The 115343-nt window shown below is 69.3% G+C and carries 89 protein-coding genes, 1 tRNA gene, 1 pseudogene and 1 riboswitch (2 of these 92 running past the window's edge); of the genes and pseudogenes, 45 read left to right on the top strand and 46 right to left on the bottom strand.

Annotation, left to right across the window (positions count from 1 at the left end; translation table 11 throughout):
* The 3 genes from ASF53_RS18635 to ASF53_RS18625 form a co-directional block, all read left to right on the top strand.
* Positions 1-1433 carry the 3' portion of a leucyl aminopeptidase gene (locus ASF53_RS18635; protein WP_056201868.1) on the top strand. 61 nt of this gene lie to the left of the window's left edge, so only the last 1433 of its 1494 coding nucleotides appear in the window; the start codon falls outside the window, past its left edge; the stop codon is at positions 1431-1433.
* Positions 1430-2230, top strand: coding sequence for a hypothetical protein (locus tag ASF53_RS18630; protein WP_056201864.1), 801 nt, complete (start codon positions 1430-1432; stop codon positions 2228-2230). The genes ASF53_RS18635 and ASF53_RS18630 overlap by 4 nt, the downstream gene beginning before the upstream one ends.
* Before the next feature lie 97 nt (positions 2231-2327).
* Positions 2328-4070 (top strand): AMP-binding protein, encoded by a 1743-nt coding sequence (locus ASF53_RS18625; protein ID WP_056201861.1) that lies wholly within the window; start codon positions 2328-2330, stop codon positions 4068-4070.
* Between the two features lie 193 nt (positions 4071-4263).
* Here the strand turns inward: ASF53_RS18625 and ASF53_RS18620 are convergent, their stop codons facing one another.
* The 3 genes from ASF53_RS18620 to ASF53_RS18610 are packed head-to-tail and all read right to left on the bottom strand — an operon-like array spanning position 4264 to position 7814.
* Positions 4264-5142, bottom strand: coding sequence for an SGNH/GDSL hydrolase family protein (locus ASF53_RS18620; protein ID WP_162242237.1), 879 nt, complete (start codon positions 5140-5142; stop codon positions 4264-4266).
* 28 nt (positions 5143-5170) lie between these two features.
* Positions 5171-6073 carry a glycosyltransferase family protein gene (locus ASF53_RS25910; RefSeq protein ID WP_056201856.1) on the bottom strand — a complete coding sequence of 301 codons (903 nt, stop codon included), beginning with the start codon at positions 6071-6073 and terminating at the stop codon, positions 5171-5173.
* A gap of 4 nt (positions 6074-6077) precedes the next feature.
* Positions 6078-7814, bottom strand: coding sequence for a glycosyltransferase family protein (locus ASF53_RS18610; protein ID WP_082482824.1), 1737 nt, complete (start codon positions 7812-7814; stop codon positions 6078-6080).
* A 582-nt stretch (positions 7815-8396) separates the two neighbouring features.
* Between ASF53_RS18610 and ASF53_RS18605 the strand changes: the two genes are divergently transcribed.
* On the top strand, positions 8397-9578 hold the full coding sequence (locus tag ASF53_RS18605) for a mechanosensitive ion channel family protein (RefSeq protein WP_056201849.1): 1182 nt from the start codon (positions 8397-8399) through the stop codon (positions 9576-9578).
* 69 nt (positions 9579-9647) lie between these two features.
* Here the strand turns inward: ASF53_RS18605 and ASF53_RS18600 are convergent, their stop codons facing one another.
* Positions 9648-10427, bottom strand: a complete 780-nt coding sequence (locus tag ASF53_RS18600; RefSeq protein WP_056201845.1) for a DsbA family protein — start codon at positions 10425-10427, stop codon at positions 9648-9650.
* A gap of 300 nt (positions 10428-10727) precedes the next feature.
* On the opposite strand from ASF53_RS18600, the gene ASF53_RS18595 reads away from it, so the two are divergent.
* The 3 genes from ASF53_RS18595 (at position 10728) to ASF53_RS18585 (ending at position 14416) form a co-directional block, all read left to right on the top strand.
* Entirely contained in the window at positions 10728-11771 is a 1044-nt protein-coding gene (locus ASF53_RS18595) for an HD-GYP domain-containing protein (protein ID WP_056201841.1), read from the top strand.
* A 153-nt stretch (positions 11772-11924) separates the two neighbouring features.
* On the top strand, positions 11925-13175 hold the full coding sequence (locus ASF53_RS18590) for an OprO/OprP family phosphate-selective porin (RefSeq protein ID WP_286134526.1): 1251 nt from the start codon (positions 11925-11927) through the stop codon (positions 13173-13175).
* 77 nt (positions 13176-13252) lie between these two features.
* Positions 13253-14416: a pyridoxal phosphate-dependent aminotransferase gene (locus ASF53_RS18585; RefSeq protein ID WP_056201833.1), complete on the top strand. Its 1164-nt coding sequence runs from the start codon at positions 13253-13255 to the stop codon at positions 14414-14416.
* Between the two features lie 31 nt (positions 14417-14447).
* Here the strand turns inward: ASF53_RS18585 and ASF53_RS18580 are convergent.
* The 3 genes and pseudogenes from ASF53_RS18580 to ASF53_RS18570 all read right to left on the bottom strand — a co-directional run bounded on the left by ASF53_RS18580 (position 14448) and on the right by ASF53_RS18570 (position 20298).
* Positions 14448-15332 (bottom strand): annotated as a pseudogene (locus ASF53_RS18580) (carotenoid biosynthesis protein).
* Between the two features lie 112 nt (positions 15333-15444).
* Positions 15445-16887 carry a sulfatase family protein gene (locus ASF53_RS18575; protein ID WP_056201829.1) on the bottom strand — a complete coding sequence of 481 codons (1443 nt, stop codon included), beginning with the start codon at positions 16885-16887 and terminating at the stop codon, positions 15445-15447.
* A 246-nt stretch (positions 16888-17133) separates the two neighbouring features.
* Positions 17134-20298, bottom strand: coding sequence for an Rne/Rng family ribonuclease (locus ASF53_RS18570; protein ID WP_056201825.1), 3165 nt, complete (start codon positions 20296-20298; stop codon positions 17134-17136).
* A 665-nt stretch (positions 20299-20963) separates the two neighbouring features.
* Here ASF53_RS18570 and ASF53_RS18565 point away from each other — a divergent pair.
* The 13 genes from ASF53_RS18565 to ASF53_RS18505 all read left to right on the top strand — a co-directional run bounded on the left by ASF53_RS18565 (position 20964) and on the right by ASF53_RS18505 (position 38054).
* A complete protein-coding gene (locus ASF53_RS18565) occupies positions 20964-21149 on the top strand; it encodes a hypothetical protein (protein ID WP_056202067.1) in 186 nt (61 codons plus the stop codon).
* A 140-nt stretch (positions 21150-21289) separates the two neighbouring features.
* Positions 21290-22615, top strand: a complete 1326-nt coding sequence (locus tag ASF53_RS18560; protein ID WP_056201822.1) for an N-acetylmuramoyl-L-alanine amidase — start codon at positions 21290-21292, stop codon at positions 22613-22615.
* A gap of 144 nt (positions 22616-22759) precedes the next feature.
* On the top strand, positions 22760-25177 hold the full coding sequence (locus tag ASF53_RS18555) for a penicillin-binding protein 1A (RefSeq protein WP_056201819.1): 2418 nt from the start codon (positions 22760-22762) through the stop codon (positions 25175-25177).
* Positions 25178-25490: 313 nt separating this feature from the next.
* Entirely contained in the window at positions 25491-26603 is a 1113-nt protein-coding gene (gene sfnG, locus ASF53_RS18550) for a dimethylsulfone monooxygenase SfnG (protein ID WP_056201816.1), read from the top strand.
* 184 nt (positions 26604-26787) lie between these two features.
* The gene (locus ASF53_RS18545; protein WP_056201813.1) at positions 26788-28047 is read left to right on the top strand and encodes an SfnB family sulfur acquisition oxidoreductase; all 1260 of its coding nucleotides are present in this window, start codon (positions 26788-26790) and stop codon (positions 28045-28047) included.
* Between the two features lie 154 nt (positions 28048-28201).
* On the top strand, positions 28202-28852 hold the full coding sequence (paoA, locus tag ASF53_RS18540; RefSeq protein ID WP_056202064.1) for an aldehyde dehydrogenase iron-sulfur subunit PaoA: 651 nt from the start codon (positions 28202-28204) through the stop codon (positions 28850-28852).
* Between the two features lie 12 nt (positions 28853-28864).
* Positions 28865-29839 (top strand): FAD binding domain-containing protein, encoded by a 975-nt coding sequence (locus ASF53_RS18535; RefSeq protein WP_056201811.1) that lies wholly within the window; start codon positions 28865-28867, stop codon positions 29837-29839.
* Positions 29840-29865: 26 nt separating this feature from the next.
* Positions 29866-32103: a xanthine dehydrogenase family protein molybdopterin-binding subunit gene (locus tag ASF53_RS18530; protein WP_056201808.1), complete on the top strand. Its 2238-nt coding sequence runs from the start codon at positions 29866-29868 to the stop codon at positions 32101-32103.
* A 127-nt stretch (positions 32104-32230) separates the two neighbouring features.
* Entirely contained in the window at positions 32231-32485 is a 255-nt protein-coding gene (locus tag ASF53_RS18525) for a hypothetical protein (protein WP_056201805.1), read from the top strand.
* 272 nt (positions 32486-32757) lie between these two features.
* The gene (locus ASF53_RS18520) at positions 32758-33585 is read left to right on the top strand and encodes an FAD binding domain-containing protein (protein ID WP_056201801.1); all 828 of its coding nucleotides are present in this window, start codon (positions 32758-32760) and stop codon (positions 33583-33585) included.
* Positions 33582-36311, top strand: a complete 2730-nt coding sequence (locus tag ASF53_RS18515) for a molybdopterin-dependent oxidoreductase (protein WP_056201798.1) — start codon at positions 33582-33584, stop codon at positions 36309-36311. The genes ASF53_RS18520 and ASF53_RS18515 overlap by 4 nt, the downstream gene beginning before the upstream one ends.
* A 74-nt stretch (positions 36312-36385) precedes the next feature.
* The gene (locus ASF53_RS18510) at positions 36386-37726 is read left to right on the top strand and encodes an NCS2 family permease (RefSeq protein ID WP_056201795.1); all 1341 of its coding nucleotides are present in this window, start codon (positions 36386-36388) and stop codon (positions 37724-37726) included.
* A 133-nt stretch (positions 37727-37859) separates the two neighbouring features.
* Positions 37860-38054 carry a hypothetical protein gene (locus ASF53_RS18505; RefSeq protein ID WP_056201791.1) on the top strand — a complete coding sequence of 65 codons (195 nt, stop codon included), beginning with the start codon at positions 37860-37862 and terminating at the stop codon, positions 38052-38054.
* On the opposite strand, the gene ASF53_RS18500 is transcribed toward ASF53_RS18505, so the two are convergent.
* Entirely contained in the window at positions 38043-39086 is a 1044-nt protein-coding gene (locus ASF53_RS18500) for an LLM class flavin-dependent oxidoreductase (protein ID WP_056201788.1), read from the bottom strand. The genes ASF53_RS18505 and ASF53_RS18500 overlap by 12 nt on opposite strands.
* A 629-nt stretch (positions 39087-39715) precedes the next feature.
* Between ASF53_RS18500 and ASF53_RS18495 the strand changes: the two genes are divergently transcribed.
* Positions 39716-39940 carry a hypothetical protein gene (locus ASF53_RS18495; protein ID WP_056201785.1) on the top strand — a complete coding sequence of 75 codons (225 nt, stop codon included), beginning with the start codon at positions 39716-39718 and terminating at the stop codon, positions 39938-39940.
* Positions 39941-40023: 83 nt separating this feature from the next.
* Here ASF53_RS18495 and ASF53_RS18490 read toward each other — a convergent pair whose 3' ends face one another.
* A complete protein-coding gene (locus tag ASF53_RS18490; RefSeq protein ID WP_056202061.1) occupies positions 40024-41193 on the bottom strand; it encodes a hypothetical protein in 1170 nt (389 codons plus the stop codon).
* Positions 41194-41643: 450 nt separating this feature from the next.
* Here ASF53_RS18490 and ASF53_RS18485 point away from each other — a divergent pair, with 450 nt between their 5' ends.
* The 5 genes from ASF53_RS18485 (at position 41644) to ASF53_RS18465 (ending at position 46564) form a co-directional block, all read left to right on the top strand.
* Positions 41644-43293 carry a glucan biosynthesis protein D gene (locus ASF53_RS18485; protein ID WP_056202056.1) on the top strand — a complete coding sequence of 550 codons (1650 nt, stop codon included), beginning with the start codon at positions 41644-41646 and terminating at the stop codon, positions 43291-43293.
* A 62-nt stretch (positions 43294-43355) separates the two neighbouring features.
* The gene (gene mdoH / locus ASF53_RS18480) at positions 43356-45518 is read left to right on the top strand and encodes a glucans biosynthesis glucosyltransferase MdoH (protein WP_056201780.1); all 2163 of its coding nucleotides are present in this window, start codon (positions 43356-43358) and stop codon (positions 45516-45518) included.
* Positions 45519-45632: 114 nt separating this feature from the next.
* A tRNA-Ser gene (locus tag ASF53_RS18475) sits at positions 45633-45722 on the top strand.
* A gap of 295 nt (positions 45723-46017) precedes the next feature.
* Positions 46018-46200 (top strand): DUF3606 domain-containing protein, encoded by a 183-nt coding sequence (locus tag ASF53_RS18470; RefSeq protein ID WP_055957170.1) that lies wholly within the window; start codon positions 46018-46020, stop codon positions 46198-46200.
* Positions 46201-46348: 148 nt separating this feature from the next.
* Complete coding sequence (locus ASF53_RS18465; protein ID WP_056202053.1) at positions 46349-46564, top strand: hypothetical protein; 216 nt, start codon at positions 46349-46351, stop codon at positions 46562-46564.
* A gap of 896 nt (positions 46565-47460) precedes the next feature.
* On the opposite strand, the gene ASF53_RS18455 is transcribed toward ASF53_RS18465, so the two are convergent.
* The 12 genes from ASF53_RS18455 to ASF53_RS18400 all read right to left on the bottom strand — a co-directional run bounded on the left by ASF53_RS18455 (position 47461) and on the right by ASF53_RS18400 (position 61255).
* Positions 47461-47682, bottom strand: a complete 222-nt coding sequence (locus tag ASF53_RS18455; protein WP_056202050.1) for a DUF6894 family protein — start codon at positions 47680-47682, stop codon at positions 47461-47463.
* Positions 47683-47905: 223 nt separating this feature from the next.
* Complete coding sequence (locus tag ASF53_RS18450; RefSeq protein ID WP_056201774.1) at positions 47906-48121, bottom strand: hypothetical protein; 216 nt, start codon at positions 48119-48121, stop codon at positions 47906-47908.
* 98 nt (positions 48122-48219) lie between these two features.
* Positions 48220-50037, bottom strand: a complete 1818-nt coding sequence (gene atzF / locus ASF53_RS18445; protein ID WP_056201771.1) for an allophanate hydrolase — start codon at positions 50035-50037, stop codon at positions 48220-48222.
* Positions 50038-50333: 296 nt separating this feature from the next.
* Positions 50334-53864, bottom strand: a complete 3531-nt coding sequence (uca, locus tag ASF53_RS18440; protein ID WP_056201768.1) for an urea carboxylase — start codon at positions 53862-53864, stop codon at positions 50334-50336.
* A gap of 4 nt (positions 53865-53868) precedes the next feature.
* Positions 53869-54504: an urea amidolyase associated protein UAAP2 gene (locus ASF53_RS18435; protein ID WP_056201764.1), complete on the bottom strand. Its 636-nt coding sequence runs from the start codon at positions 54502-54504 to the stop codon at positions 53869-53871.
* Positions 54505-54518: 14 nt separating this feature from the next.
* The gene (locus tag ASF53_RS18430; RefSeq protein WP_056201761.1) at positions 54519-55331 is read right to left on the bottom strand and encodes an urea amidolyase associated protein UAAP1; all 813 of its coding nucleotides are present in this window, start codon (positions 55329-55331) and stop codon (positions 54519-54521) included.
* A gap of 253 nt (positions 55332-55584) precedes the next feature.
* On the bottom strand, positions 55585-55932 hold the full coding sequence (locus ASF53_RS18425; RefSeq protein WP_056201756.1) for a cupin domain-containing protein: 348 nt from the start codon (positions 55930-55932) through the stop codon (positions 55585-55587).
* A gap of 118 nt (positions 55933-56050) precedes the next feature.
* Complete coding sequence (gene glnT / locus ASF53_RS18420) at positions 56051-57424, bottom strand: type III glutamate--ammonia ligase (RefSeq protein WP_056201753.1); 1374 nt, start codon at positions 57422-57424, stop codon at positions 56051-56053.
* A 4-nt stretch (positions 57425-57428) separates the two neighbouring features.
* Positions 57429-58229: a creatininase family protein gene (locus ASF53_RS18415; RefSeq protein ID WP_056201750.1), complete on the bottom strand. Its 801-nt coding sequence runs from the start codon at positions 58227-58229 to the stop codon at positions 57429-57431.
* Positions 58226-59176, bottom strand: a complete 951-nt coding sequence (locus tag ASF53_RS18410; RefSeq protein ID WP_056201747.1) for an ABC transporter ATP-binding protein — start codon at positions 59174-59176, stop codon at positions 58226-58228. Before ASF53_RS18410 ends, ASF53_RS18415 begins: the two co-directional genes overlap by 4 nt.
* On the bottom strand, positions 59173-60234 hold the full coding sequence (locus ASF53_RS18405) for an ABC transporter permease (protein WP_056201744.1): 1062 nt from the start codon (positions 60232-60234) through the stop codon (positions 59173-59175). The genes ASF53_RS18410 and ASF53_RS18405 overlap by 4 nt, the downstream gene beginning before the upstream one ends.
* Before the next feature lie 10 nt (positions 60235-60244).
* Positions 60245-61255, bottom strand: a complete 1011-nt coding sequence (locus ASF53_RS18400) for an ABC transporter substrate-binding protein (RefSeq protein WP_056201740.1) — start codon at positions 61253-61255, stop codon at positions 60245-60247.
* Positions 61256-61644: 389 nt separating this feature from the next.
* A riboswitch (guanidine-I (ykkC/yxkD leader) is annotated at positions 61645-61755 on the bottom strand.
* Between the two features lie 505 nt (positions 61756-62260).
* Between ASF53_RS18400 and ASF53_RS18395 the strand changes: the two genes are divergently transcribed.
* The 4 genes from ASF53_RS18395 to ASF53_RS18380 all read left to right on the top strand — a co-directional run bounded on the left by ASF53_RS18395 (position 62261) and on the right by ASF53_RS18380 (position 66800).
* Positions 62261-63577, top strand: coding sequence for a quaternary amine ABC transporter ATP-binding protein (locus tag ASF53_RS18395; RefSeq protein ID WP_056201737.1), 1317 nt, complete (start codon positions 62261-62263; stop codon positions 63575-63577).
* Positions 63493-64344 (top strand): ABC transporter permease, encoded by an 852-nt coding sequence (locus ASF53_RS18390; RefSeq protein ID WP_056201735.1) that lies wholly within the window; start codon positions 63493-63495, stop codon positions 64342-64344. Before ASF53_RS18395 ends, ASF53_RS18390 begins: the two co-directional genes overlap by 85 nt.
* Before the next feature lie 187 nt (positions 64345-64531).
* Entirely contained in the window at positions 64532-65368 is an 837-nt protein-coding gene (locus ASF53_RS18385; protein ID WP_056201731.1) for a glycine betaine ABC transporter substrate-binding protein, read from the top strand.
* 82 nt (positions 65369-65450) lie between these two features.
* The gene (locus ASF53_RS18380; RefSeq protein WP_056201727.1) at positions 65451-66800 is read left to right on the top strand and encodes a putative porin; all 1350 of its coding nucleotides are present in this window, start codon (positions 65451-65453) and stop codon (positions 66798-66800) included.
* 215 nt (positions 66801-67015) lie between these two features.
* On the opposite strand, the gene ASF53_RS18375 is transcribed toward ASF53_RS18380, so the two are convergent.
* The gene (locus tag ASF53_RS18375; RefSeq protein WP_056202047.1) at positions 67016-68047 is read right to left on the bottom strand and encodes a GlxA family transcriptional regulator; all 1032 of its coding nucleotides are present in this window, start codon (positions 68045-68047) and stop codon (positions 67016-67018) included.
* A gap of 436 nt (positions 68048-68483) precedes the next feature.
* Here ASF53_RS18375 and ASF53_RS18365 point away from each other — a divergent pair, with 436 nt between their 5' ends.
* From ASF53_RS18365 to ASF53_RS18340, 6 genes are all read left to right on the top strand, one after another.
* Positions 68484-69737, top strand: a complete 1254-nt coding sequence (locus ASF53_RS18365; protein WP_056201721.1) for a sarcosine oxidase subunit beta family protein — start codon at positions 68484-68486, stop codon at positions 69735-69737.
* 25 nt (positions 69738-69762) lie between these two features.
* Positions 69763-70095 (top strand): sarcosine oxidase subunit delta, encoded by a 333-nt coding sequence (locus ASF53_RS18360; protein WP_056201719.1) that lies wholly within the window; start codon positions 69763-69765, stop codon positions 70093-70095.
* A gap of 1 nt (position 70096) precedes the next feature.
* Positions 70097-73084 (top strand): sarcosine oxidase subunit alpha family protein, encoded by a 2988-nt coding sequence (locus tag ASF53_RS18355; RefSeq protein ID WP_056201714.1) that lies wholly within the window; start codon positions 70097-70099, stop codon positions 73082-73084.
* Entirely contained in the window at positions 73077-73667 is a 591-nt protein-coding gene (locus ASF53_RS18350; RefSeq protein ID WP_056201710.1) for a sarcosine oxidase subunit gamma, read from the top strand. Before ASF53_RS18355 ends, ASF53_RS18350 begins: the two co-directional genes overlap by 8 nt.
* A 74-nt stretch (positions 73668-73741) precedes the next feature.
* Positions 73742-75100, top strand: a complete 1359-nt coding sequence (locus tag ASF53_RS18345; RefSeq protein ID WP_056201706.1) for an L-serine ammonia-lyase — start codon at positions 73742-73744, stop codon at positions 75098-75100.
* A gap of 295 nt (positions 75101-75395) precedes the next feature.
* Positions 75396-75662 (top strand): DUF1127 domain-containing protein, encoded by a 267-nt coding sequence (locus ASF53_RS18340; protein WP_286134520.1) that lies wholly within the window; start codon positions 75396-75398, stop codon positions 75660-75662.
* 381 nt (positions 75663-76043) lie between these two features.
* Here ASF53_RS18340 and ASF53_RS18335 read toward each other — a convergent pair whose 3' ends face one another.
* From ASF53_RS18335 to ASF53_RS18245, 19 genes are all read right to left on the bottom strand, one after another.
* Entirely contained in the window at positions 76044-76370 is a 327-nt protein-coding gene (locus ASF53_RS18335) for a hypothetical protein (protein ID WP_056201702.1), read from the bottom strand.
* Positions 76371-76495: 125 nt separating this feature from the next.
* On the bottom strand, positions 76496-77005 hold the full coding sequence (locus ASF53_RS18330) for a prolyl-tRNA synthetase associated domain-containing protein (protein WP_056201699.1): 510 nt from the start codon (positions 77003-77005) through the stop codon (positions 76496-76498).
* Between the two features lie 220 nt (positions 77006-77225).
* Complete coding sequence (locus ASF53_RS18325; protein ID WP_056201694.1) at positions 77226-78020, bottom strand: adenine nucleotide alpha hydrolase family protein; 795 nt, start codon at positions 78018-78020, stop codon at positions 77226-77228.
* Positions 78017-79237: an electron transfer flavoprotein subunit alpha/FixB family protein gene (locus ASF53_RS18320; RefSeq protein WP_056201691.1), complete on the bottom strand. Its 1221-nt coding sequence runs from the start codon at positions 79235-79237 to the stop codon at positions 78017-78019. Before ASF53_RS18320 ends, ASF53_RS18325 begins: the two co-directional genes overlap by 4 nt.
* Entirely contained in the window at positions 79234-81135 is a 1902-nt protein-coding gene (locus ASF53_RS18315) for a DUF3483 domain-containing protein (RefSeq protein WP_056201688.1), read from the bottom strand. Before ASF53_RS18315 ends, ASF53_RS18320 begins: the two co-directional genes overlap by 4 nt.
* A 392-nt stretch (positions 81136-81527) precedes the next feature.
* Positions 81528-83570, bottom strand: coding sequence for an NADH:flavin oxidoreductase (locus ASF53_RS18310; RefSeq protein ID WP_056201686.1), 2043 nt, complete (start codon positions 83568-83570; stop codon positions 81528-81530).
* A 75-nt stretch (positions 83571-83645) separates the two neighbouring features.
* Positions 83646-84773 (bottom strand): FAD-binding oxidoreductase, encoded by a 1128-nt coding sequence (locus ASF53_RS18305; protein ID WP_056202039.1) that lies wholly within the window; start codon positions 84771-84773, stop codon positions 83646-83648.
* Between the two features lie 8 nt (positions 84774-84781).
* Positions 84782-86041: an aromatic ring-hydroxylating oxygenase subunit alpha gene (locus ASF53_RS18300; RefSeq protein WP_056201683.1), complete on the bottom strand. Its 1260-nt coding sequence runs from the start codon at positions 86039-86041 to the stop codon at positions 84782-84784.
* Between the two features lie 205 nt (positions 86042-86246).
* Complete coding sequence (locus ASF53_RS18295; protein WP_056201679.1) at positions 86247-87041, bottom strand: inositol monophosphatase family protein; 795 nt, start codon at positions 87039-87041, stop codon at positions 86247-86249.
* A 3-nt stretch (positions 87042-87044) separates the two neighbouring features.
* Positions 87045-87980, bottom strand: coding sequence for a phosphotransferase (locus ASF53_RS18290; protein WP_056201677.1), 936 nt, complete (start codon positions 87978-87980; stop codon positions 87045-87047).
* Positions 87981-88207: 227 nt separating this feature from the next.
* Complete coding sequence (locus ASF53_RS18285; protein WP_056201675.1) at positions 88208-89188, bottom strand: phosphotransferase; 981 nt, start codon at positions 89186-89188, stop codon at positions 88208-88210.
* Positions 89185-90477, bottom strand: a complete 1293-nt coding sequence (locus ASF53_RS18280; RefSeq protein ID WP_056201670.1) for a Zn-dependent hydrolase — start codon at positions 90475-90477, stop codon at positions 89185-89187. The genes ASF53_RS18285 and ASF53_RS18280 overlap by 4 nt, the downstream gene beginning before the upstream one ends.
* Positions 90478-90509: 32 nt before the next feature.
* Positions 90510-92348 (bottom strand): dipeptide ABC transporter ATP-binding protein, encoded by a 1839-nt coding sequence (locus ASF53_RS18275; RefSeq protein ID WP_056201667.1) that lies wholly within the window; start codon positions 92346-92348, stop codon positions 90510-90512.
* Positions 92348-93271 carry an ABC transporter permease gene (locus ASF53_RS18270; protein ID WP_056201664.1) on the bottom strand — a complete coding sequence of 308 codons (924 nt, stop codon included), beginning with the start codon at positions 93269-93271 and terminating at the stop codon, positions 92348-92350. The genes ASF53_RS18275 and ASF53_RS18270 overlap by 1 nt, the downstream gene beginning before the upstream one ends.
* Entirely contained in the window at positions 93271-94251 is a 981-nt protein-coding gene (locus ASF53_RS18265) for an ABC transporter permease (RefSeq protein ID WP_056201662.1), read from the bottom strand. Before ASF53_RS18265 ends, ASF53_RS18270 begins: the two co-directional genes overlap by 1 nt.
* A 90-nt stretch (positions 94252-94341) precedes the next feature.
* The gene (locus ASF53_RS18260; RefSeq protein ID WP_056201659.1) at positions 94342-95913 is read right to left on the bottom strand and encodes an ABC transporter substrate-binding protein; all 1572 of its coding nucleotides are present in this window, start codon (positions 95911-95913) and stop codon (positions 94342-94344) included.
* Between the two features lie 305 nt (positions 95914-96218).
* Positions 96219-98738: a TonB-dependent receptor gene (locus tag ASF53_RS18255; RefSeq protein WP_056201655.1), complete on the bottom strand. Its 2520-nt coding sequence runs from the start codon at positions 98736-98738 to the stop codon at positions 96219-96221.
* Between the two features lie 170 nt (positions 98739-98908).
* On the bottom strand, positions 98909-99871 hold the full coding sequence (locus ASF53_RS18250; protein ID WP_056201652.1) for a FecR family protein: 963 nt from the start codon (positions 99869-99871) through the stop codon (positions 98909-98911).
* A 117-nt stretch (positions 99872-99988) separates the two neighbouring features.
* Complete coding sequence (locus ASF53_RS18245) at positions 99989-100510, bottom strand: RNA polymerase sigma factor (protein ID WP_056202036.1); 522 nt, start codon at positions 100508-100510, stop codon at positions 99989-99991.
* Positions 100511-101304: 794 nt separating this feature from the next.
* On the opposite strand from ASF53_RS18245, the gene ASF53_RS18240 reads away from it, so the two are divergent.
* From ASF53_RS18240 to ASF53_RS18210, 7 genes are all read left to right on the top strand, one after another.
* Positions 101305-103086: an IucA/IucC family protein gene (locus tag ASF53_RS18240; protein WP_056201649.1), complete on the top strand. Its 1782-nt coding sequence runs from the start codon at positions 101305-101307 to the stop codon at positions 103084-103086.
* The gene (locus ASF53_RS18235) at positions 103070-106063 is read left to right on the top strand and encodes an IucA/IucC family protein (RefSeq protein ID WP_056201646.1); all 2994 of its coding nucleotides are present in this window, start codon (positions 103070-103072) and stop codon (positions 106061-106063) included. The genes ASF53_RS18240 and ASF53_RS18235 overlap by 17 nt, the downstream gene beginning before the upstream one ends.
* Positions 106060-107370 (top strand): DUF6005 family protein, encoded by a 1311-nt coding sequence (locus tag ASF53_RS18230; RefSeq protein ID WP_056201643.1) that lies wholly within the window; start codon positions 106060-106062, stop codon positions 107368-107370. The genes ASF53_RS18235 and ASF53_RS18230 overlap by 4 nt, the downstream gene beginning before the upstream one ends.
* On the top strand, positions 107367-108203 hold the full coding sequence (locus ASF53_RS18225; protein WP_056201641.1) for a sugar phosphate isomerase/epimerase family protein: 837 nt from the start codon (positions 107367-107369) through the stop codon (positions 108201-108203). The genes ASF53_RS18230 and ASF53_RS18225 overlap by 4 nt, the downstream gene beginning before the upstream one ends.
* A gap of 16 nt (positions 108204-108219) precedes the next feature.
* A complete protein-coding gene (locus ASF53_RS18220) occupies positions 108220-108498 on the top strand; it encodes a DUF2218 domain-containing protein (RefSeq protein WP_056201637.1) in 279 nt (92 codons plus the stop codon).
* A 50-nt stretch (positions 108499-108548) separates the two neighbouring features.
* The gene (locus tag ASF53_RS18215; protein WP_200943273.1) at positions 108549-109070 is read left to right on the top strand and encodes a GNAT family N-acetyltransferase; all 522 of its coding nucleotides are present in this window, start codon (positions 108549-108551) and stop codon (positions 109068-109070) included.
* 155 nt (positions 109071-109225) lie between these two features.
* Positions 109226-109915: a DUF4142 domain-containing protein gene (locus ASF53_RS18210; RefSeq protein ID WP_056201634.1), complete on the top strand. Its 690-nt coding sequence runs from the start codon at positions 109226-109228 to the stop codon at positions 109913-109915.
* Positions 109916-110367: 452 nt separating this feature from the next.
* On the opposite strand, the gene ASF53_RS25905 is transcribed toward ASF53_RS18210, so the two are convergent.
* The 5 genes from ASF53_RS25905 to ASF53_RS18190 form a co-directional block, all read right to left on the bottom strand.
* Entirely contained in the window at positions 110368-110682 is a 315-nt protein-coding gene (locus tag ASF53_RS25905) for a hypothetical protein (RefSeq protein ID WP_156635634.1), read from the bottom strand.
* 183 nt (positions 110683-110865) lie between these two features.
* Positions 110866-111639 (bottom strand): hypothetical protein, encoded by a 774-nt coding sequence (locus ASF53_RS18205; protein ID WP_056201631.1) that lies wholly within the window; start codon positions 111637-111639, stop codon positions 110866-110868.
* A 70-nt stretch (positions 111640-111709) separates the two neighbouring features.
* A complete protein-coding gene (gene proC, locus ASF53_RS18200) occupies positions 111710-112540 on the bottom strand; it encodes a pyrroline-5-carboxylate reductase (RefSeq protein WP_056201629.1) in 831 nt (276 codons plus the stop codon).
* 118 nt (positions 112541-112658) lie between these two features.
* A complete protein-coding gene (locus ASF53_RS18195; protein WP_056201625.1) occupies positions 112659-113165 on the bottom strand; it encodes a type III secretion system chaperone family protein in 507 nt (168 codons plus the stop codon).
* A gap of 316 nt (positions 113166-113481) precedes the next feature.
* Positions 113482-113763 (bottom strand): accessory factor UbiK family protein, encoded by a 282-nt coding sequence (locus ASF53_RS18190; RefSeq protein WP_056201621.1) that lies wholly within the window; start codon positions 113761-113763, stop codon positions 113482-113484.
* 241 nt (positions 113764-114004) lie between these two features.
* Between ASF53_RS18190 and ASF53_RS18185 the strand changes: the two genes are divergently transcribed.
* The gene (locus ASF53_RS18185) at positions 114005-114727 is read left to right on the top strand and encodes a response regulator (RefSeq protein WP_056201618.1); all 723 of its coding nucleotides are present in this window, start codon (positions 114005-114007) and stop codon (positions 114725-114727) included.
* A protein-coding gene (locus ASF53_RS18180) for an ATP-binding protein (protein ID WP_056201615.1) crosses the window boundary here: on the top strand, positions 114727-115343 show its 5' end (the start). 895 nt of this gene lie beyond the right edge of the window; 617 of the gene's 1512 nt are visible here — the first part of the coding sequence; its start codon is at positions 114727-114729; the stop codon falls past the right edge of the window. The genes ASF53_RS18185 and ASF53_RS18180 overlap by 1 nt, the downstream gene beginning before the upstream one ends.

Genomic DNA, 115343 nt, shown 5'->3' with positions numbered 1-115343 from the left:
TCGTGGTGTTCGTGGGCGACGACCTCGCCCTGTCCGGTGCCGCCGCCGAGGCGCTCGGCCGGCCCGGAACCGAGCTGGTCGCCCGCGCCGCCGCGAGCGAGCGCTTCAAGGGCAAGGCGCAGAGCGCGCTGGTCCTCCCGGCCCCGGCGGGGGTGGAGGCCGACCGGCTCGTGGTGATCGGGCTGGGGTCCGAGAAGGACCGGGCCAAGATCGATTGGACCGTGCTCGGCGGCTTCACCGCCGGCAAGGTCGGCGCCCGCAGCGCCCGCGTCGTGATCGACGGGCAGGGTTTCGCCGCCACCGCCCGGGATGTCGCCGACTTCACCCTCGGCGCCCGCCTGCGCAGCTACCGCTTCGACCAGTACAAGACCAAGAAGAAGGACGAGGACGAGGCGGGTGCCGCGCTGACCCTGCGTGTCGCCGACCCGTCCGCCGTCGAGGCCGCCGCGCGGAGCGCCGAGGCAGTGGCCGAGGGCGTGATCCTCGCCCGCAACCTCGTCAACGAGCCGCCGAACGTCCTCTATCCCGAGGAATATGCCCGCCGCGTCTCCGAGCTGACGCGCCTCGGCGTCGAGGTCGAGATTCTCGACGTGGCGCGGATGAAGGAAATCGGCATGGGCGCCCTGCTCGCGGTGGCGCAGGGCTCAGCCCGCGAGCCGCGGGTGGCGATCATGCGCTGGAACGGGGCGGACGACGCCTCCGAGCCGCCGCTGGCGCTGATCGGCAAGGGCGTGGTGTTCGATTCCGGCGGCGTCTCGATCAAGTCGGCCGGCGGCATGGAAGACATGAAGGGCGATATGGGCGGCTCGGCCGCGGTCGTCGGCACCCTGCACGCTCTGGCCTCGCGCAAGGCCAAGGCCAACGTGATCGGCGCCATCGGCATCGTCGAGAACATGCCCGACGGCAATGCCTACCGCCCCTCCGACATCGTCACCTCCCTCTCAGGCCAGACCATCGAGGTCATCAACACCGACGCGGAAGGCCGCCTCGTGCTCGCCGACGTGCTCTGGCACGTCCAGGCGACCTACAAGCCCAAGGCGATGATCGATCTGGCCACGCTGACCGGCGCGATCATCGTCGCCCTCGGCCAGGACATCGCCGGCCTGTTCTCCAACGACGACGCGCTCTCGGCGCAGATCACCGCGGCCGGCGAGGCGGCGGGCGAGAAGGTGTGGCGGATGCCGCTGATCCCGGCCTTCGACAAGGCGATCGACTCGAAGTTCGCCGACATGAAGAACACCGGCGGGCGCCACGGCGGCGCGGCCACGGCGGCGGCCTTCCTCAAGCGCTACGTCAACGACGTGCCGTGGGCCCATCTCGACATCGCCGGCGTCGGCATGTCCTCCACCCCCTCCGAGATCAACCGGAGCTGGGGCGCGGGCTGGGGCGTGCGCCTGCTCGACCGGCTCGTGCGCGAACACTACGAGCGGTGAGCCGCACCGGAGCGCTCTCCGCCGGCCCGGAGGCCGGTTCGGCGGAGGCGCCTGCATCGCGCTCGCAACGGGGCCGCCTGGCCATCGCCGCAGCGCCGCTGCTGGCGGCGCTCGCCGCCCTGTTCGTCGTCTTCCTCACCGGCTTCGATCAGCGCAGCGCGATGCCGCCGGACGTGGCGACGCGGTTCTACGGCTTCTTCCTCGACCGCTACCCGCTCTTCGTCTTCGGACTGGTCTACGGGCTCACCCGCATCCTGACCGTCATGCTGGCGCCGGGCCCCGCCTCGCTGGTCCGGCGGATCGTCGGCGGGGGGATCGGCCTCGCGCTGGTCCTGGCCGTGAGCCTGCACCCGACCTTCGGCGGCTTCGTGCTGCGGGCAGGCTTCGCCACCGGCAGCGGCGCCTTCCTCAACGGCACGCCGATGGCGCTCGCCTACGCGATGGGGGCGGGCGCCGCCGCGGGCCTGTTCGGGCTGGCCATGGGGCTTGGCGCACGTCTGGCCGGCCGGCCGGGTCCGGCGCGCAGCGGAAGCCGCGGGCGCAGGGCAGGGCGGGCGCTGCTGGGATGGGTCGCGGGGTTCCTCGCCCTGTGGTTCGCCGCCGCCATGGTCGGGCTCGCCCGCGATGCCGGGTTCGGCCCGTGGCCGCGCCGCCTGCTCGACGCCCGCGACCTCGTCGTCGCCGCCCTGGTGCTGACGGTCGCCGCCCTGCCGCACGGGCTGCTCGTGGCCGCCCGCTTGCGGCCGCGGCGAACAGCCCAGGCCCCCCCTCAAGCCGCGCGGATGGGCGTGGCTTGATCGAACGCGCCGGAAACGCTTAAGCCACAACGGGAAGCGGCGGAGCCGGCGTGAGGCCGGCCCTCATAAGCCGCGTCACAGGGCAGGAGGGACGAGGATGGCGCAGGACCGGAGCGCGGAGCGTCCCTGGCTGGCTGCCTATCCCCCCGGCATTCCCGCCGACATCGATGCCGATTCCGTCGGCACGGTGGTCGATCTGTTCGACCGCAGCGTGCTGCGCTTCGCCGAGAGCCCGGCCATCACCTGTTTCGGCGCGAGCCTGCGCTACCGCGAGGTCGGCGCCGCGGCGCAGGCGGTGGCGGCGTGGCTCGCCGCCAACGGCTACGGCAAGGCCGGCAAGGGCAGCGAGAAGGGCGTGGACGGCATCGGCGACCGCGTCGCGGTGATGATGCCCAACGTCCCGGCCTGCCCCGTCACGCTGCTCGGCGCGCTGGTGGCGGGCTGCACCGTGGTCAACGTCAACCCGCTCTACACCCCGCGCGAACTCGCCGCGCAGATCAACGATTCCGGCGCGCGCGTCCTCTTCGTGCTGGAGAATTTCTGCCACACGGTCGAGCAGGCGCTGCCGCAGATGCCGAGCGTGGAGCGGATCGTCGTGGCGGGGCCCGGCGACCTGCTGGGGCTGAAGGGGCGGATCGTCGATCTCGTCTCGCGGCGGGTGAAGCGGGCGGTGCCGCCCTACACCCTGCCGGCCGGGCGGACCCAGCGGTTCGAGGCGGTGGTGCGGACGGGCCGCGGCCTCAAACGCCCCTCGGTCCTGATCGAGCCCGGCGACGTCGCCTTCCTGCAATATACCGGCGGCACCACCGGCATCGCCAAGGCGGCGATGCTGACCCACCGCAACATCATGGCCAATGTCGAGCAGAGCCGGGCCTGGTTCCGCGGCCCGTCGGGGGGCGGGGATGGGGAGAGACAGGTGGCGGTGACGGCGCTGCCGCTCTACCACATCTTCGCGCTGACGGCCTGCTTCCTGTTCTTCTTCCGGCTCGGCGGCTGCTGCCTCCTGATCCCGAACCCGCGCGACCTCGACGGCTTCGTGAAGACGCTCAGCCGCACCCGCTTCACCAACTTCGCCGGGGTGAACACGCTGTTCAACGCCCTCAACAACCACCCGAAGATCGGCACGGTCGATTTCTCGCAGGTCGATTACGTGGTCGGCGGCGGCATGGCGGTGCAGTCGGCGGTGGCCGCCCGCTGGAAGGCGATCACCGGCCATACCATCCTCGAAGGCTATGGCCTGTCGGAGACCTCGCCGGTGGTGAGCGTCAACCCGCTCGGCCTCGCCGAGTGGACCGGGACGATCGGCTATCCCTTGCCCTCGACCGAGGTGACGATCCGCGCCGAGGACGGCACGGTGCTGCCCTTCGGCGTGCCGGGCGAACTCTGCGTGCGCGGCCCCCAGGTCATGGCCGGCTACTGGAACCGCCCGGAGGAGACGCGGGCGGCGATGACCGCCGACGGCTTCTTCCGCACCGGCGACGTGGCGGTGATGACGCCGGACGGGCAGATCCGCATCGTCGACCGGATGAAGGACATGATCCTCGTCTCCGGCTTCAACGTCTATCCGAACGAGGTCGAGGACGTGCTCGCCACCCACCCGGCGGTGGTCGAATGCGCCGTGGTCGGCGCGCCCTGCGGCGACAGCGGCGAGATGGTCGTCGCCCACGTGGTCCTGCGCGATCCGTCGGTGGATCCCGACGCGCTCAGGGCGCATGCCCGCGCGAGCCTCACCGGCTACAAGGTGCCCCGCCGGATCGTGATTCAGGACAGCCTGCCGAAGACCAATGTCGGCAAGGTGCTGCGCCGCGCCTTGCGGGAGGACGGGCCGGCGGCGGGGTGAAGGCTCCGGCGACGGGGACCGTCGCGTCGAAACGCGCTCCGAAGCATCGCCCCCAACCATCGGATTTGGAACGATGGTCCCGGATCTCGATCCGACTCTCTTCACCGCAGATGAGCATCTTTCAAAAAGCGCCCGCTGCGCCTTCGTGCACGGAGGAAAAGTGCCCAGCGACCGGGCGTCTTGTGAGAGATACTCAGATCACGCCCTGGTCTCGGAGCGCCTGGGCGAATCCGCGCTCGACCAATGCCTCTGCTGCCCGCCCCGCCCCGAGCCCGGTCAAATGGATGTCATCATAGAACATGCCATCCAAGCCGTCGGCAAACGACTGGATGTCGATGTAATGAGTACCGAGCTGGCAGCATAGGTCTTCGATCTGCCGGTTCGCCGAGCGGCGATTGCGCACCCTGACGGAATACGCGTCCTTGCTTGGATAATGTCCTTGTACATACGCTCCCTGAAAGACAGTCTGGTGCGGGGTCGAAACGAACACGAGCGGGATCGCGAACGCTCGCGCGGCGTCGATGAGCAGTCGATTGAGGGTCGATCGACTGTTCTCGTCCATTTCCTCGCGAAAATTCTGATCCCAGAAACCCGGCGCGTCGCCGTTGTCCATGATGCTGCGCAGATAGGCGTCTTTGCTCCAGAAGCTGTCGACCTTGAACATCGCTTCCAGATCCATGATGCCGGTCATGAGGAAGACCGCATCCGGTTTCAGCGGGACGACCTTGTTGATGAAGGCATTTAGGACATGGAGCGTCGTACTCCCGCTGTAGCCGCCATTCAGCACATTGATGCTCTGACTCGTCTTCTGACGTATCCGTTTCTGGAGCTGCGCACAGAAGCGGTCATCTTCTTTGACGAACAGGCATTCCAGCACGCTGTCCCCCAATCCGATGATCGTCTTACCTGTTAAGGAATGGCCGGACAGAATGAACCCGTTCTCATCGGTACGAACGCGGCACGGGCGGTCATCGATGGCATGACCACGGGCCTCAACGTAATCTGCGGAGGGGATCGCCTCGAAATCAAGGTTTGCACCATATTCCTTCAGTCGGATTGATCTTCCGGCCACACGCCCCTCCGCGATAACTATCAAAATTTCATTTTGCGCGCGACAAGCACCTATCGATGAACTGGTTTGCGGAGCACAATGTTTCCAGCTCGCGCCGGAATGCTTCGGCGCGCCGCAGCTGCTCGTCATAGCTCTCCAAGGCCAAGTCGAGGCGAGACATGAGATTGCTGCCTAGGTCGTTGGTGAAGATGAAGGGGCAGGCCGTCATCCAGGGCGGGATCGGGATAGGCTCCGACACGACCACTGCCCCGACCGCGGCACCGATCAAGGTCCGAGGCTCGAACGACACATGATCCTCCGCATGGATGTTCAAAACGACCTTGGACCTACGAAGCAAATTGACAAGTTCTTCACCAAACAACCCGTGATCGATGCTGACCAATCTAAATTTTCGCCGCTTTAACGGTTCGAGCATTTCATACCTACGCGGCGAGACACGCCCTATGAAAAGTACATCGATATCTTTATGGCAATTTTTTTGCTCGAAAAGCATTGGATTAAGAGGATAAGGAGGAAAGTCTGCAAATCTCATTCCGACACTATCGAAAAATTCTTTTGAAGAGATGTCATAATGATAGAGCTGATCGAACCGCCGGATCGCGCTATTGTCAAAAAAATCGAATTTCCTTCTATGAACCTCTGCTCCGACGATGCGATCCCCGATTTTTTGCGGGAAGATTTCGCTTGAGAAGCCGATTTTCTCGCCGGAAAACGAGAGCAGCACGGATAGCGGCACAAGCTCGGGCCGAAACGCAAGCAGCGCGTCCGGCTTGAAGGCCTCGATTACGTTGAATGCGCGATTCTCAACCCCATGATAAAATTCGAGCTTATGGATCAGCGTCTTTCCATGCGTCTCCGGCATGTGAAGTTCAAAGTAGGGTCGGTGCCCCACAACGAGCACCCTGCGCTCGTAGTTCTGGTTGATCGCCATCCCACTAGCTCCAGGCAACGAAATCATCGTTGAACATTTTTGGAAACCAGACGCTGACGTGACCGACCGATGTATACAATTGGAGACGCTCCCGATCCCAGACGAATTTACTATCGTCGAAATCAGCTTCGTAGTGTACGTGCCACCCTTTCTCCATTCGCTCTTTCTCGAATCGGGGGAGCCTTTCCAGCGTAATTTTACGTCGAGCGTGGCTCACGGAGCGAAGTGCATAATGCTTGCGCGGGAGGCGCAGGGGATAAGCTTTGATGCCGCCGAACTGCACATAATGCCCGGCTGAACTGGCGAGATCCACAACCGTATCGGGCTGAACCCAAGCCTTTAGCTGGCTCGCATATCCAGGCTTGTCGCTGAACTCGAAATAGTCGAAATGCGCTTCGATATCAGGACCGGGCTCCGATCGATCGATCGGCCTGAAGTCGAACATGCGCATGTTGACAGCATTATACCCGAGCGAGGCTATCGCCTGCAGCGTCGATGCGCAGGTGGAATTGCCGACAAGCGAGGTGGTTATCTCGTCGCTGTCCTGATGAAGGATCCATCGGCCAGGAAATTGGCTGGCGATTACCTGCTTCCGGCTGAGGATGCCGTGCCAGTCGTACTGATCGCTCGGCCCGGCGGATGGGAATCTCTCGATTCCGTCAATATAGGGCGTCAGATCGGATGCTGAAGCCAACTCACTGATGATCTCGTAGGTCGCGTCACTCGACCAGTTATCGATCAGCCATAGCGAGAGACCTTCTCTCACAGCGGCACGAAGCACGGCCTCGATACAATCAGCATCGTTGTACATTGCAATGATGGCAAGTGGGCGACGCGCATCCTTTCCTCTGTCTTCGCCGATGCGGTAGATCAGTTTATCAAGGTAGATGTAGCGGTTAAAAATCTCCTTTGTTCCAAAATAGTCTGCATAATTTACGAACTTGAACTGCAATCGATCGATCTCGTTCGCGTGGCCGGCGGGCGAATCGTTCAAAGGCATCGTCACGCGGCGCTCGCCGAGACCGTAGGCGGTGAAATGCGCCAGCGGGCTGACGTTGTTTTGAGCGACGTCGGGATATCGGGCGTTGTAGAATTTGGTGTCGAAGAGGGGGTGGGTATCGATGGCACTCCATTTTTCGTTCGAAGACATGTAATTTTTGAGAATAGGCAGGGTTTGCCCGGAATTTACGCCAAGCGCGCTGCCGATCCGGTGCATCGAGAAAAAGGGCGACGTACTATACCCGTTCTCGGAGCCAATCTGTAAAAAGTGCTCGAGAGGAGATCCTTCTCGATCGGTGGGCTTCATGTATGTGCCGACATACCAATCGTTATCAAAATACATCGATGGAGAGACATTATCCCTCCAATCATCTTTGCAATAATGCTCAAACGGCTCGACATCGATGCAAAAACCCTTCTTTTCCGCCTCATGAATATAGTATCCGATATCGAACATGATATGAGGACACAGTCCGATCCTCCACCCTCTCTTGATGTAATGCAGGAGATAGTTGGCTGGGCGTCGGGCGTGCGCTGGGAATCGTGCTTTGTAAAATTCGAGGTCGAATACGCCATCAGTGCCGATTTTTGATTGCCGTTCAGACCGCAGATATGAACGCGCAGCTTTTAGCCTGCCCTCGTGAGGAAAATTCTTTATCAAGCTGAATGAGTTGAAGATGGCACTGCTTGCCAGCAGTCGGATATCTTCATTTTTTCCAATGATGGACAACAGTCTTCTCATCGACGGTCGAGTCTCCACAAGGATGCCTTCGGCGCGAACGGTCTCCGAAAGTTGCGCCTGCGCCGCGGCGTCGCTTCGCCACCCGCTGACCGGGTGGGGCTACGTCAAGACTGATCTCGTTGCGGCCGAGGCGACACTCCAACGAAGCATCGATATGCATCGCTCATCTCGCCATGAAGAGGATACACCCGAGAGCCCAAAGCAACAGAACATGAGCACAAGTGATATCCTGAAATATTTGATGCCATCGGCCACTTTTATCGATGAGCGCCAGCGCTTTTCACATGACGTGAACCCGCCACCATAAATCTCGTCAAGGTTGGCTTTCTAGGCATAAGCCGCGCTTTTAGCAACTTAAAAGAACGATCAGGGTGTCGAACGTCTCATGCTGCCACGCAGAAGGACCGCGTGCCGTTGTGTTGGCTCTTCAGCGCTCGAGGCTCGGGCCGGCCGGTTGCCGGCGCCGCGCCTCGGTGCCGCGGGACATGCAATAAGGGCGGTGGCGGCAGAGCAGCTGCACCATTGTGCAGTGCGGAACCGGGCCCGGCAGCGATCATTGCCCCCCTGACGAGGAGGTGATCGATGGCGGAAATTCACGCATTCTTCGATCAGTCGATCGGCTGGATCGTCCAATGGCCCTGGTGGGTGGCGAGCCCGATCCTGGTCGCCGGCTGCTGCGCGCTGGTGCTGCCCCTGCACGGGGTGGCCTACCGCTTCGCGCAGCGGGCGGTGAGCGGCAAAAGCCTGTTCTGGCGCTCGTTGGTGTCACGCACCCGGGGCCTGAGCCGGCTCGCCCTGCTGGTCCTGAGCCTCGCGCTCGCGGTCTCCACCGCGCCGCTGACGTGGCAGATCCGGCTCGTCCTCAATCAGGTGCTGCTCGTCGCCTTCGTGACGCTGGCGGGCTGGACCTGCGCCACGGCGATCCACATCGCCACCGTGATCTATCTGCGCCGGTTCAAGCTCGATGCGGAAGACAACCTGCTCGCCCGCAAGCACTTTACGCAGATGCGCATCCTCGAGCGGGCGGCGCTGACGCTGGTGGCCATCGTCACCGTCGCCATCGCGCTGATGACCTTCGAGCCGGTGCGGCAATACGGGGTAAGCCTGCTCGCCTCGGCGGGGGCGGCCGGGCTGATCCTTGGGTTGGCGATGCAGCCGGTGCTCTCCAACCTCGTGGCGGGCATCCAGATCGCCATCACCCAGCCGATCCGGATCGAGGATGCGGTCATCGTCGAAAACGAGTGGGGCTGGGTCGAGGAGATCAACGCGACCTACGTCGTCGTGCGGCTGTGGGATTGGCGCCGCCTCGTGCTGCCGCTGACCTACTTCATCCAGAAGCCGTTCCAGAACTGGACCCGCGAGGGCGCCTCGCTGATCGGCTCGGTGTTCCTCTACGTCGATCACCGGGCGCCGATCGAGGCGATGCGCCAGGAACTCCGGCGGATCGCCGGGGCCTCCCGGCTGTGGGACGGCAACGTGGTCAACCTGCAGGTCTCGGACGCGCGGGAGGGCGTGATCGAACTGCGGATGCTGGTGAGCGCCCGCAACGCCCCCCAGACCTGGGACCTGCGCTGCGAGGTGCGCGAGAAGATGATCGGCTTCCTGCAGAAGGAGCACCCCTGCGCCCTGCCGCGCCAGCGGGCGGAATGGGTGAACCCCGAACCGCCCTATCCCGGCGGCCACGCCGCGCCCGAGGCCGGCAACGAGCCCGGCATCCGCGGCGAGCGCCCGCTCCGCAGCGATCCCCGCGCCGCCGCCGCCTGAACGAAAAAAAGCCCGGTGCGCTCGATCCGCACCGGGCTTTTCCCTATCCGTCCGTCGCGAGTGGAGACCTTAGCAGCTCGCGTGGCCGCACTGGCGGATGTCGTTGATGGTCTTGCGCATCGGCTCGACGCCGACCGCGCCGGGCAGGATCTCGTCGCCGATGACGAAGGCGGGGGTGCCCGAGAGGCTGAGCTTGTCGCCGAGGCCGACATTCTCGGTGAGCGCAGCCTTCACCTCCGGCCCCTGCGCGTCCTTCTTCAGGCGCTCCACGTCGGCGCCGAATTCACGCGCCACCGCGATCGCCCGCTCGCCGTTGATGCGGCCCTTGGTCTCGAACAGCTTGGCGTGGAAGTCGAACATCTTCTCCGGCTTGAGCTGGAGCTTGGCCGCGAGCGCGATCCGGCTCGCCTCCAGCGACTCGGCGCCGAGGACGGGGAAGTCCTTGAGCACCACGCGCAGCTTCGGATCGGACTTGATCAGGGTCTGCACGTCGGTGAAGGCCTTGCGGCAATAGCCACAATTGTAGTCGAAGAACTCGACCACGGTGACGTCGCCGTTCGGGTTGCCGGCGATGATGCCGTGGGGCGAGTTCGTCAGCGCCTCGCGCGACTCCTTCAGCGCGGCGGACTGGGCAAGCTTCTGCGTCTCCTGGGCGCGGCGCTCGCCCTCGGCGATCGCCTCCTGCAGCACGTCGGGGTTCTTGACGAGGTAGTCCTTGACGATCCCCTCGATCGCCTTGCGCTGGGCGTCGGTGAAGGGGGCGGCATCCTCCGCGCGGGCGCCCGCGGCCGCACCGAGCGCAAGGCCGCCGGCGAGGGCGAAGACGGAAACGGAGCGGAAGAGCTTCATCGATACCTCGAAATGCGTGTCGGGGACGACATCCCGGCCGGGACCATCGACAAGGCGTCCCCACCGGCCCCGCCGACGAAACAATGACACAGCGCACCTGCTGCGCCGATCGGAATCGGATCCGGACGGGAACCCCCCTGAAGGGCCTCGCGCCGTTCCTGCGCCCGGGCTGCGGCGATTTCGCGGCGACCGCTCTCTGCGGCGTGGTGCGATCGAAAGTCGTGCAATCTTAGCGATTTGCTAAATAGTGGACCTCAAGTTCCGGGCAAGCCACGATGCAGCCGGAACGGGGAGGGCAGCGTGATCGTCGTGCTGAGCGACCGCCCGGACCGCAGCCAGTCTCTGGTCGATGCCCTGCGCGCGGTCACCGAGTGCCGGGTCGTGGGCACCGACGAGACCTGGGACCGGATCGGCCTCTTCCGCGGTGTGATCGCCGACATCACCCTGAGCCGCCCCGAAGCCAAGCGCTGCCTGCGCCTGCTGGCGAACCGTCCCGCACGCACGCGCACGCCCCTGATCTGCCTGACGCGCGGCGACGGGCAATCCGCCTTCACCGAGGCGCGCAACCTCGGCGCCACCCTGTGCCTTTCGGCGCTGGTCGAGCCGCGGATGGTGGTGGGCTCGCTGGTGCGCGAGGTCTGGCCCGAGAAATCGGTGGCCGACCTCGTGGTGACCCGCGAGGCCGAGCGGGCGGGCACGCTGATGACGCGCCTGTTCGAATCGGCGCAGACCGGCCCGATCGACATGCCGAGCGTCGAGCGGGGCATCGCCCCGGTGCTCGACGCGATCCACGAGGGCGGCCTGTCGCGCTGGCTCGACGAAGTGTGGGCGCATGACGACGTGACCTTCCAGCACTGCCTGCTGGTCTCCGGCGTCGTCGCCGCCTTCGCCCAGAATCTCGGCCTCTCCGCCGGGGACAAGCAGCTCATGACCCGCGCCGCGCTGGTGCACGATGTGGGCAAGTCGCGCATCCCGCTCGCCGTCCTCAACAAGCCCGGCCGGCTCGACGACGACGAGCGGGCCGTGATGCAGACCCATGCGCCGATCGGCCACGAGATCCTGACGGCCTCCGGCGGCTGCGACCCGATCACGCTCGCGGTGACGCGCCACCATCACGAGATGCTCGACGGCTCGGGCTATCCGGACCAGCTCTGCGCCGACGCGATCGGCGACCCCGTGCGGCTTCTGACGATCTGCGACATCTATGCCGCCCTGATCGAACGGCGCCCCTACAAGGCGCCGATGTCGACCCGCGACGCGCTCTCCATCCTGTCGGGCATGCAGGGCAAGCTGGAGGGTGGGCTGGTGCAGGCCTTCGGCCGGGCGGTGCAGACGGTGCCCTGAGCCGGGTCTCCCGCGCGGCGGGTGCGGCCCGTTTCACAGGGCGGCCGAGACGCAGACCGTCTTACGGCGGTCACGAAAACCATCATAGGCTAACGGATCATCACTTCGAGAGATCTGTTCATGCTTGCGCGTCGACGACAGCCGGGTGCCGCGATGCCGGCCCTGATCCCGGCGGTGACGCTGGCCCTGGCCTGCCTGTTTGGCCCGCCGGCGGCCGCCAAGGAGCCCGCCGGCGCCAAGCCGCCGGCCACCCTTGATGAAAAGGGCATCACGCTCCGCTTCGATGACGGCAGCACCTTCCGCATCGGCGGGCGGCTTCAGGGGGATTTCGGCACCGGGCGAGTGCAGCAGCGCGGCTTCGGCACGGTGTTCGAGGAGCCGGCGGCGATCCGCCGGGCCTGGATCGAGACCTCCTACAGCCTCAAGGATTTCGCGTTCGCGTTCCAGTACGACTTCAACGAGCGGCGCGTGCCGATCAGCGACGCGATCATCGCCTACAAGGGCTTCCAGGACGTCATCATCACCCACGGCAACTTCAAGGAGCCGTTCAGTCTCGACCAGCTCATCAGCGACAACGTCACCCAGTTCACCGAGCGCTCGCAGGCCGACGCCTTCGCCCCGGCGCGCAACTTCGGCACCGCCATCGGCACCCACGGCACGAACTGGACCGCGGTGACAGGCGTGTTCGGCGGCAACATCAGCACCGGGATCGCGAATAACGGCATCGCCTCGACCACCCGCGTGACCTACACGCCGTGGCTCGCGGAGAACAAGAACGACGTGCTGCATTTCGGGCTGGCCGGCAGCTACCGGACGCTCGGCGACGACGCCAGCAGCCTCAGCCTATCGAGCCGCTCGGAGGCGTTCCTGTTCGCCCGGCCGCTCGTCAACACCCGGACGATCCGCGACGCCACGGCGATCGGCCGGGTCGGGGTCGAGGCGGCGTGGCAGCAGGGGCCGTTCCGGCTCCTGGGCGAGTACATCCTCACGGATATCGAGCGCCGCGACGGGCGCTCGCCTTTGCTGTTCCAGGGCGGCTACATCCAGGCCTCGGTGGTGCTCGACGAGAAGGGCCGGCCCTACCAGGTCGTGCCGGGCCACGGCAGCGAGTACGGCGTGTTCAAGGGCGTCGCGTTGGAGGAGCGCCAGCGGGTGAGCCGCGGCGGCACCGGCGTGTTCGAACTCGGCCTGCGCTACAGCGCCATCGACCTCGAATCGAAGGAGGTGCGCGGCGGCGTCGAGCACGATTTCACCGCGGGCGTGAACTACTATCCCGAACCCAACCTGCGCTTCGTCTTCGACTATGTCCGCTCGCACGCCTCGCCCTCGGCGGAATCGCTGAATTTCCGCCGCCGCACCGTCGATGCCGACCTCTTCATCGGCCGGGCGCAGCTCTACTGGTAGGCGGACCCCGCGGTTGAGCGGGGCGCCGGCAGGGTCTACCTGACCGGGACCCCGCCTCTCCTGTGAGGAGCCCCGCCTTGAGCCCCGATCCCGCCCTCTCGCGCCGCGCACAGGCCGTCGCGCCCTTCCTGGCGATGGACGTGATGGCCGCCGCCGGCGCCCGCGAGCGGCGCGGGGAGGGCGTCATCCACATGGAGGTCGGCCAGCCCTCGGCCCCGGCGCCCCGCGCGGTGATCGCGGCGGCGCAGGCCGCGCTCGCCGACGGGCGCATCCCCTACACGGAAGCGCTCGGGCTGCCCGCCTTGCGCGAGCGCATTGCCCGGCACTACGCCGAGACCTACGGCGTCCGCCTCTCACCGGAGCGGGTGGTGGTGACGACGGGCTCCTCGGCGGGCTTCGTGCTGGCCTTCCTCGCCCTGTTCGATGCGGGCGCCCGGATCGGCGTGCCGCGCCCCGGCTACCCCGCCTATGACGGCATCCTGCGCGCCCTCGACCTGATCCCGCAGCCGCTGACCCTGCGCGCGGAAGACCGCTACGCCCCGACCCCCGCGCTGGTGCGCGCGGTCCATGCGGCGCACACCCTCTCCGGCCTGCTGGTGATGAGCCCGGCCAACCCTTCCGGCACGGTGATCGAGCCCGCCCGCCTCGCCGAACTCTGCGCCACGGCGCGGGCGCTCTCGCTGCCCTTCATCTCCGACGAAATCTATCACGGCCTCAGCTACGGCGTGCCGACGGCGACCGCGCTGCAATTCGATGCGAACGCGCTGGTCATCAACTCCTTCTCGAAATTCTACTGCATGACCGGTTGGCGGGTCGGCTGGATGGTGGTGCCCGAGACGCTCGTCCGCGGCATCGAGCGGCTGGCGCAGAACCTCTACATCTCGGCGCCCTATCTCTCGCAGATCGCGGCGCTGGCGGCCTTCGACACGCTCGACGAGATCGTCGCGATCCGCGAGGGCTACGCGGGCAACCGCGCCGTGCTCCTCGACGCGCTGCCGTCGCTCGGCTTCACCGACATCCACCCGGTGGACGGGGCCTTCTATCTCTACGCCGACATCGCCCGGCACACCGACGACGCGCGTGCCTTCTGCCGGCGGATGCTGGACGAGACCGGCGTCGCCGCGACGCCGGGCCTCGATTTCGACCCGGAGGAGGGCGGCCACCACATCCGCTTCTCCTTCGCCGGCTCGCAGGCGGATTGCGCCGAGGCGGTGACGCGGCTGAAGCGGTGGCTGGGCTGACCCGCCGACGGAGCGGTTCGCGGATCGCCCTTCAGGAGGTCGAACGGTGCGTGGGCCGGTCCGCACGAACCGGCTCGGCGCCCGGCGGGGCCGGCATCGCTGCCAGCCTCATCAGGGCGACAAGGGCGACCGGGAGCATGGTGAACAGGGCCATGATCGCCGCCGTCTCGCGAATATCGGCAGACGACCACAAGCGTCCACCGGCATCCACGACGGCCGTGTCAGGGTCGAGGAGCGGCGGCAGGTGGCAGAGCGCGGAGGCGGCGTAGAGCAGCACCGGCACCGCCAGGAAGGCCGGGCTCCGCCGGATGCTCCGGCGCCGGCCTCGCTCTCGGTAGGCGAACAGGGCGAAGCCCTGGAAGAATAGCCACGTCGTCAGGAACCAGCCGAAAAAGTTCGAGAGCGGGACGCCGAAATAGCCGCCGCTCTCGAACCAGGCCCAGGCCCGTCCGATCGTGGCGTTGGCCGGGTCCATGACCACGTCTCACTGCGTCAGGGTGAAGGCCGCGACGACGGGCGTGAATGCGAGTTCCCGCCGGTTCGCCGGACCGCCGACATCGGTGCCCAGGAGCAGGCAGGCGATGATCCAGGCGGGATAGCCGATCCCGAAATAGAGCGGCCCGACGATGACCGGGATCGCGCCGACATGCGGGAGATCGGGCGCGACGAGGAATTTGTACGCCCCGAAGGGAAATCCGGTGGCGACGCCGACATTCTCGACCGTGAACGTCACCGTCAGGCAGATTGCGAGGAACGCCGACGCTTTGCGGGCGCCGAGGGTCAGCACCGCATGCACGGTCAGCACGACGATGGAAACGAAGGCGACGCCCTGCGCGAACGGCGTGGTCCGCCCGCCCTGGTAAAGCACCGTCAGCAGGAGAACCGAAAATACCAGCCAGAGGCCTGCGCGACGCATTGCCCGCTCCGATCGGAAGAAGTGCCGGGAGTCACAGCGGATAGGTTGCGAACCCGATCGACGCGCGACGGAGCGAGCCCTCCGGCAAGGTGCTGCCCCTCGAACCGCCGCCTCAGCGCGCCGCCTCTCCGCCGACGGCCGGCGGGGCAGGTGTGCGCGTCGGGGGCTGCACGCCGAAATGGTCTGCGAGTTGGGCCCCGTTGTAGGTCTCGGAGAAGATGTCCGGCTTTTCCGGCAGCATGGTCTCGTTCCAGGCCTGCCATGCGGCCTGGAGACGGGCGAAATCCTCCGGCCGGCGGTTCTTCAGGTTCGCGCGCTCCAGGGGGTCGGCGGCGACGTCGAACAGGAAGGTGTTGTCGCGGATCTTGAGGTACTTGAGGTCGCCATCGCGCAGGACGGCCTGCGCGTTGGCGCGGTAGCGCCAGTGGAAGCGGCGCGGGGTCTCCGGCGCCTGTCCGGTCAGGATCGGCAGGAGGTCGATCCCATCGGAGGGGTAGGCCGGATCGGGCGCGGCGCCAGCCGCGGCGAGGAGCGTCGGCAGCCAGTCCATGGTGATCATCGTCTGCGCCGAGACCGCGCCCTGGGGCAGGCGGCGCGGCCAGGAGAGCACGGCCGGGACGCGTAGGCCGCCCTCCAGCAGCTCGGTCTTGCGCCCGCTGAACGGCCACGTGTCGGAGAAGCGCTCGCCGCCATTGTCGCTCGTGAACACCACGATCGTGTCCTGCGCCACGCCCGCGGCCTCGAGCGCGTCGAGCACGCAGCCGATTTCGCGATCCATCTCGGTGACGATGCGCCGGTAGGTCTCCTGGGTGCCGCCGTCGAAATGGCGCAGGTTGCTCCCGGCGATGCGGCGCGATTCCGCCTCGTCGTCCGGCGTCTCCCAGGGCCAGTGCGGCGCGTTGAAGTGCAGGCTGAGGAAGAACGGTTGCCCGCCGCGGGCGAGCGCCGTGACGGTCTCGACGGCGCGCTGGCCGAGGAGGTGGGTGACGTAGCCGGATTGCTCGACCGGCACGTCGCCGTCCCACAGGTCCGGCTTGTCGTCGGTGCCGCGGTGGCTGAAATAGTCGATGGTGCCGCCGCGGAAGCCCCAGAAGCTGTCGTAGCCCCGCTGGAGCGGGCCGAATTCCTGCACGCTGCCGAGATGCCACTTGCCCACCAGGGCCGTGCGGTAGCCGGCCCGGCGCAGAAGGCCGGGCAGGGTCGGGTGATCCGCCGGGATGCCGCCGGTGAAGCGGGTCGTCACCGGCTCTTGGAGACCGACCGGCAGGCGGTACTGGTAGCGCCCGGTGATCAGCGCCGTGCGCGTGGCCGAGCAGACCGACGAATTGGCGTAGCCTTGGGTGAAGCGAATGCCCCGTGCCGCGATCCGATCGACATGCGGGGTCACGAGATCCGGCCGGCCGTAGCACCCGACATCGGCGTAGCCGAGGTCGTCCGCCATGATGAAGACGATGTTCGGCCGCGTTGCCGCCCGCGCCTGTCGCCCTGCGGTCATCACCGCTGCCGTCCCGGCCGCCGCACTCCGCAGCACCCGCCTGCGCGTCATATTCGCCATGTGGCCCTCCGTCGTTCGGCGGACCAGTAAACCAACACATGTTGGATCGCAGCCGCGCGGCCTGTCAGGCCCCGCGCATCTGTCACTGCCGCATCCGGCCCTTCCCGACGGTGGGCACGGGCTCGTCTTTCGCGTTCCAACGCCCCCCTGATGCGCACAACGGGGCCCGGCTGAGCCGGACCCCGTTTTGCAAGCGTCAAGACGCGTCCGGAGCCGTGCGCGGGATCACGAACCCCGCGCCGCGTCTCACTCGCCCGACAAGGCGGCCTTGGTGCGCGACCACCAACCGGCCCGCTTGGGACGGTTCGGGTCCGGCGGCGTCAGCACCACCGCGACGGGCTCCGGCGCGGGCTCGGCATTGGCCGGACTGGGTGCTGCCGCCTCGGTCGCGGCCTCGGCGAAGGCCGCGACCTGGATCGGCTCGACTTCCGGGGCGGGAACGACCGGCGGCGGCTCGGCCGCGGCGCCGTTCTCGGCGGCGAGCGAAACGGTGCTCACATCGGCCTCGCTGAACGGCTCCTCGGGGCCGACCGGCAGGGTATCGGTGGCCGTCTCCTCGGGATGCGCTTCAGAATACGCCTCGGACTCCTCCGTGGCCCGCACCTCGCCGGCCTCGTCCGCGTCGGAATCCTGATCGGAATCCGAACGGCCATTGCGCTCGGTCCGGCCACGGCCGCGACCGCCCCGGCGCCCGCGGCGACGGCGGCGTCCGTTGGCGTCCTCGCCATTGGCGTCGGTCGCGTCCGAAGCGGTCTCGTCCGGCTCGGACGCGGCGCCGAGCGCCGCCTCGGCGGTCTCCGGCTCGGAATCGGACGACTCGTCGCCATCCTCCGCACCGTCCTCGGACCCGTCCTCGCCGTCGGTCCCGTCCTCGTCCCGCGCGCGGGCCTCGCCCTCACCGGAGGTGCGACCCCCGCGGCGGCGGCGGCGGCGACGGCGGCGGCCACCGCCCTCCTCGGACGCGTCGGCGGCGGGGCGTTCCTCGGAGCCGCCCTCGGCCTCCGCTTCGATTTCGGTCTCGACCTCTTCGGTCTCCTGGCTCTCGACCGCCTCGTCCTCGAACTCCTCGGCCTCGTAGACCGGCGAGATCGCCACGGCGCGCACGCCCGTCACCGGGCCCTCGTGCTTCACCGCCGGCTCACCGCGTTCGAGCTGGAAGGCGGAGGTCGCCACGAGCCGGTCGTCGGCGGAGATGGTGATCGTGACCGAGAAGCGCTGCTCGAGATCGAAGAGATGGGCCCGCTTCTGGTTGAGGATGTAGAGCGCCGTCTCGGTGCGGGTGCGCAGCACGACGTTGTGGCTCGCCGACTTGAGCAGCACTTCCTCGATCGAGCGCAGGATGTGCAGCGCCACCGAGGAGGTCGCCCGCACGAAGCCCGAGCCGCCGCAATGGGCGCAGGGGATCGAGGAGGATTCGAGCACGCCGGTGCGGATGCGCTGGCGGCTCATCTCGAGCAGGCCGAAGGGCGAGATCCGCCCGACCTGGATGCGCGCCCGGTCGTTCTTGAGCGCCTCGTTCAGGCGCTTCTCCACTGCCCGGTTGTTGCGCTTCTCCTCCATGTCGATGAAGTCGATCACGACGAGGCCGGCCAGATCGCGCAGACGCACCTGGCGGGCGACCTCTTCGGCCGCCTCGAGGTTCGTCTTGAGCGCGGTGTCCTCGATGTCGTGCTCGCGGGTGGCGCGGCCGGAGTTCACGTCGACCGAGACCAGCGCCTCGGTCGGGTTGATGACGAGGTAGCCGCCCGAGCGCAGGGCCACGTGGGTCGAGAACATCGCGTCGAGCTGCTGCTCGACGCCGTAGCGGGCGAAGATCGGCGTCGTGTCGCGGTAGGGCTTCACGACCTTGGACTGGTCGGGCATCAGCATCCGCATGAAGTCCTTGGCCTCGCGGTAGGCGTCCTCGCCCGAGACCAGAACCTCGTCGAGATCCTTGTTGTAGAGGTCGCGGATCGCCCGCTTGATCAGCGAGCCCTCCTCGTAGACCAGGGCCGGAGCCGTCGAGGTCAGCGTCAGCTCGCGCACGCTCTCCCACAGGCGCATCAGGTACTCGAAGTCGCGCTTGATCTCGGGCTTGGTGCGCGAGGCGCCGGCCGTGCGCAGGATGATCCCCATCCCATCCGGCACGTCGAGATCGGCGACCACGTCCTTGAGGCGCTTGCGGTCGGCCGCCGAGGTGATCTTGCGCGAGATGCCGCCGCCCCGTCCGGTGTTGGGCATCAGCACCGAGTAGCGGCCGGCGAGCGACAGGTAGGTGGTCAGCGCCGCGCCCTTGGTGCCGCGCTCTTCCTTGACGACCTGGACGAGGATGATCTGGCGGCGCTTGATCACCTCCTGGATCTTGTAGTGGCGGCGATAGGCGCGCGGACGCTCGGGGATCTCGGCGAGCGCATCGCCCGAACCGCCGACCTGCGCGACGCGCGGCTCGCCGTCCTCGGATTCCTCGTCGTCGTCCTCGTCGTCCGAATCCTCGTCGGAATCTTCGTCCTCGGACTCGTCGTCCTCATCCTCGTCGTCGGACTCGTCTTCGTCCGAGTCCTCGTCGTCGGTCTCGGCGTCCTCGTCGGAATCCGTCTCGGATTCCTCGACCTCGGCCTGGGAGACCGGCGCGCTGGCGGCGACAGGCTGCGGCTCGACCGTCTCCGCCTCAGCGGAATTGGCCTCGGCGGGAGCAGCCTCGACGGGCGCGGACTCGGACGATTCCGCGGCCTCGACGGGCGGGTTCAGCGCCTCGGAGATCGCGGCGATGTCGGAGGGCTCGACCGCGGCGGCTTCGTCAGCCGAAGACTCACCGGCGGCGATGCCGGGCTCCGGCGCCGCCTCGGGCAGGCTCGCGGAGGCATCGCCGCCGGCCTCGACCGGTGCGGATGCCGCCTCGCTGTGCTCCTCGTTCCGCTCTTCGACGAGAGCGGACCGCACCGCCTCGATCGCCTCCGGTGCCGGCGCGTCGGCGGCTTGGCCCTCACCGGGGATCGCGTCGTTCTCGGAGACGGCGTCGGACGCGGCCTCTTGTGACTTCACCGTGTCGTCGGGGCGCGAACCGCGGGCCTCGGCCCGGCGCCCACGCGAGCGGCGGCCCCGCGGCGGACGGCGCTCCTCGCGCTCGCGGTGCTCCTCTTCCTCGCGCGCCTCGGCCTCGATCAGCGCGAGGCGGTCGGCCATCGGGATCTGGTAGTAGTCGGGGTGGATTTCGTTGAAGGCGAGGAAGCCGTGGCGGTTGCCGCCGTACTCGACGAAGGCCGCCTGGAGCGACGGCTCCACGCGGGTGACCTTGGCGAGATAGATGTTGCCCCTCAGAGGCCGGCGGTTGGCCGCCTCGAAATCAAATTCCTCGACCCGCGAGCCTTGGACTGTGACGACCCGGGTCTCCTCCGGATGCATCGCATCGATGAGCATCTTGTTGTTGGCCATGACGTGCTTTCGACATGGCGGCAGACGTCGTTCTCCTCACGCTCGCGCCGCTTGGTCCCGGCGGCGCCGCCCCCGGCCTGCGGGCCGGAAGGAGATGGGCGCGTGCCGGCCTCGTCGCCGAGGTCGCGGTGGATGCGGGGAGGGGATTGCCGTCAACCGCCTTGACGCGCCGGGCATCGGCGCGGTGGGGGTTGAACAGGGCCGGGGCGACGGAAGGGGCGAGGCGACGCGAAAACCGCGCGCCTTCGGCACGAGCAGCGGCAACCGATGCTGTGCGTCCTCCCATCCTGATCCGGCCTCGCGAAGATGGTGGGCCGGCAAGCGGCCCGTACAGATTTCATGGGCACGACCGCCCCGGAATGATCGGGAGGCCGCGAATGCCGTGACACCCGCCCGGATGCCGGGAGGCGCCGACTGACGCTGCTGATTCGAGCGAGGTGGGCGCCGACATGCCCCGGGCGCGCCCGGGGGCCGCCGAAGCGCCAACCCGGGAATGGGGTCGATATCATTACAGAGTGTCGCGGGAGAATTGCAAGGGTTCCGTATGACGGCCTTCGGCACTTCGTCAGGCCAGCGCGCCCTCGCGCGCACGTTCCCGTGAACCGGAGGCCGCCCTGCAGGCTTGAACCCGGCGAAACCCGTCGGATGGCAGGGAGGACTTGGCGGTGTCGCTTCCGGATCAATCGCTCGCCGCGGTCGCGGCGGAGGGGCGCCAAGCCCGCTACCGGGGCGACCCGGCCACGGCCAACCCGCATCCGGAGGGCTCGGACGCCCATGCCGTCTGGCAGCGGGCCTGGGAAATGCCCGACGGCGAGAGGGCGGAACGGGAAGCCCCCGACAGCCGCGCCTGACGCGTCGGCCAAGGGCACTCCGGCGGCGGTGTCGCCCTCGCACAACAGCGTCACCGGGATCGGCGGGGGCGAAGTGAGGAACGGTTAACCATCTCGGCCGTATCTCGTATCGGAGGCTTCCCCGGACCCTTGGCCGCCCGATGCCGCACAGCACCCGCCTGCCCCGCACCGGACTCGTCCGCCCCATCGCCGCCCTCGGGCTGGCGGGCGGCCTGGTCCTGGCTGCCAGCGTCCTGGCCGCCGGCCCTGCGCCGGCTCAGGACGGCCCCGGCAGCGCGCAGCCCGGCGGCGCGGCGGTGGCGATCGCCGCCGAGACCGCGACGCGGGACGGAACGACCCGGCTCACCCTCACCCTGTCGAAGGCGATCGAGGCCCGCGCCTTCGTCATGGAGCGGCCGGACCGGGCGGTGATCGACCTGCCCGAGGTCAACTTCCAGCTCGATCAGGAGCCGGGCAAGATGAGCAGCCGCAAGCGGGACGGCGCCATCGCCTCGTTCCGCTACGGCCTGTTCGCCCCGGGCCGCTCGCGCATCGTGGTCGATCTCGCCGGGCCCGCCGTGGTCGAGGCGATCGAGACCACGAAGACCCGCGAGGGCGCGGTGCTGGTCTCGATTCCCTTCCGCAAGGTCGATCGCGACACCTTCCGCAAGGCGGCGGTGGCGGGCGATCCGAGCCCGGCCGCCGCGGGCAAGGCCGCGCCCGTGCGCGAGATCGCCGACACGCGCCCGCTCATCGTCATCGATGCCGGCCATGGCGGCACCGATCCGGGGGCGATCGCCGCCACGGGGGTGTTCGAGAAGGACATCGTGTTCGGCTTCGCCCAATCCTTTGCCGAGCGCCTGGAAGCCTCCGGCCGCTACCGCCTGCTGATGACCCGCGACCGCGACGTGTTCGTGCCGCTGGCCGAGCGGGTGCGCATCGCCCGCGACGCCAAGGCCGACCTGTTCGTCTCGATCCATGCCGATTCGATCTCGGCCGCGCCCCAGGTGAAGGGCGCCACGATCTATACCGGCTCGGAGCGGGCGACCGACGGCGAATCCGCCCGGCTCGCCGAGCGCGAGAACCGGGCCGACGCCGCCGCCGGCACTGAATCCGGCGAGGCCCCGGCGGAGGTCGCGGACATCCTCCAGGAACTGACCCTGCGCGAGACCCGCGGCTTCTCCTCGGGCTTTGCCGGCCGGCTGATGGGCCAGCTCTCCCCGGTGATGGAGATGAGCACGAAGCCCCACCGCGAGGCCGGCTTCAAGGTGTTGCGCTCACCCGACGTGCCCTCCGTGCTGATCGAACTCGGCTACCTGTCGAGCAAGAGCGACCTGGAGAAGCTGCAATCGGAGGAATGGCGCATGCGGGTGACGGGTTCGATGGCCAAGGCCGTGGACCTGTTCTTCTCCGGCCGGGCGACGCTTTCGCGCCCCGGCCCGTTCGCGCCGAAGCGCTCGGCGGCCATCGCCCCAGTTTCACCATAGAGCCGGTGTCGATACGGGGCTCGACGAGCCCCCCGTCCGCCTGACAAGAGGCGCGGCCGCGCGGGGCCTCACCAGAGCCCGCGGCAGGCCCTCGCGCCCGGCCTTCATCGGCGCGCAGCGGACGAGCGACGGAACGGACCCCGGATGCGTTTCATCCTGCGATTCTTCGCCTTCCTGTTCTCGGCCGGTGCGGTGGTGTTCTGCCTCGCCGCCGCGGTCGGCGCGTTCTTCTACTGGAAGTACAGCCAGGACCTGCCCGACCACGCCGCGCTCGCCAATTACGAGCCGCCGGTGATGACCCGTGTCCACGCGGCGGACGGCTCGCTTCTGGCCGAATACGCCCATGAGCGGCGCCTCTACCTGCCGATCCAGGCGATGCCGAAGATCGTCGTGGCGGCCTTCCTCTCGGCCGAGGACAAGAACTTCTACAAGCACGGCGGCATCGACCCCGAGGGCATCGTGCGTGCGGTGCTCACCAACGCCCAGTCCGGCAAGAAGCAGGGCGCCTCGACCATCACCCAGCAGGTGGCCAAGAACTTCCTGCTCTCGGCCGAGCAGACCTATGACCGCAAGATCAAGGAAGCGCTGATCGCGCTGCGGATCGAGTCGGCCTACTCCAAGGACAAGATCCTCGAACTCTACCTCAACGAGATCTTTTTGGGGACGATCGTCCCGGGCCGCAACCTGCATGGCGTTGCGGCCGCGGCCTTGGATTACTTCGGAAAATCCGTCCACGAGCTGACGATCAACGAGGCGGCCTATCTCGCCGCCCTGCCCAAGGGGCCGAACAACTACCACCCCTATCGGCGCACGCAGCAGGCGCTGGCGCGGCGCAACGAGATCATCGGCCTGATGGCCCAGAACGGCTACATCACCGCCGAGGAGGGCACCGAGGCCAAGAAGCAGCCCCTCGGCGTCAACCCGCGCGTCGCCTTCCCGAACGCGGCCAACGCCAACTACTTCACCGAAGAAGTCCGCCGCGAGATTTCCGAGCGCTACGGCCAGAGCAAGCTCTACGAGGGCGGCCTCTCGGTGCGCGCCACCCTCGACCCGAAGATGCAGGCCTGGGCGCGCAAGGCGTTCATCGACGGCCTCGTGCGCTACGATCAGGGCCGCGGCTGGCGCGGCGCCGAACACAAGGTCGATCTCACCGGCCGCGACTGGGGCTTGGCGGTGGCCGAGATGCCCGCGCTCGGCGACATCGCGCCCTGGCGGCTCGCCGTGGTGCTCAACACCAATGGCGGCGTGGCGCAGATCGGGCTCCAGCCCAAGCGCGAGGCCGGCGGCGCCCTCTCGAAGGAGCGCGAGACCGGCGCGATCACCGCCGAGGGCGTGAAGTGGACCGGCCGCGCCGTCGCCGCCGCGGTCAAGCCCGGCGACGTGGTCTATGTCGAGGCGATCGATCCGGCCAAGGGCACCTACCGCCTGCGCCAGAAGCCCGAGGTGTCCGGCGCCATCGTCGCGATGGACCCCTATACCGGCCGCGTTCACGCCATGGTCGGCGGGTTCTCGTATGAGGAATCCGAGTTCAACCGCGCGACCCAGGCGATGCGCCAGCCCGGCTCCTCGTTCAAGCCGATCGTCTACTCGGCGGCGCTCGACAACGGCTACACCCCGTCCTCGGTGGTGCAGGATGCGCCGATCACCATCGAGGCCGGCCCCGGCCAGGAGGCGTGGTCGCCCTCGAACTACGACGGCAAGTCCGGTGGTCCGCACACCCTGCGCTACGGCATCGAGCACTCGAAGAACCTGATGACGGTGCGGCTGGCCAAGGATATCGGCATGCCGCTGATCGCCGAGTATTCCCGCCGCTTCGGCGTCTATGACGACCTGCTGCCCGTGCTGCCGATGTCGCTCGGGGCCGGCGAGACCACGGTGATGCGCATGGTCACCGCCTATTCGATGCTCGCCAATGGCGGGCGCCGCATCCGCCCGACGCTGATCGACCGCATTCAGGACCGCACCGGCGAGACGATCTACCGCCACGACAACCGCAAATGCGTCGGCTGCGACGCGGAGAAGTGGTCGGGCCAGGACGAGCCCAAGCTCGTGGACGAGTCCGAGCAGGTGCTCGACCCGCTCACCGCCTACCAGATGGTCTCGATCATGGAGGGCGTGGTCCAGCGCGGCACCGCGACCCTGCTCAAGCAGATCGGCAAGCCGCTCGCGGGCAAGACCGGCACGACGAACGACGCCAAGGATGCGTGGTTCGTGGGCTTCTCGCCCGATCTCGCGGTCGGCGTCTATCTCGGCTTCGACAAGCCGCGCTCGCTCGGCGACCGGGCGACCGGCGGCGGGCTCGCCGCCCCGATCGTCCTCGACTTCCTGAAGGTCGCGCTCAAGGACAAGCCGCCGACCCCGTTCCGCGTGCCGGCGGGGATCAAGCTGATCCGCGTCAACGCGTCGTCGGGCACCCGCGCCGGCTCGGGCGAGGGCGGCGGCACCATCCTGGAGGCGTTCAAGCCCGGCACCGCCCCGCCGGATTCCTACGTCGCCCCGTCCGCCCCCGCCGCGGTGCCGCCCGATGCGGGCGCCGCCGCCCAGGCCGGCGGGGTCTACTGAAGACCCGCCACCCCGATCCGCGATCGACCGAGAGCCGCCCCCCACCGGGGCGGCTCTTTTCGTTTCGGCAGGCCCGCGCGGCGTTTTCGCGGGCCGCGCGGGCGGATCGTATTCAACGAAAACGTTCTTCGCTCGGATGGCGCAGAGCGAAGAACAAGCTTTCACGATGAGCTGAAAAAACGCCCGATCATTCCTTTGACGGCAGGCTATTCTGCGGCGATCATCTGACACAACGAGATGATGAATCAATAAAACCAAACATCATCTCAAACCACGTCAGATCAACGCTTCTCAGAGCGAGCGCCGCGCCACCATGTCCGTCCGGAACGCATCCTCTTCGCCCGAGCCGATCCGCTTCGCCTATTGGGTGCCCAACGTCTCGGGCGGCCTCGTCATCAGCAAGATCGAGCAGCGCACGAGTTGGGACGCGGAGTATAATCGCAAGCTCGCGCAGATCGCGGAGGCGGCGGGCTTCGACTACGCGCTGACCCAGATCCGCTTCACGGCCGGCTACGGCGCCGAGTACCAGCACGAATCGGTCGCCTTCAGCCACGCGCTGGCTGCCGCCACGACCCGGCTGACGGTGATCGCCGCGATCCTCCCCGGCCCCTGGAACCCGACCCTGGCGGCCAAGCAGATCGCCACGATCTCCCAGCTCACGGAGGGGCGGATCGCGGTCAACGTCGTCTCGGGCTGGTTCTCCGGCGAGTTCCGGGCGATCGGCGAGCCCTGGCTCGACCATGACGAGCGCTACCGCCGTTCGGAGGAGTTCATCCGGAGCCTGCGCGGGATCTGGACGCAGGACGCCTTCAACTTCCGTGGCGATTTCTACCGCTACACGAACTACACCCTGAAGCCGAAGCCGGGGCCGAACCTGCCGGAGATCTTCCAGGGCGGCTCCTCGCGCGCCGCCCGCGACATGGCCGCCCGCGTCTCCGATTGGTACTTCACCAACGGCAACACCCCGGAAGGCGTGCGGGCCCAGGTCGCGGATCTGCGCGCCAAGGCGCAGGCGAACGGCCATTCCGTGAAGGTCGGCGTCAACGCCTTCGTCATCGCCCGCGAGACGGAGGAGGAGGCCCGCGCCGTCCTTCAGGAGATCATCGAGAACGCCGATCCGGAGGCGGTGAAGGCCTTCGGCCACGAGGTGAAGAACGCCGGCAAGGCCTCCCCCGAGGGCGAGGGCAACTGGGCGAAATCGAGCTTCGAGGATCTCGTCCAGTACAATGACGGCTTCAAGACCAACCTGATCGGCACGCCCGACCAGATCGCCGAGCGCATCCTCGCGCTCAAGGATGCCGGCGCCGATCTCGCCTTGCTCGCCTTCCTGCATTTCCAGGAGGAGGTGCAGTATTTCGGCGAGCAGGTGATCCCGCGGGTCCGCGCGCTGGAAGCCGCCCGCGAGCGCCGCGCCGAGGCGGCCTGACCCTCACGCTCGTCCCACCCCCATCCTCATCCTGAGGTGCTGCGCAGCAGCCTCGAAGGATCCTCCAGATCCCACGCGATACTTGGAGGATCCTTCGAGGGCGACGCTTCGCGCCGCCACCTCAGGATGAGGGGGAGGGCGGGATCGATCCCTTCCGATCCCCTCTCGCTTCGGAGACCGCTCCATGACCATCGCCGTCAATCCCACCACGGCCGAGGCCGGCAGCCGGCCGCAGGGGGTGCCGGGGCCCGCGCGCCCCGCGACCCCGGCCCACGTCATCCGCGACGACGCCGAGGCGATCCGCATCGCCCACGACCTCGCCAAGCAGTTCCGCAAGGGCGCCTCGGAGCGCGACCGCACCAATGCCCGCCCGCTCGCCGAACTCGACGCCTTCTCCCAGAGCGGCCTGTGGTCGATCAACGTGCCGCGGGCCCATGGCGGGCCGGAGGTCTCCTACAAGACGCTGGCGCAGGTGATCGCGATCATCGCCGCGGCCGACCCCTCCATCGCGCAGATCGCGCAGAACCATCTCGGCATCGTCGCGGCGATCCGCACGGTGTCCGACCCCGAGCAGCAGGCGCTTCTGTTCGCGGAGGTTCTGAAGGGCACCCGCTTCGGCAACGCCTTCTCGGAGCGCGGCACCAAGCGCGCCGCCGAGTTCGAGACCCGCTTCACCGATCACGGCGACCACGTCATCGTGCGCGGCCGGAAGTTTTACTCCTCCGGTGCGCTGCTCGCCCATCTCGTGCCGATCGTCGCCCTCGATGCGGAGGGCCGCGCTTGGTACGCCATCGCCGAGCGCGATGCGCCGGGCCTCACCGTGATCGACGACTGGTCGGCCTTCGGCCAGCGGGGAACGGCGAGCGGCACCGTCATCATCGAGGATGTGCGGGTGGAGAAGAGCCACCTCGTGCCGGGCTACTACGCCTACGAATCGCCGCGGGCGGACGGCGCCATCTTCCAGGTCATCCAGGCGGCGGTCGATGCCGGGATCGGCCGCGAGGCGCTCGATGACACGATCGACTTCGTGCGCGAGAAGGCGCGCCCCTGGATCGACAGCGGGGCCGAGCGGGCCTCCGACGACCCCTACACCATCCGCACCATCGGCGACCTGACGATCCGCCAGCACGCGGCGGAAGCCCTGCTCGACCGGGCGGGGCTGGCCATCGACGCCGCGCTGGTCAACCCGACGGCCGAGAGCGTGGCCGCGGCCCAGATCGCGGTCGCCGAGGCCAAGGTGCTGACGACCGAGACCGCGCTCGCGGCCGCCAACACCCTGTTCGAACTCTCCGGCACCCGCTCGACGCTCGCCGAGCACAATCTCGACCGCCACTGGCGCAACGCCCGCACCCACACGCTCCACGACCCCGTTCGCTGGAAATACGCGATCATCGGCAACCACGCGCTGAACGGCGTGAACCCGCCGCTCCACGCCTGGAGCTGAGGCCGCCGCTCCGCCGGGCGAACCGCGCCGCTGCGCCATAGCGGCGCGGCTCGGATCAACCGCGACGCCCGTTGGGTTCAGCCTGTCAGTTTTCGATCCATTCCAGACTGGCCGCCACCCGCGGCCGGTCCGGATGCGCGGGACGACAGGCCTGATGACGGACCATTCGACGAGAGACCGGCGTTTCGATCCATCGCGCCGGACGGTGATGGGGAGCTGCGCCGCCCTGGCGACGCTCGGCGCCTCCCTGCGCGGCCGGGCGGAGGCCGCCCCGGCGGCGGTCGATCCGCAGCCGCAGACCATGCCGGTCTCGCTCGAGATCAACGGCACTCGCCACGACCTCACCCTCGACACCCGCACCACCCTGCTCGACGCGTTGCGCGAGCATCTCGACCTCAACGGTTCGAAGAAGGGCTGCGATCACGGCCAGTGCGGCGCCTGCACGGTGCTGGTGAACGGCCGGCGCATCAATTCCTGCCTCTCGCTCGCGGTCATGCACGAGGGGGACAGCGTCACCACCATCGAGGGGCTGGCGGACGGCGACAGCCTGCACCCGCTCCAGGCCGCTTTCCTGCACCATGACGGCTACCAGTGCGGCTACTGCACGCCGGGCCAGATCTGCTCCGCCGCCGGCATGCTCTCGGAGGTCGAGGCCGGCTGGCCGAGCCATGTCACCGACGATCTCACCCGGAAGGCCTCGCTCACGGACGAAGAGATCCGCGAGCGGATGAGCGGCAACATCTGCCGCTGCTCGGCCTATCCCAACATCGTCGCGGCGATCCGCGACGCCAGCACCAAGATCTGAGGGGGCGGGATCATGAAGGCTTTCGCCTACGAGCGCCCCGCCACGGTTCAGGACGCGGCGCGGCTCGCCGCCGAGCGGCCCAGCGCCCGCTTCATCGCCGGCGGCACCAACCTGCTCGACCTGATGAAGCTTCAGATCGAGACGCCCGCGACCCTGATCGACGTCAACCGCCTGCCGCTGGCCGAGGTGACCGAGACGGAGGAGGGCGGCCTGCGCATCGGCGCGCTGGTGCGCAATTCCGATCTCGCCGCGCATCCGCGGGTGCGGACGGATTACGCGGTTTTGGGCAAGGCCCTGCTCGCGGGCGCCTCGGGCCAGTTGCGCAACAAGGCCACCACCGCCGGCAACCTGCTCCAGCGGACGCGCTGCTACTATTTCTATGACACGACCAAACCCTGCAACAAGCGCGAGCCGGGCTCGGGCTGCGCGGCCATCGGCGGGTTCAACCGGATCATGGCGGTGCTCGGGGCGAGCGATTCCTGCATCGCCACCAATCCCTCCGACATGAACGTGGCGATGCGCGTCCTCGACGCCACCGTCGAGACGGTCGATCCGCAGGGCGCGCGGCGCAGCATTCCCATCGCCGCGTTCCACCGCCTGCCCGGCGACACGCCGCAAATCGAGACCGATCTCAAGCCCGGTGAACTCATCACCGCCGTGACGCTGCCGAAGCCGGTCGAGGGTGTGCATCTCTACCGCAAGGTCCGCGACCGGGCGTCCTATGCCTTCGCCACGGTGTCGGTGGCCGCGATCATCGCGAAAGGCGAGGGCGGCAAGCCGAGGCTGGCCAAGCTCGCCTTCGGTGGGCTGGCCCACAAGCCCTGGCGGGTCCAGGCGGCGGAGGCCGCTTTGGTCGAGACCGGCTCGGCCGATGCTGCCGCCGACCGGGTGCTGGACGGCGCCCGCGGCCAGGGCTCCAACGACTTCAAGATCCCGCTCACCCGCCGGACGCTCCGCGCGACCGTCGCCGAAGCCCTTCGCGCCTGACCCTTTCGCGTCCGAGGACATCCGCAATGGACATGAACCAGCCGATCGGCGCGACGCCCCTCGACGGCAAGCCGGACGGGCTCGTCGGCCGCCCCATCGACCGCATCGACGGGCGCCTCAAGGTCACGGGCCGCGCGCCCTACGCCTACGAGACCCGCGACCTGAAGAACCCGGCCTACGGCTTCCTCGTCGAGGCCGGCATCGCCAAGGGCCGCATCCGCAGCCTCGACGTCTCGGCGGCCAAGCGCGCGCCGGGCGTGCTCCTCGTGATGACCCACGAGAACGTGCCGGAGCAGGGCGAGAAGAAGGAGCAGGTCTACCCGCAATTGCAGGGCACCGAGATCCGCTTCCACGGCCAGCCCATCGCCTTCGTCGTCGCGCAGAGCTTCGAGCAGGCCCGCGCGGCGGCCGCCCTCGTGCGGGCCGAGTACGATGTGCAGACGCCCGAGGCCTCGCTGAAGGCGGCCCGGCCGAATGCCGTCGAGCCGAAGCCGGCGCAGACGCCGCCCGATTCGGAGCTCGGCGATTTCGATGGCGCCTTCGCCAGCGCCCCGGTGACGCTCGACGTGGAATACACCACGCCGGTGCAGATCCACGCGCAGATGGAGCCGCACGCCACCATCGCCTCCTGGGAGGCGGGGCCGGATGGCGACCGGGTGACCCTGTTCACCGCCAACCAGATGCTCAACCGTGGCCAGACCTCGCTGGCCTCGGTGCTGAAGCTGAAGCCGGAGAACGTGCGGCTCGTCTCGCACTATATCGGCGGCGGGTTCGGCTCGAAGCTTCAGCCGCAGCCCGAGGCGATCCTGTCCGCTTTGGCCTCACGGAGTCTCAAGCGCCCGGTGAAGGTCGCGCTGACCCGCCAGCAAGAATTCCACGTCGCGACCCACCGCACCGACACGATCCAGCGCATCCGGCTCGGCGCCGACGAGACCGGCCGGCTCACCGCGATCGCCCACGAATCCTGGTCCGCCACCGCACCGGGGGACGTGTTCTACGAGACCTCCGCCGTCGTCACCCGCTCGCTCTACGCGGCGCAGAACCGCCTGACCCGGCACCGGCTCGCCAACCTCAACGTCCCCATCGCCTCCGCCATGCGAGCGCCGGGCGAGGCGGTCGGCCAGCTCGCCTTCGAGTGCGCCATGGACGAATTGGCCGAGCACCTGAAGATCGATCCGATCGAGCTGCGCATCCGCAACGAGCCGGAGCAGGATCCGGAGAAGAAGGTGCCCTTCTCCACCCGCCAACTCGTCGCCTGCATGCGCGAGGGGGCGCAGCGCTTCGGCTGGGACAAGCGCGGCGCCACGGGCGCGACCCGTGACGGGCAGTGGCTCGTCGGCATGGGCATGGCGGCGGCCTCGCGGCTCAATCCGCTGATGCCCTCGCAGGCGGGCGTGCGGCTCAACCCCGACGGCACGCTCACGGTGCGGATGGCGATGACCGATATCGGCACCGGCACCTACACCATCCTGGCCCAGATCGCGGGCGAGATGATGGGCCTGCCGATCGAGCGCATCCATGTCGAGATCGGCGACACCGCCTATCCGAAGGCGGCCGGCTCCGGCGGCTCGTTCGGCGCGGGCTCGGCCGGCTCGGCGCTCTACGTGGCCTGCGACAACCTCCGCCAAGCCCTGCTGCAATCGGCCGGCATGAACGCGGAGGGCGCGACCTTCTCGGAAGGCCGCGTCACCTCCGGCAACCGCTCGGAGGCGCTGGCGGATCTGGCCGGGGCGCAGGGCGTCGAGGCCAAGGGCGAGATCAAGCCCGGCGCGATGAAGGAGAAATACTCGCAGCACTCCTTCGGCGCGCATTTCGCCGAAGTCGGGGTCGATGCGGATACCGGCGAGATCCGCCTGCGGCGGATGCTCGGCGTGTTCACCGGCGGGCGCATCCTCAACCAGAAGACCGCCCGCTCCCAGGCGCTCGGCGGCATGATCTTCGGCATCGGCGCCGCCTTGATGGAGGCCGCCGAGACCGACACCCGCTACGGCTACTTCGTGAACCACGATCTGGCCGAGTACCACGTGCCCGCCCATGCCGACGTGCCGGCCATCGACGCCGTGTTCCTGCCCGAACTCGACGACAAGGCGAACCCGCTGAAGAGCAAGGGGCTCGGCGAGGTCAGCATCTGCGGCGCCGGGGCGGCCCTGGCCAACGCCGTCTACAACGCCACCGGCCTGCGCATCCGCGACTACCCGCTGACGCTCGACAAGGTGATCGACGGCTGGAACGAGCGGGAGGGCGCGGCCCAGCGCCGGACCTGACTTTTCAGCTCACTCAGACATAGGTGGCACCCGGATTGCGGATGGTGATCCGGGTGCCCACCTCGACCGGAAACCGCCCTTCGACCCATCTCCGAGGCCGATCCTGGCCGGAACGAGGTCCTCACCCATGGCCCGTTTTCCGATCCTCGCCGCGCTCGTCCTCGGTAGCGTCACTCTTGCTGGCGCCGCGACGGCGCAGGCCCTCCCGAACGACGAGGCCTCGGTGCGTTACCGGCAGCTCATCCAGCAGCTTCCGCCCTCCGAGCGCCCGCGTCCGCACGACCCGCGCTGGACCACGAACGGGCTCAGCCCCAGCACCGGCCGCTTCGGCCTGCCGCTGTCCGGCCCGGCCGCCCGCGGCGGGATGACGGCCATTCGCTGAGCGGCCGGGCCGGCTCGGCGTCGGACATCCCGCGCGCGCCCTCATCCTGAGGTGGCGGCGCGCAGCGGCGCCCTCGAAGGATCCTCCAGATCCCTGAAAGCTCCTTCGAGGCCGCGACGCGGTACCTCAGGATGAGGGGTAGGGTTAGGAAAACACGTCCCGCACAGGATGCAGGGACGGGGTTTCCCCTGCAACCGCCCCTTGCCCGTGCCCATCCCCGCTGGCAGGCTCCTTGCTGAGCGTCCGGGACAAGGGGCGTCGGCGGGTGGGCGATGGATCTCAACACGGTCGAGGCGGTCATCCGGCCGGGCATGCGCTCGGAACTCCCGGCTTGGCGGCCGGGGGATGCGTGGCTCGGCGGCGGGACGTGGCTGTTCTCCGAACCGCAACCGGCCCTGCACCGGCTGGTCGATCTCGCCGGCCTCGGCTGGGCGCCGCTCACGGTGACGGAGGCGGGCCTCACGATCGCCGCCACCTGCACCATCGCGGAGCTGAACCGCTTCACGCCCCCCGCCGCCTGGACCGCCGCCGGGCTGATCGGCCCGTGCTGCCGGGCGCTGCTCGGCTCGTTCAAGATCTGGAACCTCGCCACCGTCGGCGGCAATCTCTGCCTCGCGCTCCCCGCCGGGCCGATGATCGCGCTCACGGCCGCCCTCGACGGCACGTGCACGCTGTGGACGCCCGAGGGCGACGAGCGGCCGCTCAGCGTGCTCGATTTCGTGCGCGGCCCGCAGGAGACGGCGTTGCGGCCGGGTGAAATCCTTCGCAGCATCACCCTCCCCACCGCCGCCCTGACCCGCCGCGCCGCCTCCCGGCGGATCTCGCTCACCCCCGGCGGACGCTCGGGCGCCTTCGTCATCGGCACCCGCGACGCGGACGGCACCTTCGCGCTCACCATTACCGCCGCCGTGCGCCGCCCGGTGCGGATCGCGTTTCCGAGGATGCCGGACGAGGGCGACCTGCGCGCCGCGCTCGATGAGGCCATCACCGACGCGACGCTCTTCGACGACATCCACGGCGCGCCGGCCTGGCGCCGCCACATGACGGGGGCGTTCGCCCTCGCCATCCGCGACGAACTCGCCAGGGAGGGCGTTTCGTGAGGCTCACCGTCAACGGCCTGACCCAGGAGGCGGCCCCGCGGCCGGGCCAGTGCCTGCGCACCGCCTTGCGCGATCTCGGCTGGTTCGGCGTCAAGAAAGGCTGCGACGCGGGCGATTGCGGCGCCTGCACCGTCCATCTCGACGGCGCGCCGGTCCATTCCTGCCTCATGCCCGCCTTCCGGGCGGAGGGGCGCAGCGTCACCACCATCGAGGGCCTCTCCGGCCCCTGCACGCCCGGCGAGGGCGTGCCGGCGGAATGTCACCCGATGCAGGCGGCATTCCTGGCCGCCCAAGGCTTCCAGTGCGGCTTCTGCACGCCCGGCATGATCATGACGGCCGCCGCCCTCGACGGGGGCCAGCGGCAGGATCTCGATACGGCGCTGAAGGGCAATCTCTGCCGCTGCACCGGCTATCGGGCGATCCGCGACGCGGTGGCCGGAATCGCGCATGTCGATACGGGGGCCGAGGGCGATCCGATCGGCCGCAACCTGCCGGCGCCCGCCGCGGCCGAAGTGGTGAGCGGGCGCGCCCGCTTCACCTTCGACACGGCGGTGGAGGGCCTGCTGCACCTCAAGGTGCTGCGCTCGCCCCATCCCCATGCCCGCATCGTGAGCATCGACCGGACAGCCGCACTCGCTTTGCCCGGCGTGGTGGCGGTGTTTACGCATGCCGACGTGCCGCACCGCCGCTTCTCCACCGGCCGCCACGAGGACCCGCACGACGACGCGGCCGACACGCTGATCCTCGATTCCATCGTGCGCTTTGCCGGCCAGCGGGTGGCGGCGGTGGTGGCCGAGAGCGAGGCCGCGGCGGAAGCCGGCTGCGCCGCGCTCGTCGTGACCTACGAAATCCGCCCCGCCCTCATCGACCCGGCCCTCGCGCTCAGCCCGGACGCCCCCCTCGTCCATGATGGCGCCGACCGGCCCGGCGAGGACGCGCCCCCGCTCCATACCCATCCGAACCTCGCGGCGGAGGTCCACGGCGAGGTCGGCGACGTGGCGGCGGGCTTGGCGCAGGCCCACCACGTCTACGAGGGGGAGTTCCATTCGCAGCGGGTCCAGCACGTCCATCTGGAGACCCATGGCTGCCTCGGCCTCATCGATGCCGACGGGCGCCTGTCCTTGCGCAGCTCGACGCAGGTGCCGTTCCTGACCCGCGACGCGCTCTGCGCCCTGTTCGACCTTCCGCGGGAACGGGTGCGCGTCGCCTGCGCCCGCGTCGGCGGCGGTTTCGGCGGCAAGCAGGAGATGCTGACCGAGGATCTCGTGGCATTCGCCGTGCTGCGGCTCGGCCGCCCGGTGAAATGGGAGATGACCCGCCAGGAGCAGTTCATCGCCTCGACCACGCGCCACCCGATGCGGGTGCGGGTGCGGCTCGGCGCCACCCGCGACGGGCAGCTCACGGCCATGGCGCTGGACGTGCTCTCGAACACCGGCGCCTACGGCAACCACGCGGGCGGGGTGATCCACCACGGCTGCAACGAGGTGCTCTCCGCCTATACCTGCCCCAACAAGCGGGTCGATGGATACGCGGTCTACACCCACACCCTGCCAGCCGGGGCGTTCCGCGGCTACGGTCTCAGCCAGACCATCTTCGCCATGGAATCCGCCCTCGACGAGCTGGCGCGGATGGCGGGCCTCGACCCTTACGCCCTGCGCCGCCGCAACGCGGTCCGGCCCGGCGAGCCGATGATCTCCAACAGCCTGGAGCCGCACGACGTCACGTTCGGCTCCTACGGCCTCGACCAGTGCCTGAGCCTCGTCGAGGCGGCGATGAGGGATCCGGGCGCGGCGCCGCCGGGATCGGACTGGCGGGTCGGCACCGGCATGGCCATGGCGATGATCGACACGATCCCGCCGCGGGGCCACTTCGCCGAGGCGCGCCTGCGGCTGGAGGCCGACGGCCGCTACACCGCGCAGGTCGGCACCGCCGAGTTCGGCAACGGCACCACGACGGTCCACCGCCAGCTTGCGGCGAGCGCACTCGGCACCGATCCCGCGCGGGTGCGGGTCGTCGGCGCCGACACCGACGGCGTCGGGCACGATACCGGCGCCTATGGCAGCACCGGCACCGTGGTCGGCGGGCAGGCCGTCCTGAACGCGGCGCAGGCGCTCGCGCGGGCGGTCCTCGTCGCGGTTGCCGAACGGATGGGCGCCGATCCGTCCGCCTGCCGGCTCGCGGCGGATCGGGTCGAGACCCCGGCCGGGCCGGTGCCGCTCGCCGAACTCGGCCCCATCGAGGCGGAGGGCCGGGCCGATGGCAGCCCGCGCTCGGTCGCCTTCAACGTCCAGGCCTTTCGCGTGGCGGTGCATCCGCGAAGCGGCGAAGTGCGCATCCTCAAAAGCGTCCACGCGGCGGATGCCGGCCGCGTCATCAACCCGATGCAGTGCCGCGGGCAGATCGAGGGCGGCATCGCCCAGGCGCTCGGCGCCGCGCTCTCCGAGGAGGTGATCGTGGACGGCGCCGGCCAGGTGGTCACACAGAGCTTGCGCGGCTATCCCATCCCGGCCTGCGCCGCCGTGCCGGAGACGGAGGTGCTGTTCGCCGACACCCACGACCGGATCGGGCCGCTCGGCGCCAAGTCGATGAGCGAGGCGCCGTTCAACCCGGTCGCCGCCGCGCTGGCCAACGCCATCCGCGACGCCACCGGCGCGCGGCTCACCGCGACGCCCTTCCGGCCCGACCGGATTTTTGCGCCGATCATGGCGGCGATAGGAGCGGCGTGAAGGCGAGGGTGGGAGCAGCGCCCCTTCCGCTTGCCAGCCCCGGTTCCCCTCGATCGAACAGGCGCTGAACGACGATGGACATGAAGCGCGACCCGGCCGCCGCGCCGCCGAACCTGCTGGAACGCCTGTTCAAGCTGGAGGCGCACGGCACCACCGTGCGCACGGAGCTGCTGGCGGGGCTCACCACCTTCCTCACCATGGCCTACATCGTCTTCGTCAATCCGAGCATTCTCGCCGATGCCGGCATGCCGAAGGGCTCGGTCTTCGTGGCGACCTGCCTCATCGCCGCGCTCGGCTCGCTGGTGATGGCGTTCGTCGCCAACTGGCCGGTGGCGCTGGCGCCGGGGATGGGGCTCAACGCCTACTTCGCCTACGTCGTCGTGCAGGGCATGGGCTATACGTGGCAGGCGGCGCTCGGCGCGGTGTTCATCTCCGGCCTGTGCTTCCTCGCCGTGACGCTGACGGGCCTGCGCGGGATCATCGTCGCGGGCATCCCGCGTTCCATGCGCATCGCGCTCACCGTCGGCATCGGCCTGTTCCTCGCGATCATCGCGCTCAAGAATGCGGGCGTGGTGGCGGCCAACCCCGCCACCTTCGTCACGCTGGGTGATCTGCGCCAGCCCGGCACGGTGCTCGCCGCCCTCGGCTTCCTGATGGTGGCGGTGCTCTCGGCCCGGCGGATCAAGGCGGCGCTGCTCCTCACCATCCTGACGGTGACGGGCCTGAGCTTCGTCTTTGCCGGCAACGCCTTCCAGGGCATCGTCTCGGCGCCGCCCTCGCTGGCGCCGACGCTGTTTGCCCTCGACATCCCCGGCGCGCTGACCGGGGGGCTCGTCAACGTCATCCTCGTGCTGTTCCTCGTCGAACTGTTCGACGCCACCGGCACGCTGATGGCGGTGGCCAACCGCGCCGGGCTCCTGCCGGAATCGGGGCGCTCGGCCGCGCTCGACCGGGCGCTGATGGCCGATTCCGCGGCGATCTTTGCCGGCTCGCTGCTCGGCACGTCGAGCACCACCGCCTATCTCGAGAGCGCCGCAGGCGTGGAGGAGGGCGGGCGCACCGGACTCACCGCCGCGACCGTGGCCGTGCTGTTCCTGGCCTGCCTGTTCTTCGCGCCGCTCGCCGGCTCGGTGCCGGCCTACGCCACGGCGCCGGCCCTGTTCTACGTCGCCTGCCTGATGCTGCGCGAGCTGACCGCGCTCGATTGGGACGACCTCACCGAGGTGATCCCGGCCTGCGTCACCGCGCTCCTGATGCCGTTCACCTATTCCATCGCCAACGGCGTCGCCTTCGGCTTCATCACCTACGCCGTCCTGAAGGCGCTGACCGGGCGCGCCCGCGAGGTGAAGCCGGTGGTGTGGGTGATCGCGGCCGTGTTCCTGTTCAAGTTCGTCGAGAGCGGCGGCGCGCACTGATCGTTCCGCGGGCCGGACGGGGTTTTGTGAACACCCGATCGGTCGCCGCGCGGCCCGTGGCACGATCCGTCAAGGAATCCCTGCCACGATCGATTGCATCCCCATCCGCCGAGTCTGGCCCCGGATACCGGCCATGATCAAGCTCACCGGCCTCGCGATCCTTCTGGGCCTCAGCGGCTTCGCCCTGGGCAGCGGGATCGCGCGGGTGACGGAGAAGGCCGGCGCCCCTGGGGCCGGGACGACGGCGCCGCCGCCGGCCCTGCGCCACATCTCGCAGCTTCCGCCGCCACCCGCCGCCGGGACGCCCGCCGCCCGTTCAGGCCGCTGAGCGCTCGGGCAGGGCCTGCGCCGCCAGCGCGCCATGCGCCTCGGCGAGGATCGCGTAGGAGGCGAGCCGCGCGTCGTGGTCGTAGATGGCCGAGGCCACCATCACCTCGTCGGCGCCGGTCTCGGCCACCAGCGCCTCCAGCCCGGCGCGGACGGTCTCGCGCGAGCCCACCAGCGCGCGGGCCAGCATCCGCGAGGCCTGCGCCTTCTCCGCCGGGCGCCAATACGCCTCGATGTCGTCGATCGGCGGAGGCAGCAGGCCGCGGGTGCCGCGTACCAGCCGGGTGAATTGCTGCTGCGCCGTGGTGAACAGGCGCCGCGCCTCCGCATCGGTCTCCGCCGCGACGACGTTGACGCCGACCATGGCGTAGGGCCTCTGCAACTGCTCGGAGGGCTGGAAGCGGGCGCGGTAGGCCGCGAGCGCCGGCAGCAGCGCATCGGGCGCGAAATGCGAGGCGAAGGCGTAGGGCAGGCCGAGCGTGCCGGCGAGCTCCGCCCCGAACAGGCTCGAGCCGAGGATCCACAGCGGCACCTTGAGGCCGGTGCCGGGCACCGCCTGCACCGATTGCCCCTCCCGCGCCGGGCCGAACAGGGCCTGCAATTCGAGCACGTCCTGGGGAAAGCGCTCCGCCGCCTCGTACGTGCGGCGCAGCGCGCGCAGCGTCATCCCGTCGGTGCCCGGCGCCCGGCCGAGCCCGAGATCGATCCGGCCCGGAAACAGCGATTCCAGCGTGCCGAACTGCTCGGCGATCACCAGCGGCGCGTGGTTGGGCAGCATGATGCCGCCCGCGCCGACCCGGATGCGATCCGTGCCCGCCGCGACGTGGCCGATCACCACCGCCGTGGCGGCGCTGGCGATACCGACCATGTTGTGATGCTCGGCGAGCCAGAAGCGGCGGTAGCCGAGCCCCTCCGCGTGCCGGGCGAGGCTGACGCTGTTGGCGAGCGCCTGCCGCGGCGTGGCGCCTTCCGGGATGAAGGCGAGATCGAGGACGGAAAGGGGCGGGAGGGAGAAGGGACGGGGAGAGGACATCGGCGGGTCGCGCACCTTCGCTTCGCGCCCCTGCGGGCGGCAAAAATCTGTTTCCCCTCGAAGCGGACAGATCGTGTGCAGGATGCCCCGGCGCAAGGAACAGGGCGCACGCAGCGGGCCCCGGTTGCGTCGCGCGGCGCCCGAGCCGAGGCCGCGCAAGGCAGCCGCGGCCCACGTCCGACGAGAGGGCGGACAAGTGAAAAAAAGGGGCTTGCGCGCCGTGCGCGAACCGTCCTAGCCTCTGGTCATCGGCGCTGCGGCGCCGGCCTGAGACAAGGAGGTTGGCCATGAAACATCACGGCATCACCGTCTCCCCCGCGCGCACCGCCGACGCGGATCAGGACACGCCACCCAACCAAGATCGGCAGGGATAGTGGCTCCCTAAACGCTGCGACAGGTCGAGTTCCCCCGCCGGTCCGAGGGCGAGGCGGCAGCTCCCATCGCGCGAGAGAGTGTGGCCCCTGCAAAAGCCCGTCGGCGAAAGCCGGCGGGTTTTTTCATATCGGAATGCAACGCCTGCCCAATTGCCCGGCAGGGGAGCGAAATTTCCACCACATCGCGTTGCAGTCACCGTCACGGCTCAAGGCTTGCACGAGTCGCTCCGAATCTTGCTCGGAGGCCGGTACCGGATGCCTCTCTTTCATTTCGAGCTGTGCCAGAACGGCCGAACGGTCGGCCGGACGGAGACGCGCGACTGCCCGGATTGCGGCATGGCCTTCCGCGCCGCCCGCGACATGATCCGCACGCTCCGAGAGGCCGACACCCTGCCCGACGGCGCCCGCGAGCACACCCTGCGGGTCAGCTACGTCGATCACTCGACGCTGTTCGACCTGCCGTTCAACCTGGGCATCTGAGCGGGTTTTTGCGCGATCCGCTCACCCTCTCGCGCGCGTGAGCGAAGCCATCCCGCCGCGCGACAACCGGCGAAGGGCTCGCGTCAGCCCTTCCAGTTCTTCAGCGCGGCGAACGGGCTGCCGGACAGGTCCGGGGGCGGGGGGTTGAGCACTGGCTCGACCTGGGCGACCGCATCCTCGCGGGAATGCGCGCTGCCCTGGGGCAGCTTGCCCCCGGCCGCGTCGCGGTGGCCGCCGCCGCGGAAGGCGCGGGCGCCGTCGAGCGCCGTGCCGTCGATGGAGCGGAACGAGAGCGTGCCCGCCCGCTGCACATTGACGACCCGCTTGGCCCGGCCCGCCTCCATCACCTGATCGGAAACCCGCTGGAAGGTGCCGGAATCGAGGCCGAAGGAGAGCAGCGTGCCGTCCGACAGGCGGTGGAACAGCGCGTCCGAGCGGGCAAGGGCGCGGGCGAGGCGCTGGCGCGCGGTCAGCGTCGGGTCGTCGCCGGTCTCCCCGGCGAGGAGGCCATCGACGAGGCGGGCGCGCAATTCGCCCGAGCGGCGCTCCAGCTCCGCCGGGGTGGCGCCGGCCCGCAGCAGGCCGGCCGCCGCCATCAGCAGATCGGAAACGAAGCGGTCGTGCCAGGGGTGGCTGGCCGGCACCAGGGTCGAGACGCTGTCCCAGAACATCTCGTCAAGGGCGAGGCCGCCGGCAAAGGTGGGTTCGCCCTTCTTCCACAGGTCGAGCGCTTCGACCGACTCGATCAGCGCCGCAAGATCAGCCGCGGCGGTCTCTTCGGGCACCTTCGCCTCGGGCGCGTAGAGGGCGCGCTGGTCATGGGCCATCCGCGTGGCGCAATGCGCCTCGTCGATGAGCACGAACACCTCTGGATCACCGAGATCCGCCCGCAGCAGCCCGGCGCGCTCGGGATCGGGCGCGACCTCCAGGTTCTGGCGCTTGAGCTGATCGATCGAGGAGGCGTGGTGGTCGAGCACCACGAGGCGGTGATGCGCGCCCTCCGCCCGGCTGCGGTTCATCGCGGCGAAGCGGCGCAGGAAGGCGATGGTCGGCTCCTCCAGCCCGAGATCGGTCATCAGCAGGGTCTCGGAGGCCGTCGCGCCGCGCAGGCGCTTCAGCTCGTCCTCCACCACCGGGCCGACATCGGAATAGCGGGCGACATGCACCACCCGCGACACCTCCGCGAAGGCGGCGGCCACGGTCGAGGCGCCGTAGCCGTCGAGGTCGTGGTGGGTGATCTGCGTGACAATCATCGGCAGAATCATCGTCTCAAGGCTGGACAGGAGGCTCGCGGGACGCGAGACGGCGGGCACCGCGGATGCGGCGTGCGAGATCCGAGCCTCATACGCCGGCCGGCCCCGGAAGGTCCACGGGCCTTCGCGTGCCTCACAAAAATCCCGATCACCCGTCTTCACCCCTCCGGGCACGGCGGCGCAGCGGGCGTTTCGTGAGAGACGCGTCGTCGGGTTCGGGCTCGGCGGCAAAGCTTTCGCGAAGTCCCGGGCCAAGCCGGCAACCTTAACGCCCGGTTCAGGCGTTGAGATCCTATCTGCGACCGTTCTTCACCCCGAGAACGCTCTGAGACGAACAGTGCCTCACCAAATGCCCGCTCACCGATCGTCGCCCCTCCGGGCCCGGCGGCGCGGGAATTGTGCGAGAGACACGAATACGCTGAGACGATGACCTTGAGAGCCGACGAGGGCATGACGCATCCGACCGACCTTTCGACCCGCGTTTCGACCCGCGATGCGCGTCCGGCGCCGATCGACCGCCGCCGCCTGCTCGGCGGGGTCGCAGCCGGCGCCGCCCTGGCCCTGCTGCCGGGCCGGGTGGAGGCGCAGGCCGCGCCGCCGGCCCTGCCCGCAGCGGGCTCGCCCTTCTCGGATGCCACCGTGCCCGACCTCGCCCGGGCGCTCGGAAACCGGCCCTTCGTGGCCCAGACCACGAACGACGTCCCCGACGCGCTCAAGAACCTGTCGCGGGAAGCCTACGAGGCGATCCGCATCCGGCCCGAGGCGCTGATCTGGGGCGGCGAGCCGCACGGTTTCGCGGTTGAGCCACTGCCGCGCGGCTTCTACTTCACCGATCGGATCGCCCTGTTCCTCGTCGAGGACGGCGTGGTCCGTCCCGTCGTCTACGACCGCGCGCATTACGACGCGGGCTCGGAGGCGGCCGCGGCGGCCCTGCCGGAAGCCGGGCGCGAGCCGGGCTTTTCCGGCCTGCGCATCCGCGCGCGCTTCGGCGAGCGGCACCAGGATTTCGCGGTGTTCCAGGGCGCCTGCTTCTACCGGCTGGTGGGGCAGGGCCAGGAATTCGGTGTCGATGGGCGCGCGCTGATGCTGCGCCCGGCCGACCCGCGCGGCGAGGAATTCCCCCGCTGGCGCGCCCTGTTCGTGGAGCGCCCGAAGACGCCCGACGGCCCGCTGGTGATCCACGCTCTGATCGATTCCGACTCCCTCGCCGCCGCCCTGCGCCTGGAACTGCGCCCCGGCGAGACCTCGACCGCGGCGATCACCGCCACCCTGGTCACCCGCAAGGCCGTCGATCACCTCGGGCTCGGCGGCATGCAGGCGCCCTTCCTGTTCGGCCCGCACGACCGGCGCGGCGCGGACGATGCCCGGGCCGCGGTCTACGCCGCGGGCGGGCTGCAGATCCGCAACGGCGGCGGGGAGGCGATCTGGCGCCCGGTGCGCAATCCGGAGACGCTCCAGATCTCGGGCTTCCTCGACAACCGCCCCCAGGGCTTCGGCCTGACGCAACGGGACCGGTCCTTCACGACCTTCGAGGATGACGGCCACCATTGGGAGCGCTGCCCCTCGCTCTGGGTCGAGCCGGGCGAGCCCGCCGAGGGAGGCGCCGAGGGCCTTTGGGGGGAGGGCGCCGTGACGCTCCTCGAGATCCCGAGCGATGCGGAGGTCAACGAGAACGTCATCGCCTATTGGCGGCCGAAGGCGGCCTTGCCCGCGGGCCAGGAGGTCCGTCTCACCTACCGGCAGAACTGGGGCCGCGAGCAAACCCCGGCCGGGCCGCAGGGCGGCCCGCTCGCGCGGGTCACGAGCACGCGCAGCGGCCGCGGCGCCGCCAATCCCCGGCGCCTGTTCCTCGTCGACTTCACCGGCGATCCCCTGTTCACCGCCGAGGGCGCCGTCGTGCCCCTCGAGACGGTGCTGATCGCCGGCCCCGGCCGGATCGTCGAGGGCGCGACCCGCTGGATCGCCCATCCGGAGACCCGCACCGTCCGCGTCGCCTTCGAGCTCGATCCGGGCAGCGACCGGGCCTGCGAGTTGCGTCTTGCCCTCAAGACGGAAGGGCGACAGATCACGGAAACGTGGCTGTACCGCTGGACGCCGTAATCCTTGCGGGCGCCGTGCCGACCCCTTTGCCGGCCCCTTGCCGACCCCTTGCCGGAGCAACGATGCCCGACCCCGCCGATAGCGCCTCGACCGTGATGGACCGCCCCGTGGCGCAGCGGGCCGAGGCGCGGACCGAGCCGGCCGCCATGCCGCCGCGCGCCCCGCTGGCGATGCCGGTGCAGGATCTGCGTACCCGGCCCGCGACGCGCCGCGACGGCGGCGGCGGGCCGCTGGCCGCGCGCTTGTTCGTGTTCGGCGGGGCTGCGGCGCTGACGGCCTACGGCGCATGGCAGATGTACGAGGTGATCTCGGTCTCCGGCGGCGCGACCTGGCTTCAGTACGTGCTGCTGGTGCTGTTCGTCCTGAACTTCTCGTGGATCGCGCTGGCATTCACCGGCGCGCTCCTTGGCTTCGCGACGCTGCTGCTGCGGGACAAGCCGGCGCCGCGTCCGGCGAGCCTTTCCAGCCGCACCGCCATCGTCATGCCGGTCTACAACGAGGGCAGCGCCCGGGTCTTCGGCGGCCTCCAGGCGATGCACGAGGAGGTCGAGGCCACCGGCCTCGGGCGCCATTTCGACTGGTTCGTGCTCTCCGATTCGACCCAGGCCGACGCCTGGGTCGCCGAGGAGCGCGCCTTCCTGGATCTGCGCGCCGAACTCGGCCCCGAGGCCCGGCTCTACTACCGCCACCGGGCCAAGAACCATCACCGCAAGGCCGGCAATATCGGCGATTTCGTCACCGGCTGGGGCGCTGCCTACGACCACATGCTGGTGCTCGACGCCGACAGCCTGCTCACCGGCGACTGCATCGTGCGGCTCGCCGCCGCGATGGAGGCCGACCCTCGCGCCGGCATCATCCAGAGCCTGCCGCTCATCATCAACCGCAACACCCTGTTCGCCCGGCTTCAGCAATTCGCCGCGCGCATCTACGGCCCCGTCATCGCCACCGGCCTCTCGGTCTGGTCGGGCCGCGACGGCAATTACTGGGGCCACAACGCCATCATCCGGATGGAGGCCTTCGCCGAGGCCGCGGGCCTGCCGGACCTCAAGGGCCGCCCGCCCTTCGGCGGCCACATCCTCAGCCACGACTTCGTCGAGGCGGCGCTGATCCGGCGCGCCGGCTGGGGCGTCACCATGCTGCCACGGCTGGAAGGCTCCTATGAGGAGAGCCCGCCCTCGCTGATCGATCTCTCCGTGCGCGACCGGCGCTGGGCGCAGGGCAACCTCCAGCACGCCCGCGTCATCGGCGCGGCGGGCCTCGCGCCCGCCTCGCGCCAGCATTTCGCCACGGGCATCGCCGGCTACGTCGCCTCGCCGCTCTGGCTCGCCCAGCTCGTGATCGGCATCATCATCGTGGTGCAGACGGCCTGGGTGCGCCCGGAATACTTCTCCGCCGAGTTCGGCCTCTATCCGGTCTGGCCGCGCTTCGACCCGGTGCGCGCGCTCCAGCTCTTCGCCCTAACCATGGGCATCCTGCTCGCCCCGAAATTCTTAGGCCTGATCCTGGCGCTTCTGGACGGCGAGACCCGGCGGGCCAGCGGGGGCGCGGGGCGGCTGACCCTGTCCTTCTTGATCGAGATCCTGCTCTCGGCGCTGATCGCGCCGATCGCGATGCTGGTCCAGTCGGGCTCGGTGTTCCAGATCCTGGCCGGGCGCGACACCGGCTGGAACCCGCAGCGACGCGACGACGGCTCGATTCCCCTTGCGGACATCGTGCGCCGCCACCGCTGGCATACCGGCCTCGGCCTCGTCACCGGCGTCGCGGCCTTCGCCATCGCCACCTCCCTGTTCCTGTGGATGTCGCCGACGATCCTCGGCCTCGTCCTGGCGATCCCGCTCTCCTGGGCGAGCGGGCAACTGGCGCTCGGCCTCGCCCTGAAGCACCGCGGCCTGCTGGTGACGCCGGAGGAGCAGGCCCAGCCGCCCATCGCCCGCCGCGCCGGCGAACTCGCCCGCCGCAACGAGACCCGGGCCTTCGACGACACCGACGCGCTCGCCGCGCTCCACGCCGATCCGAGCCTCGCCCACGCCCACGCCACGATGCTGCCCGAAGGCACGCCCCGGCCCCGCGGGACCATCGACGCCGACCACACGCTCGCCCGCGCCAAGATCGTGGAGGCGGAAACCCTGACCGAGGCGCAGACCTGGCTCACCCCGAAGGAGCGCTTCGCCCTCCTCCACGACCGCGCCCTCCTCGACCAGCTCACCCGCCTGCGCCCGGCCTGAGCCCGGCTCTGCGCCACCGCCCTGCGCAACCGCGCAGCCCCGATCCGCGCATCGAACATTGACGCTGATCCCCGCGGGGCCATAGACAAGCCTGTGCCGCCAAGGCGCGCACGGGGAAGGGTGGCCGAGTGGTTTAAGGCAGCGGTCTTGAAAACCGCCGTGGGGGCAACTCCACCGTGGGTTCGAATCCCACCCCTTCCGCCACAACTCCGCTCAGTGGCTGGTCCGGCGAGAAACGCGGACTTTCAGAGGTTTGGGCGGCACCTGTGCTATAGGTGATCCTCTCGAAGGGGCCTCAAAACTCACCTCGTTCCGTGCCCCAACGACACATGCTCGTTCCGTGCGTGGGTGCCTCCCGAGCTGCTTGAGGTGATCCCTGGCGGGCGCAGCGAATAGAAGTGAATCCCCGCGGGTATACCTCCGCACGCGCCTTGAGATACGGGCGGCCTTGCCCACCTCACCCAATCCGACGCCCTCCGACGACCTCACGGGATCATTCATGGCTGGCCTCAAGGACAAGCGCGGCTTCATCGACAAGGACCGTCTCGACCTCAGCGAGCGCAAAGCGGTCGAGTTCTGGATGAAGCGCTGGGGCGTCACGCAGGACCAACTCGCCGCCGCGCACCGAAAGGTGGGTCGCATGACAAAGGACATCGCGGCGGAGTTGGGCAAGAAGCGTTAAGCGACAAGCGAGCGAGGTTTCAGCCGGGGGCGCAGAGGCAATTCCGCAGGTGGCGCTTGAGATAAATCCTCCCCCTTGGGAACCTTGGCCGAGGACAATCACCTATCCACCCTGCCTGGGACGGCCCTAAGCTCCCAAGGAGATGGTGATGAAGAAGACTACGCTCGCGCTGGCAATCCTGCTGGGAGGCTTTGCCGCCGGCACCGCATCGGCAGCTCCGATTGCGCCCGCCGGCATCCAAGCCGAGAGCAGCGTCACGCAGGCTCGCATGTCCCACCACGAGCGGCGGATGATGCACCGGCACATGATGCGCAAGCGGATGATGCATCGCCACCATCACCGGTCGATGCGTCACCGGATGTAACCGGCGCATATGAGGGAGGGGAGGGCGCTCGAAATGCCCTCCCGCTCAGCAAGCCGCACACGACTGGGAAGCGCCACAGTCCGAGCCATCAGGCCGGCTCAAATCCTTGATCGACATGATGTTGATGAGCCGCTCGGAACGTTTCACCCCTTCCGGCGGATCGGAGAGCGCCCGACCGGAACGGTGAGACCATCCGGTCCCTCGCACGGCACCGCCTCGTGAAGGCTTGATGTTCCCCGGTCTCGACAAACACTTCGTGGCACGGCATGTGCGGGTGCAAGGTGTTTCGAACAGAGACCCAAGCTCTCAACATCAGGATCGGTATGTTGCGCAACCGTGGCCGGCGACCGTTCACCGTCGAAGCCAAGTCGAACGGCCAGACCCGCTTCGTCTCCATCCCCTCGAAGCTGCCACGGGAGGCGCAAAAGCGGGCGGGACACGCAGAAGCCGCGGCCCTGTGGCCCTCACTCGAGGCCGCCGCGTCCAGCCCTCGGACACCCTCTGACGAGGCTGCCCCCGAGCATCGCCGCATCCTGCCGAGTCTTCTCGTTGCGGAGGTTCCTGAGCCCGAAGCGGAACCCGTGATCGAGCCCGAGGTGCTTGCGCGCGTTCGCCGGGTTGCGCCGCCCAGCACCGCGCCCGACGGCGCCCCGCGTCGCCGGGGCCGACCGCGGAAGGTGCCGATTCCGAATGCCGTCGCGGTCGTCGAACCGGCGGTCCCGGAGCCTCCCCAGCCCGTGACGGAGACAGCCCCTCTCGTCGTCAGCCGGCGCCGCTCGGACCGGCCGGGGAGCGAGACGCTGCGCTTGGGCGAGCGGTGGAAGCGGCGCTTGCCGCGGGTATGCTGGTAGAGCGGCAGCGGCCAACGCCGCGACCGCGTTCCGCCTGAGGCTCGATCAGCCCGACACGAACGGCTTCACCAGCACGCGGCGGCCGTTGAGGTCGTGCACGCTGACATGCCACTGCGACCAATCCTCTTGGTCATCCAGGCTGCTCATCACCGCCTGCGCCACCTCGTCGGCCCGCCGGACGAGGCGCGCGGGAACCCGGATGTCCTTGCCCTGGGCGTCGAAGACGCATGCATAGCCGTTCGTCGCGTGAAAGCGGTAGCGTGCCATCTGCACCAAACCCCCTCGTTCCGACTCCGATAAGACGGCTGTTCGTCTTTCGTTCCCATATGGGGACAGACGGTGGAAAAGGGCAATGCGACCCACGGCCCCTCAGAGACTTACACCCAGTTTTGAACACGCCGCGCCCTGGGGATGAGACGGCCCCTTCGGCGCTCGATCACCGGCTTTGCGGGGCAGGCCGCGACACGGGTCGCCTGCCCCGCGGGGCGGCTCAGCCGGCGCCGTAGCCGCCCTTCGCATTGTCCGTCGAACGATCCGGCGATTGCCGATCGTAGCCGCCGGATTGGGGACCGGGTTTCTCGCCCTCGGCCGAGGCCGGGCCCGTCGGTCCGAGATCCGGCTCCGCTTCGGGCTTGCTGCGCTCACCGAGCGGGCGACCGGGCGGCTGTGTCCCGAGCGCCTCCCGCTCCGTCTTCGGGTCTGCCATCGTGAACCTCCTTGGCTTCCGTCAAGGAAAGGGTTCATCCCCCCGAGAGGTTTCGCCAAGGGGCTTCCGACCTGATGCGACGGGGCCCGCGCACGGCTCTACGTCGCGGGTCCGGAGGCGAGATAGGCGCGCCAGCCGCCGTGATCGCTGATGTCGCGCGCGCCCGTGAGCCCGGCCGCTTCCGCCAAGAATCCCTTGGGCGTCGTGCCGTCGGCCAGCGACAGTGTTCCGATCGCCAGCGGCGCGGGAATCCCCGCCACGAAACGGCCGAAGGCGTCTGGCGCCAGCGCCCAGACCTCGGCCTCGATCGCATGGCCCGAACCGGGTGCGACGCGGATCAGGCCGGGCCGGGCCGGCGGCCCGCCGGGAAGCGCGTGCAGGCGGTAATCCGGCGTCGTGGGGACGGCACGCAGGAAGCGGCCGCCGCGCCCCGTCAGCTCGCCGTTGAGCGGCAGGCCGGACAGGTGCGCGCCGACCACCGCGATCTCGATCTCGTCCCCTTGCGCGCGATCCCCGCGTGGGGCAGCCTCCGCCGGGATCGGCACGCCGCTCGCCCCGAGGGTGCCGCCGGCCGCCGCCTGGAGGCGGGCGCCGAGTTCGGCGAGGAGGCCGTCGGCCCCGCGCGGCGCGATCAGCGTGACGCCGGACGGGAAGCCGTCGGCCCGGACGCGGCTCGGCACCGCGAGGGCGCAGAGATCGAGCAGGTTGACGAAGTTGGTGTAGGTGCCGAGTTCGCTGTTGGGGCCGACCGGGTCGGCGGCGAGGTCGGCGACGCGGCGCGGACGCGGGTAGGTCGGCACCACGAGCACGTCGATGCCGCGCCAGACGGCTTCCGTCGCCCGGCGCAGTTCGGCGAGGCGGTAGAGGCCGGCGAAGGCATCCGCCGCCGAGTGGCCGGTGGCCGCGCCGATGATCGCCCGCGTGGTCGGATGCAGGGCCTCCGGGTGTGCCTCGATGAAGCCGCGGATCGCCTGATAGCGCTCGGCCACCCAGGGGCCGGCATAGAGAAGCTCCGCCACCGCGAAGAAGGGCGCGAGATCGACCGCCGTTGCCGCGCTGCCGATCACCGTATGCAGGTCGGCGAGTGCCCCGTCGAAGGCGTCCGCCGAGAGCGTGTCGCCGGCAAAGATCAGGCCCGCCGCATCCGGCACGCCGACGCGCAGGCCCGGCGGCAGGCTGCCGGGGCGGGGCGGAACAGGCAGCGCGCGCGAATACGGATCCTGCGGATCGTATCCGGCCATGATCCGGTAGACCGCATCGGCCTCCGTCACGGTGCCGGCGAAGACGGAGAGGGTGTCCAGCGTGCGGCAGGCCGGGACGACACCGCGGCCTGAGACGCTGCCGAGGGAGGGCTTGAGCCCGACGATGTTGTTGAGCCCAGCCGGGACCCGGCCCGAGCCCGCCGTGTCGGTGCCGAGCGCGAAGGTGACGAGGCCGCGCGCCACCGCGACCGCCGAGCCGGACGAGGAGCCCCCCGGCACGATGGCCGGATCGATGGCGTTCTTCGGCACCGGATAGGGTGTGCGCACGCCGACCAGCCCCGTGGCGAACTGATCGAGATTGGTCTTGCCGACGAGGAGCGCGCCGGCCGCGAGCAGGCGCTCGACCGCCGGGGCGGTCGCCTGCGGCGTATAGGCGAAGTCCGGGCAGGCGGCGGTAGTGGGCAGGCCCGCCACGTCGATGTTGTCCTTCACCGCGAAGGGCACGCCCCAGAGCGGTTTGCTCACGGGGTCGAACGGCCCAAGCCCGCGGGCGGCGGCCTGCATCTGCGCCTCCGGCACCCGCGCGAGGAAGATGCCGGGATCATCCGCCGCTGCGATCCGGCGATCGATCTCGGCCACCACCGCCTCGGGCGAGAGCCCCTCGGCATAGGCGGCGTGGAGCGTGCTGAGGCTCGGGAAGGCGGGAACCGGCATGGATCTCTCACGTCCGTGAAGGGGCGGCGTGCCGGCAGCACGCGGCCCGAAATTCAAAGGGGAATGGCTCCGGCGACCCGAGCCGGCCGGCCTCTATCGCGGCGTCTCCCGGCCCCGGTTGCTCTGCGGCAGCCGCCCGGCGGCCCGGGCCTGGAGGCCCAGCACGACGAGGCCGAGGATCGCGGTGAGGGCGCGGTGGATCTGCTGCATCATCGGCCGTCTCCGTGCCTTGCGAGGCGCACGCCGGGCGGGCTGCGCCATCCGGCCGGCCGGGCCTTGCAAGATCCGGCCCGGCCTCAGAGTTCGAGGATGGCGACAAGGTCGCCGCCGCGCAGGGTGCGGCCGGGCTGGGCCCGGATCTCGCGGACCCGGCCGCCGACGGGGGCGGTGACCGCCACCTCCATCTTCATCGATTCGAGGATCGCCACCGTCTGGCCGGCGGCCACGGTCTCGCCCGCGCCGACGAGAACCTTCCAGACATTGCCGGGCACGGTGGTCGGCACGCCCTCGCAGCCCGGCGGGATCTCGGCGGCCTCAGTGGACACCGCCTCGTCGGCGACGAAGCTGTCGAGCCCTTCCGCCTTCCAGCGCTCGCGCTCGGCGGCGAAGGCCGCCCTCTGGCGCGCGCCGGCGTGTTCGATCTCGGCGGCGTTGCCCGCGAGCATCGCCCGGTGCTCGGCATAGGAGAACGTGCCCGCCTCGATCCGGATCGGATAGGCTCCGTGCGGGAAGGCGGCGCGGGCCTCGGTCAGCTCGTCGTGGCTGACGGGGAAGAAGCGGATGCGGTCGAACGGCCGCAGCAGCCAGGGATGGCCGGGCACGAATTCGCGGGTGGTCCGCCACGTGTTCCAGACCTGGATCGTGCGCCCGAAGAGCTGGTACCCGCCCGGCCCCTCCATGCCGTAGATGCACATATAGGCGCCGCCGATCCCGACCGCGTTCTCCGGCGTCCAAGTGCGGGCCGGGTTGTACTTGGTGGTCACGAGGCGGTGGCGCGGATCGACCGGGGTGGCGACCGGGGCGCCGAGATAGACGTCGCCGAGCCCCATCACGAGGTAGCTCGCATCGAAGATGATGTTCCGCACCGCCGCCTCGTCGGGCAAACCGTTGATGCGGCGGATGAACTCGATGTTCGAGGGGCACCAGGGCGCGTTGGGGCGCACCAGCTCCTGATACTTGCGCATGGCGAGTTCCGCCTGCGGGTCGTTCCACGAGAGCGGCAGGTGGATAATGCGGCTCGGGACGCTCACCGCCTCCGCGGCCGGCAAACCGGCCTCGATCTCGCGCAAGCTGCCGAGCAGGCGGTGGCGCGGCAGCGCCGTGCCGTCGTAGTGGATCTGAAGCGAGCGGATGCCGGGCGTCAGGTCGGTCAGTCCGGGGAGCCGCGCGGCACGGACCGCCTCGGCGAGGAGGTGGACGCGCAGCCGCAAGCCGATGTCGAGGGCCATCGGGCCGTACTCGACGAGGAGGTTGTCGTCGCCCTGGCGGCGATAGGCGACGGGGACCGGGCCGGTCTCGTCGCGGGCGAGGATGGGCGAGCCGGCCTCTGCGTCCGCGCCACCGATCAGAGCTGGCGCGGCCATCGCGTCCTCCGGCCGGGCCAGGGGCCGGAAGCGCACCGTGTCGCCGGGCCGGAGCTGGCCCATCTTCCAGAGTTCGTCACGGGCGATCACCGCCGGGCAGACGAAGCCGCCGAGGCTCGGGCCGTCGGGGCCGAGCAGGATCGGCATGTCGCCGGTGAAGTCGATGGCGCCGACGGCATAGGCGTTGTCGTGGAGGTTCGAGGGGTGCAAGCCCGCCTCGCCGCCATCGGTCCGCGCCCAGCGCGGCGTCGGACCGATCAGGCGCACGCCCGTGCGGGCCGAGTTGAAGTGGACCTCGTAGGATTCCGCGAACAGGTCGGCGATGTCGGCCTCTTGGAAAAAGTCCGGCGCACCGTGCGGGCCGTAGACGACGCCGATCTCCCAATCCTGCGTCAGCGGCGCGGGCTCGGGCGGGGCGGCGGCGACCTCCGGCGCGTCGCCGAGATGGAGCACGTCGCCGGCCTTGAGGACGCCGGTGGCGTGACCGCCGAAGGCGCCGAGCGCGAAGGTCGCGCGCGAACCGAGCACCACGGGCGCCGCGAGGCCGCCGCGCAGGGCGAGATAGGCGCGCTGGCCCGGCCCCTCGATCGCGCCGATGGCGAGCGTCTGGCCCGCCCTCACCGGAAACGCCTGCCCGTGCGGGCGCGTCTCCCCGTCGAGGGTGAGACACATCGCGGCGCCCGCGAGCGCCACCACAGCCTCCGTGTGGAAGCGCAGCGTCGGGCCCGAAACCGTGAGTTCGAGGGCGCAGGTGTCCGGCCCGTTGCCGACGAGGGCGTTGGCCTGGGCGAAGGAGCGGGCGTCCATCGGCCCGCTCGGCGGCACGCCGACCTCCCACAGGCCGAGGCGGCCGGGCAGTTCCTGAAGGCTCGACTGGGCGCCCGGCAGCAGCACCTCGATGCTTTTGGGGGCGTAGGCGAGGTCGCGCAGGGCCGTGGTCGCGACCCGCCCGCTCGCCAGCAGGTCGGAGGCGGCGATGGTGCGCAGGTAATCGAGGTTGGTCTCGATGCCGGAGACGGCGGTGTCGGCCAGCGCCTGCCGGAGCGCGGCGAGCGCCGCCGGCCGGTCGGCGCCGGTGACGATGATCTTGGCGAGCATCGGGTCGTAGAACGGAGTGACCTCGGTGCCGGTGGCGATCCAGCCGTCGATGCGGGCGTGCTCGGGGAAACGCACCTCGGTCAGTAGGCCGGCGCTCGGCGAGAAATTCGCGTGCGGGATCTCGGCATAGAGCCGCGCCTCGATCGCCGCGCCCTTCGGCACGAGCGGCCCGGCCGCCGCGATCGGATCCTCGCCCGCGGCCTGGCGCACCATCCATTCCACGAGGTCGATGCCGAACACCGCCTCCGTCACCGGGTGCTCGACTTGGAGCCGCGTGTTCACTTCGAGGAAGGAGAAGTCCTCGCGGTCCGGATCGTAGATGAACTCGACCGTGCCGGCGGAGGCGTAGGCGACGCTCTCCCCCAACGCCACCGCCGCGGCGTGGAGTCGGGCGTGCACGGCGTCGGAGAGGCCGGGGGCCGGGGTCTCCTCGATCACCTTCTGGTTCCGGCGCTGGAGCGAGCAGTCGCGTTCGCCGAGCGCCACGACGCGGCCGCGCCCGTCGCCGAAGATCTGCACCTCGACATGGCGGGCCTGTGCCACGAAGCGTTCGAGATAGACGCGGGCATCACCGAAGCTGGCCCGCGCCGTGCGCTCGACCGCGGCGAAACGCTCGGCCAACTCTTGCGCCGAGTGGCAAAGCTGCATGCCGATGCCGCCGCCGCCCGCCGTGCTCTTGAGCATCACGGGATAGCCGATCGTCTCGGCCGCGCTCAGCGCCGTCTCGACATCTGGCAGCAGGTCAGTGCCCGGCAGGAGCGGCACGCCGCTGGCCTTGGCCAGCTCGCGGGCCGTGTGCTTGAGGCCGAAGGCGCGCAGATGCTCCGGGCGCGGCCCGATGAAGCGGATGCCCTCCGCCGCCAGCCGCTCGGCGAAGCCGACATTCTCCGACAGGAAGCCATAGCCGGGATGGACCGCCTCGGCGCCGGTCGCGCGACAGGCGGCGATGACGGCCTCGACGTCGAGATAGCTCTGCGCGGCCGGTGCGGGGCCGAGGCGCACGGCCTCGTCGGCGGCGAGCACGCCTGGGGTGAAGCGGTCGGCGTCCGAGTAGACGGCGACCGAGGCGATGCCCATGCGCCGCAAGGTGCGCACGACGCGGGCGGCGATCTCGCCGCGATTGGCGACCAGGACCTTGGCGAACATGCGCTCAGGCCTCGCCGCGGACGGTCACGCGGATCGGCGTGGGGTTGAAGCCGTTGCAGGGGTTGTTGATCTGCGGGCAGTTCGAGATCACGCAGATCACGTCCATCTCGGCCCGCAGCTCGACATAGTCGCCGGGCGAGGAGACGCCGTCGACGATGGCGAGCCCGCCATCCTGCTCGATTGGCACGTTCATGAAGAAGTTGATGTTCGGCACGATGTCGCGCTTCGACAGGCCGTACTTTGCGACTTCCAGGGCGAAATTCTCGCGGCAGGCGTGGAGATACTTGGTGGCGTGGCCAAAGCGGACGGTGTTGCTCTCGCAGGAGCAGGCCCCGGCGGAGGTGTCGTGGCGCCCGCAGGAATCCGCGGTGACGGTGAGCATCACCCGGCCCTCGTTCGACATCACCCGCGTGCCGGTGGTGACGTAGGCCGCCCCTTGCGCGCGCACCGTATCCTGGGACGAGTAGCGCTCGCCCGGGTCGTCGGCGCGGTAGAACAGGGTGTCGACAGCCTGGCAGCCCTGGCTGTCCTCGATCCGGATAGTCTGGCCGGCCCGCACGAGGGTGGAGAACGGCGCCTGGGCGGGCACGACCTGATCCAGAACGACTTGGTCGAAGAGCGTGATCACGGTGTCGGTCATGGGTCTCGCTCCCCTCAGAAGCCGGCGGCGGCGTTGTTCTCGAAGCCGCGCACGGCCTCGATCGTGGCGGTGCGGCAGAGGTCGTCCGCCGCCGGGGCAGGGGCCCGGAAGCGGGTGACGGCGACCGGGTTCGGCGCGTAATCGGGCGCCGGATCGAGGGGATGGGGGCAGTTCGAGAGGGTGACGATCAGGTCCATCTCGGCGCGCAGATCGACGAAATCGCCCGCCACGCGGCCGGCGGCGTTCCAGGCAAAGCGCCCCTCGGGCCCGACCACGACGGGGGCGAAGAACGCGATGCAGGCAGGGATGTCGCGCCGCTCCAGCCCGCTCTTGAGGGCGGCCAGAACGAGGTTGTCGCGGGTGTTGCGGTGCGGACCGCCGGCATAGCGCGCCGCATTCGAAGCGGCATTGGAGCCGCCGACGAGGGCGTCGTGCGCGCCGCAGGAATCCTCGACGAGCGAGAACATCACCCGGCCCATATCGGAGAACAGCACCCGGCCCTTAGCGAGGGCGGCCGTCCACTGCACCTTCACGGTGTCGGCATAGTTCAGCCGCTCGCTGGTATCGGCGGCCGACCACGCGACCAGCGCGACGCTCGACGGGCCGTGATCGAGGCCGAGCCGGAGCGCCTCGCCGGCCTTCAGCGCGGTGGTCCAGTACCAGCCGCCGGGGATGGTCTCGCGATGGAGGATCGCGCCCGCGTCGAGCGGCACGCCGCCACGCGGGCTCGGGCCGGGCAGGGCGCGCGGGGCGTGGCCCTGGCCCGCCTGCTTCAGCGCCTCGTAGCGGCGGCGGTTTTCCGCAATCACGCTCGCGTCGTCCGACATGGTCGTGTCTCCGAAGGGGCCGGGTCGTCCCGGCCGGAGAGCCCTGTCGCGGCCGGGCCGTCCCGGCAGGCCGAATGGGGTTTTGATGTCCTGTCCCGTCCTCGCCCTCATCCTGAGGTGCCGCGAAGCGGCCTCGAAGGAGGGCTCCAGACGTCGCGCGATCCCTGGAGCCCTCCTTCGAGGCTGAGCTGACGCTCAGCACCTCAGGATGAGGGTGAGGATGGGATGTGCGAAGGCAGCTTTCGGCTCGCGTCTACTCGTAGAAGGCGAAGAGCTTCCGGGCGGGCTCGACGATCTCCCAGGTGCCGGTGAAACCGGCCGGCGAAACGAAGGCGTCGCCGGCCCGGAAGGTGGTCTGCGTGCCGGCCTCGTCGGTAACGACGATCACCCCTTCGAGCAGGTGGCAGAACTCGCTCTCGGTGAAGACGACCCGCCACGTCCCCCGCTCCGCCGCCCAGGTGCCGGCGGTGAAGCGCCCGTCGGCGCTGGTGAAGTGGAGCGCCGCGGTCTGAACAGGGTCTCCGGCCAGGATGCGCTCCGGCGCCGGCCGGTAGGTCGAGGGCTCGGCGGACGAATTCGCGAAGGCGACAACAGTCTTCATGATAAAAACCTCCGCCTAGAGCCGTATCCGACCTGATTGCATCAGGCCGGCGTCTTCAGGCCTGTATTTCAACGTGCTTTCTTTCGCCGAACCGGCGTCCACTTCATCGGAAAGCGCTCTAGAACAAATGACTGTAGCGCTCGATCTCCCACGGGCTCACCGTGAGATGGTAGGCGTTCCACTCCTCGCGCTTGGTGCGGATGAACTCCTCGCGCAGGCCTGAGCCCAGCGTCGCCTCGACCAGGGGATCGGCGGCGAAGGCATCGACCGCCTCCTGCAGGGTCTGGGGCAGGAAGGCGATGCCGCGTGCCCGGCGCTCGCCGTCGCTCAGGGCGTAGAGGTTGTCCTCGTTGGGCTGGCCGGGGTCGATCCGCTCGCGCACGCCCTCGAGACCCGCCGCGAGCACCAGGGCGGCGGCGAGGTAGGGGTTGACCGCGCCGTCCGCGTTGCGGCTCTCGCAGCGCCCGCCGCCGGCCGGCACGCGCACCGAGTTGGTGCGGTTATTCGAGCCATAGGAGTTGAACACCGGCGCCCAGGAGAAGCCGGCCATCGCGCCCTGGCGCACGAGGCGCTTGTAGCTGTTCACGGTCGGCGCGAAGGCCGCGCAGAGCGCCCGGCCGTGGCGCAGCACGCCGCCGATGAAGTGGTAGCCGGTCTCGGTGAGGCCGAGGCCGCGGGGATCCTCACTGGGCGCGCAGGCGAAGAGGTTGCGGCCGGTCTCGCGGTCGGAGAGCGACATGTTGAAGTGGGCGCCGTTGCCGGTGCGGTCGGCAAAGGGCTTGGGCATCATCGTGGCGATGAGACCCTCCTCCTTCGCGTAATGCTTGGTCATCATGCGGAAGAAGGTCAGCCGGTCGCACATGGTCAGCGCGTCGGCGTATTGGAAGTCGAACTCGAACTGTCCGTTCGCATCCTCATGGTCGAACGAGTACAAATCCCAGCCGAGATCGTTGATCGTGGTCGCGACCTTGTCGAGCCAGGAGAAGTTGTCGATGAAGCCGCGCACGTCGTAGCAGGGCTTCACCAGCTTATCGTCCGCCACCGGCGTGTGCAGCGAGCCGTCGGCGGCTTGGCGCAGCAGGAAGATCTCGCATTCGATGCCGAGATTGAAGCCGAAGCCCATCGCCTCGGCCTGAGCCAGGACATTCTTGAGGGCGACACGGGTCGAGAGCGGGTAGGGCTTGCCCTGGAAGGTCAGGTCGGCCGGCGCCCAGGCGAGCTTGCTCTCCCAGGGGAGCTGGATGACCTGCGAGAAATCCGGGACCGAGGCGATCTCGTCCTCGTTCGGCGCTTGGCCCAGCCCGTCGAGGGCGTAGCCGGTATAGCGCTCGGAGCCCGCCGCCATCTGCGGCAGGTGGTCGATCGGCACCACCTTGGCCTTCTGCGCGCCGTGGATGTCGACATAGGCGCCGATGACGTATTTCACGCCCTTCGCGCGCAGATCGTCCTGTACGGCGCGAACCTGCGGATCGATGTCGGTTGCATGGCCCATGCGGTCAGGCTCCTGGCGTGGCGACGGCGGGGCCGTCGTAGGAATGGGGGAGGGGCGGGGTCTCGGTGAGCCCGCGGCGGACGAGGGCGGTCAGATCCTCGACCATCCAGGCGAACAGCGCGGCGCCCTCGGCCGGGCTCGCCTGCGTGGGGAAGCCGGTGACGCCGTTGCGGCTGGTGCGGTTGACCGGATGGGCGAAGACGAGGTTTTGGGTGCGGTCCGGGTCGTCGGCCTCCGCAATGCGGTTCTCGCGTACTAGAGCCGGGGCCATCGCCTGCATCAGCGCGGTCTCGGCGCGGTTGGCGTGCCAGTCCTCGGCGTCGAGGAAGTGGGCCGCGCGCACCCGCTCGCTGACGGTCGCGGTGTTGACCAGCGCCACCATCAGGTCGTCGTGGGCCGCCCGCAGCAATTCGAGCGCGCAGCGCAAGGGGGCGGCGTTGGTGACGTGGGCGTTGACGAGGAAGAGACGGCGCACGCCCGAATAGTAGGCCTGGGCCCCGATCTGCCGGACGAGCTCGGTCATCACGACCGGGTCGAGGGCGAGGGTGCCGGGCCAGCGCCGGGAATGGCCGAGCGAGCAGCCATAGGGCAGGGTGGGCAGCATCGGCACACGGGTGCGCGCCGAGACCTCGCGGCAGACGGCATCCGCCAGCACGAAATCCATGCCGCAGCCGAGATGCGGCCCGTGCTGCTCGGTGGCGCCGATGGGCAGGAGCGCGGCCGCCGCGGCGGCGTCGAGATCACCGGGGATTTCTTCCCAGGTGCGGTCGGACCACAGTAAGGGGAGATTCGGGAGAGCGCTCATTCGACCTCGTCCCCCACGCTCGCCATCCGGGTCACCATGTCGAGGCCACCGAGATCGGCCGGGCCGTCGGCCTCCGCCTCGCCGGGATGGATCAGCGCGTCGAGCCGGGCGCGGGTGGCGCGGAATTCCGGCGTCAGGCTCTGGCCGGGATGGCGCGGCCGGGGCACCGGCACCTCGATCAGCTCCTCGACCTCGCCGGGATGGGCCTTCAGGACGAGGATGCGGTCGGCGAGGGTGATGGCCTCGTCGAGATCGTGGGTGATGAAGACGATGGTGATGTCGATCTTGCGCCAGATCTCGATCAGGTAGGCCTGCATCCGCGCCCGCGACTGGGTGTCGAGCGCCGAGAACGGCTCGTCCATCAGCAGGATGCGCGGGCGCATCGCCAGCGCGCGGGCGATGGCCACGCGCTGCTTCATGCCGCCGGAGAGCTGGTGCGGGTAGGCATGGGCGAAGCGCTCCAGCCCGATCAGGGCGAGCCACTGCGCCGCCTCGCGCTCGGCGACGTGGCGCGACTCGCCGTTCTCCTCCAACCCGAAGGCGACGTTGCGCAGCACGGTGAGCCAGGGGAACAGCGTGTAGCCCTGGAACACCATGCCCCGGTCGGCGCCGGGGCCGGAGACCGGCACGCCGCCGACGCTCACGCTGCCCGAACTCTTGGTCTCGAGCCCGGCGAGGATGCGCACGAAGGTGGACTTGCCGCAGCCCGACGGCCCGACCACGCAGAGGAACTCGCGGCGATGGGTGACGAGATCGATGCCGCGGAGCGCCACGGTCTCGGCGCCGTCCGCGTTGCGAAACACCTTGCCGAGGCCCTCGACCCGCAGGGCGACGTCGCGGGCCTTCAGCCGGTCGAAGCGGGCGCGCACGGGCTCGCATTGCGTGCGGTAGTCGCACGGCTCGGTCGTCAGCGGGATGGGAGCGGACGCGCTCATGCCGTCTCTCATGCCTCGGCCCTCGCATAGGGGAACAGGCGGCGGCCGATCAGCGCCAGGGCGATGTCGGTGGCGATGCCGACGAGGCCGATCACGAGGATCGCCGCGTAGACGTTGTCGAAATGCTGGTAGCGGGCCTGCTGCGTGATGAAGAAGGTGATGCCCGAGGACGTGCCGATCAGCTCGGCAACGATGAGGTAGGTCCAGGCCCAGCCGAGCAGGATGCGCTGGTCGCGGTAGATCTGCGGCAGCACCGCCGGCACGACCACCCGGCGGATCAGGCGCAGGTTGCGCGAGCCCATGGTGAGCGCGGCCTCGATCAGCAGCGGATCGACCCGGCGCGTGGTGTTGGCGATGACGAGCACCTGCTGGAAGAACGTGCCGATGACGATGATGGCGATCTTCGGCCCGTCATAGATCCCGAGGATCGCGACCATCAGCGCGCCGAAAGCGGGGGCGGGCAGGTAGCGCACGAACTCGATCACGGGCTCGGTCAGCCGGGCGATCGTCGGTTGCGCCCCGCACAGGATGCCCAGCGGCACGCCGACCAGGGAGGAGAGGGTAAAACCCCAAAAAATGATCTGGATCGAGTGCCACAGGCTCGCGGGCAGCCAGATCGTGTCGCGCTGCGGCGGCGGGGCCGTGAGCGAGGTCCAGAAGGCCACCGCGACCTCGTGCGGCGCGGGCAGGTAGACGGGGTTGGCGGGCCGTCCCTCGGGCGAAGCGGTCCCGGCGCCTTGAGCCGCCGCGACCTCCTCGGAAAAGGCCGCCCGCGGCACCCGCATGCCGGGCTCCATCCAGGGGACGTCACCGGGATTCGTGACCTCGATCAGCGGGTGCCAGAGGAAGGGCAGGTAGGAGACCGCCGCCCACAGGCCGAGCGGCAGCAGGAAGGAGAGCAGGGTGAGCGCCACGCGCCGCCGCCGGGTCAGCGGGCGCGGCGCGCCGACCCAGGAAAGCCGCGCCCGCCCGGTGACCGGGGCAGCGCCCGCCACCGGCGGGAGCGGGGCGACCGCGACCGCCGGAGCGGCGTCCCGCTCGGGATGGGGCTGAGGCAGCGGCGCGCGCATCCTCACGCCCTCACTTGCCGTCGGTGAGGGCGGGATCGATGGAGGCCTTCACGTCCTGCGGGGTCTTGTAGACCTCGAACTTGACGTTGAAGGCATCGGCGTGCCGGCTCGAACCGTAGAGCGAGCCGAACCCGTCGGCATCCTTCATCACCGCGCGGCCCTCGGCCAGCGTCAGCAGCTTGGTGCCCCTGAGGAAGCGGGTGAAGACGGCCGGCTCGACCCCGACCTTGGCCGCCATGATGGCGACCGCGTCGCCTTGCGTGGTCGGGTCCGTGATGTAGCCGACGACCCGGTCCCACAGGCCGACGAGCTTGATCCACTCGGCCCGGCGCGCGGCAAGGCTCGCGGGCGTCACCGTGACCACGTCGTAGATCAGACCCGGCCGATCGGCGGAGCTGTAGAGCGGGCGGGCGCCGGCCGCGCCGCGCATCGCCTGCCCGGCGATCGGCTGCCACGCGCCGATGGCCGCGACGTCGCCGGAGGCGAGGATCTGCGGCGTCTCGTTGGTCTTGGCGTTGACCAGCGCCACGTCGCTCTCCTTGATCCCGGCCTTCTGCAGGCCGTCGATGAGGAGGAGGTGCTCGACGAGGCCGACTTCGAGCCCGACCTTCTTGCCCTTGAGATCGGCCAGCGACTTCACCCCCGGCTTGCCGACGATGATGTCGTTGCCGTTCGAGTAGTCGGTGAGCAGGATCATGACGTTCCGGGCGCCGTTGCCGCTCATCACGAGGGCGTCGCCGTTGGTGCAGGTCACCGCATCGAGCTTGCCCGCCGAGAACGCATCCATCGAGGCGGAGTAGTCGAACCACTCGAATTTGGCCTCGATCCCGGCCTCCTTGAGCCAGCCCTTCTCGATGGCGACCTGCCACGCCACCCAGCCCGGCCAGTCGCTGTAGCCGATGCGCAGCGGCTCGGCGGCCTGCGCCGTCGGCGCGGCGAGGAGGCCTGCGGCCAGCGTGAGGACGGACAGGCTTCGGCGGAGGCTCGTGAGGCCGCCGGTGATCAGGGTCGGGATGCGCATATCTCGTCTCCTCGGGATCGTCGCCGGAACCGGATGCCGGACCCTTGCCGTGGGTCGAGCGTGGATTGTGCGCGCAAGCGGGTGCCGTCGGGCTGAGAAGCCCGCCCGTCGGACGCTGGCACTGGGGCTGGAAGAGGGTGAGGCGCTCGGGCCCGCAGACGATTACGCCCGGACCGAGACGGGCGGCGTGCCGCCCCTGCAGCGGCGGCAAAGTCGCAAGCGCCCGGCCGACGCCGATTTCGGGTCGCGCAAGGCGTGCGATTCGCCGAGGCGAAGATCGAGCGATGATGTCGGAGAAACGATCTGGGGGCTGATGCCGGGCATACGTTCCCTCTCAATAGAGAAAGAGATTGTACAAGACCTAACCTTGCCAATCTCTGGCTAGTGAGGTCTCCCGGGCTTTTATCCCGCCGTGCATCCGGGCGGATGTCTCCCGCCGCGGCAACCGCTCTCGGACCGAACACATCTCAAGAGATGCTGGAACCCTAGCGATCAACTCGATGAAAGTTCTAGGACCGGCGTTTTTCTTGGTCAAGCCAAGAACATCCTCGGGATGCGCAAGTTTTACCGTTCGTGCTCACGTTTTGAGCGCACTGCTGCTCGAATTCGCATTCGCCGCAAGCGGCGGGAACGGTATTCGGCCCTCGGTTCGCGATTGCGAATCGCACGCGCGCTCCGCGCAGTACTGGATAACGGCATCGCCCCCGTGTGTTGCGCGGTACCGGCGGAGACGCGCCCCAGCCGGTCGGGAGCCACAGCCCCTCTGCACAAGGCCCGCACATATCCTGCAACTTTATTGAACACATCTGCTCGGAAACACGGCAGACCCCAACATAGAGCCGGTGCTGAGGCGCTAAAATTCCGGAACGTCGGTGGCTGCCAATAAAGCGTCGCAATACGACAAGACCCTTGGCAGGCCCGGAAATACTCTTACATTGTCGCAAATAAACTTGTCAAAAAAAATCACCACAAGCAACATCGGTTCTCATCGAAAGGTATCACCCCATGGGCCGGATCAATCTTGAAGGTATCAGCAAGATATTCGGCTCGAACTCGGCGAAGGCGCTCGATCTGATCGCCCAGGGGAAGCGCAAGAGCGACATCGCCGCCGCCTGCGGTGCGGTCGTCGGATTGCGCGATATCTCGTTCGACATCGAAGAGGGCGAAATTCTTGTCCTGATGGGCCTGTCCGGCTCCGGCAAGTCGACGCTCCTGCGCTGTATGAACCGTCTGGTGGAGCCGTCCTGTGGCCGGATCGTCGTGGACGGGGTGGACGTGACCCGGCTCGGCCGCAAGGAATTGCTCGCCTTCCGCCAGAAGACCTTCGGCATGGTCTTCCAGCACTTCGCGCTGCTGCCCAACCGGACCATCCTCGGGAATGTCGGGTTCGGCCTCGAGATCAAGCAGGTCTCGGCCAAGGAGCGGATCGACCGGTCGATGCAGGCCATCGAACTCGTCGGCCTGAAGGGCTGGGAGACGAAGTATCCCAACGAATTGTCGGGCGGCATGCAGCAGCGGGCGGGCCTCGCGCGGGCACTGGCCGCCGACGCCGACATCCTGCTCATGGACGAGGCCTTCAGCGCCCTCGATCCCCTGATCCGCCGCGACATGCAGGCGGAGCTGCGCGACCTCCAGCGCAAGCTCAAGAAGACCATCGTCTTCGTCTCGCACGACCTCGACGAAGCCATCGCCCTCGGCGGCCGCATCGTCCTGATGAAGGACGGCGAGGTGGTGCAGATCGGGCAGCCCGAAGACATCGTGGCCCGCCCCGCGACCGAATATGTCGAGCGCTTCGTCGAGCATATCGATCTGGCCGCCGTGCTGCGGGCGGAGCAGGTCGCGGATCGCGCCGCCCCGGTGCTCGCCCCCACGCAGACGGTGGCCGAGGCGCGAACCGCGCTCGGCGGAGCGAGTGGCGGGGTCTGGCTCGTCGCCGACGGGGACGGACGCTTGGTCGGCCGCATCTTCGCCGAGAGGCTCGCCTCCGCCCGGCCGGCCGAGACCCTCTCCAGCCTGCTCGATCTCGGGCAGTCCGTCGTCGAGGCGGAAAGCCGGCTGGACACCATTCTCGCGACGGTCGCCGCCGAGGAATCCGTCGCGGTCGTGGGCCAGAACGGACGCCTGATCGGCTCCATCACGAGCCGCGATGTCGTGCAGGCGCTCGCCGCGCGGCCCGGCACGCACGCTCAGCCGCAGGCCGGCGCCCAGATCCTCTCAAAGCCGTCAGGAGCCCCGACATGGAGTGGAACGTCCCCAAATTCCCCCTCGACACGCTCAGCGACAACGGCCTCGACTGGCTCACAGAGCATGGCAGCTGGCTGACCCGAGCCGTCAGCCGCACGGTCTCCGACTGGATCGAAACGCTGACCACCGCCCTCGTCGCGATCCCGCCCTGGCTCTGCATCGCGGTCGCGGCCTTCGCGGCGTACCGGGTCGGGGGCCGCAAGATCGGGCTCCTGACGCTCTTCGGTCTGCTGTTCCTGTGGAACCTGCGGCTCTGGCAGGCGACGGTCGAGACCCTGGTCCTCGTCACCATCGCCACCGCGGCGGCGCTGGTGATCGGCGTTCCCGTCGGGATCTGGTTCGCGCTCAGCCGGCGGGCTTGGCGGACCTTCTCGCCGATCCTCGACATGATGCAGACGCTGCCGAGCTTCGTCTACCTGATCCCGGCGCTCCCCTTCTTCGGGCTCGGCGCGGTCTCGGCCTGCTTTGCGACGATCGTCTTCTCGGTGCCGCCGGTGATCCGTCTCACGGCGCTCGGCATCCGCAACGTGCCCACCGAACTCGTCGAGGCCTCCGACGCCTTCGGCAGCTCGGCGACCCAGAAGCTGTTCAAGGTGCAATTGCCGCTCGCGCTGCCGACCATCATGGCCGGCGTCAACCAGACCATGATGCTGGCCCTCTCCATGGTCGTGATCGCGGCGATGATCGGTGCCGGCGGCTTGGGCCGCGCGGTCTGGCAGTCGATCCAGCGGCTCGAGGCGGGCTCCGGCTTCGAGGCGGGCATCGGCATCGTGATCGTGGCGGTCATCCTCGACCGCGTGACCCAGGCCCTCGCCGCCCGGGCTCGTCCGCACGGTGTGGCCTGAGTGTTACATCTTCGGCCGGAGAAGCAACCGCTCCTTGCGTTCTCCGGCCGTTCGAATAACATAAATTACAAACTATGATCTTCTCTGTTTTAGCCTCGTTCTCCCCCGCGCGAGAGAGGCTTCAGATGAAATCAGTCTTCAGATCAAGATCGGCACTATCCTCAAGCGACCCTGAAAGGTTCAATCCATGCGCGCACCGATACTTGGGGTGATCGCCTGCCTCGCGCTGGCCCAGACGCCGGCCGAAGCGGCGGGCAAGCAGGTTCGGCTCGCCTACGTGGAATGGGCCGACGCCGTGGTCGCCACCAACATCCTCAAGCTCGCCCTTGAGGAAAAAGGCTACCAAGTGAAGACGATCCCGCTCGCGGCGGCGGCCATGTGGCAATCCGTGGCGACCGGCGACGCGGATGCGAGCGTCGCGGCCTGGCTCCCCGTCACCCAGGGCGCTTATTACGAAAAGCTCAAGAACCGCATCGACCTGATCGGCCCGAACGTCACGGGGGCCAAGATCGGCTGGGCCGTGCCCGCCTATTCCTCCCTCAACTCGATCGAGGACCTGGCGACCAAGGCCTCCGAGGTCGACGGCAAGGTGATCGGCATCGATCCCGGCGCCGGCGTGATGAAGAGCTCCGAGGCGGCCATCAAGGCGTACGGCCTCAAGGTCAAGCTGCTCGACGGCAGCGACGCCACGATGACCAGCGCGCTGAAGGATGCGGTGCGGCAGAAGAAGGACGTGGTCGTCACGGCCTGGACCCCGCATTGGATGTTCGCGCGCTACGACCTGAAATACCTCGCTGACCCTAAGAAGAGCTTCGGTGAGGCCGAGAGCGTGAACACGCTGGCCCGCAAGGGTCTGAAAGAGGACATGCCCGAGGTCTACGCGATCCTCCAGAAGTTCAAGCTCACCATCAAGGACGAAGAAGCCGTGATGGCGGAGAACGAGGAAAAGGGCGCCAAGCCCGAGGCAACGGCCGCGAAGTGGATCGCGGCGAATCGCGCGAAGGTCGATGGATGGCTGAAGTGATCGTCCCGTCCAAGACTTAAGAAAAACGACGGGAAACACTTCGGAAGGCGATCTGGGTCTTCATTCGAGGGGGTTGGGGGATATGACGGCGAACGGTTTGGCGGCGGCCCTCGTGGCCTGTGCCGCAGGGGTCATGCTGTGTCCATCGATGGCCGCGGCGCAGTCGAAGGGTCCGGTCGAGGTCAATGCCGAGCCCAGTCAGGTCAACAGCGAACAGCCGGTTGCCGTCGCCGATCCGCGCTACATGCCCGAATCCCGCAGCAATTTCGATCTGGGGCCACCGAAGGGGAAGACCGACAACGGCACCTTCACCTTCGGCGGCGCCATCCGCGCCCGCTACGACTGGCGCTTCAATGACGCCAGCCGCGGCGGCGTGCGCAAGGCCACGGAAAATCTCGACTTCGACACCCTCGCGCTCAAGGCCACCTACGATTCCGATACGATCTTCGGCTCGGCGCAGTACCGGTTCTACGGCGGCAGCTCGATCTACGGACCCCGCAACGGCTATCAGGGCTATCCGGGCGAAGTGAACTTCCCGATGTGGGCCTATGTCGGCTACAAGTTCACCCCGGAAGACAGCATCACCGCCGGTATCAACCAGGCCCCCTTCGGCCTGACCCCGTATTTCGGAACGAGCTTCCTTGAGACCCTCGGCTTCACCATGGGCCTGGAGGAAGTGTACAATCTCGGCGTCAAGTTCTCCCACGTCGAGCCGGACTTCAACTATCAGGTCGGGTTCTATCCCGGCTCAACCCCCAACGCCTTCGGCCTGAGCCCGGACAGCGCGCGCTACTCCACCGCGATCGTCCGGGCCGACCCTTACGTCACGTTCGGGACCAACAACGCCGAACAGAACATGTTCATCGGCCGGGCCGAGTATTTCGTTCTCAAGAACGACACCGCCTCGCTCGCCTTCGGCGCCTCGATCTGGCACTCGGACATCTATAATTTCGACACGCGCCAGACCGGCACCAAGCAGCTCGAAGGTCTGCACGCGCTCGGCACCTACGGCCCCTGGGGCTTCAAGGCGATCTACGTCCGCCAGGACATCGACCCGCGCAACCCCTTCCGCAACGATCTCGTCACGGTCGGCGGCTTCGACTTCTCGTACAACCTCGCGGCGCGCGGCAACTTCGTCTCGGCGGAGGTGACCTACAAGGTGCCCGATCCGATCGGCCCGTTCACCGTGGTGCCCTTCGCCGGCTTCAGCGCCTTCTACAAGGACAAGGCGAATTTCCGGGCCAGCGAGCGCTTCACGCTCGGCGGCGCCTGGACCCTGACCGCCGACCCGAACCTGATCATCTACACCGAGGCCGCCATCGGCCGGAACGACCCCTATGTCGGCGTCGGCGAGTTCAACAACGGCCTCGCCCAGGGCGGCGAAAACCGCTTCAAGTCGCGCTTCATCATGAATATCGGCTACTATTTCTAGAATTGGTGGTTTCGCGAGCGGAACGCCGGCTTCCTTGGGAGCCGGCGTTTTCGTTTTCAGGTCCGCCGAACCCACCACGAGTCTGATCGCGACGAAACCTGCATCGGCACGCAGTCACAAAAGCAGAGCGGGGCGCCGGACCATCCGGCACCCCGCTTAAGCTTTCATCAGAATGATATAAGACTGGTCGTTTCCGAACGACCGGCCGCGGCGGCTCAGGCGCGCAGCCCCCCTTGCGTCTGCACCAGCTTGCGCTCCGCGCTCGGCGGCTGGCCGAAGCAGTCGAGATAGGCCTTCGAGAAATGCGAGGCCGAGGTGAAGCCGCACTCGAACGCCACCGAGAGCAGCGGCATCGCCGTCTGGCGGATCAGGTTGCGGGCGTGTTCGAGGCGGATGCGCAGGTAGTGCTTGGCCGGCGAGCGGCCGAGATATTTGAGGAACAGCCGTTCGAGCTGGCGCGTCGAGAGCTGCACCGCGTCGGCGAGTTCCTGGCTGCCGAGGGGCTCGGCGAGCGAGGTTTCCATCAGCCCCACCACCCGCAGCAGCTTCGGATGCGAAACTCCGAGGCGCATGCGCAGGTCCATCCGCTGGCGCTCGCCGGATTCGCGGATGCGGTGGTGGATGAGCTGGTCGGCGACCTCCGAGGCCACGCTCGGCCCGTGGTCGCGCACGATCAGCGACAGCATCATGTCGGCCGCCGCGGTGCCGCCCGCGCAGGTGAAGCGGTTGCGGTCGATCTCGAACAGGTCCGAGCCGATCTCCAGCCCGTCATGCTCCGAGACGAGGCCCGGCAGGTTCTCCCAATGGATCGTCGCCCGGTAGCCGTCGAGGAGGCCGGCCTTGGCCAGCACGTAGGTGCCCGTGCACACCGCGCCGATCGCCGCCCCGCGGGCGCTGCAGCGGCGCAGGGCCGAATGGAGGGCGCGGTGATCCGGGTGCTGGATGTCGATGCCGCCGCACACGACCAGCATGTCGAAGTCCTGCGCCTCGCTGAAGCGGCCCGCGACCTTGACCTCGATGCCGTTCGAGGCGGTGCACTTGGTGCCGTCCTCCGACCAGAGCGAGAAGCGGTAGAGATCGCGGCCAACCGCGCGGTTGGCGAGCCGAAGGGGCTCGATCGCCGAGGAGAAGGCGATCATCGAGAAGCGGTCGATCAGCATGAAACCGACGGAGATCGCCCTACCGGTCACGGCCTCGCTCGCCGCAGCAACATTTGCCGGGCATGTCGCCCCGGCCGCAATCATCATTTCCATCCCGACCACCGTTTGTCGGCCTGTGCCACGGCTTGGTGCGCAATTCACGTGCCGCGCCGATCCTTGCGCGGGCCGGAGAGCGATTCGGGGTCGCTCCGGTTGTATCCGGCTCGGTCGATCGGACGCGGCACGTCCGCCGAGGCGGCGCCACAGTGGAACTTAATCTCCGATCGGCCGCCGAACGCAATAGAATAATTCTTGTTCGCCCCTCGGCTCACGGCCGCGTGATCGGACAAGCCGTCCGGTTTGTCAGTCAAGCAGAGGCGCGAAACAGAGCGCCGAACTGGGCCTGTTGCGGCCGCCCGGCGGCATTTGGGCGGGAAATGCCGGGAAATCGATCGAAGTCGGGAATCCCAAACTCGCGGTCGCCGTCGATCAAGCCCCGCCGCGGCGCGCGGACCATGATCCGTCAACACCGCGAGGTCGACCGATGCGCCGCTTCTCCCTCACGTCGCTACTCTCCGAATCCATGCGGGGCCATACGGGCTGGGGCCGCCAATGGCGTGCCCCCGAGCCCAAGCCCCGCTACGACGTCGTCATCGTCGGCGGCGGCGGACATGGGCTGGCGACTGCCTATTATCTCGCCACCGTGCACGGCATCACCAACGTGGCGGTGCTGGAGAAGGGCTGGATCGGCGGCGGCAATACCGGCCGCAACACCACGATCATCCGCTCCAACTACCTCTACGACGAGAGCGCGGCGATGTACGAGCACGCGCTCAAGCTCTGGGAGGGGCTCAGCCAGGAGCTGAACTACAACATCATGTTCTCCCAGCGCGGCGTGTTGATGCTCGCGCACAACATCCACGACGTTCAGAGCTTCAAGCGCCACGTCTATTCCAACCGTCTCAACGGCATCGACAACGAGTGGCTCTCGAAGGAAGAGTGCAAGGAATTCTGCCCGCCGCTCGATATCTCGGGAAGCCTGCGCTACCCGGTGCTCGGCGGCGCGCTCCAGCGCCGGGCCGGCACCGCCCGCCACGATGCGGTGGCCTGGGGCTACGCCCGCGGCGCCGACAACCGCGGCGTCGACATCATCCAGAATTGTGAGGTCACCGGCATCCGCCGCGACGCCTCCGGTGCGGCGGTGGGCGTCGAGACCACCCGCGGCTTCATCGGCGCCGGCCGGATCGGCGTGGTCGCCGCCGGCCACACCTCGACACTGATGTCGATGGCCGGCGTGTCGATGCCGCTGGAGAGCTACCCGCTCCAGGCGCTCGTCTCCGAGCCGGTCAAGCCGTGCTTCCCCTGCGTGGTGATGTCGAACGCGGTCCACGCCTACCTGTCGCAATCCGACAAGGGCGAGCTGGTGATCGGCGCCGGCACCGACCAGTACACCTCCTACAGCCAGCAGGGTGGCCTCCACATCACCACCCACACGCTGGATGCGATCTGCGAGCTATTCCCGCAATTCACCCGGATGCGGATGCTGCGCTCCTGGGGCGGCATCGTCGACGTGACCCCGGACCGTTCGCCGATCATCGGCAAGACCCCGGTGCCGAACCTGTTCGTCAATTGCGGCTGGGGCACCGGCGGCTTCAAGGCGACGCCGGGCTCGGGCCACGTCTTCGCCCATACGCTCGCGACCGGCACGCCGCACGCGATCAACGCGCCCTTCACCCTCGACCGGTTCCGCACCGGGCGCCTCATCGACGAAGCCGCCGCCGCGGCCGTCGCGCACTGATCCGCATCCGTCGGGAGCTCGAACCATGCTGCTGATCGCCTGTCCCAATTGCGGCAAACGGCCCGAGACCGAATTCCGGTGCGGCGGCCAAGCCCATATCGCCCGCCCCGCCGACCCCATGGCCGTCGATGACGGCGGCTGGAGCGAGCACCTGTTCGTGCGCGCCAACCCCAAGGGCGTGCATGCCGAGCGCTGGTGCCACATCCACGGCTGCGGACGCTGGTTCAACGCCCTGCGCGACACGATCAGCGATCGCTTCGTCGAGACCTATCCGATCGGCGAGCAGCCGAAATCCGGCGTGAAACCGGGAACGATTCTCGGACCCAATTCGGCCACCCAGAGCGAGACGAGGGCGTGAGATGGCACAGCCGTTCAGATTGTCCCGCGGCGGACGCGTCGACCGCACCCGCCCCATCGTCTTCGAGTTCAACGGAAAGCCGGTCCACGGATATGCCGGCGACACCGTCGCCTCGGCGCTGCTGGCCAACGGCATCCACCTCGTCGGACGCTCGTTCAAGTATCACCGCCCCCGCGGCATCCTGAGCCACGGCCCCGACGAGCCGAGCGCGCTGCTCTCGGTCGATCGCGGCCCGGGCCGGATCGACCCCAACAACCGCGCCTCCGTGGTCGAGGCCCGCTCCGGCCTGCGCACGACCTCGCAGAACCACTGGCCGTCGCTCGACTTCGACGTCGGCGCCGTCAACGACCTGCTCTCGCCGGTCTTCGTGGCGGGCTTCTACTACAAGACCTTCATGTGGCCCCGGAAGTTCTGGGACCGGGTCTATGAGCCGTTCATCCGCGCCGCCGCGGGTCTCGGCAAGGCCCCGACCGAGGCCGATCCCGACCGCTACGCCAACCGCCACGCCCATTGCGACGTGCTCATCGTCGGCGCCGGCCCGGCGGGTCTCGCCGCCGCGCTCGCCGCGGCGCGCACCGGCAAGCGGGTGATCCTGGCCGACGAGGGCCCCGAGCCCGGCGGCTCGCTCCTGCACGACACGACCGCGCAGATCGACGGACGCCCCGCCGCGACCTGGCTCGCCGAGACGCTGGCGGACCTCGACGGCCGGGAAAACGTGATCCTGCTGCCCCGCACCACCGCCTTCGGCTATTACAACCACAACCATGTGGCGATGACCGAGCGCGTCAGCGACCATCTGCCGTCCTCCGCCACGCCGGGGCCGCGCGAGCGTCTGTGGCAGGTGCGGGCGGGCGAGGTGGTGCTCGCCGGCGGTTCCCACGAGCGTCCCCTCGTCTTCGCCGACAACGACCGGCCGGGCATCCTGCTCGCCGAGAGCGTGCGGGTCTTCATCAACCGCTACGGCGTCGCGCCGGGCCGCAAGCTCGTCTTCGCCACGAGCGGCGCCTCCGCCTACCAGGCCGCGATCGATGCGCGCGATGCGGGCCTCGACGTCACCCTCGTCGATCTGCGCCTGGAAGCGGATTGCGGTCCGGAGCTGGCGCAGTTGCGCGCGGCCGGGGCCGATGTGTTGACCGGCCACACCGTGGTCGGATCGAAGGGCCGAAAGCGCGTCACGGGTCTCATCGTGGCGCCTGTCGGGAGCGACGGCCGGTGCGGCGGCCGTCGCATTCTCCCCTGCGACTGCGTCGGCATGTCCGGCGGCTGGACGCCCGCCGTCCACCTGTTCTCGCAGTCCCGCGGCAAGCTCCGCTACGACGAGAGCATCGATGCCTTCGTGCCGAGCATCTCGGCCCAGGCCGAGCGCTCGGCGGGTGCCGCCCGCGGCACCTACGACCTCGCCGCCTGCCTCGCGGACGGCTTTGCCGCGGGCGCTGCCGCCGCGGGTTCCGACGCACGGCAAGACTTCACGGCGACGGCGACCTTCACCGGCTTCCAGCCGGTGCGGATCATGCCGACCGACGCGAACCCGACCAAGGTCCGCGCCTTCGTCGATTACCAGAACGATGTCACCGCCAAGGACATCAAGCTCGCCGTTCGCGAGGGCTTCCAGTCGATCGAGCACGTCAAGCGCTACACCACGACGGGCATGGCGACCGACCAGGGCAAGACCTCGAACATGAACGCGCTCGGCATCGTCGCCGGGCAGCTCGACAAGGCGCTGCCCGCCGTCGGCACCACGACCTTCCGGCCGCCCTATACGCCGGTGACCTTCGGCGCGCTGGTGGGCCCCGCCCGCCACGCCCTGTTCGACCCGATCCGCACCACGCCGATCCATGAATGGGCGGAGGCCCACGGCGCCCTGTTCGAGAACGTCGCCCTGTGGCGTCGCGCTTGGTACTTCCCGAAGAACGGCGAGGATCTGCACGCCGCGGTCGCCCGCGAGTGCAAGGCGGTGCGCGAGGGTGTCGGCATCTTCGACGCCTCGACGCTGGGCAAGATCGAGATCGTCGGCCGCGATGCCGCCGAGTTCATGAATCGCCTCTACATCAACCCCTGGACCAAGCTCGCGCCGGGTCGCTGCCGCTACGGGCTGATGCTGAAGGAGGACGGCTACATCCTCGACGACGGCGTCGTCGCCCGTGTCTCGGACGAGTGCTTCCACGTCACCACCACGACCGGCGGCGCGGCCCGCGTGCTCGGCCACATGGAGGATTACCTCCAGACCGAGTGGCCGGAGCTCGAAGTGTTCCTGACCTCGACCACCGAGCAATGGGCGGTGATCGCGCTCCAGGGCCCGAAGGCCCGCGCCGTGATCGCCCCGCTGGTGGACGGCATCGACCTGTCGCCGGAAGCCTTCCCGCACATGGCGATGCGCACGGGAACGATCTGCGGCGTGCCGACCCGGCTGTTCCGGGTGTCGTTCACCGGTGAACTCGGCTTCGAGATCAACGTGCCCGCCGACCACGCCCGCGCGGTCTGGGAAGCGGTGTTCGAATCGGGCCAGGCCCACGGCATCACGCCCTACGGCACCGAGACGATGCACGTGCTGCGCGCCGAGAAGGGCTACATCATCGTCGGCCAGGAGACCGACGGCACGGTGACCCCGGACGATGTCGGCATGGCCGGGATGATCCCGAAGGCCAAGAAGGACTTCGTCGGAAAGCGCTCGCTGGCGCGCCCCGACGTGGTCGCCACCGGCCGCAAGCAGCTCGTCGGCCTCATGACCGACGATCCCAAACTCGTCCTCGACGAGGGCGCGCAGATCGTCGCCGACACCAACCAGCCGATCCCGATGCGCATGCTCGGCCACGTCACGTCGAGCTACTGGAGCGCGAATTGCGGACGCTCCATCGCGCTGGCCCTGGTCGAGGGCGGACGCGAGCGGATGAACGGCCAGCTCTTCGTCACCACGCCGGACGGCTTCACCCGTGTCACCGTCTGCGAACCGGTCTTCTTCGACGTCCAGGGGGAGCGCATCAATGCTTGAGACCCGCTACCGCGCCGCCCGCGCCCTGCCGCTCGGCGCTCAGACCCGCTCGGCCCCCACCGGTTCGGGCGTATCGGTCCGGCCCGCCGGCGCCGAGGCGCGCTTCTCCCTGCGGGCACGGCTCGCCAAGGGCGCCGCGCCGAAGCTCGCCGGGCTCGCGCTCGACGCGCCGATCAACACGGTCGGCACCGACGGCGAGGTCTGGCTCGCCCGCCTCGGGCCCGACGAGTGGCTCATCGGCGGCCCCGAGGCCGATGCCGACCTGCTGCAGGGCCGCTTCCACGACGCGCTTGCCGGGGTGCCCCATTCCCTGGTCGATGTCTCCCACCGCAATGTCGGCATCGACGTGTCCGGCCGGCAGGCCGCGGCGGTGCTCAATGCCGGCTGCCCGCTGGATCTGTCCGAGACCGCCTTCCCGCCGGGCAGCGCCACCCGCACCCTGCTCGGCAAGTCCGAGATCGTGCTGATCCGCGCGAGTGCCGCACCGCTCTACCGCGTCGAGTGCTGGCGCTCGTTCTCGACCTACGTCCATGGTCTCCTCAATGAGGCCGTCTTCGGGGTCGAGGGACCGGCCGCCCACTAACACCCTGTCGTGACGCGCTTCTCCCCGATCCGACAGGTTCGGGGAGAAGCGCCTGAGAGAGAGCAACGGATCCGATGATCAGCACCTTCGATCTGTTCAAGATCGGGATCGGTCCGTCGAGTTCCCATACCGTCGGCCCGATGATCGCCGGGCGCCGGTTCCGCGAGACCCTGCTCGCCCGCGGCGGCGTCGCCCGGATCAGCGCCGAGATCTACGGCTCGCTCGCCTGGACCGGCCGCGGCCACGGCACCGACGTGGCGATCCTGCTCGGGCTGCTCGGCCACGCGCCCTCCACCATCGACCCCGACCAAACCGCGCCGCTTTCCGACGAACTGCGCCGCACCGGCGATCTCGGCATTCCGGGCGTCCATTTCGACGCCGAGCGCGACCTCGTCTTCAACTTCAAGGACATCCTGCCGCTGCACACCAACGGCATGCGCTTTCGCGCCTACGATGCCGGGGATGCGCTGATCGAGGACCAGATCTTCTACTCGGTCGGCGGCGGCTTCGTCGTCACCGCCGCGGAGGCGGAAGCCGCCTCGGTCGGGGAGACAGGGCAGGAACCGCCGCTGGCCTTCGGCAGCGGGCGCGAACTCCTCGACCTCACCCTGCGCACCGGCCTCACGGTTCCGCAGATCCAGCTCGCCAACGAGCTGACCCTGCGCACGCGCGAGGAGATCGATAGCGGCCTCGACGCGATCCGCGACGCGATGTTCGCCTGCATCGAGCGCGGCCTGCGCATGGACGGCGAATTGCCCGGCGGCCTGCGGGTGCGGCGGCGCGCCAAGCGGCTCTACGAGTCCCTGGAGGCGACCAAGCTCTCCAACAGCCGCCCGGCCCACGAGATCATGGACTGGATCAGCCTCTACGCGCTGGCGGTCAACGAAGAGAACGCCTCGGGCGGCCGGGTGGTGACGGCGCCGACCAACGGCGCGGCCGGCATCGTCCCGGCGGTGCTGCGCTACACCCGCGACTTCTGCCCCGATTGGAGCGACGAGCGCGGGCGCGAGTTCCTGCTCACCGCCGCCGCCATCGGCGGGCTGATCAAGGCCCGCGCCTCGATCTCGGGGGCGGAGGTCGGTTGCCAGGGCGAGGTCGGCTCGGCCGCGGCGATGGCGGCGGCGGGCCTCACGGCGGCGCTCGGCGGCTCGGCCTTCCAGATCGAGAACGCCGCCGAGATCGCCATGGAGCACCATCTCGGCATGACCTGCGACCCGATCGCCGGCCTCGTCCAGGTGCCCTGCATCGAGCGCAACGCCTTCGGCGCCAACAAGGCGGTGGTGGCGGCCTCGCTGTCGCTGCGCGGCGACGGCCAGCACCGGGTGAGCCTCGACGAGGTGATCGAGACCATGCGCCAGACCGGCCACGACATGCAGGCCAAGTACAAGGAAACCTCGCTCGGCGGGCTGGCCGTCAACGTCGCCGCCTGCTGAGATCGACGGCCCCACGAAGCGACCGATCGGAGCGCGTCGGGTTCCCTCCGATCAGCCCGCCGTCACCGATCCCGCAACCCCTCTTCCGAACCTCGGGAGAGGGGTTTTTCATGTCGCGGTGCCGGCTTGCGGCCGATCAACCGAGCGCCCTCCATGCATAAGAGGTGAGCAAACTGCTAAAAGAGGGCGTTTCTTGCGCAATGCATGCGCATCAAGCAGAGCTGATCCCAAGCATCTGCGCTCCTCCACGAGGGGGAGAAGCCTCATATGACTTTCAACGCGGGCCGTCTTCGTCTTGACCAAGGACGGCGCGATCGAGGCTCATTCGATGTTCAGCAAGGTTTTCGAAAGTGTTCGCGCCCGTTACCGCGCTTGGGCCGAAGAAGAGATGCTCAGGGAATTGAGTGACGAGGCGCTGGCCGATATCGGCCTGACCCGTGACGGCCTTTCGGAGCTGCGGACCGACGCCAAGCCGGTCCCCGGCAAGGGGCGGACCGTCGCGCCGTTCTTCGCGACCCTTGCCTTCCCCATCACCCTCCAGGGCACGTTTCAGGGCGCCTGATCCGGCCTGCGCTTGACCGAAGCGGGTCCCGTTTCAGCCCGCCCGCGCGTCGCCTGAAGCCGTACCCCTCGCGCCCATGCGAATGGATCTCAGGCCCAATCCGCCATCCCGAGGGGATCAGCCGGATTGGGCCTGAGATCCATTCGCCGTTTTTTTGAAGCGAACCGAGAGGCGGCGGACCGCACGATCCGCCCCCGGCCCGCGGCCGCATCCCCCGGCGGGTTCGGTAGACCACGACCGTCAGGCTTGGGTTCAAAACCCAATCAGCTTGACCATATGAGGTGCCGCTTTCGAGCCTTCTAAGACGTTTGGTTGACCCTCACCGCGTCCCGTAAGCCGCCATTGCACCGATCGGCCTTTCGCTACGATCCGTCTTTGTCCTTACGTGCCCGAGGTCCCGTATTCCGCTTGAAGATCGAGCCATCGGTGCCCGTGAATGGCACGCGTTTCCAAGTCGATGACAACGACGAGGAACACTTCGGAAGCATCGGTTCCAACCAAGACTTGGTCGAACCGGCCTCGTCCATCCCGGTAAACGTAGGCGACATCGTGTACCTCTGTCACCTCGCCCATCGGGAGCACCACCGAGTCGACGTATGGCCAGATGTCTAGGACCTGTTCCGCTATCGCTGTCACATCCCGCATGGGATCGGCAAAGCAGGCAAGGAACTCATCTTTGGAGAGGCAGCGCGCAACGGTCATGGCCATCCCTTACCTTATCACGGAAGAAAGGCAGCTTTCAGCAAGTCGTCTCCTCAAGACGGACGGTCATCTTCCCACCCTCAGCAGATATTCCCACGGTCAATCTGATTGGGTTTTGACCCTGGGGGCCTTCAGGCCGCTGCGCTCTCCGGCAGGGTCAGCGGCGTCGGCTCGTGCCCCTCGGCCCGCAAAGCCTCGACCAGATCGGCCGGGACGAGCGAGAGGGTGCGGGTGCTGACGAGCGGGTGGATGTTGACCCGCGTCTCCTCCAGCAGGCTGTCCTGAATGAACACCCGCACGCTGCCCGGCGCCGCATTGAGCGCCGCCAGCGGCGAGACGGCCCCGCTCTCGACCCCGAGCTGTTCGCGCAAGGCATCGGGGCTCGCGAAGGACAGGCCGCCGCGTGCGCCGAGCACGGCGCGGAACGCCTTCAGATCGACCTGGGCGTCGTGCTGGAGCGTGAGGAGGAAGTAGGTCTTCTTCCCGTCGCGCAGGAACAGGTTCTTGGTGTGAGCGCCGGCGATGTCGCCGCAGACCGCCATCATCGCCTCGACGGTGAAGACGGCTTCGTGCTCGTAGAGCTTGTAGGCGATGCCGCGCTCGCGCAGCCGCGTCAGCAGGTCGTCCGGGCTCAGGGGCATCGTTTCGTCTCTCCCAGAGCGCATTCCGACGAAGTGGACACGGTTCGTCGAAAGAATGCGCGTCAAAACAACGATCTAGAGCATCGTCCCGAAAGGTGGTTGCCGGCTTTCGGAAAAAGATGATGCAAGAACAAGAGGCTGGAGCATCGTCCTGGATCCGATATCCAGGACGATGATCTAGAGTCGTATCCGACTTGATGCAGTCAGGTCGGATACGACTCTAAGTCTTCGGTTCCGCCGGCGGGGCGAGCACGCCGATCTGCCGGAGATAGGCCAGGATCTCGCGGGCGGCGTCCTCGGGATCAGGCTCGATCAGGAGCCGTCCGCTCGAGGCCGCGCCGCCCTCGCCGGTGGCCGCCTTCAGCCGTTCCGCCGCCGAGCCGCCCGCGGGCGCACCCTTCACGATCTTGGGCCGGCGGCGATAGGGCCGCTCCTCCACCGCCAGGGCCGAAACCGGAAGCGCGGCCGGCGCGACGGCCAGCGTCTCGACGCGCCCGCGGCGGGCCCGGCCATAGGCATAGGCGAGGGGGGCGGGGGCGTCCGGGTGGCAGGTGACGATGACCGGCCCCCGCACCACCACCCGGCGCAGGGCGCCGCGCCCGAGGCTCTGGTCGAGGCGCAAGGCGCCCTCCGCGTCGAGCGCCGCCGCGACCACATCGGACACCAGCGGAATCGCGAGGGCGCGGGCCAGCGCGTAGGGCACGAGGCCGCTCTCGTCGCCGCCCTGACTGCGCCGCCCGGCCAGGATCAGGTCGGGGGTGATCGCGGCGAGCCGCGCGGCGAGGGCGGGCACGGGGTCGTCGCCGGCTGCGACCGCGATGTGCTCGATGCGGGGCAAGCCCTGACCGAGGGCCTCGGCGAGGGCGGCGGCGTCCGGCCCGGCATGCAGGCCGACGATCTCGGCGCTCTGGCCGAGCCCGGCGGCCATGCGGATCGCCTGCGCCTCGAGCCGGGGCAGCACGGGCGCGCCGGAGACCGGATGGAGCCCGGCGGAGAGAAGGACCGCGATTCTCATGACGCCTTCCCCTGACCGGCGGCCTCTTCCGCGAGCAGCCGCAGCAGGGCCGGCATCACGGCCTGCGCGTCCATCACCACGGCGAGGCCCGCCCGCTCGATCATCGCCGCGTGGAGATCGGTGTTGACCGCCACCACATGCTCGCAGCCGGCGACGCCCTGGAGGTGCTGCGGCGCCCCCGAGATACCGAGCGCGAAGTAGCAGGTCGCCGCCAGCACCGTGCCCGAGGCGCCGACCTGGGTGTGGCGCGGCATCAGCCCGGAATCGCACAGCACGCGGCTGGCGCCGGGTGTCGCGTGAAGGGCCGCCACCACCTGGCGGAAGGTGTCGAGATCGGAAAGGCCGTTGCCGGCCGAGACGACGAATTCGGCCAGCGAAAGCGGCACGGTCGCCGGGTCGGCCGGGATGCGCGTCGCCGAGACGATGCTTGTGGCAACCGCCGGCGCCGAACCCTCGAAGGGCAGGGCACGCGCCTCCCGCAGAGCGCCGGCATAATCGGCGACCGCGTCCGGCGCGACGGTGGCGAGGCGAGGCGGGGCGAGGCTCTGCTCGACCCGGCGGCCTTTGGCCGGGCGGACGAGCCCCTTGGCGGCCACCACCTCGGCATTGGTGAAGAGCGGCTCGTTCAGACCCACCGCCACCCGGCGGGCGAGATCACCGCCATCGAGCGATTCCGGGAACAGGACGTGGCGCGCCCCGAGCGACGCGAGCACGGCCTCGATGCGGGCCGCCCGAGCCGCCGGATCGTAGCCCTCCGCGCCGTCGAGCCGGAGCATCCGGTCGGCGCCGGCTGCACCCAGCCCCTCGCAGTCGCCCTCCACGATGACCGCGACGGCGCCCTCGCGCCCGGCGAGCGCCCTTGCGGCGCCGATCACCTGCCGGTCATGGCCCGAGAGGCGGCCGCCGGGGGCGTCCGGCACCACCGCGACGAGGAAGGCGGGGCTCTCGACGATGATGGTCTTGGGCGCCTCTGCCACGGGCGCGGCGCGCGGTGCGGCGGTGACGGCTTCCCCGACGGGGCGGCTGATCTGGCTGAGATCGTAGCGCAGCCGCGCAGCCCCGCCGATGCGCTGGGCCTCGCGCTCGGCCCGCGGATCGCGGCGGGGGCGGCCGGAACCGGAGGCACGCCGGGTGCGGTCGTAGCGGGGGCGCGGGCCCTCGCCGGCGAGGCAATGGGCCGCCCGCTCGGCCCGCGGATCGCGGCGCAGGCGGCTCATCGGCCGGCCTCCACCGCCTGGAGCAGGAGCTCGGCCACGTCGCGGATCTCCGCCTTACGGTCGGTCACACCCTCCAGCATCGCCGTGCAGGAGGGGCAGGCGACGGCGACGATGCCCGCACCCGTCTCGGCGGCCTGGGCCATGCGGATGTCGGGGATGCGGCGCTCGCCCGGCACGTCGCTCACCGGCGCGCCGCCGCCACCGCCGCAGCACATCGCCCGGCGCCCGGAACGGGTCATCTCGCTGCGGGTCACGCCGATCGCGTCGAGCACGGCGCGGGGCGCCTCGGTCTCTCCGTTGTAGCGGGCGAGGTAGCAGGGGTCGTGATAGGTCACCGAGAGGTCCGGCAGACGGCCCGGCTTGAGCTTGCCCGCCCGGATCAACTCCAGCAGCAGGGCGGTGTGGTGGGTCACGGTGTAGTGGCCGCCGAAGGCCGGGTACTCGTTGCGCAGCGCATGCAGCGCGTGCGGGTCGGCGGTGACGATCCGCGTGAAGCGGTATTTGGCCAGCGTCGCGATGTTCTCCCGCGCCAGCGCCTGGAAGGTCGCCTCGTCGCCGAGCCGGCGGGCGAGGTCGCCGGTGTCGCGCTCCTCCGCGCCCAGCACCGCGAAATCGACTCCGGCCTCGCGCAGCAGCCGCACCAGCGCCCGCAGCGAGCGGCCGTAGCGCAGGTCGTAGGCGCCCTCGCCGAGCCAGAGCAGGACATCGACCGTCTCACGGTCTGCGATGCGGGGCAGGTCGAGCCCGGCGGCGAAATCGGTGCGCGAGGCCAGCGGGCGCCCGCCGGGATCGCCGGACTGGCGCAGCTCCGTCACCGGGACCACGGCCTTCTCGGGCAGCGCCCCGCGCTCCAGCGTCTCGTACCGCCGCAGGGAGACCACGGCATCGACATGCTCGATCATCATCGGGCATTCCTCGACGCAGGCGCGGCAGGTGGTGCAGGACCACAAAGTGTCGGGGTGGATGCGCGCATCCGGCCCGATCAGCCGGGCCAGAGCCCCGCGCTCGCCCTCCGCCGCCCGGCCGCCGGGATAGGGGTTGCCGGCGTAAGCCGGCTCGGTGGGGGAAAGGCCGGCGACGAGATCCTGAATCAGCTTCTTCGGGTTCAGCGGCTGGCCGGCGGCGAAGGCCGGGCAGGCGATCTCGCAGCGCCCGCAGCTCACGCAGGCGTCGTAGGACAGGAGCCGGTTCCAGGTGAAGTCGGCCGGCATTTCCGAGCCGAGCCGGGGCGCGTTAAGGTCGAGCGGCTGGAGCGCGGTGTCGGGGCGGCCCTCGAACCGGCCGGGCCGGGGATGGGCGACGAGGTGGAGCGCGCCGGCCGCCGCGTGGCGCATCGGGCCGTGGCGCACCTCGTAGGCGAGGCCGAGCCCGCCGGCCGCCGCAAGCGCCAGGGCAACGGAGCCGAACACGCCGCCGCCGGCGCCGAAGGCGAGCAGCAGCGCGGTGATCGTGCCGCCGATTGCGTAGGCGAGGAGCAGGAAGGGCAGGATCTGGAAGTGGCCGGCGGAGAGGCGCTTCTGCTTGACCGGGTAGCGCCGGGCGCCGACGAGCAGGGAGCCGACCGCCGTGACCCCGAAGGCGAGCGCCACGAGGAACCAGTAGGGCCGGAAATCGGCCAGCGGCGGCAGGATCGCCAACGCGGTCAGGATCGAAGAGGCGAGCAGGCCGCCGGCCACGACCGCATGCATGCGCGAGGCGTAGGCATCGCGCGCCACGACGTGGTGGACATCGACGAGGTAGCGCCGGGGCAGCTTAGCGAGGCCGTCGAGCCACGCCACGGAGGCAGGGGCGCCGACGCGCCAGAGGGCGGCGCGGCGCAGGCCCTGAACGAGGGCGAGCGCCGCCATCAGCCAGACGAGGCCGGGAAACACCGTGGTCAGGGGCATGAAGCTGGTCATGACGGTGGGCCTACGGGCTTGGCGACAGTTCCGGACGAGAGCCGTGCCCGACCAAGCTGGGTCGGATCACGTCTCTTAGAGCCTTGTTTTGGCGCGCTTTCTTTCGACGAACCGGCATCCGCTTCGTCGAAATGCGCTCTCGGCTGACGAGGACCACGCATCCCCTCGCCCCGCAGGCAGGGAGGCGGCAGCCGAGGGTGAGAGGGTTTGGCCGGAGGAGGCTCCTCCTGAGCCGCCCCCTCACCGCCGCTTCGGCTTCGCCTGCGCTTCCTGTCTGCACGACAGGGTGCGGACAGGCCTTTCCCCGACCGATCCCAGGCCTGCCTGGGATCGGCAAGCCGTGCCCGAAGTCGGGTCGACCCGACTTCGGGCGGGGAGAGGGGAAGACCCGATCAGAGATCCTTGCACAGCCGCAGGGCGTCGTAGATCGCCGCGTGGATGTTGCGGCCCGAAACCGCGTCGCCGATGCGGTAGAGCGCGTAGCCCTTCGACAGGTCGTAGGGCTGCGGCTCGCCGCGCAGGAGCGCGTCGTGGTCGGTCTGGCCGTGATTGACCGACGTGCTCTTGAGCGAGCGGTAGAGCCCGTCCACGGGCAGGGTGCCGTGATCCACCACGATGCGGTCGACGAGGCGCTCCTCCTCGGCGTCGGTCATGGTGTTGCGAAGTGCCGCCACGAAGCGGTTGCCCTCGGGATAGATCTCGATCAGCTCCATGTTCGGCGTCATCACCACGCCGAGCTTGTACAATTCGCGCAGATGGATCGGCTGATTGGTGGTGCCGACCTCTTCCGCGACCATGCGGTCGTGGGTGGCGATCTCGACGAGGCAGCCGCGCTTGGCCAGTTGCTCGGCCACCGACGAGGCGTTGTGCTGGCCCATCTCGTCGTAGAGCAGGACCGAGCCGGTGGGCTCGACCGCGCCGGTCAGCACCTCGGTGGTGGTCACCGCGTATTGCTCGGCGCCCTTGGCGTGGCCGCGGAACGGCGTGCCGCCGGTCGCGACGATCACCACGTCGGGCTTCTCGGCGCGGATCGCCTCGTCGGTCGCCTCGGTGTTGAGGCGCAGATCGACGCCGAGCCTGGTCACCTGGGCGACGAGCCAGCGGGTGATGCCGGACATCGCCTCACGCCAGCCGGCTTTCGCCGCAATGCCGATCTGGCCGCCGGCCTGCCCGCTCTTCTCGAACAGGACGACCGAATGGCCGCGCTCGGCGCAGACGCGGGCCGCCTCGAGCCCGCCGGGGCCGGCGCCGACCACCACGATACGGCGGCGCACATCCGCCTTGCGGATCTCGTGCGGCATCGTCGCCTCACGGCCGGTGGCGGCGTTCTGGATGCAGAGCGCGTCGCCGCCGACATAGATCCGGTCGATGCAGTAGCCCGCGCCGACGCATTGGCGGATGTCGTCGGCCCGGCCCTCGGAGAGCTTCTTCACGAGATGCGGGTCGGCGATGTGGGCGCGCGTCATCGCCACCATGTCGACATGGCCTTCCGCGACCGCGCGGGCCGCGGTGGCGAGATCGGTGACGCGCTGGGCGTGGAACACCGGCACATCGACCTCGCGCTTGATCGCGCTCGGCAGGAACAGGAACGGCGCCACCGGGAAGGACATGTTCGGCAGCGAGATCGCGTGGGCGATGTGGTCGCGCGCCTGCCCGCCGAGGATGTTGAGGAAGTCCACGAGCCCGCGCTTGGCGTACTCGGCCGCAATCGTCAGGCAGTCCTCCTGGGAGAGGCCGTCGGCGATCATCTCGTCGCCGGACATGCGGATGCCGATGACGTAATCGTCGCCGGCTTCCGCGCGCATCGCCTCCAGCACCTCGATGCCGAAGCGCATCCGGTTCTCCAGGCTGCCGCCGTACTTGTCGGTGCGCTGGTTGACGGAGGGCGACCAGAACTGGTCGATCAGGTGGCCGTGGGCGGCCGAGACCTCGCAGCCGTCGAGCCCGCCCTCGCGGCAGCGGCGCGCGGCCTGGGCGAAGCTCTTCACGATGCGGGCGATGTCCTCCTCCTCGATCTCCTTCGGGATCGTGCGGGAGGCGGGCTCACGCCGGGGGGAGGGCGCGACGGTGGGGAGCCAGTGCTCGGTGTCCCACTTGGTGCGCCGGCCCATATGGGTGAGCTGAATCATCAGCTTGCCGCCGTGCTCGTGCACCCGGTCGGAGAACTGGCGAAAGAACGGGATCACCGAATCGTCGGCGACCGAGATCTGGTTCCAGGGCGCGGCGGGGCTGTCGACGGCGACCGACGAGGAGCCGCCGAACATGGTGAGCCCGATGCCGCCCTTGGCCTTCTCGGCGTGGTAGAGCTGGTAGCGCTCTTGCGGCTTGCCGTCCTTCCCGTAGCCGGGGGCATGGCTCGTGGACATCACCCGGTTACGGATGGTGAGGCCCTTGATGGTGAGCGGCTTCAGCAGCGCGTCGGCATTGGCGATCACGGGACGACTCCCGAAGGCGATGGGGGAAAGCTTGGGACGCGCGGGATACCGGCCGCCGCGGCGACCGGTCGATCTTCAGCGTTCGACGACGAGGTCGCTGGTCGGCTTCGAGCAGCACAGCAGCGCCATGCCGGCATCGATCTCGCGCTGACGGATGCCGCCGGCATGGGTCATGGCAACGGTGCCGGAGGTGAGCTTCGACTTGCAGGTGCCGCACAGGCCCTTGGCGCAGGAGGAGGGCAGGCGGATGCCGGCCTTGCGGGCGGCGTCGAGCACCGTCTCGTTCTCCGGGCATTCGAGCACGCGGCGGGTCTTGGCGAACTCCACCCGGAAGGTGCGCACGCCCGCCGCGGGCGCGGCCTCGGCGTCGAGGTCCTTGGCCGCCTCCGCCGCAGCCTCCTGGTCGGCCTCCGGCAACTCGCCGAAGTCGAAGCTCTCCTGATGATGCCGGGCCATGTCGAAGCCGGCATCCTTCAGCATGGCCCGCACCGCGTCCATGTAGGGCTTGGGGCCGCAGACGAAGACTTCGCGCTCGAGGAAGTCCGGCACCGCCTCGCGCAGGATGTCGAGCGACAACCGGCCCTTCGGACCCGCCCAGGTCTCGTTGGGGGCGTCGGTCTCGCAGACCGCGTGGAAGCGGAAGGCGGGATCGAGCCGGGCGATCGTCTCCAGCTCGCCCCGGAACACGATGTCGGCGGGCGAGCGGGCGGAGTGGACGAAGGCCACGTCGCGGGCTTCGCCGAGATCGTGGAAGGTGCGCGCCATCGACATCATCGGCGTGACGCCGCTGCCGCCGGACAGGAGCAGGTACTTCTTGCCCGGATGGGTGAAGCAGGAGAACTCACCCATCGGCCCCAGCGCCCGCACGGTGTCGCCGGGCTTGAGGTTGTCGTGCAGCCAGTTCGAGACCGGACCGCCGGGCACGCGTTTGACGGTGAACGACACCGCGTGCGGCCGCGTCGGCGCCGAGGAGATGGTGTAGCAGCGGTGGATGGTCTCACCGCCGACCTCGAAGGAGAAGGTCAGGAACTGGCCCGGCGCGTAGGCGAAGCGCCGGGGTTCTCTCGGGGCGAGCACGAAGGTCTTCACGTCGTGCGTCTCGTCGCGCACCGCGAGGCAGACCAGGGCGTCGTCGGCCTCCGCATCCCAGGGCGCGGAGGCCGCCAGCCGCGTGGCGGCCGGCTCGACCGAGGCGGGGGCCAACGTCATGGTCAGCGCCCCAGATGCTCGGCCATGCGGCCGACATACCAGTTGCAGAACTTCTCGACGAGCATCTCGGTATGCGGCGAGTAGGGGCCGGGCTCGTAGGCCGGGCTCGCGACACCCTGCTGGCAGATGCCGACGAGTTCGCTGTCCTGATCGTTCGTGGCTTCCCAGACGCCGGTGAGGTTGGCGAGATCGTAATCGACGCCCTCGACCGCATCCTTGTGGACGAGCCACTTGGTGCGCAGCAGCGAGCGCTCGGCATCGAGCGGCAGCACCGAGAAGGTGACGATGTGGTCGCCGAGGAAGTGGTGCCAGGAATTCGGCTGCGTCCAGACCGAGAGGCCCCCGGCCTTGGCGCTGGTGAGGTTGCCGAGCAGCTTCTTGCAGGCGGCCTTGGTGTCGAGGGTGTGGGACTCGCCCTCACCGTCGAGCGGGAGCCGCTCGGTGCGGAAGCCCGTGATCATGGTGTCGAGCTCGTCGATCTCCTTCGACGGCAGGCCCTCCGCCTCCCACTCGCCGTGGCGGGTGTTGAGCAGGCAGCCGTAGCGCTCGGCATTGGCGCGGTCGTGCTCGTCCATCTCCTCCGGCGCGAAGCCGAAGCCGTAGGCGAAGAGCGGCACGGTCAGCTCGGGATGGTTGGCCCCGCAATGGTAGCACTCGCGGTTGTTCTCCATCGTGAGCTTCCAGTTGCCGGGCTCGATGATGTCCTTCTGGAAGGCGACCTTGGTGTCGCGCACGTTGTGCGGCTCGATATAGGGAGCGAGACGGGTGGCCATCTCGTCGAAATCGGCCGGGGGCTCGTCGGCGAGGCAGATGAAGAGCAGCCCGGCAAGCGAGCGGACATGGACCGGCTTCAGGCCGTGGCAGCCCTTCTTGAAGTCCGGGCCCATATGCTCGGCATGGATCAGGTTGCCGGTGAGGTCGTAGGTCCAGGAATGGTAGCGGCAGACGAGGTTGCCGACCGTGGACTTCTCGTCATGGACGAGCCGGGCGCCGCGGTGGCGGCAGACATTGTGGAAGGCGCGGATCTCGTTGTCGTCGTCACGCACGATCGCGACCGAGGTCTTGCCGATATCGACGACCATGACGTCGCCGGCCTCCGGCACGTCGGGCTCGACGCCGACATAGATCCAGTGGCGGCCGAAGATGATCTCCATGTCAGCCTCGAACACCTCGGGGCTGAGGTAGAACGGAGCCGCAAGGGTGTAGCCGGGGCGACGCTCGCGCAGCAGGCGCTGAAGCGGGGTCGGCGTCACATCGAGCATGGGGACCTCCCGAGCCGTATCTGGCTTTAGAGAATTATTGTTCGGCAAGGTCCGCGTCGCTTCCATATCAGCGACATCCCCTTGGCAAACCGCGACGCGGTGGAAACCAGTGGTTTCGGCGTGTCTCGCAAACGCCCGATCCCGATCGCTTCCCCTGCGGGCACGGTGGCGCAGCGGGCGTTTCGCGAGAGACGAATCCGTCACCCTACGCCCGCAGAATCGCCAAAGCCTCGGCATGCAGTTCAGGCGTCGCCGCCGCGAGCACCCGCCCGTCGGAAGCGAGGGAGAGGTCTTCGCCGTTCCAGTCGGTGATGATTCCGCCCGCCGCCCGGATCACCGGCACCAGGGCCATGGTGTCGTAGGGTTGCAGGCCGGTCTCGGCGATCAGGTCGCAATGGCCGCTCGCCAGCAGGCCGTAGGCGTAGCAATCGCCGCCGAAGCGGCGCAGGGCCGTCTTCGCGATCAGGCGCCGATAGGACGCCTCGTCGGCGCCGATAAACCCCTCCGGCGAGGTGGTGAAAAAGCGCGCGGCGGACAGGCTCCGGCAGGTGCTGGTGCGGGCGGGCTCGGCCCCGAACCGCGCCTGCCCCGGCCGGCCGGTCCAACGCTCGCCCAAGGCCGGCATGTCGATCAGCCCGGCGACCGGTACGCCGCGGTCGAGGAAGGCGATCAGGGTGCCGAACAGCGGCAGGCCGGTGACGAAGCTCTTGGTGCCGTCGATCGGGTCGATCACCCAGACCGGGCTATCGCCGGGGGTCGCTCCGGGCTTCACCCCCATCTCCTCGCCGAAGATGCCGTGATCGGGAAACCGCGCCTCGATCAGGCCGCGCAGGCGCGCCTCGATGGCGCGGTCGGCCAGGGTCACCGGGCTCTCATCAGCCTTCGTCACGATGTCGAGCGGGGTACGGAAATAGGCGAGCGCGATCGGGCGCGCGGCCTCGGCCAGTTCGGCGGCAAAGGCCAGGGCCTCTTCGGGCGCAAGGGATGCGGACACGCGCATCGCTCAGAGCGCCTTCAGGAAGAGCGGCCAGCGCGGGTCGTTCATGATCGAGCGGGCGCGCATGTGCTTCCAGATCCCGTATTTATAGAAATCGAAGTCGAGGGTGGAGATCCGATTCTGCACCATCGCCCAGGTCGACCATTTCACGTCGGCCAGCGCCTTGTGCACCATCAGGCGCGCGAACAACGCTTCGTCGTAGCGGCCGAAATACTGCTCGATCAGCTCGCGATCGACGCTCTCCGAGAAGAACATCTCCCCGCTCCAGATCGCGATGTCGTAGAGCCGGTCGTTGTTGGAGGCGTATTCGAAGTCGATCAGGAGGATCGAGCCGTCCTCACCGATGAGGAAGTTGCCCGGCATCGGATCGTTGAAGCAGGGCACGAGGTCGAGGCCCGAGGCCTCCAAAGCCGTCCGCGCCAGCCGGGTCTGGCGGGTGAGCCAGGCCTGATCGGGCGGCAGGAGAGCGCCGAGTTCGGCCGCCTGCCGGTCGTGCTCGTCGATCATGTCGAACACGGTCTTGGTCAGCGGCAGGAGCGGGGCCGCGTGGAAGCGGCGGTAGACGCGCATCGCCTCCGCCCGCAGGGCCGGATCGGCGAAATCGCGGTTGGTCGAGGGGCGGCGCCCATCCACAAACTCGGCGATCTCGATGCCGTGCGCGTCGAGATCGTCGAAGGTGCGGGGGCCCAAGCCGATCACCTCCGCCTGCCGGCTGGCGGCGCGGGCGGCGGCGCGGTCGATGAACAGCTCGGTGCCGCGGCCCGGCATCTTGACGAAGTAGGGATGCGGCTCGCCTTCGATCTCGACGCGCCAGTTGACGTTGCTGATCCCGCCGAGCACCGGGCGGTAGCGCGTGGAGCGCCCCTGCCAGCGCGGGACGGTGCGCAGGGCCGCCTCGAAGGCGTGCTCGGCCTCGGTGGCGGCATGGCCCAGAGCGATCATGGTCGTCTCCTCACAGCGCGTTCGGTCGGCAAGCCAAGACCGCAGGCCATCGCGCGCCCATCAGATCCTGGCCCCAAACCTCGTCCTCATCCTGAGGTGCCGAAGCAAAGCGGAGGCCTAGAAGGATGCTCCAGGGTTCGCGCGGGAACGGGAGCCTCCTTCGAGGCCGCTTCGCGGCACCTCAGGATGAGGGCGGAGGCGTGGGATGATCGTCGTCGAGCGGGCCATCACAGCGCTCTCAGGGTTTCCTCGAAGCCCGGCCGGCCGACGAGCATCCGGCAGCGCAGGAAGCGCCACGCGGCGTACTTGCGAAATTCGAGCCCGCGGCGCGGCGAGAGCCGGTCCATCACGAGTGCCCGCAGGGCCCAGTGCAGGTCGTCGGCGGCGGCATAGGCGCGGGCGCGGTTGAACACGTCCGGCCGGAAGCGGCCTTCCGCCATCTCGATGCCGGCCCGCATCGGCGCCTCGAAGGCGCAGGCCTCGTTGAGGAAGGCGCCGAGCTGGTAATGGGGGTCGGTGTCGCAGGCCATGTCGAAATCGACGAATTGCAGGGCGCCGCGCGCGTCGAACAGCAGGTTGGAGGCGTGCGGGTCGGCATGGGCCGGGCGGACATCCGTGCCGGCCGCCGCCAGCGCCGCCTCGATCGCCTCGGCCCAATCGAACAGGAACCACGCATCGGGCGGCAGGGCGTCGGTCCCCGGCCCCAGCAGGACGCGAAGGGTGCGGATCGCCTCGAACACGCTCCAGGGCCGGCCGAAGGGTTCGCCCGCGCCGATCCGGCGGAAGGCCTCGATCACCGTGGCCATGCTGTCGGGCTGCTGAAGCCTGTCGAGGGTGGCCGGGCGCCAATCCGGGCCGAGGCAGCGGAACAGGATCGCGCCCTGCTCCGCCGCGACATGCAGCGGCTCCGGCGCGAGGCCCAGCGCCGCGATTCCTTGCGCCGCGCGGAAGGCGGCGGCGGGGTCGAGCAGCGCGGCGGCGCAGGGCTCGGAGACCTTGAGGAACAGGCTCGGCGCGACGCTCTCGGCGTCGGCGACGTAAAAGGTCGTGGATTCGACCCCGTGATAGGAGGGCGAAGCGAGGCCCGGCACAGCCAGGGCGTAATGCGGTTCCTTTCCGTACAACGCCGGCAGCGCGGAAAAGGCCTGCGCCAGGGCGGCCTCGGCCAAACGCTCCGAGACGTCCGCGGGGGTGCCGAGAGCCTTCATCGGTGCCCTCCCGCGGTTTCGATGGCGGCCATGCCCTCGGTGGCGAGGATCATCAGCATGTCCGCCAGCACCTGGGTGCCGAAGGCCTGATCCTCCGGGCTCGCGAATTCGGTCGGGTGGTGCATCACGCCGCCGCGGCAGGGCACCGCCAGCACCACCGCGGGGCAGACCGCGCTGAGGCTGACGGCGTCGTGGCCGCCGATCGTGTCGAGGTGGCGGGTCGTCGTGCCGTTGGCGGCACCCGCGCGCTCGGCGAGTTGCACGAGGCCCGGCGCCATCGGGCCGGCGGCACGGCGGTCGATGGCGCGCACCGCGTGACCCACCTCCGCGCGCGCGGCGGCCAGATCGATGGCGGCCTTCAGCCGGAGTTCGGCCTCCTCCAAGATCGCGGGCGAGCCGGAGCGCAGCTCGATGAACAGAACCGCCTCGCTCGGCACGGTGTTGGGCGAGTTCGGCCGCACTTCGAGCCGGCCGACGGAGGTATGCAGGTCCAGGCCGTAATCGGCCGTCATCGCCTTGAGGTCGGCGATCAGGTAGGCGGCGCCGAGAAGCGCGTCGCGCCGCTCGGCCATCGGCGTCGGGCCGGTATGGGCTTGGCGCCCGAGGAAGGCGAGGCGGTACTTGGTGGCGCCCCAGAAGCGGGTGAAGGCGCCGAAGCGCAGGCCCTCGCGCTCGAGGATCGGCCCACCCTCGATATGCAGCTCGATGAAGGCGTCCGGCACCGGCACGGCGTCGCGCCCGGCATAGCCGATCCGCGACAGGGCCTCGCCGACGGTGACGCCGTCGCCATCGCTGCGGGCCAGCGCCCAATCGAGCCCGGCCGCGCCCGTGAAGACGCTGCTGCCGAGCAGGCTCGGCTGGAAGCGGGCGCCCTCCTCGTTGGTCCAGTTGGCGACCGTGACGTTGCAGGCCGGCGCCACGCCCGCCGCTTCGAGTGCCTCGCGCACGGACAGGGTGGCTTCGCAGGCGGCGAGCACGCCGAGGGTGCCGTCGAAGCGCCCGCCATTGGGCTGGCTGTCGAGATGCGAGCCGACCATCACCGTCGGCGCGCCGGGCCCGGCGAGTTCAAGAACGCCGAACTGGTTGCCGATCGCATCGATTTTCGGGGTGAAGCCGTGGGCGGAAAACCACGCGGCGAGCCAGTCGCGTGCCTGCCCGTCCTCCGGCGACAGGGTCAGGCGGGTCAGGGCGCCGTCCGGCCCGGCGCCGAAGGCGGAGACCGCCTCCATCATCGCCTGGAGGCGGGCGGGGTCGATCCGCACGGGGGCTGAGGCCATCAGGTCGGGCATGGATCTCATCGAGGTCTCGGGAAGGAGCGGCATCAGGCGGCGCCCGCCAGCAGGGCGGCGCCGGCGCCGGGCACGCGGTGGCAGGCGGCGAAGTCGTGCGCGCCGCGCACGGTGAGGAACGGGGAATGCGTGGCGCAGGCCTCAAACGCCTGCGGGCAGCGCGAGCGGAAGGCACAGCCCTGCGGCAGGTCGATCGGGCTCGGCGGCTCGCCCTCCATCAGGCAATCCTCCGGCCGGTAGCGTCGCGCCTCCAGGGCTGGCATCGCCGAGAGCAGGGCGCGGGTGTAGGGGTGGCCGGGATCGAAGAACAGGCGCTCGTTGTCGGCGAGTTCCACGACCTCGCCGAGATACATCACCGCGATGCGATTACAGGCTTTGCGCACCATCGCGAGGTCGTGGCTGATGTAGATGTAGGTCAGCCCGTGCGCGCGCTGGAGTTTCTCGAAGAGCGCCAGCAGCTTGAACTGCTCGGTCTGGTCGAGGGCCGAGAGCGTCTCGTCCATGAGCAGGATCTGAGGCTCCAGCACCATGGCGCGGGCGACGTTGATCCGCTGGCGCTGCCCGGCCGAGAGCCCGAGCGGCAGGTCGTCGTAGAGCGCTGGCGCCAGGCCCACATCGTCCATCACCGCGCGCACCCGCTCGCGGATTGTTTTGGGGTCGCGCCAGCCATGGATGCGTAAGGGCGCTTCCAGCATGGCGCCGATGCCGGTGCGCGGCGGCAGCGAGTTGAACGGATCCTGCAACACCAGTTGCAGCTTGCGGCGGAAGCCCAGGCGTTCGGCCCCCGACAGACCGGCGATGTCGCGGCCCTCGCACAGCACGCTGCCGCCACTCGGGCGTTCCAGGCGGCTCAGGAGCCGCATCAGGGTGGACTTGCCGCAGCCGGATTCGCCGACCACGGCGAAGCTGTCGCCCTTGGCGATGTCGAAGGTGACGTTGCGGACGGCCCGCAGCGCGCTCGTGCCGGCAAAGCTCCCGCGCCGCTTCACCCGGTAGGTCTGCGACACGTCCCGCAGGCTGATGATGGCCTCCGCGGGCCGCGCGCCGGGGGCCTTCGGCATCGCGGGCAGGCGCGGGCGCTCGCCCCAGATCACCGGGATCTGCGCGACGAGATCGCGGGTATAGGCGTGGCGCGGGGCGGCGATCAGCGCCTCGGTCGGCTGCTCCTCGACCAGACGCCCCGCATCGATCACCAGGGTGCGGCTCGCCGCCTCGCGGGCCACGGGCAGCGAGGAGGAGACGAACAGGATCGCGGTCTCGAAACGCTCGGTGAGTTCGCGCATCAGGCGGATCACCTGGGCGGCCACGGTCACGTCGAGGGGCTGGGTCACGTTGTCGGCGACCAGCAAAGCCGGATTCGAGACCATGGCATCGACGATGAGCGCGCGCTGCATCATCCCGCCGGAGAATTGCGAGGGGTAATCGTGGAAGCGCGCGGTGGCGGACGGGATGCGCACGGCATCGAGCAGGGCGATCACGCGCTCTCGCGCCTCCCGGCGGCTCACTTCGGGCATGACGGCGCGCAGCTTCTCGACGATCTGGCGCCCGACCGGCAGGGTCGGGTCGAGGGCGCCCATCGGGTCGGCGCCGACATAGGCGATGTCGCGGCGCAAGGACCGCATCGCCCGCGGCGGCAGCACCAGCAGATCTTTTCCGCGGAAGCGCACCTCTCCGGAGCGGATGGCGAGCGGGGCCGCGATCCAGTTGACCACGGCCCGCGACAGCACCGTCTTGCCCGCGCCCGAAGCGCCGACGACGCCGACGATCTCGCGCGGGGCGACATCGAAGCTGATGCGATCGAGGATGGTTCGCTCACGCCCCGGAAGGGTGAGGGCGACGGAGAGATCGCGGACGCAGAGCACCGGGTCCATCAGGCGCCCCCGTGGATCGCGTTGCGGGCGCGCTCGAACGCGGCGCCGATCAGGTTGATGCCGGTGAGCGTGAGGCACAGGAACACGCCGGGCATGGTGGCGATCCACCACGCGTTGAGCAGGTATTTGCGCCCGTCCGCGATGATGCTGCCGAAGGTCGGCGTCGGCGGCTGCACGCCGAGGCCGAGAAAGCCCAGCGTCGATTCGAAGATCATCATCCGCGCGACATCAAGCACCGATGTGAAGAGCAGCGGCGGCACCAGCAACGGCACGAGCAACGTGAGGATGATGCGCGGATGCGTGGCGCCCGAGACCTGCGCGGCCCGCACATATTCACGCCCGCGCTCGGCCATCACCACCGAGCGCATGACGCGGGCATAGACCGGCCAGTTCGACAGGCCGAGCACGAGGATGATCGCGGGAATCGTCGGGCGGTCGGCGCCGAGCACGGCGATCGCCAGGATGATCATCGGGATCGAGAGCTGGGCGTCGGTGATCCGCATGATCACCGTGTCGGTGCGCCCGCCGAAATAGCCGGCGACCGTGCCCAGCGCGCAGCCGATGACCACGGTCACCGTAACCGAGGCCACGCCGATCAGCAGCGAGTAGCGCAGGCCCACGAGGCAGCGCACCAGCATGTCGCGGCCGATCTGGTCGGTGCCGAGGGGGTGGGCCCAGCTCCACTTGTCGCCAAGGAACAGCGGCGGCAGCAGGCGGGCGCGGATGTCGCGCATCGCCGGGTCGATGCCGCTCAGTTCCGGGTAGAGCGCGGCGGCGAGCACGAGCCCTGCGAGCACGGCGAAGCCGACGCGAAAACCCCCGGAGCGGGCGGCGCGCCCGAGGATGCGCCGGCCGATGGAGCGCGACGCCGTGACGTCGATGCGGGGCGGCACGAGCGCCAAGGATGAGTCCACCGCATCCATCAATATTCGAGCCTCGGATCGATAGTGGTCGCCGCGAGATCGACGAGGATGTTGATGAGGACGAAGATCGCGCTGGTGACGATCGCGATGCCCTGGATCAGCGGGAAGTCGCGCTGGAGCACGGCGTTGATCGTGAGCAGCCCGAGGCCGGGATAGTCGAAGATGTATTCGACGATGATCACGCCCCCGAGCAGCGAAGAGAACTGCACGCCGAGCAGGTTGAGGAGCGGCACCGAGGCGTTGCGCAGTGCATGCGCGGCGACGATGCGCGGGCGCGACAGGCCGCGGACATGGCCGACGGCGACGTAAGACTCGCCCATCTGCGCCGCCACCGCGCTCGACAGCGTCCGGATCAGCACCGGCGACAGCTCGACGGCGAGCACCAGGGCCGGCAGCACCGTGTAGGCGAAGCCGCCATAGCCGATCGCCGGCAGCCAGCCGAGCTTCACCGACAGGAGCAGGGCGAGCACGATGCCAAGCCAGAAATTCGGGATCGAGATGAAGACCGAGGAGACCGCGAAGGCGAGCCGGTCGAAGAACCCGCCGGGGCGCAAGCCCGCCGCGATCCCGAGCAGGGCCGAGAAGACCAGGGCGATGGCGAGCGCCAGGGCGGCGAGCTGCAGGGTCATCGGCAGGGTGTCGAGGATGAGATCGCCGACCGCGGCCCGCTCGCCGCGGGTCATGTCGTCGAAGTTCGCGCCCCCCGTCGCCGCGCCGTTGGCCGGGCGCATGAAGCTGCGGCCGAGATCACCCTGGACCACCCCTGCCGCGTAGCGGCGGAACTGCACGAGGATCGGATCGCGCAGGCCCATCGTGGTGGCGATCTGCTCCACCAGGGAATCGGGCGCCATCCCGCCCACCATCTGGCGCACGGGGTTGCCCGACATCACCCGCAACAGAGTGAAGATCAGCAGCGAGACGAGGAAGATGATGATCGCCCCCTGCGCGAGGCGCCGGGCGAGGAAACTGAGAACGAACATCGAGGCATCGGGTCCGGTGACGGAATCGGCGGGGCGGGCCCGGCCGCCATAGGGGCGGGCCGGGTCACGCGCCGGGCACGGACAGTTCGGTCAGGCCGTCTTCGAGGCGTCGATGGAGCCGTCGGGGTAGATATAGAGGCCCTTCAGCTCCCGCTGCATCGCGTGGATCATCACCGAGGTGAACAGCGACAGGGCCGGCATCTTGGCAGCGAGCAGCGGCATGGTCTCGTTCTGGAGGATGGCCTTGCGCGCCTCCAGCGTCGGCGCCGCGCGCTCTTTGTCGAGGCTCGCATCGATCTCCGAATCCTCGATGCCGGTGATGCGGTGCGAGGAGGAGTGGAAATGGGTGCGCAGCACCAGATCCGGCTCGGGCGAGGCGGTGGACCAGCCGCAATCGACCATGTGGCCGGGCCCGCCGCCGGGGCGGTGATAGAGCCGCTCGTTCCAGGCCGCGGGCTCCAACACCGTGAGGCTCACCGGAAAGCCCTGCTCGTTGAGCATCGCGGTGATGACCTCGCCGTATTCCTTGGTCTTCGGGTAGAACCCGACCGAGGTGATGTATTCGAGCGGCGGCAGCCCCTTGCCCCCGGGGAAGCCCGCCTCGGCCAGCAGCGCCTGGGCCTTGGCGGGGTCGTAGGCCGGGTAGCTCTTCAGATCGACGTAGCCGAACTTCACCGGCGAGATGAAGTTCGCGCAGGCATGGCCCGCCGCGCCCAGGATCTCCAACAGCATCGCCCGGTCGATGGCGTGGCAGGCGGCCATGCGCAGCCGCACATCGTTGAAGGGCGGCTTGGAGCAGCGGAACCAGAGATACTTGTTCTCGACCGAGACGACCTCGTTGACCGCGATCTTCGGGTTGTTCTTCACGGTCTCGACCTGCTCGGGTTCGAGCCGCTCGACGATCGAGGCCTGACCGTTCATCAGCGACAGCATCCGCGTGGTCGAGTCGCCGGTGAAGGTGAAGTTGATGCCGGGAATGCCGGGCTTGCCGCGGAAATAGCCGTCATGGGCCTTGAGCACGGTGTCGTTGCCGCGCTGCTCGACGAAGCGGAACGGGCCCGTGCCGTTCAGGCGCCGGGTGAGGGCGCCGCCCGGCCCCTCGGCCACATCCTTGGCCGAGAGGATCGGGAGGAACGAGGCGAGGAAGATGAAGAGGTGGGCGGGATAGCCGCCCTTCGCCGTGTCGACGATCACGGTCTCGTCGTCGGGCGTGGTGATCGTCAGCGTCTCGGTCGGGCCGGGATACCACTGCGCCGGCCGGTCCTTGCCCGCGCCGTACTCGAAGGTCGCCTTCACATCCTCGGGCCCGAACGGCTTGCCGTCGTGAAACAGCACGCCCTTGCGCAGCTTGATCTGCAGGCGGTGCGGATCGAGCAACCGGATGTCGGTGGCGAGTTCGTAGACGACCTTGCCGGGGTCATCGAGGGTCATCGGCGTGCGGGTCAAAAAGCCCATCACGAAGCCCTCGATGTTCTTCTGCGAGAGCGTGGTGTGGGCGGTCGGATCCCAGTTGCCGGTGATGTTCTCGGCCGAGAGGAAGACCACAGGCTTGCCGGCCTGCGCGACGGCGGAGGAGATCAGGAAGTCGGGATTGATCTGGGCAAAACCCACAGCGGCGGCGCTCGCCTGAAGAAACCGTCTACGGTCCATCGTACCGGCCATACTGAGGCTCCCGAGCGTCCACGCATCCATCAAAGTGGTCAAAAACCACATTGCAGGACCCGTGCCAGAAGCCACAAAAAACACAGACCGGTCAGCTTGGCGGTGGAAGCGCTGAGGGGACGGCCGGCCGCTCACCGCGGAGGCTTGCCCGTTTCAGCGGCAGATCGCAGGCGAGACGTGCGGGCCAACAAGAAAAGCCCGCCGACTGCCCCCTATCGCGGGGCAATCGACGGGCCGGGCATGTATACCCCTGACCCTGCCGCGATGACGGGGCAGGGCGCAGCAAGGAGTGACGCGTCAGCGTCTCAGAAATCGACCGAGGCGGATACGATAAAGGTGCGCGGTGCGCCGACGGCGAGGAAGCCGCGGGCCGCGGACGCCCAGTACGAGTCGTCGAGCAGGTTCTCGACAACAGCGCGGATCACGACGGGTTTCCCGTTCACGCCCTCGGTCGTGTAACGCAGGCCGGCATCGAAGCGGGTCCAGTCCGGGACCGACTGGGTGTTGGCCTGATTGTAGAACATGCCGCTGGTGTAGATCGCGCGTCCCGTCAGGGTCAGGCCCGGCGCGAGCCACGGCGGCAGGTCGTATTCGCCGTAGAGGTTGAACGCCGTGTCGGGCACGCCGGGGGCGGCCCGGCCGTCGAACTGTCCTCCGGCCGTGCTGACCAGTTTCGCATCGATCAAGGTGACGCCACCGACCAGCCGCACGCCCGGAATCGGCTCGCCGAACACGTTGAACTCGATACCGCGGTTGCGCTGAAGGCCGCTGACGGAGAAGCGGTTCGTGGCTGGATCGGTGAAGCCATTCGGCTGCTCGATTTCGAACAGCGAGGTGGTGAGCGCGAAGGTGCCGAAATCGTACTTGGCGCCGATCTCCTTCTGCCGGTTGACGGTGGGGGCGAAGATTTCGCCGCCATTGACCGCCAGGGTCGGCGCGGTCGGCCCGACTTCGAGCGCCTCGATGTAGTTTCCGTAGAACGAGAGGTTCTCGAACGGCCGGATCACCATGGTGATGGCCGGGCTGAACCGTCCCTCCTGATAGTTCGCGGTCACCTGCCCCTGCGTCGGCCCCGGCCGGGTGGCAAAGCTCTGCTGGTCGATCTCCTGGTAGCGGCCGCCGAGGGTCAGCAGGAAGCGGTCGTCGCCGAAGAACGACAGGGTGTCGGCCACCGCCACGCTGCGCGCGGAGAGCTGCGCGAAGAGGGGCTGCGAGGCCGAGCGGGGAAGGCCGATCGTGGGAACGGACCCGGAGGGCAGATCGATCGGATTGTAGATGTTGATCGTATAGGTGGGCAGCGTCGGCGGGATGAAGCCGCCGCGGAAGTTCTTGTTGTTCGCCGAGACGGCGGCGATGTTCACCTGATGATCGATGAAGCCGGTTTGGAAGCGCGTGCGCAGCCCCACTTCGCCGGTCAGACCCTGAATTTCCTGGGGCTGAACGGCGAGCGTGTTGGTCGCCAACCCGATCGGGCTCGTCACCCGGTAGGACGAGGTCAGGAAGTCCTCGTTGTAGCGGCTGGCACCACCGGCGATGTACACCGTCGTCTCAGGCAGGACGTCGTACTCGGCCCGGCCGGCGATCATGCCGTAGCGGCTGTCGTTGTATTCGAAGGGGTTCGCGGTGTTGATCCGGTTGTTCGGCGCGCGGGGAATCGGAATGCCCGGCGCGACCGCGTTGAACAGCGAGGTCGGCGCCGTGACGTTCTGCGTCGAGTGGGTCATGTCGAGCGAGGCGCGGAAGCGGTCGCCGCGATAGTCGAGGCCCAGCGCCGCCACGCCCACCTCGATCTCGTTCTTGTCGAGCGGCGTGGCGCCGTTGCGGTAGGCGCCGTTGAAGCGCACGCCCCATTCCTTGGACTCGCCGAAGCGGCGACTGAGGTCGGCATGCGTCCAGATCTGCGCGTCGCTGATATAGGTCGTGGTCAGCCGCGCGAACGGCTCGTCGTAGGCGCGCTTCGGGATGAGGTTGATCGTGCCGCCGACGCGGCCGGTGCCGCCGCTCAGGAGCGCCGTCGGGCCCAGCAGCACCTCGACGCGCTCAAGCCCCTCCGTGAAGCTGCGGCGCGGGTTGGCGAGATAGAACAGCCCGTCGAAGGCGGTGTCGAGGTTGGTGACCGAGTAGCCGCGAATGAAGTAGGAATCGCGCTCGCTGTAGGGCGGCGCGTCGTTGCGCACCGACGGGTTGTTCAGCACGACGTCGGAGAGTGAGCGCGCCTGCTGATCCGCGATCAGCTTCTGCGTGTAACCCGTCACGTTGAAGGGCGTCGTCAGGACGTTGCGGTTGCCGAGCATGCCGACACGGGCGCCCGAGCCGACCTGACCGCCGGCATAGGGCACGGGCGGCTGCCCGACCGTCCCGGTGGGCGGCGGCAGGCCGGCGACCGTGGCACGGCCCCGCGCTTGAGCCTGCCCCTGGACATGCAGCTCGTCGAGCGTCACCGCGCTGGCGGGCTCGGCGCCGAGCTGGACGTAGCGCGGGTTGACCAGGGTGAGGGTCGAGGCGCCGGCCGCGCGATAGGTGAGGCCGGTGCCGTCCAGGAGCTGGGTCAGCGCGTCGAGCGGGGCGAACGCGCCCGCGAGGCCCCGTGTCTCGAGCCGCGCCGTCAGCTCGGTCGGGTAGACCAGCTTGACCCCGGCCTGCTCGGTGAAGGCGACGAGGCCGGCCTCCAGCGAGCCTTTCGGGATGGCGAGCCGGACGGGGGCGCCCCCCACCGGGGCCTCCGCCAGGATCGTGGGGCTGCGCGGGCGCCGCGCCTCGCCGGCCTGCGCGGCCGCCTGAACCATCACCGCGACCGACACGCCGGCCAGCGCGATCCCCGCCATCCGGCCCTGTGAAAATCTGCGTGCACGCGACGCCATACCAAAGCCCCATCGATCCGTCGGGAGGGGCGGCACGCTGTGCGTCCTCCCCGCTCTCGACGATTAAGATCAACGGGGGCGCCACCTCCTGACGTGGGGCGGGCGATTTTTTTCGTCCCACCCCATCGCCCGGCTCACACGGGCGATCCGACCAGCACCAGCAGCGGCGAGAGCCGCCGGATGCGGGCGCTCATGGTCGCGGCGATCACGTCGAGGGCGTCGTCGGTGTTGCGGGCATCGAATGCGCCGGTCACGCGCCGCTCGCCGAGCCCACGGTCGAGCAGCACGATGCGCCCGCGGCGGTAGCGGTTCAGTTCCGCCAGGACCGCCGCCAGCGGCTTTCCGGAAAAGATCAGCCGGCCGTCGCGCCACGCCGTGGCACGCTCCACATCCGCGGCCGCCACGTGCAGGGCGTCGCCGCCGATCCGGATTTCCTCCCCGGCCGAGACGACGACGCGCCCGCTCTCCCCCGACACATCGACACGCCCCTCCGCCACGCCCACCGGGCTGTCCGCCCCGTCCGCGCGCAGGAAGAAGCGGGTTCCGACCGCGCGCACGCTCAGCCCGCCGCCGCGCACGACGAACGGCCGGCTCGAATCGGGCACGACATCGAAGCTGGCCTCGCCGCGCAGAAGCGCGATCCCGCGCTCCCCTTGCGTGAACCGCACCGCGATCGCCGTATCCGTGTTGAGGTCGACGCGGCTGCCATCGGGCAGCGTCGCGTGCTCGATCGTGCCGACCCCGCTCCACAGATCCGCGCGCAGCCGGTCGAGGAGGCCGGCCTCGTAGGCCAGGGCGCTGGCGAGCAGGGTGACGGCGGCGAGGCCGGCGAGCGATTTCGGTGTCTTGTTCGATGCTGTGCGCGGGCGGGGATCGGGCAGATGCCCGAGCCGGCGCCACAGCGCATCCATCTCGGCATAGGCCGCCGCGTGGGCCGGGTCGGCTCGGCGCCAGGTCTCGAAGGCCCTGTGGTCGGCGTCCGTGACGTCGGAGGAGGAGAGCCGCGCGACCCAGGCCGCGGCCTCGTACTCGACCGGATCCTCACCGCCCTCGGCCTCGTCAGCCGCTTCGGCCTCCGTCCCGTCCCTGCCGGCCACGCCAATCCCCCCGGGCCCTCGACCGCGGCCCGAAATGGCGCAGCGCGGGTGTCCTATCCCCTTAGATCAACGAGGTCGCGGCCTCCTGATGCGACCCGTTCAAAAAAAGATCGCCATTCAAAAAAGATCGAGGCGGCTGCGCCGGCAATGCAGCAGGGCCTTGATGATGTGCTTCTCGACCATGTTGCGCGAGATGCCGAGGCGCTGCGCGATCTCCCCGTTCGCGAGCCCGTCGAGGCGGCTGAGCAGGAACACCTCGCGGCAGCGGGGCGGCAAGGCATCGACCGCCGCGGCGAGGCGCTTCAGCTCCTGCCGGGCGATCGTCTGCCGCTCGGGGAGGGCGTAGCCGTCGGCGATCTCGGCGAGTTCGGCCTCGCATTTCGCTGCGAACAGAATCCGCTCCAGCCGGCCGCGGTTGCGCATCCGCAGGGCGACGTTGGTGGCGATGCGGAACAGCAGGGCCGAGGGGTGCTCGATGCTCGTGCGCGAGAGCGCGGCGACCATGCGCAGATAGGTTTCCTGGCTCGCATCCGCGGCGTCGGCCGGGTTGTCGAGCAGGCGCTGGAGGAAACGCCGGAGCTTCAGCCCTTCGTGACGGTAGAGGGCATCGATCGACACCCCCGCCGCCCCTCCCGTCATGACATCGGTCCCGTCGCCCACAGATGATCCCGCGCTGATCGATGACTGAGGAGGGACCAGAAGGAGACGCACGGATTATGCAAGTCCTGCAATAGCTTGTATCATTTCCAGTCTAGAGGGCGATGCTGTCGCAAGACGTTGCGCGGACAGTCGAAATGTAGGCCCGAGAATCAAGACAAGAATTAGAACAGCTAAAGACTATAGGCCATTTCATCGCCTCGTTGCGGATGCGCAACAGGTTTTCTCATCCCCTCACGCGCCGGGATCGGCCGACGCGGCCGGGATCGAGGCCCGGTTCGGAGAGGGCTTGGCCGCGCCCCAACGCCATGACCGGCGGGAGGCACGCAAGCGGCGCGCGCCGCGTACAAAGAAAGACAAATAAAGAATATTTTCTAAGGCAACCAACTGTCGCGACAGCGCAAACAGGCAATCACCCTATATCAAGAACAATTCCAATAAATTCACCTTCTCTTGACGCATGGCTGGAGTTTGCGCAACACGCCTTCAGCCTCAAGCGATTCGAGGGAGCCCTCAGTCCCATGAGCAAGTACAACGAAGAGCAATTTTCTTATCCTTACGCTTCAAGCGGCGACCTTTTCTTTCTCTCCAAACCGCACGCTCCTCCACGCCCGTCGCCGCAACGGTGAGTTCGCTGCGCGCTCGAGGCCCATGACGACGATGACGCACGGGCGGCCCGGCGACCGGACCGCCGCGTCGCTCCGATGATGCGCCGCCCGGCCCGGCCCGCCGCGATGCGGCCGGGCCCTCACGGCTCTCACGAGGTTTCGAAGACCATGCCACCATCGTCTCAAGCCGTTGCCGAGGCCGCCGCCTTCCGCAGCTTCGCCAACGGATATCTGCGCGAGATCGATTCCGGCATCCGCATCCGGCACGCGCTGACGGACGGGCCGCCGGCCCATTGCGTCGAGTGGAACCTGCGCAGCCGCCGCCTCGCGATCCGCGCCGAGATCCTGTCGCCGTCGCTATGCGGCGCGCACGCCTTCGGCCGACTCTGGACGCGCCATCTGCACGAGCCGCGCTGGCGGCCGGTGGCGCCGATGCGCGGGCTTCAGGAACTTCTCGGCGAGGCCTATTCGCGCACGGATGAGGGGCGGGGCGACACCGCCCGCGAGCGCGAACTCGAACTGCTCGGGCGCGTGCTCGACAGCTACCGCGAGACCGCCCGCCTGCTCGACCGCGCGGAACCGGAGGAGGCGGAGACCGGCTTCATCGCCGCCGAGCGCGCCCTGGTCTTCGGCCACTGGCTGCACCCGACCCCCAAGAGCCGGCAGGGCCTCACGACCTGGCAGGCCCGCGCCTACGCGCCGGAGGAGGGCGGGTCGTTCCAGCTCGCGGTGTTCGCCGCCGATGCGAGCCTCGTCCGCCACGATTCGGCGGTGACCCGCGCCGCGCCCGACCTCGCCCTCGATTTGCTCGGCCCCGACGCCGCCCGGCTGGGCCTGCGCGCGGGCGAAATCGCCCTGCCGATGCATCCGCTCCAGGCCGAGGCGCTGATGCTGGAGCCGCATGTCGAAGCGTGGGTCGAGGCGGGTCGCCTGCGGCGGCTCGGCGCCTTCGGCCCGCGCTTCACCGCGACCTCCTCGCTGCGCACGGTCTACGCGGCCGAGAGCCCGTGGATGGCGAAGTTCTCACTACCCGTCACCCTCACCAACTCGCTGCGGGTGAACCGGCTCGCCGAACTCAAGGCCGGCGTCGCCATGGCCCGGCTGCTGGCCAAGAGCCCGTTCGCCGCGCGCCATCCCAACTTCCAGATTCTGGCCGACCCCGCCTACCTCACCCTGCACAGCCCCGGCCGCGAGGAGAGCGGCTTCGAGACGGTCTTGCGCGAGAACCCGTTCCGCAACGGGGCGGAGCGGGGTGTCGCCACGCTGGCGGCCCTCACCGCCGAGCCGCTGCCTGGCCGTCTCTCGCGGCTGGAGGCCCTTCTGCGGCAGGTCTGCCCAGAGGGTTCGACCGCGCGCGCCCAGGCCGCCCGCACGTGGTTCGCCCGCTATCTCGATTGCATGCTGGAGCCCGTCGTCGCGCTCTACGACGCGCACGGCATCGCGCTCGAAGCCCACCAGCAGAACGCGCTGCTCGACATTGGCTCCGGCTGGCCCGAGCTCGGCTTCTACCGCGACAACCAGGGCTTCTACCTCTCGGAATCCGCCCGGCCCGCGCTCCTGCGCGACGCGCCCGAGACCGCTTCAATCGCCTCGCTCTATTTCCCGGACGGCGAGATCCGCCGACGGCTGGCCTATTATCTCGTGGTCAACCAAATCTTCTCCGTCATCGCCCGGATGGGCCATGACGGGCTGGCGCGCGAGGAAATGCTCCTCGACGACCTCGCCCGCCGCCTGGAGGCGATGGCACGCCGCATGACCGGGGCCGGCCGCGCCTTCGCCCGCTCGGTGCTCGACGGGCCGACGCTCTGCACCAAGGCCAATCTGCGGGTGCGCCTGTCCGACCGCGACGAGCTCGCCTCAGGCGACGGCACCGGCAACTACATCGACATGCCGAACCCGCTCGTGCTGCGGGCGGCTCGGGGCGAGGCCGGCCATGCCCTCGCATCCTGAGACCGTGCCTCCCGAAACCGTGGAACCGCCCGAAGCGCGCGTTCTGCGCCAGTTGGCGCAAGCCGTCCTGTTCGAGGGGCTGGCCGAGCGCGCGCCGGAGGGCGGCTCCGGTCGGATCGCATGGCGCCTCGGCGCCCGCCGCTTCCGCGCGACCGGCACCCTCGGCCCGTTCGGCCGCCCCCGCCTCGATCCCGGCTCGGTCGCGATGGCGAGCGAGGAGGGCGCCTGGATGCCGGCCGACCTCGCCGCCCTCGTCGAGGCTCTTCCCACCGCCCCCGAGCACCGGGCGCGGCTGCTGGCAGAGTTGCGGCAGACGGTCGAACTCTGCCGCTGGAACGCCCAGAACCTGTCGCAGCCGGAGCGCCGCACTCTGCCCTTCGCCGCGCTCGATGCGGCGCTCTGGGAGGGACATCCCTATCATCCGAGCTTCAAGGCCCGCACCGGCTTCACCCTGGAGGATCACCGCCGCTACGGGCCCGAGGCCGCCGCGCCGTTCCGCCTCGCATGGCTGGCTGTTCGCCGAGACACGATCGCCCTCGCACTGCCGAGCGCGGAAGCCGCGTTCTGGCGGGCCGAACTCGGCGACACATGGGACGTGCTGACCCGCCGCCTCGGCGCGGCCGGACATTCCCCCGACACGCACGCGCTGCTGCCGGTCCATCCCTGGCAGATGCGCCGGCTCGGAGAGGAGGCGTTGCGCCCCTGGCTGGCGGACGGCCGCGCCGTCGCGCTCGGCACCGCCGGCCCGCGCTATGTCGCCAGCCAGTCCCTGCGCACGCTGCACAACCAAGACGACCCGTCCGCCGCGAGCGTGAAGCTATCCTTGAGCGTCGTCTCGACCTCGAGCCTGCGCATCCTCGATCCGCATTTCGTGCTGACCGGCCCGGCCCTATCCGACTGGCTCGCCGGGCTCGTCGCCGCCGATCCCGTGCTGTGCAACCGAGTGACGTTGCTGCGCGAATACGCCGCCGCGCTCGCCGACCGGGACGGGCCGCTTGCCGGGCACCTCGCCGCGATCTGGCGGGAGAGCCCGCGTCTCGCTCCCGGCGAGGCGGCTTTGCCCTTCAACGCGCTGGCCGTGTGCGAGGGGGATGGCAGCCCCTTCGTCGCGCCCTGGCTCGAACGCTACGGCCGCGACGCCTGGCTCGACCGTCTGATCGCGGTCGCGGTGCTGCCGGTCTGGCACCTGCTCGCGGCCCACGGCGTCGCCCTGGAGGCGCATGGCCAGAACATGATTCTGGTCCACCGCGACGGCTGGCCGGAACGGGTGATCCTGCGCGACTTCCACGAGAGCGCGGAATACGCCCCCGACTTCGTGACGAACTCGGAGCGCGTGCCGGATTTCGGGGCGATCGACCCGGCCCATGCCGGCCCGGCGGATGACCGCTTCCACGCCATGCGCTCGGCGGCGACGCTGGCCGAACTCGTCACCGACAGCCTGTTCGTCTTCAACCTCAGCGAGATCACCGCCCTTCTCGGGCGCCGGCACGGCCTCGACGAGACGGCGTTCTGGCGCCGCCTTGGCCGAGAGCTGCGGCGCCACGCGGCGGAGCACGGGCTGGAGGCACGGTTCGCCCGGCTTCAGGTCGAGGCGCCCCGGCTGCGGGTCGAGGCGCTGCTGTCGCGCAAGCTCGGGCTCGGCGAGGCGCGCAGCAGCCTGCACGCGCCCAACCCCCTGTTCCCTTCCCCTGACGCCCTTTCCGGAGACTGCATGATCGAGATCGACGGCCGCACCATCCCGGCGGACGCGATGGAGGCCGCCATCCGGCGCGTCGAGGCTGCGGCGGCCTTGCGCGGCGGCAGCGGCGAGCGGGTCGCCGCGCGCTTCCGCGACACCGCCGAGGGTCTCGCCTTCATCCTCGCCGCCCGGCGGCGCGGCGCGAGCCTGCTGCCGATCCATCCGGCCCTGCCCGACGCGGGCGCGCGTCGGCTCGCCGCGCGCGCCGGTTGCCACCGCCTGTTCCTCGACAGCCTGGAGGGCGAGACCCTCACCGGCGCCGCCCCGCCGGTTCCGGGGGAGGGCGAGCTTCTCCAGATGAGTTCCGGCACCACCGGCGAGCCGAAATGCATCGCCCGCCCGTGGTCTGCGGTGGAGCGCGAGATCACGAGCTATGTCGGCGCCTTCACCGAGCCGGAGGGGATGACCCCCGTCATCGCCTGCCCGATCACCCATTCCTACGGGCTGATCTGCGGGCTGTTCGTCGGCTTGGCGCGCGGCCGCGGGCCGGTGATCGTGGACACCACCAACCCGAAATACCTCCTGCGCCGCCTGCGTGAGATCGAGCGGCCGGTGCTCTACACCGCGCCGGCCATGCTGCACACGCTGGCCCGGCTCATGCCCGAGGGCGAGACCCTCCACGCGGCGATGGTCTCCGGCACGCTCCTGCCGGCGCCGTGGTTTTCCGCCATCCGCGGGCGCGTCACCCACCTGTTCCAGCAATATGGCTGCTCGGAAGCCGGCTGCATCGCGATCAACCCGGATCTGCGCCGCGCCGACGCCATCGGCCGCCCGCTGCCGCATCACCGCGTCCGGGCGGGAACCAGCCCCGAGGCCCCGGCGGAGATCGTGGTCGAGGGGGAGGGCGGGGCGATCCACACCGCCGATCTCGGCTACCGCGCGCCCGACGGCATGCTGATCTTCGTCGCGCGCAAGGACGATACGATCAACGTCTCGGGCCTCAACGTCTATCCCGGCGAGGTCGAGGACGTGGTGATGGCCATGCCCGGCATCACCGACGCCGTGGCCTTCGCCCGGCCCGATCCGTTCGCGGGCGAGCGGGTGACCCTGCTGTTCAGCGCGGAAGGCCCCGTGCCGCCCCGCGCGCTTCAGGATTGGTGCCGCCGCTGGCTCGCCGGCCACCAAGTGCCGGTCGAGGCGGTGCAGGTCGGCGCGATCCCGCGCGAGGCCAACGGCAAGATTTCTCGACGCGCGGTGGCCGCGCAGTACCGGGACGGCGCGCTGGAGGCGGTGGCGTGAGCAACGAGACGCTCATCGCCGCCATCGGCACGGTGCTGCGCGAGGAGATGCAGCATCCCCATCTCGATGGGTTCGGGCCCGACGCGCGGCTGAACGAGGATCTCTACCTCGATTCCGTCCAGTTGCTTCAGCTCATCCTGGCACTGGAACTGACGCATGGGGTGTCGGTGCCCGAAGAAGTGATCAACCGGCAGGACGTCTCCACCGTCGCCGACCTCGCCCGGCTCCTGGCGCCGGGGGCGGAGCCGGCCGCACCGGCGGCCGCGCCGGAGACGCCCTCCGAGGGCGTCCACGGCGCGATGCCCTACGACCTGAAGATCCACTGCTTCGTCAGCTGCGTCTGCGACGGGCTGAAGGCGCGGGGCATCGACCACCGCCCGTTCTACGCCCTGATCTGGGACGCCGAGTTCGCCATCACCGACGGCTCGCGGCTCGCCTACCACTCCGACGCGATGGACCACGAGTCGTTCCGCTACTGGTTCGAGCGGCTCTACGGCGTGCCGCTCGTCTCCTGGTACGACCATTCCCGCTCGAAGGACGCGAACGTCGCGACCCTGCTCGACCTCCTGGAGCGGCGTGAGCCCGACACGCGCCTCATGGTGATGCTCGACATGTTCCACCTCCCCGAGCGGGAGAACAAGTTCAACCAGAACCCCTTCCCGCACTACCTGCTCGTCTCGCTCGGCGACGATCCCGACCTCTGGCAGGTGCGCGACCCCGACTTCCGCTGGGAGGGCGTGATCGAGCGCGAGCAGATGCTCAACGCCATCCGCCAGCCGAGCGTCGCCGGCGGCTACCGCTTCGATCCCTCGCTGGCCCATCCGCCGAGGGACGCGGATCTCACGGCCTTTTTTGATGCCTGCTTCCGGTTCGACACCAACCCGCTGATCGATGCCGCGCGCGCCATCGTGCTCGCCCATGCCGAGGGGCGGGGCGGGCTGACGCTGACGGATGTCGGTGAGGCCCTGCGCGAACTGCCGGTCATCACCATCCGCAAATGGGCCTACGAGCACGGCTTCGCCTTCTTCTGGCGGGCCCTGCGCTGGCCGGACCCGGAGTTCCAGCGGATCTGCGACGAGATCGAGGCCCTGGTGAACGGCCTCACCGCCCTGCACTACGCCGTGCTGAAGCTCGCCCGGACGGGGGAGACGGAGGAAATCGCCGCCGTCCTCGCACGGCTCGATGCCCTCGACGCGCAGGAATTCGCGATCAAGCGGCAGCTCGCCGCGGCCTACGCCGCGTGGCGGCAATCGCGCCCGGATCTCGGACAGTCCGCCCCATCCTCCCGCGAAAGGCGTTCCGCATGAGAATCGCGCTCTGCACCATCAGCTTTCGCCACCATCTCGTGTCGATCGGCGAACTCGCTCGCTTCGCCCGCGGCCACGGCTTCGACGGCATCGAATTGTGGGGCGTGCATGCCCGCAATCTCGGCCCCGGCGACCACGCCGAATGGCTCGCCGCCTACGGCCTGCGGGTGCCGATGCTGAGTGACTACCTGCCGCTCGATGCCCCCCTCGAAACCCTGACCGAGCGGACGGCCGAACTCGCCCGGCTCGCCGGGAGCTGGGGCGCGCCGCGGCTGCGCACCTTCGCCGGCACCAAGGGCAGCGCCGCCGCCTCGGCGGACGAACGCGCCCATGTCGCCCAGCGCCTGCGGATGGCGGCGGGCCAGCTCGCCGACCAGGGCCTGCGCCTCGTGGTGGAGACGCATCCGGGCACGCTGGCCGACACCACCGCCTCGCTCCTCGACCTGCTGGACGCGGTCGATCACCCGAACCTCCGGGTCAATTTCGACACGCTCCACGTCTGGGAAGGCGGCGACGACCCGCTCGCGGCCCATGCCCGGCTGAGCCCGCATATCGACTACTACCACCTCAAGAACGTGCGCAGCCGCGCCGACCTGTCGGTGTTCGAGCCGGCCAATGTCTACGCCGCCGCCGGACGGCGCGAGGGCATGACCGCCCTGTTCGAGGGCGCGCTGGATTACGACGCCTTCCTCAGGACGCTGCCGCCGCAAGCGGAAGGCTCGCTCGAATGGTTCGGCGAGGCCAGCTTCTCGGTCCTGCCGACCGACCTTTTTCGCGTGCGCAGCGCCACCGCCGGTCGCCGCACCGCGAGCCCCCGCCACGCCGCACGCTAAAACCGAGGAGACCGACATGCCCGAGAGCCACGCTGTGGTCAGCACCCCGCATGCCAGCCGCTACCTCCAGCAGCTCTGCAAGCACTGGGCTCACCGGTTCGAGACCGAGGTCGGCCCGACCGATGCCCGGATCGCCCTGCCGCTCGGCGAGACGCGGCTGCGTGCCGATGCCGACACCCTGACGATCGACCTGACCGCGCCCGACGCGGCGAACCTGCCCGACCTGCGCGACGTGGTCGTGCGCCACATCGAGCGCTTCGCCTTCCGCGAGACGCTGCGCTTCGAGTGGACGTGAGCCCGTCGCCGGAAGGACCGAGACGCATTTTGGACGGAGCCCACACCGGAATGAACGGCATGAGACGCGACGGGAACGTGACCATACGGGCCATGCGCGAGGAGGACGCGCAGGATCTCTTCGAGATCTACAACCAGCCCGCCTTCCGCTTCGGAACCCTGGCGCTTCCCTACGAATCGTTCGAGGCGGTGAAGAAGTGGGCCGAGCCCCGCTCGCCGCGGGATCTGCACCTTGCTGCGGAGCGGGACGGCCGCGTCGTCGGGGCGGCGGCCCTGCGCCCGTTCTATGGCCGGCGCGCGCATGCGGCGGAGTTCTGGATCGCCGTGCACAAGGATTTCGCCGGACACGGCATCGGCTCGCGGCTTCTCGCCGCGGTGATCGACACGGCCGACAACTGGATCAATATTTTGCGGATCGAGATGACGGTCTTCACCGACAACACCCGCGCCATCGCCCTCTACGAAAAGTTCGGCTTCACCATCGAGGGGACGCACAAGGCCGCCTCGTTCCGCAACGGCACTTTCGCCGACGTGTATTGCATGGCCCGTCTGCGCCCCTCGATCGACGCTTGAAGCCCGGCTCGGATCGCCTGAGCGTCTTCGGTCGAAGCCGCCCCTGGAACGGCAGGAACATTGCTGATTTCGCGAAGGTTTCGCCCGTCAGACTCCGGCACCGTCCAAGCAAATCGGCGCCCGAGTATCGTTTCCAGACCGGGAGATTCGATACCATGCATCGGCGCGATTTTCTGACCACTCTGCTGACGGCGACGGCGGCCCTGGCCGTCACCCGTACCGCCCTGGCGCAACCGGCACCGGCCGGTGCCATGCCGGCGCCCGTCTACCTCGCCATGGCGACGAAGGGCGGCCTGTTTCTTGAGAACACGGCGCGCGATGCCCACGCCAAAACCCGCAATCCGCGCATCAAAGCCTTCAGCCGGGCCGAGGTGACCGAGCAGGTCAACCTCGCGCGCAAGCTCGACCCCTATGTGGGTGCGGGCGCGCCGATGGCCGGCATGCCCGCCGGTCCGGGCGGCCTCGTCGGCGGCTTGGTCGCGGCGCCGCTGGCGGTCGCGGGCGGCGTTGCGGGCGCGACCGTCGGCGCGGTCGGCGGCGCGGTTGGCGGCGTCTTGGGTGTACCCGGTGGGCGCGGTCCCGGCGGCATGACGACGGACGAGCAGAAGGCTCAGATCCTGGCGCAGCTCTCCGGGATGCAGCCCGGCCCCGAATACGACGCGCTATTCGTCAACGCCTCGCTCCAGGGCCATCAGGAGGCCTACCAGATCCACGGCTCCTACGCGCAAAGCGGCGACGACCCGGCCCTGCGCCGCATCGCGGCGGGCGCGCTCCCGCTGATCGAGCGGCACATCGCGCAGCTCTCGCGGATGCAAGGGATGATGGGCGGCAGACGGGAGGGGTAAGGCCCGAGAACGCGGCGCATCGCTCGGATTCCGATCCCCGGAGTGATGCGCCTCGAAACCGTTCAGCGGCCATGCCTCCAATGGCACGCGGAATGCCTCTTCAGTGCCTCTCCCGGCCGGCGGAACGAAAGCTTTAGCTTGTCGTTCCTCAAAACGAGACACTGGAAAGGCGCAGTCCATGAACGCCGATGCGATCAAGAGCCGCGACGAAGCCCTGGCTCTGCTTGATGCCGAGTTGATTACGATCCACGACTTCATGACGCTCTGCGACCTGAAGGGCTGGGATCGGTAAAGCCCCTAAGGCCGGAGCATCGTCTCCGGCCGTTTGTGGACCCAATTGCACCGATGGCTCAGCGTTTCTTCGTACCGAGCATATTCGGCTGAGTCTGTCGCAGAATGCAGCACCAAGATCGGTGAAAGATCTGCACGGGAAAGCGGCAAGACCTTTACGGCTAGAACGGCGACCGAGCCTGAGGTTGAGCTGGATACAGGGCAGACGGGTCTTTGCCCTCGGCCTCCGACGCGCGGACCGATTCTCGGCACCGTTTCAGCCAATGGCGGGCTTCGAGCACACCGATGACAACTCCCAGCATCGAAGCTGTGACAGCGGCTGGGACGATCTTCGACGAATCCCAACGCAACAGATAGTCATCAGGACCGGGCCCCGGCCCGATCATCATGCCGATGCCCACGGCAATCCCTGGAAAAGAGAAGTAGAAAACCTTCTCGGCCACGATTGCCGCGCATTTTCTATGCTTGAATTGCATGGGCGAGCCATCTCACGGGTGCTCGCTCGAAAGAAGCGTGATCGCGCGACGAACCCGTTAAGCTGGCATTCTCGGCCTGGGTTACACACCGAGTTGGGAGGCGGTGCTTCTGATCGTCGTTCAGGGGTCGGACCGGCAAACGCGGTCCGACCCCTGAACGCACTTATTTGGTAAGCTCTGCGCTTAGATCGCCGCAGCCGGGTCGCGATCCTCGCCATCCCCCGCGGGCGGCTCCGTCCGGTCGCGGCGCGGGCGGCGCTCCAGAACGGCACGGCCGAGGGCACGCAGCGGCGCGGTGAGGCGGCGGGCGTCGTCGGCGCGTTCCATGAGGGTCTCGCCGCGGCGGATCTCGCGGTCGAGCTTGGCCATGGTGCGGGCGAGCGCCGGGTCGTCGTCATCGAGCCAGACCTCGACGGTGCGGGCGAAGGCGATCACGGTGCCCTGGAGCTTGAGCCGGCCGAGCGGCCCCTCCGTGTCGATGCCGGCAGCGGCCAGCATGTAGCGGTGGGAGTTCAGGGCGACCCCGTTGAGCGCCAGCATGGACAGGACATCGCCGCGCAGAGCGAAGGCGATGCGGCGCAGGGCCGGCTTGTAGGGCGTCATCGCGTCGAGCCGGCGCATCAGCACGTCGAACAGGCGCTCGCGGGCCGGCTCGTCGGCGAGGTCGGTCGTGTCGACCTCCAGCACCTTGCGGTCGATGATCCGCGACAGCCCGCCGAGCACGGCCCCCTTCGAGGGGAACAGGTCGCGCAACTCGGCCAGACTCAAGTTCGCCTCACGGGCAATGTCGCCGACCTCGATGTCGTTCCAGGGCTGCTCGGCGGCGAGCCGCATCAGCGCCTCGACCGCCGCCTCGCGCGGGTTGGGCTTGGACGAGGCTGTGCCGGAGTTCGACGAACCATCCGGTCCGCCCGTCTCGGGCTTGCCGCCGGTATTGGGCTCGGGGGCGGTTTCCATGATCCGTGCTCCGCATTCGGTTCACGTCTCATGTAGGGTCGGAGCCGCCCGCTTGGAACCGCCGGGCCTGTCAGCCGGACAATTCGCCCGCCCGCCGCCGCGCCGCATCGACCGCCTCGCGCATCAGGTCGGGCAGCGCGCCTTCGCGCATCAAAACGGCGAGCGCTGCTGCGGTGGTGCCGCCGGGCGAGGTCACGTCACGGCGCAATTGCCCGGCCTCGCGGGCATCGGCGTCGAGCAGGGCCCCGGCGCCTGCGACGGTGGCGCGGGCGAGATGCGCCGACAGCTCCGGCGGCAGGCCCGCCGCCATGCCGGCTTCCGCGAGCGCTTCCGCCAACAGGAAGACATAGGCCGGCCCGGAGCCCGAGACCGCGGTCACCGCATCGATCAGCCCCTCGTCATCGAGCCACGTGACGAGGCCGGAACTGGCGAGCAACGCCTCCGCACCCGCCCTGGCCTGCGGCCCGACCTCCGGGCTGCCGACGGCGCCGGTCGCGCCCCGGCCGATGCTGGCGGGCAGGTTGGGCATGGCGCGCACCACGGCCCGCGCGCTCGACAGGCGGCGCTTGAGGTCGGCGATGGTCTTGCCGGCCAGGATCGAGACGACGAGGGTGTCCGGGCCGATCCAGCCCCCCAGCGCCGGTGCCGCCGCGTCGAGAACCTGCGGCTTGATGCCGAGCACCAGGGCTCCGGCCGGGGCGGCGGCCTCGGGGTTGAGGCGCAAGCCCCGCTCGGCGCAGAGCATCGCGATCTCGGGCGAGGGCTGCGGGTCGACGACGGTCACGGCGGCGGGGTCGAGGCCGCCCGCGAGCCAGCCCCGCAGTAGCGCTGCTCCCATCTTGCCGGCGCCGGCCAGAACCAGGGGCGTGGGGAAGGCGGTCGAGGCGTGGTCCGGTGTCATCACTCTTGATCCCGCGTGGGGGCTAGAGCGCATTCCGACGAAGTGGTCACCGGTTCGTCGAAAGAATGCGCATCAAAACAAGAGACGCCGACCTGATGCAGGCAGGTCGGATACGTCTTTAGGCCTCGCCCTCGGTCTCGAACAGCACCGCGTCGAGGGCCTCGCGGGCGCTCTTGCCGGCCCAGAGCACGAACTGGAAGGCCTGATAGTAGCGCTCGCAGGCGTCGGCGGCGGTCTTCATCATCATCGCGCATTGCCCCTGCGTCGGCGCGATGCCGTCGGTCAGCAGCAGCGAGTGGCGAAACATCACCACGCTGTCCGACGACCACAGATCGAAATGGCCGATCCAGAGCTGCTCGTTCACGAGTGCAACGAGGCGCAGCATCTCGGCCCGGCGCCGCTCCGGCACCTTGAGGTCGAAGGCAGCGGCCACGTGCAGCGACTCGACTTCCTCGATCCAGGTGAAGGCGACGTGGTACTCGGCCCAGCGGCCCGAGACGGAGACCGACATCTCGTCGGTCTCGATGCGATCGAAGATCCAGTCGCGCAGCGAGGCGAGGCGCTCGACGACATCGAGCGGGTGCTCCGGCCGGTCGCTGTCTTCGATGAAGCTAAGCTGGGTCATGGCGATCCAAGTTGTCGGCCCGGTCGAGGGGCTCGATCGGGTCGGCGGGCAAAGCAGGGCCGTGACGGGAGTCGAGGCAACCCACGTCGATCTCCGTCCTGCGGAGGGGTTCAATCCAGATTTCGCCGCCCCGGGGTTTGGTTCCACCTTTCCGCCGGGGCGAATCAACTACGGATCGTTTATAGCCCGCGTCCCCCGCGGGCTTCAAAGCGTCGCCCCGGCATCAGCGGTGGGCAACGCGGCTATCCACCGATGCTTCCTGTGCAAAGAAATCCGGATTCACGCTTTCCCGCGAGGGTGAGTCCGGACTGCCCGCTCAGACCGATTCCGTGCTGCCCGCGCTGCCTGCCTCGGCGCCGAGCCGGGCCTCCAGCGCAGTGACCCGGGCGGCGAGCGCGTCGTTCTGGCTGCGCAGGGCGGCGACGAGGTCGCGCAGCACGTCCACTTCCTCGCGGGTGGCGACATCCATGTCGCGGATCAGGCGCTCGATCTGACCCTTGACCATCGTCTCGGCCTCGCGGCGCACCCCTTGGGCGGCTCCGGTGGCATCGGTGAACAGGCGGGCGACATCGTCGAAAATGCGGTTCGGGCCTTGCATGGAAATCTCCTCCGGCGCCCGGACCTGTCGAGCACGTGCCACCGACATAAGAATCGGCAGGCACCAGGGCAATCGAGGGACACCGACGAAACGCTTCGGCCGCCGCGGCCGTGGGGAGCGGAAATCCGCTCCGGATTGTTGCCGCTCGTATCGGGGCCGGCTGCGGAAACCCGCGGTTACAATCTTCACCGGCGGCCATACTTCCGGGCAGGTGGCGCGGGGGGTTAAGACAGAGGCCGTCATGACCACCACCAACCCGCCGACGCCCCATATCCTCATCGTCGAGGATGACCGCGAGATCAGCGCCCTCGTCGCGCGCTACCTGCGCGCCAACGAGTGCCGCGTGAGCCTCGCGGGCGACGGGCGCGAGATGGACCGGGTGCTGGCCGATGCCCGGGTCGACCTCATCGTTCTCGACCTGATGCTGCCGGGCGAGGACGGGCTGAGCCTGTGCCGGCGCCTCAGGGCCGCATCGCAGGTGCCGATCCTGATGCTCACGGCGAAATCCGAGGAGATCGACCGGATCGTCGGGCTGGAGATCGGCGCCGACGACTATCTCGGCAAACCGTTCAACCCGCGCGAGTTGCTGGCGCGCATCCGGGCGATCCTGCGGCGCAAGGGCGCCGAGCCGCAGGACGGGGACGGCGCACGCCGCTTCCACTTCGCGGGCTGGACCCTCGATGTCGGCCTCCGGCAGGTCTTGAGCCCCGAGGGCGCGCGCATCGCCGTCACGGGGGCGGAGTTCGACCTGCTCCACGCGCTGTGCCTGCGGCCGGGGCGCGTCCTCTCCCGCGACCAGCTCCTCGACCTGACGCAGGGCCGGGCGGCGGGGCCGTTCGAGCGCAGCATCGACGTCCTGGTCTCCCGGCTTCGCCAGAAGCTCGAGCGCGACCCGCGCAACCCCGAGATCATCCGCACGATCCGCTCGGGCGGCTACCTGTTCGCGCCGGAGATCGGCCGCTGATGAGCCCGGTGAGAACCACGGCGGAGCCGCCGCCCAAGGCCGCCCCTGGCGAGGCTCGACCCCGCCCGCGCCTGCCCTGGCCCCATCTGCCGTGGCCGCGCCCGAAAAAGGCCGCCGGGCAGATCGCGCTCCTCGTCGTCGCGGCCCTGCTCGCCGCGCATGTGCTCGCGGCGGTCACGCTGCTGGCCCTGCGCGAGCCGTGGCGGCCGGACGAGCGGCCCGGCGTCGCCGCGACCCGGCTCTCCGTCGTCGCGCGGCTGCTCGATGCCGCCGAGCCGGGCGAGCGCGAGGGGATCCTCCGGGCGGCGGCGCGCAGCCTGCCGACCCTGCGCATCGCGCCGTGGGACGGCGCCGCGTCGTCGGCGGGGCAGGGGAGCACCGGGCAGGGGAGCATGGGGCAAGCGAACACGGAGGACGAGATCGGGCAGCATCCGCTGATCGAGCGCCTGCGCGACGGGTTCGGGCGGGCGCTGCCGGTGACCGACCTCTCCCCCGGCCACGACCGGGGCAAGACCGGCCTCCTGCAGATCGGCATCATGACCCCGGCCGGCGCCCGGCTGCGGGCGGTGCTGCCCGACGATTTTCCGCGCCCCCCGGCGCAGGGGCCGATCATCTT

The organism is Methylobacterium sp. Leaf123, from assembly GCF_001423405.1.
Lineage (GTDB): Bacteria > Pseudomonadota > Alphaproteobacteria > Rhizobiales > Beijerinckiaceae > Methylobacterium.
The sequence above is the reverse complement of the archived record's forward strand: the minus strand, read 5'-3'. Positions and strand labels throughout refer to the sequence as shown.

Excerpts from the sequence above, each read along its gene's own strand:
- ASF53_RS18625 (WP_056201861.1), top strand. The coding sequence starts at position 2,328 with ATGGCGCAGGACCGGAGCGCGGAGCGTCCCTGGCTGGCTGCCTATCCC.
- ASF53_RS25910 (WP_056201856.1), bottom strand. The coding sequence starts at position 6,073 with ATGGCGATCAACCAGAACTACGAGCGCAGGGTGCTCGTTGTGGGGCAC.
- ASF53_RS18610 (WP_082482824.1), bottom strand. The coding sequence starts at position 7,814 with ATGAGAAGACTGTTGTCCATCATTGGAAAAAATGAAGATATCCGACTG.
- ASF53_RS18605 (WP_056201849.1), top strand. The coding sequence starts at position 8,397 with ATGGCGGAAATTCACGCATTCTTCGATCAGTCGATCGGCTGGATCGTC.
- ASF53_RS18600 (WP_056201845.1), bottom strand. The coding sequence starts at position 10,427 with ATGAAGCTCTTCCGCTCCGTTTCCGTCTTCGCCCTCGCCGGCGGCCTT.
- ASF53_RS18590 (WP_286134526.1), top strand. The coding sequence starts at position 11,925 with ATGCCGGCCCTGATCCCGGCGGTGACGCTGGCCCTGGCCTGCCTGTTT.
- ASF53_RS18575 (WP_056201829.1), bottom strand. The coding sequence starts at position 16,887 with ATGGCGAATATGACGCGCAGGCGGGTGCTGCGGAGTGCGGCGGCCGGG.
- ASF53_RS18570 (WP_056201825.1), bottom strand. The coding sequence starts at position 20,298 with ATGGCCAACAACAAGATGCTCATCGATGCGATGCATCCGGAGGAGACC.
- ASF53_RS18560 (WP_056201822.1), top strand. The coding sequence starts at position 21,290 with ATGCCGCACAGCACCCGCCTGCCCCGCACCGGACTCGTCCGCCCCATC.
- ASF53_RS18555 (WP_056201819.1), top strand. The coding sequence starts at position 22,760 with ATGCGTTTCATCCTGCGATTCTTCGCCTTCCTGTTCTCGGCCGGTGCG.
- sfnG (WP_056201816.1), top strand. The coding sequence starts at position 25,491 with ATGTCCGTCCGGAACGCATCCTCTTCGCCCGAGCCGATCCGCTTCGCC.
- ASF53_RS18545 (WP_056201813.1), top strand. The coding sequence starts at position 26,788 with ATGACCATCGCCGTCAATCCCACCACGGCCGAGGCCGGCAGCCGGCCG.
- paoA (WP_056202064.1), top strand. The coding sequence starts at position 28,202 with ATGACGGACCATTCGACGAGAGACCGGCGTTTCGATCCATCGCGCCGG.
- ASF53_RS18535 (WP_056201811.1), top strand. The coding sequence starts at position 28,865 with ATGAAGGCTTTCGCCTACGAGCGCCCCGCCACGGTTCAGGACGCGGCG.
- ASF53_RS18530 (WP_056201808.1), top strand. The coding sequence starts at position 29,866 with ATGGACATGAACCAGCCGATCGGCGCGACGCCCCTCGACGGCAAGCCG.
- ASF53_RS18525 (WP_056201805.1), top strand. The coding sequence starts at position 32,231 with ATGGCCCGTTTTCCGATCCTCGCCGCGCTCGTCCTCGGTAGCGTCACT.
- ASF53_RS18520 (WP_056201801.1), top strand. The coding sequence starts at position 32,758 with ATGGATCTCAACACGGTCGAGGCGGTCATCCGGCCGGGCATGCGCTCG.
- ASF53_RS18510 (WP_056201795.1), top strand. The coding sequence starts at position 36,386 with ATGGACATGAAGCGCGACCCGGCCGCCGCGCCGCCGAACCTGCTGGAA.
- ASF53_RS18505 (WP_056201791.1), top strand. The coding sequence starts at position 37,860 with ATGATCAAGCTCACCGGCCTCGCGATCCTTCTGGGCCTCAGCGGCTTC.
- ASF53_RS18500 (WP_056201788.1), bottom strand. The coding sequence starts at position 39,086 with ATGTCCTCTCCCCGTCCCTTCTCCCTCCCGCCCCTTTCCGTCCTCGAT.
- ASF53_RS18495 (WP_056201785.1), top strand. The coding sequence starts at position 39,716 with ATGCCTCTCTTTCATTTCGAGCTGTGCCAGAACGGCCGAACGGTCGGC.
- ASF53_RS18490 (WP_056202061.1), bottom strand. The coding sequence starts at position 41,193 with ATGATTGTCACGCAGATCACCCACCACGACCTCGACGGCTACGGCGCC.
- ASF53_RS18485 (WP_056202056.1), top strand. The coding sequence starts at position 41,644 with ATGACGCATCCGACCGACCTTTCGACCCGCGTTTCGACCCGCGATGCG.
- mdoH (WP_056201780.1), top strand. The coding sequence starts at position 43,356 with ATGCCCGACCCCGCCGATAGCGCCTCGACCGTGATGGACCGCCCCGTG.
- ASF53_RS18470 (WP_055957170.1), top strand. The coding sequence starts at position 46,018 with ATGGCTGGCCTCAAGGACAAGCGCGGCTTCATCGACAAGGACCGTCTC.
- ASF53_RS18465 (WP_056202053.1), top strand. The coding sequence starts at position 46,349 with ATGAAGAAGACTACGCTCGCGCTGGCAATCCTGCTGGGAGGCTTTGCC.
- ASF53_RS18455 (WP_056202050.1), bottom strand. The coding sequence starts at position 47,682 with ATGGCACGCTACCGCTTTCACGCGACGAACGGCTATGCATGCGTCTTC.
- ASF53_RS18450 (WP_056201774.1), bottom strand. The coding sequence starts at position 48,121 with ATGGCAGACCCGAAGACGGAGCGGGAGGCGCTCGGGACACAGCCGCCC.
- atzF (WP_056201771.1), bottom strand. The coding sequence starts at position 50,037 with ATGCCGGTTCCCGCCTTCCCGAGCCTCAGCACGCTCCACGCCGCCTAT.
- uca (WP_056201768.1), bottom strand. The coding sequence starts at position 53,864 with ATGTTCGCCAAGGTCCTGGTCGCCAATCGCGGCGAGATCGCCGCCCGC.
- ASF53_RS18435 (WP_056201764.1), bottom strand. The coding sequence starts at position 54,504 with ATGACCGACACCGTGATCACGCTCTTCGACCAAGTCGTTCTGGATCAG.
- ASF53_RS18430 (WP_056201761.1), bottom strand. The coding sequence starts at position 55,331 with ATGTCGGACGACGCGAGCGTGATTGCGGAAAACCGCCGCCGCTACGAG.
- ASF53_RS18425 (WP_056201756.1), bottom strand. The coding sequence starts at position 55,932 with ATGAAGACTGTTGTCGCCTTCGCGAATTCGTCCGCCGAGCCCTCGACC.
- glnT (WP_056201753.1), bottom strand. The coding sequence starts at position 57,424 with ATGGGCCATGCAACCGACATCGATCCGCAGGTTCGCGCCGTACAGGAC.
- ASF53_RS18415 (WP_056201750.1), bottom strand. The coding sequence starts at position 58,229 with ATGAGCGCTCTCCCGAATCTCCCCTTACTGTGGTCCGACCGCACCTGG.
- ASF53_RS18410 (WP_056201747.1), bottom strand. The coding sequence starts at position 59,176 with ATGAGAGACGGCATGAGCGCGTCCGCTCCCATCCCGCTGACGACCGAG.
- ASF53_RS18405 (WP_056201744.1), bottom strand. The coding sequence starts at position 60,234 with ATGCGCGCGCCGCTGCCTCAGCCCCATCCCGAGCGGGACGCCGCTCCG.
- ASF53_RS18400 (WP_056201740.1), bottom strand. The coding sequence starts at position 61,255 with ATGCGCATCCCGACCCTGATCACCGGCGGCCTCACGAGCCTCCGCCGA.
- ASF53_RS18395 (WP_056201737.1), top strand. The coding sequence starts at position 62,261 with ATGGGCCGGATCAATCTTGAAGGTATCAGCAAGATATTCGGCTCGAAC.
- ASF53_RS18390 (WP_056201735.1), top strand. The coding sequence starts at position 63,493 with ATGGAGTGGAACGTCCCCAAATTCCCCCTCGACACGCTCAGCGACAAC.
- ASF53_RS18385 (WP_056201731.1), top strand. The coding sequence starts at position 64,532 with ATGCGCGCACCGATACTTGGGGTGATCGCCTGCCTCGCGCTGGCCCAG.
- ASF53_RS18380 (WP_056201727.1), top strand. The coding sequence starts at position 65,451 with ATGACGGCGAACGGTTTGGCGGCGGCCCTCGTGGCCTGTGCCGCAGGG.
- ASF53_RS18375 (WP_056202047.1), bottom strand. The coding sequence starts at position 68,047 with ATGATGATTGCGGCCGGGGCGACATGCCCGGCAAATGTTGCTGCGGCG.
- ASF53_RS18365 (WP_056201721.1), top strand. The coding sequence starts at position 68,484 with ATGCGCCGCTTCTCCCTCACGTCGCTACTCTCCGAATCCATGCGGGGC.
- ASF53_RS18360 (WP_056201719.1), top strand. The coding sequence starts at position 69,763 with ATGCTGCTGATCGCCTGTCCCAATTGCGGCAAACGGCCCGAGACCGAA.
- ASF53_RS18355 (WP_056201714.1), top strand. The coding sequence starts at position 70,097 with ATGGCACAGCCGTTCAGATTGTCCCGCGGCGGACGCGTCGACCGCACC.
- ASF53_RS18350 (WP_056201710.1), top strand. The coding sequence starts at position 73,077 with ATGCTTGAGACCCGCTACCGCGCCGCCCGCGCCCTGCCGCTCGGCGCT.
- ASF53_RS18345 (WP_056201706.1), top strand. The coding sequence starts at position 73,742 with ATGATCAGCACCTTCGATCTGTTCAAGATCGGGATCGGTCCGTCGAGT.
- ASF53_RS18335 (WP_056201702.1), bottom strand. The coding sequence starts at position 76,370 with ATGGCCATGACCGTTGCGCGCTGCCTCTCCAAAGATGAGTTCCTTGCC.
- ASF53_RS18330 (WP_056201699.1), bottom strand. The coding sequence starts at position 77,005 with ATGCCCCTGAGCCCGGACGACCTGCTGACGCGGCTGCGCGAGCGCGGC.
- ASF53_RS18325 (WP_056201694.1), bottom strand. The coding sequence starts at position 78,020 with ATGAGAATCGCGGTCCTTCTCTCCGCCGGGCTCCATCCGGTCTCCGGC.
- ASF53_RS18320 (WP_056201691.1), bottom strand. The coding sequence starts at position 79,237 with ATGAGCCGCCTGCGCCGCGATCCGCGGGCCGAGCGGGCGGCCCATTGC.
- ASF53_RS18315 (WP_056201688.1), bottom strand. The coding sequence starts at position 81,135 with ATGACCAGCTTCATGCCCCTGACCACGGTGTTTCCCGGCCTCGTCTGG.
- ASF53_RS18300 (WP_056201683.1), bottom strand. The coding sequence starts at position 86,041 with ATGCTCGATGTGACGCCGACCCCGCTTCAGCGCCTGCTGCGCGAGCGT.
- ASF53_RS18295 (WP_056201679.1), bottom strand. The coding sequence starts at position 87,041 with ATGCGCGTGTCCGCATCCCTTGCGCCCGAAGAGGCCCTGGCCTTTGCC.
- ASF53_RS18290 (WP_056201677.1), bottom strand. The coding sequence starts at position 87,980 with ATGATCGCTCTGGGCCATGCCGCCACCGAGGCCGAGCACGCCTTCGAG.
- ASF53_RS18285 (WP_056201675.1), bottom strand. The coding sequence starts at position 89,188 with ATGAAGGCTCTCGGCACCCCCGCGGACGTCTCGGAGCGTTTGGCCGAG.
- ASF53_RS18280 (WP_056201670.1), bottom strand. The coding sequence starts at position 90,477 with ATGCCCGACCTGATGGCCTCAGCCCCCGTGCGGATCGACCCCGCCCGC.
- ASF53_RS18275 (WP_056201667.1), bottom strand. The coding sequence starts at position 92,348 with ATGGACCCGGTGCTCTGCGTCCGCGATCTCTCCGTCGCCCTCACCCTT.
- ASF53_RS18270 (WP_056201664.1), bottom strand. The coding sequence starts at position 93,271 with ATGGATGCGGTGGACTCATCCTTGGCGCTCGTGCCGCCCCGCATCGAC.
- ASF53_RS18265 (WP_056201662.1), bottom strand. The coding sequence starts at position 94,251 with ATGTTCGTTCTCAGTTTCCTCGCCCGGCGCCTCGCGCAGGGGGCGATC.
- ASF53_RS18260 (WP_056201659.1), bottom strand. The coding sequence starts at position 95,913 with ATGGCCGGTACGATGGACCGTAGACGGTTTCTTCAGGCGAGCGCCGCC.
- ASF53_RS18255 (WP_056201655.1), bottom strand. The coding sequence starts at position 98,738 with ATGGCGGGGATCGCGCTGGCCGGCGTGTCGGTCGCGGTGATGGTTCAG.
- ASF53_RS18245 (WP_056202036.1), bottom strand. The coding sequence starts at position 100,510 with ATGACGGGAGGGGCGGCGGGGGTGTCGATCGATGCCCTCTACCGTCAC.
- ASF53_RS18240 (WP_056201649.1), top strand. The coding sequence starts at position 101,305 with ATGCCACCATCGTCTCAAGCCGTTGCCGAGGCCGCCGCCTTCCGCAGC.
- ASF53_RS18235 (WP_056201646.1), top strand. The coding sequence starts at position 103,070 with ATGCCCTCGCATCCTGAGACCGTGCCTCCCGAAACCGTGGAACCGCCC.
- ASF53_RS18225 (WP_056201641.1), top strand. The coding sequence starts at position 107,367 with ATGAGAATCGCGCTCTGCACCATCAGCTTTCGCCACCATCTCGTGTCG.
- ASF53_RS18220 (WP_056201637.1), top strand. The coding sequence starts at position 108,220 with ATGCCCGAGAGCCACGCTGTGGTCAGCACCCCGCATGCCAGCCGCTAC.
- ASF53_RS18215 (WP_200943273.1), top strand. The coding sequence starts at position 108,549 with ATGAACGGCATGAGACGCGACGGGAACGTGACCATACGGGCCATGCGC.
- ASF53_RS18210 (WP_056201634.1), top strand. The coding sequence starts at position 109,226 with ATGCATCGGCGCGATTTTCTGACCACTCTGCTGACGGCGACGGCGGCC.
- ASF53_RS25905 (WP_156635634.1), bottom strand. The coding sequence starts at position 110,682 with ATGCAATTCAAGCATAGAAAATGCGCGGCAATCGTGGCCGAGAAGGTT.
- ASF53_RS18205 (WP_056201631.1), bottom strand. The coding sequence starts at position 111,639 with ATGGAAACCGCCCCCGAGCCCAATACCGGCGGCAAGCCCGAGACGGGC.
- proC (WP_056201629.1), bottom strand. The coding sequence starts at position 112,540 with ATGACACCGGACCACGCCTCGACCGCCTTCCCCACGCCCCTGGTTCTG.
- ASF53_RS18195 (WP_056201625.1), bottom strand. The coding sequence starts at position 113,165 with ATGACCCAGCTTAGCTTCATCGAAGACAGCGACCGGCCGGAGCACCCG.
- ASF53_RS18190 (WP_056201621.1), bottom strand. The coding sequence starts at position 113,763 with ATGCAAGGCCCGAACCGCATTTTCGACGATGTCGCCCGCCTGTTCACC.
- ASF53_RS18185 (WP_056201618.1), top strand. The coding sequence starts at position 114,005 with ATGACCACCACCAACCCGCCGACGCCCCATATCCTCATCGTCGAGGAT.